This is a genomic window from Mucilaginibacter sp. PAMC 26640 (genome assembly GCA_001596135.1).
GTDB lineage: Bacteria > Bacteroidota > Bacteroidia > Sphingobacteriales > Sphingobacteriaceae > Mucilaginibacter.
The window spans coordinates 4383031-4498373 of the sequence record CP014773.1; the positions used below are offsets into that span (position 1 = coordinate 4383031).

The 115343-nt window shown below is 43.0% G+C and carries 99 protein-coding genes, 2 tRNA genes, 1 other RNA gene, 2 pseudogenes and 2 other annotated features (2 of these 106 only partly in view); of the genes and pseudogenes, 50 read left to right on the forward strand and 54 right to left on the reverse strand.

What is annotated here, in order from left to right; translation table 11 throughout:
* Nucleotides 1–237: pseudogene (locus A0256_18965) on the forward strand (hypothetical protein) (it extends 225 nt beyond the left edge of the window).
* A gap of 175 nt (nt 238–412) precedes the next feature.
* On the opposite strand, the gene A0256_18970 reads toward A0256_18965, so the two are convergent.
* From A0256_18970 to A0256_18990, 5 genes are all read right to left on the reverse strand, one after another.
* Complete coding sequence (locus tag A0256_18970) at nt 413–1177, reverse strand: short-chain dehydrogenase (protein AMR33353.1); 765 nt, start codon at nt 1175–1177, stop codon at nt 413–415.
* Nucleotides 1178–1334: 157 nt separating this feature from the next.
* A complete protein-coding gene (locus tag A0256_18975) occupies nt 1335–4766 on the reverse strand; it encodes a copper transporter (GenBank protein AMR33354.1) in 3432 nt (1143 codons plus the stop codon).
* A 23-nt stretch (nt 4767–4789) separates the two neighbouring features.
* Nucleotides 4790–5893, reverse strand: coding sequence for an efflux transporter periplasmic adaptor subunit (locus A0256_18980; GenBank protein AMR33355.1), 1104 nt, complete (start codon nt 5891–5893; stop codon nt 4790–4792).
* Nucleotides 5894–5925: 32 nt separating this feature from the next.
* Nucleotides 5926–7269, reverse strand: coding sequence for a transporter (locus A0256_18985; protein AMR33356.1), 1344 nt, complete (start codon nt 7267–7269; stop codon nt 5926–5928).
* An 89-nt stretch (nt 7270–7358) separates the two neighbouring features.
* Nucleotides 7359–7973: a hypothetical protein gene (locus A0256_18990; protein AMR33357.1), complete on the reverse strand. Its 615-nt coding sequence runs from the start codon at nt 7971–7973 to the stop codon at nt 7359–7361.
* A 238-nt stretch (nt 7974–8211) separates the two neighbouring features.
* On the opposite strand from A0256_18990, the gene A0256_18995 reads away from it, so the two are divergent.
* The 6 genes from A0256_18995 to A0256_19020 all read left to right on the forward strand — a co-directional run bounded on the left by A0256_18995 (nt 8212) and on the right by A0256_19020 (nt 12987).
* A complete protein-coding gene (locus A0256_18995) occupies nt 8212–9360 on the forward strand; it encodes an aminotransferase (GenBank protein ID AMR34619.1) in 1149 nt (382 codons plus the stop codon).
* A 54-nt stretch (nt 9361–9414) separates the two neighbouring features.
* The gene (locus tag A0256_19000; protein AMR33358.1) at nt 9415–10200 is read left to right on the forward strand and encodes an amidohydrolase; all 786 of its coding nucleotides are present in this window, start codon (nt 9415–9417) and stop codon (nt 10198–10200) included.
* A 240-nt stretch (nt 10201–10440) separates the two neighbouring features.
* Nucleotides 10441–10540, forward strand: a binding site (SAM riboswitch class I).
* Between the two features lie 58 nt (nt 10541–10598).
* Entirely contained in the window at nt 10599–11726 is a 1128-nt protein-coding gene (locus A0256_19005; protein AMR33359.1) for a cysteine desulfurase, read from the forward strand.
* 6 nt (nt 11727–11732) lie between these two features.
* A tRNA-Cys gene (locus A0256_19010) sits at nt 11733–11804 on the forward strand.
* Between the two features lie 281 nt (nt 11805–12085).
* Nucleotides 12086–12520, forward strand: coding sequence for a MarR family transcriptional regulator (locus tag A0256_19015; protein ID AMR33360.1), 435 nt, complete (start codon nt 12086–12088; stop codon nt 12518–12520).
* Between the two features lie 17 nt (nt 12521–12537).
* On the forward strand, nt 12538–12987 hold the full coding sequence (locus A0256_19020; GenBank protein ID AMR33361.1) for an organic hydroperoxide resistance protein: 450 nt from the start codon (nt 12538–12540) through the stop codon (nt 12985–12987).
* A 309-nt stretch (nt 12988–13296) separates the two neighbouring features.
* On the opposite strand, the gene A0256_19025 is transcribed toward A0256_19020, so the two are convergent.
* From A0256_19025 to A0256_19035, 3 genes are all read right to left on the reverse strand, one after another.
* Nucleotides 13297–13683: a hypothetical protein gene (locus tag A0256_19025; GenBank protein AMR33362.1), complete on the reverse strand. Its 387-nt coding sequence runs from the start codon at nt 13681–13683 to the stop codon at nt 13297–13299.
* A gap of 157 nt (nt 13684–13840) precedes the next feature.
* The gene (locus A0256_19030) at nt 13841–15163 is read right to left on the reverse strand and encodes a 2-methylisocitrate lyase (protein AMR33363.1); all 1323 of its coding nucleotides are present in this window, start codon (nt 15161–15163) and stop codon (nt 13841–13843) included.
* Nucleotides 15164–15210: 47 nt separating this feature from the next.
* Nucleotides 15211–16536 carry a paraquat-inducible protein A gene (locus A0256_19035; protein ID AMR33364.1) on the reverse strand — a complete coding sequence of 442 codons (1326 nt, stop codon included), beginning with the start codon at nt 16534–16536 and terminating at the stop codon, nt 15211–15213.
* Nucleotides 16537–16779: 243 nt separating this feature from the next.
* Between A0256_19035 and A0256_19040 the strand changes: the two genes are divergently transcribed.
* From A0256_19040 to A0256_19050, 3 genes are all read left to right on the forward strand, one after another.
* On the forward strand, nt 16780–19845 hold the full coding sequence (locus tag A0256_19040; protein ID AMR33365.1) for a hypothetical protein: 3066 nt from the start codon (nt 16780–16782) through the stop codon (nt 19843–19845).
* A gap of 86 nt (nt 19846–19931) precedes the next feature.
* Nucleotides 19932–20273 carry a hypothetical protein gene (locus tag A0256_19045; protein ID AMR33366.1) on the forward strand — a complete coding sequence of 114 codons (342 nt, stop codon included), beginning with the start codon at nt 19932–19934 and terminating at the stop codon, nt 20271–20273.
* Between the two features lie 179 nt (nt 20274–20452).
* Entirely contained in the window at nt 20453–20920 is a 468-nt protein-coding gene (locus A0256_19050) for a hypothetical protein (GenBank protein ID AMR33367.1), read from the forward strand.
* A 68-nt stretch (nt 20921–20988) separates the two neighbouring features.
* On the opposite strand, the gene A0256_19055 is transcribed toward A0256_19050, so the two are convergent.
* Genes A0256_19055 through A0256_19070 form a run of 4 tightly spaced genes read right to left on the reverse strand, consistent with a single transcriptional unit; the run spans nt 20989 to nt 23849 of the window.
* Nucleotides 20989–21234 carry a hypothetical protein gene (locus tag A0256_19055; GenBank protein ID AMR33368.1) on the reverse strand — a complete coding sequence of 82 codons (246 nt, stop codon included), beginning with the start codon at nt 21232–21234 and terminating at the stop codon, nt 20989–20991.
* A 33-nt stretch (nt 21235–21267) separates the two neighbouring features.
* A complete protein-coding gene (locus A0256_19060; protein ID AMR33369.1) occupies nt 21268–22017 on the reverse strand; it encodes an ABC transporter ATP-binding protein in 750 nt (249 codons plus the stop codon).
* Entirely contained in the window at nt 22014–22880 is an 867-nt protein-coding gene (locus tag A0256_19065) for an ABC transporter permease (GenBank protein ID AMR33370.1), read from the reverse strand. The genes A0256_19060 and A0256_19065 overlap by 4 nt, the downstream gene beginning before the upstream one ends.
* Nucleotides 22881–23849, reverse strand: coding sequence for an ABC transporter substrate-binding protein (locus A0256_19070; protein ID AMR34620.1), 969 nt, complete (start codon nt 23847–23849; stop codon nt 22881–22883).
* Between the two features lie 334 nt (nt 23850–24183).
* Between A0256_19070 and A0256_19075 the strand changes: the two genes are divergently transcribed.
* The 3 genes from A0256_19075 to A0256_19085 all read left to right on the forward strand — a co-directional run bounded on the left by A0256_19075 (nt 24184) and on the right by A0256_19085 (nt 26588).
* Nucleotides 24184–25527, forward strand: a complete 1344-nt coding sequence (locus A0256_19075; GenBank protein ID AMR33371.1) for an adenylosuccinate lyase — start codon at nt 24184–24186, stop codon at nt 25525–25527.
* A gap of 3 nt (nt 25528–25530) precedes the next feature.
* Nucleotides 25531–25935 (forward strand): hypothetical protein, encoded by a 405-nt coding sequence (locus A0256_19080; protein AMR33372.1) that lies wholly within the window; start codon nt 25531–25533, stop codon nt 25933–25935.
* Nucleotides 25936–26036: 101 nt separating this feature from the next.
* The gene (locus A0256_19085; GenBank protein ID AMR33373.1) at nt 26037–26588 is read left to right on the forward strand and encodes a thioredoxin; all 552 of its coding nucleotides are present in this window, start codon (nt 26037–26039) and stop codon (nt 26586–26588) included.
* Nucleotides 26589–26716: 128 nt separating this feature from the next.
* On the opposite strand, the gene A0256_19090 is transcribed toward A0256_19085, so the two are convergent.
* The 3 genes from A0256_19090 to A0256_19100 are packed head-to-tail and all read right to left on the reverse strand — an operon-like array spanning nt 26717 to nt 28475.
* On the reverse strand, nt 26717–27052 hold the full coding sequence (locus A0256_19090) for a hypothetical protein (GenBank protein AMR33374.1): 336 nt from the start codon (nt 27050–27052) through the stop codon (nt 26717–26719).
* A complete protein-coding gene (locus A0256_19095) occupies nt 27053–27754 on the reverse strand; it encodes a hypothetical protein (GenBank protein ID AMR33375.1) in 702 nt (233 codons plus the stop codon).
* Nucleotides 27755–27773: 19 nt separating this feature from the next.
* Complete coding sequence (locus A0256_19100; protein ID AMR33376.1) at nt 27774–28475, reverse strand: hypothetical protein; 702 nt, start codon at nt 28473–28475, stop codon at nt 27774–27776.
* Between the two features lie 226 nt (nt 28476–28701).
* Between A0256_19100 and A0256_19105 the strand changes: the two genes are divergently transcribed.
* From A0256_19105 to A0256_19115, 3 genes are all read left to right on the forward strand, one after another.
* Entirely contained in the window at nt 28702–29325 is a 624-nt protein-coding gene (locus A0256_19105) for a 7-carboxy-7-deazaguanine synthase (protein ID AMR33377.1), read from the forward strand.
* Between the two features lie 32 nt (nt 29326–29357).
* Complete coding sequence (locus A0256_19110) at nt 29358–31262, forward strand: hypothetical protein (GenBank protein AMR33378.1); 1905 nt, start codon at nt 29358–29360, stop codon at nt 31260–31262.
* A gap of 70 nt (nt 31263–31332) precedes the next feature.
* Nucleotides 31333–31746 carry a hypothetical protein gene (locus A0256_19115; protein ID AMR33379.1) on the forward strand — a complete coding sequence of 138 codons (414 nt, stop codon included), beginning with the start codon at nt 31333–31335 and terminating at the stop codon, nt 31744–31746.
* Between the two features lie 148 nt (nt 31747–31894).
* Here the strand turns inward: A0256_19115 and A0256_19120 are convergent, their stop codons facing one another.
* Complete coding sequence (locus A0256_19120) at nt 31895–32074, reverse strand: preprotein translocase (GenBank protein ID AMR33380.1); 180 nt, start codon at nt 32072–32074, stop codon at nt 31895–31897.
* Between the two features lie 298 nt (nt 32075–32372).
* Here A0256_19120 and A0256_19125 point away from each other — a divergent pair, with 298 nt between their 5' ends.
* Nucleotides 32373–32978: a hypothetical protein gene (locus tag A0256_19125; GenBank protein AMR33381.1), complete on the forward strand. Its 606-nt coding sequence runs from the start codon at nt 32373–32375 to the stop codon at nt 32976–32978.
* Nucleotides 32979–33008: 30 nt separating this feature from the next.
* Here A0256_19125 and A0256_19130 read toward each other — a convergent pair whose 3' ends face one another.
* A complete protein-coding gene (locus tag A0256_19130; GenBank protein AMR34621.1) occupies nt 33009–33911 on the reverse strand; it encodes a gluconolactonase in 903 nt (300 codons plus the stop codon).
* Nucleotides 33912–34250: 339 nt separating this feature from the next.
* On the opposite strand from A0256_19130, the gene A0256_19135 reads away from it, so the two are divergent.
* Nucleotides 34251–34706 carry a hypothetical protein gene (locus A0256_19135; protein ID AMR33382.1) on the forward strand — a complete coding sequence of 152 codons (456 nt, stop codon included), beginning with the start codon at nt 34251–34253 and terminating at the stop codon, nt 34704–34706.
* On the opposite strand, the gene A0256_19140 is transcribed toward A0256_19135, so the two are convergent.
* The 3 genes from A0256_19140 to A0256_19150 form a co-directional block, all read right to left on the reverse strand.
* A complete protein-coding gene (locus tag A0256_19140) occupies nt 34707–35471 on the reverse strand; it encodes a hypothetical protein (GenBank protein ID AMR33383.1) in 765 nt (254 codons plus the stop codon).
* Nucleotides 35472–35828: 357 nt separating this feature from the next.
* Entirely contained in the window at nt 35829–36359 is a 531-nt protein-coding gene (locus A0256_19145; GenBank protein AMR33384.1) for a hypothetical protein, read from the reverse strand.
* A 107-nt stretch (nt 36360–36466) separates the two neighbouring features.
* On the reverse strand, nt 36467–39040 hold the full coding sequence (locus A0256_19150; protein ID AMR33385.1) for a phosphoenolpyruvate carboxylase: 2574 nt from the start codon (nt 39038–39040) through the stop codon (nt 36467–36469).
* Nucleotides 39041–39241: 201 nt separating this feature from the next.
* Between A0256_19150 and A0256_19155 the strand changes: the two genes are divergently transcribed.
* Entirely contained in the window at nt 39242–41404 is a 2163-nt protein-coding gene (locus A0256_19155; GenBank protein ID AMR33386.1) for a hypothetical protein, read from the forward strand.
* Between the two features lie 146 nt (nt 41405–41550).
* Here the strand turns inward: A0256_19155 and A0256_19160 are convergent, their stop codons facing one another.
* From A0256_19160 to A0256_19170, 3 genes are all read right to left on the reverse strand, one after another.
* Complete coding sequence (locus tag A0256_19160) at nt 41551–42891, reverse strand: phosphate starvation-inducible protein PhoH (GenBank protein ID AMR33387.1); 1341 nt, start codon at nt 42889–42891, stop codon at nt 41551–41553.
* Between the two features lie 99 nt (nt 42892–42990).
* On the reverse strand, nt 42991–43494 hold the full coding sequence (locus A0256_19165) for a hypothetical protein (GenBank protein ID AMR33388.1): 504 nt from the start codon (nt 43492–43494) through the stop codon (nt 42991–42993).
* 178 nt (nt 43495–43672) lie between these two features.
* On the reverse strand, nt 43673–44017 hold the full coding sequence (locus tag A0256_19170; protein AMR33389.1) for a HopJ type III effector protein: 345 nt from the start codon (nt 44015–44017) through the stop codon (nt 43673–43675).
* Between the two features lie 123 nt (nt 44018–44140).
* Between A0256_19170 and A0256_19175 the strand changes: the two genes are divergently transcribed.
* Entirely contained in the window at nt 44141–45517 is a 1377-nt protein-coding gene (locus A0256_19175) for an aspartate kinase (GenBank protein ID AMR33390.1), read from the forward strand.
* Nucleotides 45518–45597: 80 nt separating this feature from the next.
* On the opposite strand, the gene A0256_19180 is transcribed toward A0256_19175, so the two are convergent.
* The 3 genes from A0256_19180 to A0256_19190 form a co-directional block, all read right to left on the reverse strand.
* Nucleotides 45598–46113, reverse strand: coding sequence for a hypothetical protein (locus A0256_19180; GenBank protein AMR33391.1), 516 nt, complete (start codon nt 46111–46113; stop codon nt 45598–45600).
* A gap of 12 nt (nt 46114–46125) precedes the next feature.
* Nucleotides 46126–47130, reverse strand: coding sequence for an NAD(P)-dependent oxidoreductase (locus A0256_19185; protein AMR33392.1), 1005 nt, complete (start codon nt 47128–47130; stop codon nt 46126–46128).
* A gap of 341 nt (nt 47131–47471) precedes the next feature.
* Nucleotides 47472–47909, reverse strand: coding sequence for a heat-shock protein (locus tag A0256_19190; GenBank protein ID AMR33393.1), 438 nt, complete (start codon nt 47907–47909; stop codon nt 47472–47474).
* A gap of 134 nt (nt 47910–48043) precedes the next feature.
* On the opposite strand from A0256_19190, the gene A0256_19195 reads away from it, so the two are divergent.
* Nucleotides 48044–48490, forward strand: coding sequence for a thioesterase (locus A0256_19195; GenBank protein AMR33394.1), 447 nt, complete (start codon nt 48044–48046; stop codon nt 48488–48490).
* A 75-nt stretch (nt 48491–48565) separates the two neighbouring features.
* Here the strand turns inward: A0256_19195 and A0256_19200 are convergent, their stop codons facing one another.
* From A0256_19200 to A0256_19220, 5 genes are all read right to left on the reverse strand, one after another.
* Entirely contained in the window at nt 48566–50335 is a 1770-nt protein-coding gene (locus A0256_19200) for an arginine--tRNA ligase (GenBank protein ID AMR33395.1), read from the reverse strand.
* Nucleotides 50336–50466: 131 nt separating this feature from the next.
* Nucleotides 50467–51210 (reverse strand): radical SAM protein, encoded by a 744-nt coding sequence (locus A0256_19205; GenBank protein ID AMR33396.1) that lies wholly within the window; start codon nt 51208–51210, stop codon nt 50467–50469.
* On the reverse strand, nt 51182–51835 hold the full coding sequence (locus tag A0256_19210) for a phosphoglycerate mutase (GenBank protein ID AMR34622.1): 654 nt from the start codon (nt 51833–51835) through the stop codon (nt 51182–51184). The genes A0256_19205 and A0256_19210 overlap by 29 nt, the downstream gene beginning before the upstream one ends.
* Before the next feature lie 85 nt (nt 51836–51920).
* Nucleotides 51921–53114, reverse strand: a complete 1194-nt coding sequence (locus tag A0256_19215; GenBank protein AMR33397.1) for an aminofutalosine synthase MqnE — start codon at nt 53112–53114, stop codon at nt 51921–51923.
* 179 nt (nt 53115–53293) lie between these two features.
* Nucleotides 53294–53818 carry a hypothetical protein gene (locus A0256_19220; GenBank protein ID AMR33398.1) on the reverse strand — a complete coding sequence of 175 codons (525 nt, stop codon included), beginning with the start codon at nt 53816–53818 and terminating at the stop codon, nt 53294–53296.
* Nucleotides 53819–53919: 101 nt separating this feature from the next.
* Here A0256_19220 and A0256_19225 point away from each other — a divergent pair, with 101 nt between their 5' ends.
* The 4 genes from A0256_19225 to A0256_19240 all read left to right on the forward strand — a co-directional run bounded on the left by A0256_19225 (nt 53920) and on the right by A0256_19240 (nt 59246).
* On the forward strand, nt 53920–55035 hold the full coding sequence (locus A0256_19225; protein ID AMR34623.1) for a cystathionine gamma-synthase: 1116 nt from the start codon (nt 53920–53922) through the stop codon (nt 55033–55035).
* A 183-nt stretch (nt 55036–55218) separates the two neighbouring features.
* Nucleotides 55219–55330: a binding site (SAM riboswitch class I), on the forward strand.
* A gap of 229 nt (nt 55331–55559) precedes the next feature.
* Complete coding sequence (locus A0256_19230; GenBank protein AMR33399.1) at nt 55560–56873, forward strand: O-acetylhomoserine aminocarboxypropyltransferase; 1314 nt, start codon at nt 55560–55562, stop codon at nt 56871–56873.
* A gap of 82 nt (nt 56874–56955) precedes the next feature.
* Nucleotides 56956–58011 carry a homoserine O-acetyltransferase gene (locus tag A0256_19235; protein ID AMR33400.1) on the forward strand — a complete coding sequence of 352 codons (1056 nt, stop codon included), beginning with the start codon at nt 56956–56958 and terminating at the stop codon, nt 58009–58011.
* Complete coding sequence (locus A0256_19240) at nt 58011–59246, forward strand: homoserine dehydrogenase (protein ID AMR33401.1); 1236 nt, start codon at nt 58011–58013, stop codon at nt 59244–59246. Before A0256_19235 ends, A0256_19240 begins: the two co-directional genes overlap by 1 nt.
* A 74-nt stretch (nt 59247–59320) precedes the next feature.
* Here the strand turns inward: A0256_19240 and A0256_19245 are convergent, their stop codons facing one another.
* From A0256_19245 to A0256_19255, 3 genes are read right to left on the reverse strand one after another with little or no spacing between them, the layout of a single operon-like run.
* Complete coding sequence (locus A0256_19245) at nt 59321–60961, reverse strand: diapophytoene dehydrogenase (protein ID AMR33402.1); 1641 nt, start codon at nt 60959–60961, stop codon at nt 59321–59323.
* Nucleotides 60962–61005: 44 nt separating this feature from the next.
* Entirely contained in the window at nt 61006–62253 is a 1248-nt protein-coding gene (locus A0256_19250) for a damage-inducible protein CinA (GenBank protein ID AMR33403.1), read from the reverse strand.
* 1 nt (nt 62254) lies between these two features.
* A complete protein-coding gene (locus tag A0256_19255) occupies nt 62255–64969 on the reverse strand; it encodes a hypothetical protein (GenBank protein AMR33404.1) in 2715 nt (904 codons plus the stop codon).
* Nucleotides 64970–65021: 52 nt separating this feature from the next.
* Between A0256_19255 and A0256_19260 the strand changes: the two genes are divergently transcribed.
* Nucleotides 65022–65942: a hypothetical protein gene (locus A0256_19260; protein ID AMR33405.1), complete on the forward strand. Its 921-nt coding sequence runs from the start codon at nt 65022–65024 to the stop codon at nt 65940–65942.
* A gap of 13 nt (nt 65943–65955) precedes the next feature.
* Nucleotides 65956–66900 carry an ABC transporter permease gene (locus tag A0256_19265; protein AMR33406.1) on the forward strand — a complete coding sequence of 315 codons (945 nt, stop codon included), beginning with the start codon at nt 65956–65958 and terminating at the stop codon, nt 66898–66900.
* A 106-nt stretch (nt 66901–67006) separates the two neighbouring features.
* Here the strand turns inward: A0256_19265 and A0256_19270 are convergent, their stop codons facing one another.
* From A0256_19270 to A0256_19285, 4 genes are all read right to left on the reverse strand, one after another.
* On the reverse strand, nt 67007–67924 hold the full coding sequence (locus tag A0256_19270) for a ribonuclease Z (GenBank protein ID AMR33407.1): 918 nt from the start codon (nt 67922–67924) through the stop codon (nt 67007–67009).
* Between the two features lie 18 nt (nt 67925–67942).
* A complete protein-coding gene (locus A0256_19275) occupies nt 67943–68320 on the reverse strand; it encodes an anti-anti-sigma factor (protein ID AMR33408.1) in 378 nt (125 codons plus the stop codon).
* Nucleotides 68321–68373: 53 nt separating this feature from the next.
* Nucleotides 68374–69318, reverse strand: a complete 945-nt coding sequence (locus tag A0256_19280; protein AMR33409.1) for a phosphoribosylaminoimidazolesuccinocarboxamide synthase — start codon at nt 69316–69318, stop codon at nt 68374–68376.
* A gap of 83 nt (nt 69319–69401) precedes the next feature.
* The gene (locus A0256_19285; GenBank protein AMR33410.1) at nt 69402–70367 is read right to left on the reverse strand and encodes a phosphate starvation-inducible protein PhoH; all 966 of its coding nucleotides are present in this window, start codon (nt 70365–70367) and stop codon (nt 69402–69404) included.
* Between the two features lie 101 nt (nt 70368–70468).
* Here A0256_19285 and A0256_19290 point away from each other — a divergent pair, with 101 nt between their 5' ends.
* Nucleotides 70469–71248 (forward strand): hypothetical protein, encoded by a 780-nt coding sequence (locus A0256_19290; protein ID AMR33411.1) that lies wholly within the window; start codon nt 70469–70471, stop codon nt 71246–71248.
* Between the two features lie 116 nt (nt 71249–71364).
* Here the strand turns inward: A0256_19290 and A0256_19295 are convergent, their stop codons facing one another.
* Nucleotides 71365–71544 (reverse strand): hypothetical protein, encoded by a 180-nt coding sequence (locus A0256_19295; protein AMR33412.1) that lies wholly within the window; start codon nt 71542–71544, stop codon nt 71365–71367.
* A 45-nt stretch (nt 71545–71589) separates the two neighbouring features.
* Here A0256_19295 and A0256_19300 point away from each other — a divergent pair, with 45 nt between their 5' ends.
* The 4 genes from A0256_19300 to A0256_19315 all read left to right on the forward strand — a co-directional run bounded on the left by A0256_19300 (nt 71590) and on the right by A0256_19315 (nt 75458).
* Entirely contained in the window at nt 71590–73422 is a 1833-nt protein-coding gene (locus A0256_19300) for a multidrug ABC transporter ATP-binding protein (GenBank protein ID AMR33413.1), read from the forward strand.
* Between the two features lie 160 nt (nt 73423–73582).
* A complete protein-coding gene (locus tag A0256_19305) occupies nt 73583–74983 on the forward strand; it encodes an MBL fold hydrolase (GenBank protein ID AMR33414.1) in 1401 nt (466 codons plus the stop codon).
* Between the two features lie 44 nt (nt 74984–75027).
* The gene (locus A0256_19310) at nt 75028–75264 is read left to right on the forward strand and encodes a hypothetical protein (protein ID AMR33415.1); all 237 of its coding nucleotides are present in this window, start codon (nt 75028–75030) and stop codon (nt 75262–75264) included.
* Entirely contained in the window at nt 75246–75458 is a 213-nt protein-coding gene (locus tag A0256_19315; protein AMR33416.1) for a hypothetical protein, read from the forward strand. Before A0256_19310 ends, A0256_19315 begins: the two co-directional genes overlap by 19 nt.
* A 282-nt stretch (nt 75459–75740) precedes the next feature.
* Here A0256_19315 and A0256_19320 read toward each other — a convergent pair whose 3' ends face one another.
* The 10 genes and pseudogenes from A0256_19320 to A0256_19365 form a co-directional block, all read right to left on the reverse strand.
* Nucleotides 75741–76469: a Fe-S oxidoreductase gene (locus A0256_19320; GenBank protein AMR33417.1), complete on the reverse strand. Its 729-nt coding sequence runs from the start codon at nt 76467–76469 to the stop codon at nt 75741–75743.
* A 10-nt stretch (nt 76470–76479) separates the two neighbouring features.
* Nucleotides 76480–77799, reverse strand: coding sequence for an MFS transporter permease (locus A0256_19325; GenBank protein AMR33418.1), 1320 nt, complete (start codon nt 77797–77799; stop codon nt 76480–76482).
* A 611-nt stretch (nt 77800–78410) separates the two neighbouring features.
* A complete protein-coding gene (locus A0256_19330; GenBank protein AMR33419.1) occupies nt 78411–79766 on the reverse strand; it encodes a hypothetical protein in 1356 nt (451 codons plus the stop codon).
* The gene (locus A0256_19335; protein ID AMR33420.1) at nt 79759–80553 is read right to left on the reverse strand and encodes a hypothetical protein; all 795 of its coding nucleotides are present in this window, start codon (nt 80551–80553) and stop codon (nt 79759–79761) included. The genes A0256_19330 and A0256_19335 overlap by 8 nt, the downstream gene beginning before the upstream one ends.
* Before the next feature lie 64 nt (nt 80554–80617).
* Nucleotides 80618–84688 carry a cell cycle protein gene (locus A0256_19340; GenBank protein AMR33421.1) on the reverse strand — a complete coding sequence of 1357 codons (4071 nt, stop codon included), beginning with the start codon at nt 84686–84688 and terminating at the stop codon, nt 80618–80620.
* A complete protein-coding gene (locus A0256_19345; GenBank protein ID AMR33422.1) occupies nt 84675–86153 on the reverse strand; it encodes a hypothetical protein in 1479 nt (492 codons plus the stop codon). The genes A0256_19340 and A0256_19345 overlap by 14 nt, the downstream gene beginning before the upstream one ends.
* Nucleotides 86154–86248: 95 nt before the next feature.
* Nucleotides 86249–87208 (reverse strand): hypothetical protein, encoded by a 960-nt coding sequence (locus A0256_19350; GenBank protein ID AMR33423.1) that lies wholly within the window; start codon nt 87206–87208, stop codon nt 86249–86251.
* Nucleotides 87209–87787: 579 nt separating this feature from the next.
* A pseudogene (locus tag A0256_19355) lies at nt 87788–88675 on the reverse strand (serine/threonine protein kinase).
* Between the two features lie 127 nt (nt 88676–88802).
* Nucleotides 88803–89984, reverse strand: coding sequence for a hypothetical protein (locus A0256_19360; protein AMR33424.1), 1182 nt, complete (start codon nt 89982–89984; stop codon nt 88803–88805).
* Between the two features lie 74 nt (nt 89985–90058).
* Complete coding sequence (locus tag A0256_19365; protein ID AMR33425.1) at nt 90059–91222, reverse strand: phosphohydrolase; 1164 nt, start codon at nt 91220–91222, stop codon at nt 90059–90061.
* 136 nt (nt 91223–91358) lie between these two features.
* Between A0256_19365 and A0256_19370 the strand changes: the two genes are divergently transcribed.
* From A0256_19370 to A0256_19385, 4 genes are all read left to right on the forward strand, one after another.
* The gene (locus tag A0256_19370) at nt 91359–93401 is read left to right on the forward strand and encodes a hypothetical protein (GenBank protein AMR33426.1); all 2043 of its coding nucleotides are present in this window, start codon (nt 91359–91361) and stop codon (nt 93399–93401) included.
* The gene (locus A0256_19375) at nt 93379–93741 is read left to right on the forward strand and encodes a hypothetical protein (GenBank protein ID AMR33427.1); all 363 of its coding nucleotides are present in this window, start codon (nt 93379–93381) and stop codon (nt 93739–93741) included. The genes A0256_19370 and A0256_19375 overlap by 23 nt, the downstream gene beginning before the upstream one ends.
* A gap of 169 nt (nt 93742–93910) precedes the next feature.
* A tRNA-Ser gene (locus tag A0256_19380) sits at nt 93911–93997 on the forward strand.
* Between the two features lie 171 nt (nt 93998–94168).
* Complete coding sequence (locus A0256_19385) at nt 94169–95125, forward strand: hypothetical protein (protein ID AMR33428.1); 957 nt, start codon at nt 94169–94171, stop codon at nt 95123–95125.
* Here the strand turns inward: A0256_19385 and A0256_19390 are convergent, their stop codons facing one another.
* The gene (locus tag A0256_19390; GenBank protein AMR33429.1) at nt 95126–95635 is read right to left on the reverse strand and encodes a hypothetical protein; all 510 of its coding nucleotides are present in this window, start codon (nt 95633–95635) and stop codon (nt 95126–95128) included.
* Nucleotides 95636–95985: 350 nt separating this feature from the next.
* On the opposite strand from A0256_19390, the gene A0256_19395 reads away from it, so the two are divergent.
* The 7 genes from A0256_19395 (at nt 95986) to A0256_19425 (ending at nt 102353) form a co-directional block, all read left to right on the forward strand.
* Nucleotides 95986–96645: an acetyltransferase gene (locus A0256_19395; protein ID AMR33430.1), complete on the forward strand. Its 660-nt coding sequence runs from the start codon at nt 95986–95988 to the stop codon at nt 96643–96645.
* A gap of 90 nt (nt 96646–96735) precedes the next feature.
* Entirely contained in the window at nt 96736–97938 is a 1203-nt protein-coding gene (locus tag A0256_19400; protein AMR33431.1) for an argininosuccinate synthase, read from the forward strand.
* A 115-nt stretch (nt 97939–98053) separates the two neighbouring features.
* Nucleotides 98054–98371, forward strand: coding sequence for a cupin (locus tag A0256_19405; GenBank protein AMR34624.1), 318 nt, complete (start codon nt 98054–98056; stop codon nt 98369–98371).
* A gap of 158 nt (nt 98372–98529) precedes the next feature.
* Nucleotides 98530–99477 carry an N-acetyl-gamma-glutamyl-phosphate reductase gene (locus tag A0256_19410; protein ID AMR34625.1) on the forward strand — a complete coding sequence of 316 codons (948 nt, stop codon included), beginning with the start codon at nt 98530–98532 and terminating at the stop codon, nt 99475–99477.
* Nucleotides 99478–99555: 78 nt separating this feature from the next.
* Nucleotides 99556–100686: an acetylornithine aminotransferase gene (locus A0256_19415; GenBank protein AMR33432.1), complete on the forward strand. Its 1131-nt coding sequence runs from the start codon at nt 99556–99558 to the stop codon at nt 100684–100686.
* A gap of 67 nt (nt 100687–100753) precedes the next feature.
* A complete protein-coding gene (locus A0256_19420; GenBank protein AMR33433.1) occupies nt 100754–101707 on the forward strand; it encodes an acetylornithine carbamoyltransferase in 954 nt (317 codons plus the stop codon).
* Between the two features lie 40 nt (nt 101708–101747).
* Nucleotides 101748–102353, forward strand: a complete 606-nt coding sequence (locus tag A0256_19425; protein AMR33434.1) for a transcriptional regulator — start codon at nt 101748–101750, stop codon at nt 102351–102353.
* Nucleotides 102354–102404: 51 nt separating this feature from the next.
* On the opposite strand, the gene A0256_19430 is transcribed toward A0256_19425, so the two are convergent.
* Together A0256_19430 and A0256_19435 are read right to left on the reverse strand one after the other, a co-directional pair.
* Nucleotides 102405–103643, reverse strand: a complete 1239-nt coding sequence (locus tag A0256_19430) for a sodium:proton antiporter (GenBank protein ID AMR33435.1) — start codon at nt 103641–103643, stop codon at nt 102405–102407.
* Nucleotides 103644–103687: 44 nt separating this feature from the next.
* Nucleotides 103688–104986, reverse strand: a complete 1299-nt coding sequence (locus A0256_19435; GenBank protein AMR33436.1) for an NADH dehydrogenase — start codon at nt 104984–104986, stop codon at nt 103688–103690.
* 191 nt (nt 104987–105177) lie between these two features.
* Between A0256_19435 and A0256_19440 the strand changes: the two genes are divergently transcribed.
* From A0256_19440 to A0256_19450, 3 genes are all read left to right on the forward strand, one after another.
* A complete protein-coding gene (locus A0256_19440; protein AMR33437.1) occupies nt 105178–106254 on the forward strand; it encodes a hypothetical protein in 1077 nt (358 codons plus the stop codon).
* A 117-nt stretch (nt 106255–106371) separates the two neighbouring features.
* Entirely contained in the window at nt 106372–107520 is a 1149-nt protein-coding gene (locus tag A0256_19445) for an aminopeptidase (protein AMR33438.1), read from the forward strand.
* Nucleotides 107521–107727: 207 nt separating this feature from the next.
* Nucleotides 107728–108933: a hypothetical protein gene (locus tag A0256_19450; protein AMR33439.1), complete on the forward strand. Its 1206-nt coding sequence runs from the start codon at nt 107728–107730 to the stop codon at nt 108931–108933.
* A 546-nt stretch (nt 108934–109479) separates the two neighbouring features.
* Here the strand turns inward: A0256_19450 and A0256_19455 are convergent.
* Nucleotides 109480–109767 (reverse strand): hypothetical protein, encoded by a 288-nt coding sequence (locus tag A0256_19455; protein ID AMR33440.1) that lies wholly within the window; start codon nt 109765–109767, stop codon nt 109480–109482.
* A 152-nt stretch (nt 109768–109919) separates the two neighbouring features.
* Between A0256_19455 and A0256_19460 the strand changes: the two genes are divergently transcribed.
* Entirely contained in the window at nt 109920–110519 is a 600-nt protein-coding gene (locus A0256_19460; protein AMR33441.1) for a hypothetical protein, read from the forward strand.
* 292 nt (nt 110520–110811) lie between these two features.
* Here the strand turns inward: A0256_19460 and A0256_19465 are convergent, their stop codons facing one another.
* Nucleotides 110812–111828: a fructose-bisphosphate aldolase gene (locus A0256_19465; GenBank protein AMR33442.1), complete on the reverse strand. Its 1017-nt coding sequence runs from the start codon at nt 111826–111828 to the stop codon at nt 110812–110814.
* A 995-nt stretch (nt 111829–112823) separates the two neighbouring features.
* Between A0256_19465 and A0256_19470 the strand changes: the two genes are divergently transcribed.
* The 3 genes from A0256_19470 to ssrA form a co-directional block, all read left to right on the forward strand.
* Nucleotides 112824–114020, forward strand: a complete 1197-nt coding sequence (locus A0256_19470) for an aspartate aminotransferase (GenBank protein AMR33443.1) — start codon at nt 112824–112826, stop codon at nt 114018–114020.
* Nucleotides 114021–114108: 88 nt separating this feature from the next.
* Nucleotides 114109–115140, forward strand: a complete 1032-nt coding sequence (locus tag A0256_19475) for a hypothetical protein (GenBank protein ID AMR33444.1) — start codon at nt 114109–114111, stop codon at nt 115138–115140.
* A gap of 149 nt (nt 115141–115289) precedes the next feature.
* Nucleotides 115290–115343: a transfer-messenger RNA gene (gene ssrA / locus A0256_19480) on the forward strand (it continues 317 nt past the right edge of the window).

Consider the following 115343-nt stretch of genomic DNA (forward strand, 5'->3'; position numbering starts at 1 on the left):
TGGTCATATGGTACCGCGTGGGGAGTAGCCCGTGGATTAATAGGGCTGACCGGTTTAAAGGGCCTGCCAGCAACACTGGTACATTTTGGCGCCGTATGGGGCACGGCGTTAATTATGCTGCCAAAGCATGATGTTTCCAAACCTATAACGGAACAAAAGCCACAGGAAATTGCCGTGGATGCATTTCACCATGCAGTGTATGCTGTAGCCTCCGGCTTGGTATATGATGCTTTGGATGCCGGCAGCAAGCGCGAAAGGCAATTAACAAAAGCTATTAAAGGGTTAAAAGACTTTATTGGAAAATACAGATCTTAATCAAATAATCCAGTTAAAAAAAACTAAGCCCATTACCAGTTCTAAATCGGTAGTGGGCTTATTTTTTCGAATTATATTAACACTTGGTTGTGCCGCTTTAAATTGACATGCCGCCTGACACCTCTATGCGCTGTGCATTAACCCATCGCGCATCATCCGTACATAAAAAGGCTACCACCCCGCCGATATCATCAGCAAAGCCAACGCGGCCAAGCGCCGTGATGCCGCTGATCATCTTTTGTACCTGTTCGTTCTCGCGCACATGTGCGCCGTTAAAATCGGTAGCTATAGCGCCCGGGGCAAGTACATTTGCACGAATTCCCCTCCTTCCTAACTCCTTAGCCAGATAGCGGGTAAATACTTCTATTGCACCCTTCATCGATGCATAGGCAGAGGAACCTGGCAAACTGAAACGGGCTAATCCGCTGGAAATATTTACAATACCCCCGCCATCATTCATAAGCGGCAGCATTTTTTGTGTAAGGAAATATACGCCTTTAAAATGAACATTTAACAGACTATCAAAAGCCTCTTCTGTGACTTCCCCAAAAGGTGCACTGTGCCCATGGCCTGCATTATTCACCAGGAAATCGAGGTGATCGGTGCCAAACTCGCTATTTAATACTGCCTTCAACGAATCTATAAAGGAGTTGAAGCTTTTGATCTCACCGGTATTTAACTGGAGCGAGGCGGCATTTCTGCCGTTTTGCTTTATTTGGTCTACTACTGCCTGTGCTTCATCTGCTTTAGTATTGTAAGTGATGATAACATCTAATCCTTTTTCGGCCAGTTTAAAGGCCATGTCTTTGCCCAGTCCGCGGCTGCCGCCGGTTACCAGTGCTATCTTGTTGTTGCTTTCCATTTTATTTGATAATTACAGGTACAAATATGATGTACTTATTGTTAGCGATGTTTGGATAAATCAATCGCATAGTTGCGAAATTCAAACAATCTTTATCTATACCTAAAAAAAAAGGCCGCACGTTTAGCGTGCGGCCATCACCATATTGATCAGAATGTTAAGCAGTCGCTTCTGCCTCAATCAGCTTTTGGCGGTCTTTTGCTTTCTTTTCGTCCTGGTTACCAAAGAAGTAGTTCTTCATATTTACACGTATAATATACATACATGGTACCAATATTAGCGTAATCACGGTTGCAAAACCTAACCCGAAGATCATTGTCCATGCCAATGGTCCCCAGAATGCTACGTTATCACCACCAAAGTGGATATGCGGTTCAAAATGGGTAAACAAGCCTACAAAGTCAATATTGAAACCAACCGCCAGCGGGATCAACCCTAAAATAGCGGCGGTGGCAGTCAACAATACCGGAGTCATACGGGTATGTCCCGCCTCCACTACCGCATCATGCAGGCTGGTCCCCTGCTCTATCAGCATGTCAGTAAACTCCACGAGCAGGATTCCGTTTCGAACAACCACACCGGCCAGGGCGATGATACCAACACCAGTCATTACGATAGCCATCGTCATCCCGAAGATACTTACCCCCAGCAATACGCCGATGATACTAAAGAAGATCTCGCTAATGATAATGAACGTTTTCCCGATTGAATTGAACTGGATCATCAGGATAATAAAGATCAAGCAGAAAGATGTAGCCAGCGCTGTTGCAAGGAAAGTAACAGCGTCCTTCTGATCTTCCTGACCACCACCCTGGCGTATAATGATATCGTCGGAGTGTTTAAAATTATTAATCGCTTTTAAAATATTGGCATTTACGTCATTCGCGTTATACGGCTTCACTACGTTAGACCCAAGTGTTAAAACCCGGCGTTGCTGCTTACGTTTAATATTGCTGTAAGTATTGGTGTATCGCACATCCGTAAAGGCAGAAATAGGCACCTGGCGAATAGCGCCCCCGGTGGCCAGATCACGGTAGGTTATTTTTAAGTTCCGCAGTTCATCAATGTTACCGCGCTGGCTTTCCAAAGCGCGCACTTTTATCTGGTAATCATCCTCTTTGGTATTTCTAAAATCCCCTGCTTTGGCTCCAAAAATCGCAGTCCCTAAAGCCTGGGTAATTTGGCCGGAGCTGATACCTTCGCGGTTTGCCCGTTCGCGGTTGATATCAAATACAATTTCAGGTTTATCACTCTGCACATCTGCAACGAGATTATCTATCCCTGCAATATTTTGCTTAGCAAGGTAAGCTTTTAAACGGTTGCTGGTTTTTACCAGTGAATCGATATTATCGCCAATAATTTCAATGGCAATATCTTTCTGTACTGGTGGACCACTATTTTCCTGGGTTACAGAAATTTTTGCCCCGGGCACGCCCTGCACGGCACCACGGATGCGTTTCAGGATGGCCTTGGTGTCTTTTCCATTACGCTTGCCGAATTCTATAAAGGCAACCGTAATTTTACTCTTATTCTGATAATCCAGCTGATCTTCGTCGGTAGGGTCGGTAACGCCTTTGGTTACGTTTGATATTACAGATGATACGATGTCTTTATCGGGCTCTACGATTTCAGCGACGCGTTTTTCTATCTTTTTTGTTATCTCATTTGTTGTACCCTGGTCAGTACCTATGGGCAGCGACACATACACATAGGCAAAGTTAGGGTCGCCGGAAGGGAAAAACTCAGGCGTTTTACCCAGGAAATGGTTGACCACTAAAGCCAAAACAAACAACACCATAGTACCCGCCAATATGGTTAAAGGGCGCTTAACGGCGCGCTCCAGCCATTTGGCATACCAGGCCTGGAATTTAGGCCATGCGTTGTTTTGAAAACGATCTATTACCCTAAGGAATATAAAGTGGTTCAGCAGGTATAGCACCATAATAACTGCGAACAAATTTCCAATACCTACATTTATAAAGTAGCCTATAGCAGTGGCAATCGCCAAGTAAATTAACGCACGCTTGGTCGCTTTGTCAAACTTAGGATTGTCGTGTTCACCCGGGTGATGCGGCTTCATAAAATCTACCGCGAAAACCGGGTTCATAATATAAGCTACTACCAGCGACGCCAACAGTGTAATGATCAGCGTAATAGGCAGGAAAAACATAAAGTGGCCGATCAAGCTATTCCAGAAAGCAAGTGGTACAAACGGTGCCAGGGTGGTCATGGTACCGGAGAATACAGGCAGGAATACCTCACCGGCAGCCATTTTAGCGGCTTCTTTAATAGGCACCTTTCCATTCGCAAAAATACGGTGGGTATTCTCAATCACAACAATAGCATCATCCACCACAATACCAAGGGCAAGCAGGAAGGAGAACAGCACGATCATATTAAGCGTGAAGCCTATTGCCGGCATAATAAGAAAGGCGATAAAGCAGGATAAAGGAACCGATAAAGCCACAAATATGGCGTTAGTGGTACCCATGAAGAACATTAAGATTACGGTTACCAGTAAAAAGCCAATTACGATGGTATTGATCAGATCATTTAGGGTGGTGCGTGTTTTATCAGACTGATCGCCTGTTACGGTTATGGCCAAACCCTTTGGGAACACCGATTTCTGCTTTAGCTTGATTAAATCGTTAATTTTATCTGAGGCCTCAATAAGGTTTTCGCCGGCCCTTTTACTTACATTAAGTGTAATAACATTTTTAAAGTTAGCGGCGTCTGGTGTCTTTAAACGCGCATAGGTTTCCTGCTCCAGAAACGAATCTTTAATTTCTGCAATATCCCGCAAATACACCGCCTGCCCTTTAGGGTTCCGAATGGCAATTGCAGCTACTTCATCAGCACTTTTAAAATCCTGTTTAATATCAATACTTCTGCGGATACCATCGGTTTTGATAGTACCGGCAGATGACAATATATTTTCGTTACCTATGGCATTGGTAATATCACTGAAAGTAATTTGTGTAGCAGCCATCTTATTCAGGTCAACATTGATCTGGATCTCTGGAGTCAGCGCCCCAATTTCGTCCACCTTTGATATTTCCTTGTAGCTTTCTATCTCGTCTTTCAACAGGTCGGCATACTCTTTTAATCGCTTCAGGTCGTAATTGCCAGAAATATTAATGTATAAGATGGGCAAATCTGCCACATTGATATCCGAAATGATCGACTCTTTTAGATTCACATCACCTTGCGGAAGATCCTGCTTGGCTTTATCAACTGCATCTTTAACATCCACCTTCGCATCTTTTATATCCACATTCGCCTGAAATTCGGCGGTAATAATGGATACGTTTTGTACCGAATTTGAGGTAACTTTTTTTAATCCCTTTAAGGATTTTAGTTGCTTTTCAATCTGCCGGGTTACCAGGTTCTCTATATTCTGAGGTGATTGACCTGCAAAGGTGGTGGTTACAAACACTTTCGATTGTGCTATATCCGGAAAGTTTTCCTTCGGAAGGCTATTGTAGCTATACAAGCCCAAAACGGTGATCAAAAATATGAGCACATATATGGCCGTTTTATTATCGATTGCCCAACTGGACGGGCCGAATTCTTTTTTAACGTCTTTCATAATTAAAAAATCAATATGTTTAATTAATTAGCGGATTTTACCACTTTTATTTTATCGCCGTCCTCAATATCCGAAGCGCCGTCGGTTACCAGCTGATCACCAACTTTGAGGCCGGACAATACTTCCGACTGGCCGCCATAGGTTGCACCTACTTTAATTATTTTGCGTTTGGCAACACCATTTTCGTTTACAAACACAAAATCGCCATCTTCAGATTTCTGAACCGATTTTACTGGTATAACAATTGCATTCGGTTTGGTGTAGTTCGCTATCTTGATAATAGCGGTCATGTTTGGGCGAAGCGTTTTACGGGTTGGCAATTTTATTTCTACCGCAAAACTACGTGATGTTGGATCAATAGCTTTTGCAGCAAATGTTACCTTAGTATTTAATGAATCCTGTGCATCCGGCACAACTATCAGCACATCGTTACCTGTATTTACACTTCCTGCATATGATTCAGGCACATCGGCCTTTACCTTTAATACATCAGCATTTACAATACGGATACCGTTTGCACCCGGCTGAGCTACCTGGCCAAGCTTAAGATCCATCTGATCAATAGTTCCGCTTATTGGGGATACAATGCGATAAAGGTTGGCCTGCTGGCGCAAACCAGATAATGCTTTGCGGCTAGCCTGCAAATTAGTTTGTGCCTGCAAAAACTGAACTTCGGTACCAATTTTTTGATCCCAAAGGTTTTTCTGGCGCTCAAACAACGTTTGATTAAGACTTACCTGTGCTTCGCTTTGGGCAATATTTTGTTGCAATACGCTATTATCTAATTGCGCCAAAACCTGGCCTTTACCCACATGCTGGCCAACTTTTACATTAATGGCCGTAATAGTACCCGGGCTTTGCGGATAGGCAGTAACATTGTCCTGGGCATCTATTTTACCCTGGATCTGTACATAGTTTTTAAATTGTTGCGTTTTAACATCAACAGCTGCCACATCGGTAGTTTTAGCTGAATCGGTAGTACCTACTTCAGCCTGCAGTTTAGTGATCTTGCCATTGATATCCTGCTGCTGTTTTTGCAGATCGGCCAATTCAGCCTTTTTATCTTTTGGTTTTTCAGAACATGCTGCGAATAACAGGATGGCCGGTATGTATAATAGTTTTTTCATTGTTATATGGAATGTTTGTGTGTTTAGATTTTTTATTGAATTTTTCCGTAGGCCCTGTCAAGATCAACCTTGCTGAGTAAGGCGTCATATAAACCCTGTATATACTTATTATCGGCATCTTCAAGAGCTGTTTGGGCCTGAGTAACCTCTATACTGCTCCCTACTCCCTGCTGATATTTTATTTTTGAAACACGCAATACTTCTCGTGCCAGTTCCTGGCTACGCTTTTGGTTATTAAGTGTTTGTAAACCATTGAAATAATTGGTTTTGGCCATACTCCCCATCAAGTTTAAACCATTTTTAGCTTGCTCCAAACTATTTTGTGCCTTCAATACGGTAATTTGAGATTGCTTTACTCTGTTAGTCCGCTGAAAACCGCTAAAGATCGGCACGTTTAAAGTTAGCCCGATATAACTGGATGGAAAACTGGTACTGTAAAGATTACCGAATGAATTATTTTGGTAGGAAGAAGCATAAGAGGCATTTGCTCTTAAAGTAGGTAAAAACTGACCTTTAATTCTTTTTAAATCAAATTTGTTGAGCTGTAGGTTAGATTCAAGTATACCGTATTCTATTCTGTTTTTATACAGGGTAGTATCAGTTACTGCCTCAACGGCTGCATCCTCCAGTTTAACATCTGCCAGTTTATCCTTCAAGATTAAATTATAATCAATAGGCATCCCAATCTGGAATTTTAAGACCTGATAATTTAAAGCCAGTAACCTTAAAGTATTTTCACGCGTGGTAATCAGGTTGTTGTATTGAACGCTTATCCTGTCTACATCTATTTTTTCTACAAATCCCTGTTTATTTTGAGCGGTAGTTTGGTCTACTTGTTGTTTTAACTGGGCGATGTTGGCATCCAGTAACTTCACCTGCTCCAGGTTGACCAACAATTGATAATAAGCTTTGGTAACAGTAACATTCATCTGGATCTTTGAACTGTTGTATGCCCGGTTGTAAAGTTCTTTGTAGGTTTTGCGCCCCTGCAAACCAACTATGTAACTTGGATCAAAAATTAACTGACTTGCGTTAACGCCCAGGTTGGATTGATATTTCACACCAAATTTTACAGGAATAAAGGTACCCGGAGCGCCAAAAATTTCACCGGGAAGTAAAGTGGTTGGGATCTTGAGGTAATCGGTGATCGATGCCGTTCCATCAATCTGCGGGAAGCCCTGACCGATGATTTCTTTCACTCTGAAATCGGCAGCTTTAACATCCAAACCTGCATTAACAACCGAATCGCGATGCTGGTATGCGTAGTCAACGGCTTCGGCAACGCTAAAATTATACGTTTGATTAGCTGGCGGTGCTTGCGAAAAGCCTTTTAAGCTCCCGGCGAAACCAATTAGAAATAGTAATAGTCGTTTCATTTGTTTTGTATTATATATGATGGGTTATAGTTATTATTAATACCTCAAAGAGAGGGTAATTTTTGACAGCCGTATGTCAGCAGCCTGTGTTATAATGCAATTTTTTCTGTTTTGTACTGATCAAGCAGCTGATGGCCTTTCAAGGTACAGATACCATAATTAAAATGCTCCAGCATTTGCAATTGCACCCTCCAAGTATTAAAGTGGCTTACGGGAAATATTGCCGTATTAAACCCCATTTCAACCTCATTTACCCGCAATCTTGCCATTATTGCAACATCAATATCCGGACGCATAAAGCCTTGGTCAATTCCTTTTTGCAGTAATATTTCCAGCTTGTTTACCAAAAACTCGTGCTTGAATCTCATGAAATCCTGCCAGGCTTTGGGATGATACTTTTGCAGATCATGAAACACAATCGGGTTGATCCTGCTAAAAATATCTTCCGAACATTTCATCATGTTCAGCATCTCCTCAATCACATTGGCAGCATGCTCAATTATTTCTTCAATCTGCCGTTCATCCTCGGCTAACCTATCTTTTACCAATGCGACTACTAGTTCGTTCTTGTCGCTGAAAAATTGATAAATTGTTTTTTTTGACATACCCAGGTGCCGGGCTATATCATCCATTGTAACACTTTTAATCCCTGCCTGTAGAAAAAGCTCCAGGCTCCCATTGATAATTCTCGTTTCCTGACTCATTGACTTTACTAGTCAAAACTATGGAAACATTTTTAGATTTCAAAGTTTCCTCGGTTATTTACTTTCGACTGACATTCGAAATAAATCATCGGAAGTTTTAATCGTTTACAAAATAACCCCTTCTCACCAGCTTCTGACTTACAGCTAGTTAAATTTATATATTGATACGAAAATATGGACGCCCCCACTTAAAAATTTAACATACCTTATTTACCACAAACTTTTGATTATTTTAGCCCTGATGATACCAGTTATTTCCAAACTACCACAAACCGGTACTACCATATTTACCACGATGTCTGCGCTTGCTAATGATGTTGGCGCTATTAATCTTTCGCAAGGATTTCCTGATTACGATACCGCTCCCGAATTGGTGGAACTGGTTCACAAGGCCATGATTGAGGGGCACAACCAATATGCACCAATGGCCGGCCTACCGGCTCTTCGTGAACAGGTAGCTATTAAAACCGAAAGGTTGTACGGTGCTGTATACAACCCTGATACGGAGATCACCATTACTGCTGGTGGCACTCAGGCAGTGTTCACTGCCATTAGCGCAGTTATTCATCCAAATGATGAAGTCATCATCTTTGAACCTGCTTATGACTGCTACGCTCCTGCCATCAAACTAATGGGTGGAGTAGTAAAGTCGCTGGAGTTGGAACCGCCGGATTACCGCATTGCCTGGGACATGGTGAAGAGACTCATTAATGGTAAAACCAAAATGATTATCCTCAACTCCCCGCATAATCCAACGGGTACAATTTTGCGGAAAGAAGATATTGACGAGTTGAGCTACTTGGTAAAGAACCAGGATATATTAATACTGAGCGATGAAGTTTATGAACATTTGATATACGACGGCGAAACCCATCATAGTATGGCCCGCTACCCTGAATTGCAGCAACGCAGTTTCATCGTTGCATCGTTTGGGAAAACCTTCCACGCCACCGGGTGGAAAATGGGTTACTGCCTTGCACCCGCTTACCTGATGACGGAGTTCCGAAAAATTCACCAGTTTGTGGTGTTCAGCGTCAACTCACCTGTACAATATGCAATTGCAGAATTCCTGAAGGATGAAAACACTTATTTGAGTTTACCGGGGTTTTTTCAGCAGAAACGTGACTATTTTAGAGAAGGGTTGAAAAATACCCGGTTTAAGCTATTGCCTTGCGCCGGATCATATTTTCAATCAGTTACTTATGATACGATCACCGACGAAAAGGACAGTGACTTTGCGATAAGGCTAACCAAAGAATTTGGCGTGGCTGCAATCCCCGTTTCCGCCTTTTACCGGAAAGGTACAGACAACCACGTATTACGATTTTGTTTCGCCAAAAGGCAAGAAACCATTGATAAAGCCGTTGATAGATTACTCAAAGTATAAAATTTGGGTAAGCCATTGCGTAAAGTTTAAAAGCCGTTACTTAACAATCTGCTTATGGATAATCTTAAAGTTACTGTATATCAGGGATATTTATTTTGGGAAAACATAGATAAAAACCTGCAGAATATCTCGCTAAGGTTATCTGGTATCCGCGAAAAAACTAACCTCATTATATTGCCGGAAATGTTTAATACCGGCTTTACCATGAATGCTGAAGCCCTGGCCGAGCCCATGAGTGGTAAAACCATGGTATGGATGCATGCTACGGCACAAAAGTATGAATGCGTTGTGACCGGAACCCTTATTATTAAAGAAGGTGATCAATATTATAACCGCCTAATTTGGATGCGACCGGATGGCAGCTACGAAAAATACGATAAACACCATCTTTTTGCTTTAGGCAAGGAACACCATACCTACACTGCCGGTACAGAAAAATTAATTGTTGAACTCAACGGCTGGAAAATCCGCCCGGTGATCTGTTACGATTTGCGCTTCCCTGTTTGGCTTCGTAATGTTGATGAAGATTATGATGTTTTAATGGTAGTAGCTAACTGGCCGGAAAAACGTGCCCTTCACTGGCGCACACTTATCCCCGCCCGCGCCGTTGAAAATCAAAGTTATGTTATAGCCGTTAACCGGGTTGGCCACGATGGCAATGAGGTTTATCACTCCGGCGACTCCACATGTATAGATCCTAACGGCAATGTAGTTTACTACAAACGGGATGAAGAAGACGTTTATACTTTCTCCATCATTTACGACGAAGTGACGAAAATTCGCCGAGCCCTTCCCTTCCTTAAGGATGCAGACCAATTCACGATAGACGGTTTAGATTAATATATCTCAACCAAGCCTGTCTTAATTCTATTTACCAATAAAAGGTATAGCTGATACAATCGGAGACTGCACTACCCTACTTTAAAATGCATCGTCCATATCACCAGACTAGTTTATGGCATACTTTGCAATGCATTGTGGCTTTGTAAGGTAAATCGTAAAATATAATTTCTGAAATATTTCTACTAAAACTATAGACTTTATAGTTTTTATTTTATATTTGTTGCATAACGTTCTTTAAACTTATCCAGAAAGACCGAGGGAATGGCCCAGTGACGTCTTAGCAACCTATACTATTATAAGGTGCTAACTCCAACTCCCAAATGGGAGAAGATAAGAATATAAGTTGCCCTGCAACTTTCTGGCATAGGTAGATAAGACATTTAAATTTTTTAACGATGAATATTTATCTCGACAATGCCGCCACTACCCCGCTAGACCCACAAGTTTTAGAAGCGATGAATCCATATCTTTTAACCTATTTCGGTAACCCGTCATCCAAACACGGGCCTGGAAGAGCAGCTAAAATTGCGTTGGAGGGTTGCCGAAAGAAAATCGCCGACTTACTAAATGCCCGGCCTGAAGAGATCATATTTACATCCGGCGGAACCGAAGCTACAAATATAGCCATAGCTTCTGCCGTAACCTGCGATCGTATCAACCACGTGATCACTACAGCCTTTGAACATCCCGCTGTTTTGCAAACGCTGAAATCGTTAAGTAATCAATACCATACCAGGGTGAGTGTCATCAAATACGATGAGAAAGGCAATCTTGACCTGAAGCATCTCGAATACCTTTTGATTAATAATACAAACAGCCTGGTGAGCGTAATGCAAGCCAATAATGAGATCGGCAACCTTAATGATATTGAGGCAATTGGGAATCTATGCGAAAAATACAGAGCTTTGTTTCATACCGATACCGTGCAAACCATTGGGCACTACCGCCACAATCTTAACAGTCTTAAAGCGCATTATCTTACAGCTTCCGCACACAAATTTCACGGTCCAAAGGGTGTAGGTTTTTTATATTGTCGCACCGGGCAACGTTTAAACCGCCTAATTCATGGTGGAGGACAAGAAGGTGGTTTACGGGCCGGTACAGAAAACATCCCAGGAATAGTTGGAATGACCCGAGCATTGGAGATTGCCTGCAACGAGTTAGCGCATGACAGTATTTATATCGGCAATTTAAAAAGTCACCTTATCCATTCCCTGATTTCGTCAATTCCGGATTTATCCTTTAATGGTAATTGCGCGGATGCTAACAGCCTTTACACCGTGCTCAGCGTTTGCTTTCCGTCGGCAGGCGCGGACTTGATGACTTACCTTGATGCAGAAGGTATTTCGGTATCTGGAGGCAGTGCTTGTTCAGGGGGGGCGCCCTCTCATGTGCTGAAAGCGCTGGGTACAGATCTGTCAAGAACCACCATCCGGTTTTCCTTCAGCAAGTTTAACACCATTGCAGAGCTGGATTTGGTAGTTGCGAAATTGGCTGCGGTATACCAACTAGTTGCAGCTTAAAAATCAGGTGGAGTGGCCGAGTGGTTAGGCAAGGGTCTGCAAAACCTTTTACGGCGGTTCGAATCCGCCCTCACACCTCTGAAACCTCTTTGTAGTAAAGTAAATGAACAAATGGTTGCATTTCGTCATTATTATAATGGCTAACTTTTCTATAATTCACTGTTTAAAAAACGCTCCTTTAAACGCTCTCTCTTGTAAGTAGTACCAGAAAAAATATTGTTCTATTCATTCTAAAGCAGAATTATTCAGCCTAGCATACGCTACCTATTAGCTTCGCAAATGCAATTCCGCTGTCAAATAAATTAAATTGTACACAATATAATTTTACACAATGTATATTTGCTCAGTAATTAGTGCCAATGGATTATTTAAAATTAGAAAGTCAAGCTTGTTTCCCCGTTTATGCCCTCTCGAGGGTTTTTACAGCGCATTATAAGCCTCTTTTAGATAATATAGGGCTTACGTATCCACAATACCTGGTTATGATGGTAATATGGCAGGAGCGGCAGATGTCTGTAAAGGAAATTGGCGAAAAGCTGTTGCTCGATTCAGGGACATTAACACCTTTACTCAAGAAATTGGAAACTAAAAAGTTGGTCAGCAGGATCAGAAGTGACCGGGACGAGCGGGTGGTGAACATTAGCCTCACCAAAAGCGGTGAAGCACTTAAAGCAAAAGCGGTAATGATACCTGAACTGTTTAAATGTAGTCTTGATCTGAGCCTATCAGAAATTACTTCACTGAGAGATACAGTCAATCTCATTTTAGAAAAAACAAAACAAAATAACAAATAACACAAATAACAAATAACATGTCGGTTAAACCAATTTACACAGCAATAGCTACCGCAACGGGCGGAAGAAACGGACAAGTAGTATCGTCTGACGAAGTATTAAAATTCGAAACAAGAATGCCTAAGGAACTGGGTGGTAGTGGTGGCGCATACACTAATCCTGAACAATTATTTGCCGCAGGCTACGCAGCCTGTTTTGACAGTGCTCTTAATCTTGTAATAAAAAATGAGAAGGTAAAAACAGGTGTAACTGCGGTGCGTGCTGAGGTGGGTATCGGATCAGACAACGCGGGCGGATTTGCTTTGGTAATAAGCTTAACCGTGAACGTGCCGGAAGTTGATCAGGACACCGCCCAAGCTTTAGTTAATAAAGCTCACCAGATTTGCCCATATTCAAATGCTACCCGGGGCAACGTTGAAGTATCACTTGCTACGTCCATTTTATTAGCAGAAGAATTTGCTGCTTAAAACTAAGCAGTGCTGGAATTTAACCCGTATGTGCAAGGAGGTTGAGTTTTATAAATAGCAATTGTTTCTTTATGATACGATTTTCTTAAAGATTGAATTTTTAATCGTATTTGAAGAATACGTTCGCAGTGTTTAAAACTAACACCGGAGAAGCTTGATGCAATCCAGAAACACCTAAAAAAGAAAGGGCGGTTACCAATGCCTCAACAGACAAGGTAACCGCCCTTCAATATTTTGATGAAATAGAATTAAGCTATTATTAATTGAACAGCCACCCAAATGATGACTTCATTGGGATGTAATCAATTATTAGGCAGACATCAAACTTTTTGACTTGGCGCCAGCATGGTGATCTATTTTCTGTACAAAGTGCTGTAAATCGAAAGGTTTAGCGATAAAATCATCAGCACCACATTCTGATGCAATTTGCTCAAGGTTAGCATTCGCAGAAACCAAAACCACCGGTATATGTTGCAAATCCGGATTTTCCTTGATATAACGACACATCGATTGCCCGTCTTCTCCACCCAAATTAAGGTCGAGCATGACCAGCGCAATGTCTTTTGAGGCTAACTGGCGCCTTGCCAAGCCGGTATTGCTCAAGCTGATCACTTTGTAACCTTGCATCTCCAGTAAAATGCACATCATTTCACCTATTATCGGCTCATCCTCAATCACAAGTACCTTGTTTCCCATAATTTTAAATATGCAATTTGTGGGCCAAATTCTAAACAGACGAGAACTTGACTTACCTAACCGTCGACTATCACATACATTAATAACCCTCTATCGAAGTATCTAGAATAACAGGAGCTAAAGCATAGGAAATAGGGGCGCACCCTAGCTTCGTTTGCTATTTTGCCCCATGTGGTGTTATCCTTTTCAATATATATGACAAGATTAGTGCAAAAACTACGTAACCCAGAAATATGATATACCCTGGTTGCAAGGAGGTATTATTTGCAGTTGTGGTAGTCAGGAAACTGTTGTGAATGTTTAGGTTTGATAACTGACTTTTCAAAATGCCGTTCAGACCAATGTAAGTCATTAGTATGCCTACCACCATTACATCGGCCATATCCCATTTGCCCGATTCAAATGCCAAGTATCGCACTACCCTATTTTCGGCAATTTTTTTATTGCTCATGATATGGATACCTCTGGCAAGTAAGCGGACAACCGGTAAAATAATTATGAAAAGCATAATAAGTACGCCAATTACCACAGCATCCGGCTTGGGCTGTTTTATCAAAACCTGTACGATGCCCAAAATACTTTTACTCTGAAAAAATAATACCTGGTTTACAAATTCTACCTTCTCCCCCAGTAACACAAAATTGAGCGATGAAATTCGCGCATCAACTTCAATTATCGAGGCGGTTATCCCTACAGTTAAAAGCACCCCTGCAAATAACAAAGACATTACGAACAATACGGTATGCAAGTGAACTTGTTTCCTCATTAGCAACCACAGGCCAAGTGCAAATGCAACGCAACCCAGCATAGCATACGCGTAATTGTAAGTTACCTTCCGAATTTCTGTTAATTGATTGGTAATGGTATTATTGAAAGAAATGGGGTCTCCTACATGATACTTTTTGTATAAGTATTTAGTCACTTCATAGTTAGCGACACTGGTACTGTCGTAGGTTTGTCTTTCGAGTTGTTCCAGCTTTCCGGAAGCAATACCTTTAAGCCTTCTCTGGCTTGCCGGGCTATTAACTTTATCGATGATAGTTTTAGCGAAAGAGGGTACCTGTGCCTGGATATCTTCCGGATTAACAATGGCGTTGAAAGCGATTTTCTTCAGCTTGCCGCCAAAAGATTTTTGCGGTTTATTGATCTCAGCAACTGTCTTGCTCACCATTGCGTGTAACTGTTGTTCTACCTGCCTTCTAAGGGCTTTTTTTTGAGCGGCCGTCATGCTATAATCGTGTACCTGGTGATTCACTACCGCGGCTATACGGTCGCGCCATTGGTCTACCGAAAAAAGTCCGAAGGTAACATTATTAGACATGCTATAGTCTTCTTTAATCTGTTCCTGCTCGTTGGATAGCGAATACAACTTATAGCCAAAATAGGCCTCACCGGAAAGCAAAGCGCTTAAACCGATGATGAGTATAATATTTGCGAAGCCAAATTTTTTAGGCTCCGGAATTTGTGGTTGAGTTGTCAATGTAATAACTGATTAGATAATGAATTAAACGATAAGGGTAATAAAATCTAATGCGAATCGTGCGGGGTGATAAATTTAAGTATGGTTGACAGTATAAGACCGTACAACACAAAGCTGATAAAGATGATATAACCGGGCTGCAATGCCGTATTATTTGTTGTGATGATTGTCAGGTTATCACTTTTTATATTGAGGTTGGCCAGTTGGCTTTCCAGCAAACCATTGAGGCCGATATAAACCATTAAGATGGCAATCACAATGACATCTGCGATGCTCCATTTGCCCGATTGAAATGCAAAATATTTGATTATCCTGTTCTCGGCTAGCTTGCGTTTGCTCAACAAATGAATGCCGGTGGAGCTTAACTTCATAATGGGAAACAGGATACTAAAGGCGAGGATGAGAATACCTACCAGTATTGAATCTACTGCGGGTTGTTTTACCAGCACTTCCACCACATCCAGGATACTTTTACTTTGGAAAAATAATACCTGGTTTTTAAAAACTACAGGCTCGCCCAATAGCACAAAATCCAAGGATTGCACGCGGGCATCAACTTCTATCATAGATGCCGTTAAACCAACAGCAAGCAAAATAAAAGCAAACAACAGCGACATGATAAAAAGCGCCGCATGCAGTTCAACCCTTTTCCGCATAAGCCACCATAGCAGTAAAACCACTACAACGCAGCCCAGCATAGCAAACGAATAAGCATAAGTTGTTGTGCGGATGCTCTCCAATGAATTGGTTAGCTTGTTATTAAATTCATCCGGCGACGCAACGTTATATTTTTGGTACGCTTTTGCTATCATAGCATGGTTGGCCTTTGCTGCACTGTCCAGGTAATCGCTATGTTGTACCTGGGTAAATTTGGTCATAGCCAGGTTACTTAACTGTTTTTTGTTGGCCGGATTGTCAATCTTGGCAATAATGGTTCTGGCAAAGCCGGGAACCTGGGCTTTTATTTTATCAGTATTTACGAAGGTTTTAACGGCGAACCTTTTTAATTTTCCGCCAAGTGTTTTTGGCTTTTTATCCAACAGCGCTTCGGCTTTATTAATCAATGCCAGGATGATCTGCTGCACTTCCACCTGCAGGTCCTTCTTTTGTTTGGCCGTCATACTAAAATGCCGCACCTGGTGATTGATGATTCCGGCTACTTTATCCTGCCATTGATCAACAGAAAACAGGCCAAGCGTAATGTTGTTGATGTTCGCGTAATCTTCCTTAATTTCTTCTTGCTGCGCAGAAAGATTGTGTAGCCTGTAGCCAAAATAGCCTTCACCGCACAGCAGCACGGCCAGGCCGAGAATAAGTAATAATTTGGAGACGTTAAATCCCTTAACGGGCTCGTTGTAATGTTCTTCGGTCAAATGGATTTGGATATAAATAGGTGGAACCGAAATATAAACTAAAATCAGCAGTGATTGTTTCTAACAGAAACAACAGTTTATACTATTAAGGAATACCGGCAAGCAGGCCTATGAAAATATTCTTAGCACACGTTATAGTTCCAACCATCTATTTTCCACTATCCTTTATAACTTTCAATTCCTTCTCACCCTAAATAAATCTTCCTATTTTGCGTTACTGAAATAGTTTAACCAGAAAGATAGATGAGATTTGTTTTACGCGGACTTTTGTTCCTGTTTGCCTTTAATTATACACTTGGTGCGTTTGCCCAGGATGTAGAGAAATCCAAAGATCAGCAAAAGAAAGAGAAGCCGCTTAAAAAAAGGGAACTCACCCAGTTTGTTGATCCCTTTATAGGCACAGGCGGCCATGGCCACACCTACCCAGGTGCCGTTGCCCCATTCGGGATGATGCAGTTGAGTCCCGATACACGCCTGGATGGCTGGGACGGATCTTCCGGATATCATTACAGCGACACTACCGCTTATGGTTTTTCGCATACGCATCTAAGCGGCACCGGAATTCCCGATTATTGTGATGTGCTCTTTATGCCCACAACCGGTGAACCCCGCCTAAAAAACACAGAATACCGGTCAGGCTTTAGTAAAAAATCAGAGGCCGCATCCCCGGGCTATTACCGTACCAGGCTAAACAAATACAATATTGATGTAGAACTAACTGCCACTACCCGCGTAGGCGTTCATAAGTATGATTTCCCTGCTACCGATAAAGCAAATATCATCATAGATCTTCAACACCGGGATGAAGTGCTGGATTCCTGGATTGAAGTGGTTAATAATCATGAGATCCGGGGCTACCGCCGTTCTAGATCCTGGGCTACGGATCAGTCGGTTTATTTTTACGCCAAATTTTCAAAGCCGTTCAAAGCCCATGGCATTGCGCTAAACGATCAATTGCAAGTCGGGCAAAACATGTTGCAGGGTAAAAACATAAAAATGTATATTCAGTTTGCAAACCCCGGCGAGGTGATCTCGAAAGTAGGCATCTCATCGGTGAGTGTCGATGGAGCTTTGAAGAATTTGGATACTGAGGTGCCCGATTTCGACTTTAAAAAAATACAGAAAGCCGCGAAAGCTGCCTGGAATGAGCAATTGAACAAGATCCAGGTGGAGGGTGGCGCGCCGCCGGCACAAAGACAGGCGCAGGAGTTAAATGTGTACGGCTACCCAACCAACAATAAAAAAGGAACGGAGTTGATAGACTATGCAAAAAAGAAACAAGTAATTTTTTATACGGCTCTGTACCACTGTATGCTGGCACCCAATGTATACAATGACGTAGATGGGCAATATCGTGGGCTGGATCAAAAAATCCATACTGCCACAGGCTTTAATTACTATTCGGTATTTTCTCTTTGGGATACGTTCCGGGCCGAGAACCCATTACTGGCACTGATAGACCGGAAACGCACTTCAGATTTCATCAAATCTTTCTTAGCAATGTATGAGCAGGGCGGTTTGCTGCCCGTTTGGCCCCTGGCCTCCAGCGAAACTTTCTGTATGGTGGGCAATCATTCCATCCCTGTTATTGTAGATGCCTATGCGAAAGGAATTCGCGATTTTAATGTGGAAGAAGCATTTACGGCTATGAAAGCCGCCGTTAGCCGCAACCAGTTTGGGCTGGATAATTACCGTACCACCGGTGCTGTAAATGCCGATGTGGAACACGAATCGGTATCAAAAACATTGGATTATGCATATGACGACTGGTGCATCGCCCAAATGGCCAAAATGTTGAATAAGCCGCTGGACTATGTCGAATACATCAAACGCGCCCAGTACTGGAAAAACGTTTTCAATAATCAAAACACTTTTATGCAGGCACGCGAAAACGGTGGCTGGTATACGCCTTTTGATCCAACCGAGATCAATAACAATTACACGGAAGGGAACGGTTGGCAGTATACCTTCCTGGTACCTCAGGATGTGGAAGGATTGATGAAAAGCATGGGTGGTAAATTAGATTTTGAAACCAAACTGGATGAACTATTTAGTACAACTGCCAAATTAAGTGGCCGCGAACAAGCCGATGTTACCGGTTTGGTGGGCCAATACGCGCATGGCAACGAACCGAGTCATCATATTGCTTATTTGTACAACTTCACCAATTCCCCAAGCAAAACGCAATATTATGTAAATAAGATCCTGCGGGAGCAATACAATGACAAGCCCGACGGGCTCTCCGGCAACGAGGATTGCGGGCAGATGTCGGCTTGGTACGTGATGAGCTCTTTGGGGATTTATAACATCGCGCCAGGTCAGCAGCAGTTTCAAATCGGCAGCCCGCAGTTCGAATCTATCATCATCAGCCTGGAAAATGGCAAACGCTTCACCATCAGCAATACCGGCGCTACGGTGAGCCGCGAAAACAATTATCTGCAGGGCCTTAATCTTAATAAAAGCGTTTACAATAAATTGTATCTCGATTATGAAACTATCCAAAAGGGCGGCGAATTTGAAGTATTCACCGGCCGGATTGCCAATAAGCTTTTCATGCAGGATCTGGAGAAACCTACTTCTGCCATCACCGATGAGGTGATCGTACCTAATCCTTATATTATTGCCGGCTCTAAAACATTCAAAAAACCAATCACTATAGAAATTAAATGTGCCGATAGCCTCGCAAAGATCCATTACACACTGGATGGTTCTACTCCTACTGTATCATCAGCTGTTTACGATAAGCCTATTCAAATCCTGGTGAATACAACTGTAAAAGCAATGGCTGTTAATAACGGCAAAACCAGCTTTGTCGATGAGGCAACTTTCAACAAAATCCGCAGTGATCTTAAACTGTCCCTCGCTAATAAGTATCTCCCAAATTATTCTGCACAGGGCGATGAAACGCTTATTAACGGTATCCGTGGCACGGCCAACTGGCGGCTGGGAAACTGGCAGGGTTACCAGGGTAATGATTTGGAAGCTGTTATTGATCTCGGACAGGTAAAGCCAATTAAACAAGTAAGCCTGGGGACTTTACAAGATACACGCTCGTGGATTGTATTCCCAAAATCGGTGCAGTACTGGACATCTGATGATGGTAAAAACTACAAATTAGCTGCAACTGCCAATACCAAAATAGACATTAAAGAGCTGGAGCCACAAACCCAGGACTTTATATCGACTTTAAATACACGTGCCCGTTATATTAAGCTGGTGGCTAAACAATATGGCCCGTTGCCCGATTGGCACGAAAGTAAGGGCAGCCCAAGCTATATCTTTGCAGACGAGCTTACTATAAGTGAATGATTTTGTATTGTGCCCAGGAGCCAAAGGCATAAATTCTTTATCAACAACCTTATATTAATATCAAATAACGACAAATATCCAGTTATATGGCCACTAACGAGCAATTATTAGACCGGGTCCGGGAAGCTTTAAAGTATCTTCCTTCAGTTGAAGAGAAGCGCATGTTTGGTGGTATTTGTTTTATGGTTGATGAAAAGCTTTGCATCTGCGTAAACATGCATGAAATACTCTGCCGGATTGATCCCCAAGAATTTGAGTCTGCTCTTGCAACAGACGGTGTGCGCGCAATGAAACAAGGTGAACGCACCGCTAAAGGTTATATTTTCATTCACGAGGATGTTCTCAACCATCAAAAAGATTTTGAGTATTGGGTTGAGAAGGCGCTGGCTTACAACAAAATAGCGAAAGCAAGTATAAAGCGAAAATAACCAGCCTGTTAAATGGAAATATAGCAACGAAGGCAATTTAGCTAACTACCAATGTGGAAAGCCTCATTCTCTGAATTTAAATATCGATTTGCAGTAATATTATAAACCGCTACATTTGGTAGCTCCACGCCCCATTATTAGGCGGGCATTATAGACACATTATTATCTTTTAAAAATCAATGGCGCAGATACCTAAAAAAAAACTTACCGTAAAGCAAAGAATGACCATCGTTTATATTGCCATGGGAGCGATCGTTGTGATAACAATTATTGGAAAGCTATTTAAAGGGAAGGAATCATTTACACTTGAAGAAGTGCTTGCTACCAAAATCACAACCATTGAAGTAAAAGATAGAGGCTTAGTCGGCAACCATCAATATACAATTCGCGATGCCGATAGTATTGCTGTACTTTTAGAAATTGTAAAAATGTCTAAACCTGTTGAATTTTCGTCATTGAACATCAAGATAGGAGCTCAAACATGCCTCATCATTTTAAAGGATGCATCAGGCAAAGAATTCAGCACAGTTCTGACCGATGAATCGAAAGATAAAGGGATCCTTCGTTCGGGGGAATACTTTTACCGAAATGACGATCTTCTGAATGTAGTTGAAACTAAGCTTAAGGCAACGCCTGCTAGTCATTAACCCAAGAGATTAAATACTCATTAGAAGTTAATTAAATTTCAGGAGGCGGATATATTCAAACTCAGGATTTAGGCTGCCATTCTGTTCACCTTCACATTTTCGATTAAATAGTTGTTCATCAACTCATTTTCTGAAATGATAACACTAAAGTCGTCGAACCTAAGGCCATCTTCAAAAGCATATAGCGTGTAACCACGTTTGTTACCATCGTAAGCGCCGAGTTCGTAAACTTCGTCGTATTTTTTGTTTTTGATTTTTGCACCGCTAACCAGCTGGTAAGAGTCGGATATAGTTTGAAATGTCAAGTTCTTCATAGTATGAATAACTGTACAATTTCTTTGCCAATTTTACCCGAACCATTCAAACAGGTCGGCTTGCTTTAATTTGGACTTTTCTACGGCAGCAAGATCTCTCAATATTTTCCCTTCTCCCATCTGTATAACTCGGTTACCGTAATTACCGGCATCCCTTAAATTATGCGTAACCAATACGGCGGTTAGCCTATATTCTTTAATGAGATCGTCCGCCGTACGCATTACCCGCTCGGCAGATTTGGGGTCGAGAGCCGCTGTAGGTTCATCCAACAACAAGATCTTACAATCATCCATCACACTCATTAAAAGTGTAAGCGCCTGTCGCTGGCCGCCGGATAGCGTACCTATCGGCTGTTCGGTTTTATCTTCGAGCCCCATCCCCAATGTGGCTATTTTTTCGCGCACCTGTTTTTTAAATGCTTCGGTTTTGCCTATACTGAGGCCCTTGTTTTGCGTGCGTAATGCAGCCAAGCGAAAGTTATCGATAATACTGAGATCAGCAGCTGTCCCGAGCATTGGATTTTGGAAAATCCGGGCTATCCATTTGCTGCGCTGGTAATCTTGCAGTTTGGTAACGTCGTTTTGTTCGATGGTGATGGTACCGGTGCTTGGAAAGGCCGTCCCAGCAACCAGATTAAGCAAAGTAGTTTTGCCGGAGCCGTTAGATCCAACAATCACGACAAATTCGCCTGCATTGATCGTAAGATCAATATTGCTAAGTGCACTTACCTGATTGGCTTTTCCACTATTAAAAGTTTTGCTAATGTTATTTAAAGTGATCATTCGGTGCGTTGAGTTAAGCGCGGTAAGCCCACAATAAGAAATACAAAAAGAGCAGTAACAATTTTAAGCATGTTGGGATTTACACCGATACTGAGTGTTATGGCCAGCACAAACTGAAAGATGATTGCCCCTGCCAGCACCAGCAAAAGGCTTAGCCATACCGATGTTATTTGCAGCCAGTTGATAATAGTCTCGGCTATAATAACAGAACCCAGGCCGATAATAACGCTGCCTATGCCCATATTGATATCCGCGAAACCCTGTTGTTGCGAAATGAGGTAGCCGCTAAGGGCAGTTAGCGCATTGGCTATAGCAAGTCCTGTTATTTTCATCCTGTCGGTGTTTACCCCGAGCGCACGGATCATCGGCTCACTATTACCTGTAGCCCGCATAGCCATGCCAAAATCGGTTTTCAATACATAGCCGATTAGCAGCGTAAGCAAAGCCACAAAAACCAGCAAAACTATTAGTGAATTGTGATTGGGATCGGTAATGAATATAACGGCCGAATACAGCGTATTAACGTTAAGCAAAGGAAGATTTGATCGACCCAGTATGGTTAAGTTAACGGAGTAGAGCGCCGTCATTACTAAAATACCGGCGAGCAAAGCGTTAATTTTGAGCTTGGTATGAATAATTCCCGTTAGCGCACCGGCCAGCGCCCCCGCTACGATCACAGCTAACAGAACCACATAACCGGGTTGATGTTGGGTAAGCATTATACCTGTCACTGCGCCGCCAAGAGTATAGCTGCCATCGGTGGTAATATCCGGGATATTAAAGATCTTCATAGAGATGTAAATGCCAAAGGCAATCCCCGCATAGCATAATCCCTGTATGAGGGCGGTTAGGTAAAAATCCATTTATTTAAGTGCAATAAAGTCAGCCGGAACAGTAATGTTGTATTTTTTGGCCGCGGTAGGGTTGTAAACACGCTTGCGCACTTTCACCATTTCCAGTTTCAATCCTTCTGTTTGATGCGTTTTTAGAAACTGCGCTGCCTGCACACCGCTTTGGTACCCCCATTGATAAATATCTGCACCAAAGGCAGCCACTGCACCACGTTGCACCAAACCGGCCTCACTGGTAAATATGGGGGTATTCTTTTCATTACAGCTTTTCAGGATAGTTTCAAAAGCCGAAAATACCGTATTATCAGGGTTGGCAAAAAAGGCATCGATATTTTTTGCCAGCAGCGCCTGCGTAACCAGCTGTGCATCGGCAGATGAGTTTAATGGCAGGGCAATAACCTTTACATTCAGTTTGGCAGCTAAGCTTTGGATCCTGCTCAACGCGTCGGCAGATTGCGGTTCCGATTGGTTATAGATCATCCCGATAGAAAGCCGGGCACCTTTAGGCTTCAGCAATTTAGGAATCAAAGCAAAAGATGTGTCTATATAGCTTAAATCCTCCATGGTGCCAAACAGGTTTGCGGGGCCCTTGCCACTAGCATCAGCCACCTTCATCCGCTCTGGCGTTGGCGATACCATCTGAAAAATAGGGATGGTTTTGGTTTTCTGGATAGCAGCCACGGTTGAAAGCGTGGTGGAGGTAGCCAGCAGATCAACCTTATCTGATACAAACTGATTAACTATCGTAGTTAATGTGGGGATATTTTGCTGAGCGTTGGCGAATCTAATCTCTATATTTTTCTTTTCAGTGCTAAATCCCTTGTCTTTAAGCGCAGCAACAAAACCATTTTTTGCCTGGGAAAGTGTCGCGTCCTCTAACGCTTCCACAAATCCCACAACAGGTACACCTGTTTTTTTTGGTGCGCATGAAAACGCCATTAACGCTATTGATAAGGTTAAAAAGGGCTTGATAAGTTTCATGTTACTAAAGTAGCTAATCGGTTCCAAAGCAAAAAATGTTATAGTTTTCAGATGCGAGTTTTTACAAAGCATCTATATTTATAGCAAGAAACATTATGATTTTAAATCAAAAACAGGGTTTACATAATTTAAAACATTCAGTGTTAACCTTTTTTAGATCACTGAAAATCAGAAATCTAAAAAAATATAAAAATCGACTTAGCATTTTTCCTGGAAAGCCTTTGATTGACATTTTCCACCCCGATAAATGATATAGCTGAGATTGCCCGGTAAACCGAAGCGGTGAAAGAAGGCCGCATCGCTGCAAAATGTTATCTTTGCAAAAAACTCATTCATGGAATTAAATTCTCTCACCGCTATATCACCTATCGATGGTCGTTACCGTAATGCTACAGCAGAATTGGCCCCTTATTTTTCGGAGTTTGCTTTGATTAAATACCGGGTGTTTGTAGAAATAGAATATTTCATTGCCCTGTACCAGCTACCTGTGCCACAGCTGCAATATTACGATGGTAGTAAATCGGAGTTATTGCGCGACATCTACCGGAATTTTTCAGAAGCTGATGCCGGCGAAATAAAGGAGATCGAAAAAACAACCAACCATGATGTAAAGGCAGTAGAATACTTCATCAAAAACAAATTTGACGGGTTAGGTCTGCAGGGCTATAAAGAGTTTATCCATTTCGGGCTAACCTCCCAGGATATCAACAATACCGCTATCCCCTATTCGTTTAAGCAGGCAATACATGACATTTATATCCCACAGTTGCACAGCCTGATTGATGTGTTGCGGCATTACGCATCTGAATGGGCTCACATCCCAATGCTGGCCCACACCCACGGGCAGCCCGCGTCGCCAACACGTTTGGGTAAAGAAATAGAAGTGTTTGTAGAGCGTTTGATTAACCAATTACATTTACTCCGCGCTGTACCCTACTCGGCCAAATTTGGCGGAGCCACGGGTAATTTTAACGCACATAAAGTAGCCTACCCGGATACCGATTGGAAAGCCTTCGGCAATCATTTTGTGAACGAAGTTTTAGGCCTGCACCGCTCGCAATTTACTACCCAAATAGAACATTATGATAATTTTGCCGCGCAATGCGATGCCTTGAAACGTATCAATAATATCCTGATAGATCTGGACCGGGATGTTTGGACCTACATTTCCATGAACTATTTTAAGCAAAAAATAAAGGCAGGCGAGGTCGGCTCATCGGCAATGCCTCATAAAGTAAACCCGATAGATTTTGAGAACAGCGAGGGCAACCTGGGTATTGCGAACGCCATGTTTGAACACCTGGCGGCCAAACTACCTGTTTCGCGTTTACAGCGCGATCTTACCGATTCTACGGTACTCCGTAATATTGGCGTACCCGTGGCGCACACGTTAATTGCGTTTAAATCTACCATTAAAGGATTAAATAAATTATTACTGAATGAACCGGCTATCAATGCGCACCTGGAAGCAAACTGGGCTGTGGTTGCTGAGGCCATTCAAACTATATTACGCCGCGAAGCTTATCCAAACCCATATGAAGCGCTGAAGGAACTCACCCGTACGAATACCCAGGTGAATGCCCAAACCATAGCCCAATTTGTGGATACTTTGCAGGTAAGCGATAGCGTAAAAGAAGAGCTTAAGAGTATTACACCACAAACTTATACTGGGATATAAATTATGAAGCGGTTGCACTCGCATATAACATACCCGATTGTCTTTTTTAACTTGGCGGTTGATGCTTTTGCGACCTATTTGCTTTTTGACAATTACGATACTTCGCTTGGTCTATTATATTTGGTAGTGTTAATGAATTTTATTTTTTTGTTAGGTGCATATGTAAGTTTCATAACCTACAAACGAGTTTATTTAAATGACTCTAAGCTTTATATATATGACCTATATTCAAAAACACCGTATATTTTGCCTTTGACGGATTTACGAGGGGTTAAAAAAGAAATGCGGGTATTCGATATGCTGTTTGGTGTTTATAAACTCGATCTTGCAGTTGAAGGTAGTTATAATGATTACACTTTCACCTTCATAAAAAACAAACTGATTGGGAATCTGAGCAATTACATTTGACAAAATCGCTTAACGTCTGTCAGTATCAAGTAAAACTAAATCAGGCTTGCAAGAACAACCGAAAACCTGTTTACATTTGTTTACTACTAAATAGAACATCCATGAATATCAACGTATATACCGAAACCACGCCGAACCCGGCAACAATGAAGTTTATAGTAAACAAGTTGTTGATAAACGGAAGCGTGGATTATGCCACTAAGGAAAGTGCCGAAAAATCTCCTTTTGCTAAGGAATTATATAAATTTTCATTTGTAAATGGCGTTTTTTTCGCCAGCAACTTCGTTACGGTTACCAAAACCGAAGGCACCGAATGGAACGACATAGAAGCGATACTGAAAGAGTTTGTAAAAGGTGCGGTTGAATCTGAATTGAAAGTACAGGAAGTAGAGCAAACCGAAGAAGTTGAATTTGAAGGTACTGAAACCGAAATCAAAATTCAGCAGATCCTAAACGATTACGTTCGCCCGGCAGTTGAGCAGGATGGCGGCGCTATCAGCTACCGTTCTTTTGATGCAGGTGTGGTTACTGTTGAGCTTCGCGGTTCATGCAGCGGTTGCCCATCATCAACGGTAACATTAAAGTCAGGTATCGAGAATCTATTAAAACGTATGGTTCCCGAAGTGACCGAAGTGGTATCTGAAGCGCTATAATCAGGTTTTCAAGAATTGATTAGGTGCTTAAACCGATCAACATATTTATTGAGCCGATTTGAAGATGATTCATATCGGCTTTTTATTGCTTTATAAAGTTGTATTGGATTTTACCATAGCCATTAGCGTTAGCCTCTGCCCATGATCTTATCCCAAAAGGAACTAATTCCGATATAGATCTTGTCCCCTTTTATTTTTACGGGATAACTCTCTACAAAGTCGTTTTGTCCGGTGCTGCCTTTGCCGGTTTTCAGGTCGTACGAAAAACGGTGGTAAGGGCAAACCAACCTTCCATCAGCACACCAACCCCTGCTTAAATCTTCGCCTGCATGCGGGCATTTTGCGTTCACTGCAAACAAATCTCCCGCATAATTCACAAGACAAATATTTTGGCCGCCTACCTTTATTTTTTTGATAAAAGGTTGTTCACTAATTTCTTCTTCAGGAAGTTTATACCACTTCATTTATTCATAAAATTCTATTTTGCCTTCCTTTTCTTCCCCAAAATAACCAATGTCGTAAATTATTCTCGAAAGCATAATTTTTATATCCCAGGCGCTTTTAAAGTTTGCCATATTATAATTATATCTCATTACTCCAGCCGTATCTTCCCGTTTAAAACCCAAGTTTTCAAAAAGATGGATTTGCTTTTCTTTCGGATCATCAGAATCGCAATATGAGATAATGAAACTTAAATCTATTGTTATACTAAGCGTTTTGGTTTCATCCAAGGTAAATACTATTTGAATGGGAATTCCCCTATGCGACAAAGTCAGGATAAATTTTTTGTATTTACAAGCGTACAAGTCGAAAAGAGCATTGTCTATTTCTTGTCCGTCAGTCAGGAGTGTTCGCTTTGCTGTTAATCCTGTAATTTTACTTAATTCCTTTTCAAATTGTTTCTTCCAAAATCTTGAAATATACTCATCTGATTTATCTTCAATATTCAGTTGCTTGCTGAATCGTTGAAGTCTTTCCTCAGCTTCAAAATAAGGGTCTTTAAAATAGCGTAAACGGTAAAGCTGCGCTTCAACTTTGTTTAACGCGTTGCCACTTAGATGCACACTTTCGTAATCATGTTCTAGTAGACCATCATTTACCGCCGACTCAAGGGATTTTTTTTCCTCTTCTAGGATTGATATAAGTAGGTCGAGATCTGATTTCAAAATGATAAAATCTATCGTCCTAAAAATCTATCTTCAAATTCATCAGGGTGGGATTTTTCATTACCTCATCCATACTGGTAACCAGCGTTACCCGGCGGCGATCTGCAGAAAGCACGGCCCTGGAATTATTGATTTTTTTAACCGGATTGGCAAAGTTGAGTACCACCTTGTACGGCATATCGATCAGCATTGCTTTGGCCATAGCAAACTTAGACCCTGCCTTTTTTAAAAACATCGCGAATTTATCTTTGTCGATGATTCGGTAAAATTTGTGCGGGGTAATCTCATAATTATAATAACTCTGCCCGGCTATTAGCGGCTGCGCATCAAAGCCCGGCATTTTGCTGTTGGTTGCCTGGCTCAGCTGACTGTTCATTGAAATATTACTGAGATGCTGCAAGTAATATTGCAGATCAGCCGCATTTTTCGCTTCATGCTTAATGCTCACCTTCATCACATTATGCTTTAGATCCATTTTAACGGCCAGATCACTGCCCTGGGCCATCTTTATTTCCTCAGCATTCATTTTATTGGCGATACTATCCGGAAGCGCATTGTAAAAACTTAGCGTTGTATCTTTTACCAGCCCAAATTGGGGCGTTTCGCGCACCGAGTCTGTCATGAGGTTCATTAAAACAGATACGGCTTTACCCATGTCAAAGCCGTAAACCACATTACAGGCGCCACCCGCTTTAAAATCATAATGTTCCTCAATATCCACGCATGATGTACAGCAAAGCAAACAAATGAAAATTATTGGCGTGTAGAATTTTTTCATGTGGTTTGTTTGATACGGTTAATACCCTATAAAACTAAGTGCAAATTGTGACAAATAAAAATAACAAGCTGATTTCAGGGAAATTATCATTTCAAATCACCCCAATATCACCTTTTCCCTTAGCCCTTTAACCTTTGAGCTTAATAACTTACCTTTGCAGCCTTTAATTATGGCACATCAGGTCCCCGAAAATGGCACATTGCTTCCTTTAATGGAAGAGTTTTATACGATACAGGGCGAAGGGTATAATACCGGCAAAGCTGCTTATTTTATCCGCCTTGGCGGCTGCGATGTGGGCTGCCATTGGTGCGATGTTAAAGAAAGCTGGGATGCGGAACTACACCCGCTTACCGCTGCCGATACCATTGTGAACAACGCTTCAAAACACCCGGCAAAAGCGGTGGTGATAACCGGTGGTGAGCCATTGATCTATAATTTAGATTATTTAACAAGTCAGCTACATGCCTCAGGTATAAAAACCTTTATCGAAACCTCCGGTGCCTATCCTCTTTCCGGTCATTGGGACTGGATCTGCCTATCGCCTAAGAAGTTTAAAGCGCCAATGCAAATGGTTGCCGATAAAGCCAATGAGCTTAAAGTAATTGTTTTCAACAAATCAGATTTCGCCTTTGCAGAACACAATGCCAAATTGGTTGGCCCAAGCTGCAAGCTATACCTGCAACCGGAGTGGAGTAAGCATGCAGAAATGACTCCACTCATTGTTGAGTACGTTATGAATAATCCGCATTGGGAAATTTCACTGCAAACGCACAAGTATCTAAATATCCCTTAAATGTGTAACTTAGCGTATCAACATTGTTATCAATGCGCTACACTTACTCGTTTGTTTTTTTCTTCCTGTTTATTTCCGTTTGTTCGTTTGCCCAATCCCGGCAATACTCCACAAATGACAGGGAAGCTATTAAAAACTATGCGCTAGCCAATACCAGCCTTGATGAACATTTGTATGATGATGCTATTAGCGAATTGCAAAAAGCTATTGAAGCTGATAATAAGTTTGTGGAGGCCCATGCTGTTCTCGCAGATGTTCTTCGCTTAAAAAGGCGTAACAAGGAAGCTATTGCCGAATTTCTAAAAGTAATTGCGCTCGATCCTGAATATACCAGAGCTGTTTACCTCAAAATAGGAGATGCGGAGATCGGCGAAGCACAGTATGAGCCTGCCCGTCAACATCTCGAAAAATACATCACCTACCCCAATCTTACCCCACAGAACGAGGCTTTTGCGCGTAAACTGCTGCGCGATTGCGAATATGCCATTGAGGCGCTGAAGCATCCGGTGCCGTTTAAACCGGTTAATATGGGTGCTGAGATCAATACCGTTGCTGATGAGTACCTGCCCGTTGCCACAGCCGATGAAAGTACCCTGATATTTACCCGCAAAATAAACAACAATGAAGATTTTTACAAAAGCGATAAACTGAACGGCAAATGGAAAAATTCTGTGTACCTAAGTGATGTGATCAACACGCCTGCTTATAACGAGGGTGCGCAGTCTATTTCGCAGGATGGCAAATACCTGTTTTTCACAGGCTGCAACCGGCCGGATGGCCTTGGCCGCTGCGATATTTATATTACGCAGAAGAAAGGCAACGATTGGGGTAAGCCCTTTAGTCTTAGTGCACCGCTAAATACATCGGGATGGGAAGCCCAGCCGTCAATAAGTGCAGACGGGCGTACTATCTATTTTGTGAGTAACCGCAAAGGAGGCTATGGTGGTTATGATATCTGGAAATCTACCCTTAGCGAGAAAGGCTGGGGCAACCCGGAAAATATGGGGCCAGGTATCAATACCGTTTATGATGAGCAATCGCCATTTATTCACCCCGATGATAGTACTTTTTATTTTTGCAGCAATGGCTGGCCGGGAATGGGTGGCAAAGACCTGTTCATAAGCAGACTTGGCGCCGATGGGAGATGGAAAAAACCAGAGAATTTGGGCTCTCCTATCAATTCCAGCGGTGACGAAAACGGCCTTACTTTAACAGCGAACGGCGCTTATGCTTTCTTTTCGTCGAACAATCTGCAGGGCTTTGGCGGCTATGATATTTATACTTTCGAACTGCCGCTTAACCTGCGGCCAAATGTAGTTGCCTATGTAAAAGGTAAAGTATCTGATGCAAAAACAAAAGCACCGCTGGATGCCGACGTAGAAATAGTTGACCTGGAAAAAAACATGGTGGTGTACCAGGATAATAGTTCTGAAGACTCGGGTGAGTTTCTGGCTACGCTTGCTTCTGGAAAAAACTACGGACTAACGATTTCCAAACAAGGTTATTTGTTTTACTCCGATAACTTCTCGCTTGTTGGGCATACGCCAAAAACGGCCTTCAACATTTCGGTAGATCTGTCGGCTATTGAAGTTGGCGGCAAGGTAATCCTCAAAAATATATTTTTCGATACTAATAAGTTTGATCTAAAAATGGAGTCGAAATCGGAATTGGCCAGGCTAATACAGTTTTTAGACATGAACCCTAAGGTTACTATAGAAATTTCCGGCTTTACGGATGATGTGGGTAACGATCAGACTAATCAAACATTATCAGAGAACCGCGCGAAGGCAGTATACAACTACTTGCTGGAAGCTAAGATTGCTGCCGCAAGGATGGTTTATAAAGGTTATGGAAAAAACGGACCGATAGCGCCAAATACCTCTGACGAGAACCGAGCTAAAAACCGCCGTACCGAGTTTAGAATCATCCTCAAATAGATCGCAATTTAAAAAGGTTAAGCTTCCGATGGCTTAAACGTTGCTTATTACATTTGCTTAATAAAACAATATGAAAGCTAACGCGCTCACGGTTACAATAAAAGTAGACGCTCCTATCGAAAAGGTTTGGGAGCTTTGGACTACACCTTACGATATCAAGAAATGGAATAATCTCTCGCCCGATTGGCATACCACTCATGTTGAAAATGACTTGCGTACCGGTGGCCGCTTTTTATACAAGATGGGTTTGAAAGACGGCAGTTTCAGCTTTAATTTTGAAGGGACTTATGAGGAGGTGATGTTAAATAAGCTGATTACTTATACGCTGAACGATCAACGCCATTCGCGGATTGAGTTTAGTTGCAGCAACCCGGTAGTGTTATCCGAAATTTTTGAACCAACTGATAATGAACCTGCTCAAGTTCAGGAGGGATTTTGCAAAGCAGTGCTGCAAAGTTTTAAGCAATATACGGAAGCGATGTAGTGTTTACACATTCCGAATACTCCAGTTACCGGTAAAGGAACTTAAGTAGTTATACTTCTAAACAAGCTCCTGGCATAGCCAAGCTAGTAGCTTGTTAAATGGTGATGATACAATAAAGGCGGTAATTTTAAATTACCGCCTTCTAATATTAATAAGTGTTGTTCGATTTTACCTTAACCGCAACCGGTTCTTCAGGATCGTCTCCATCTTTAGCATTTTTAAATTCCTTCATGCCTTTTCCAAGGCCTTTCATCATTTCCGGGATCTTTTTACCGCCAAATAATATCAAAATAGCGATGATGATCAGTATAATTTCAGGTGCTCCCATTGGTTGTCTTTTTGTTTGTACTTTAATTACGTTTAAATGTAGCGAAAAGTTTTTAATCCATAACTATTATTGCAGATTAAATTATATAACATTATACCTTGTTAGATTGTAATGACTGTTTTAAAAACGCTTTTGACCTAAGCACCCAAGAAGCACAAAATATACAACTTTTGGTTGTATAAGTGTTAAGTTAAAAGGTTTAAATATAGTTTATTCCCATAGCCTTTAGGAAGTGTTTGTACAGATGCCTAAGCGAGGCTTATAACCCTTATATTTGCTTAAATTTAGCTCTTTGGTTATGACGAATAGCAAGCAATTTATGGAAAGCGGAATGCTTGAAGCTTATTGCCTTGGCAGCTTAGATACTGCCGGGCAGGCTGAAGTTTTAGAAATGTGCCTTATTCACCCTGAATTGCGGATGGAATTGACTGAAATAGAAAATAATATTGAGAGGTTTTCCAATGCATTTTCCGTAGAACCGCCTTCTCATCTCAGAGAAAATATCCTTAATACCTTGTTTGCCACTGCTGTTAATCTGGATAGCCTGCCTGAAACATCTGCTGACTCCATATTGGAGGCTTGGTTAAACGGAATTGGCAATTTGATCCCAGCGGAAACTTCTGAGCCTTTATTTCAACATTTGCTAAGACATGACGGGCAAATTATGCAGGCTTTGGTAGTGTCTAAAATTAATATACCAGAAGAAACGCACGAAGAAGTTATAGAAAGCTTTTACATACTGCAAGGCCGCTGCCGCTGTATGATAGATGAACGCGCATACCTGTTGGGCCCAGGAGATTTTATTGAGATCCCCCTTAATACTAATCATGATGTAGTTTTGCTTACGCCATACGTTACAGCTATCCATCAGCAAAAAGCATTGCCCGGTAAAGTATTGGCTTAGGCAGATGCCCTGTTTCCTTTACTACTACTTTTACTCCACTCCTTTTACCTTCATTTGCATCACATAGATGGCTTTTGAAGCGGTAATAAAAAGTTTATCTTTATGTTTACCGCCAAAACAAATATTGGCAGTCCATGGCTCGGGCACCTCAATGCGCGCAATTTGCTCACCAGCAGGATTAAAAATGGTGATACCATTACCGGCAAGGTATAGATTACCGCGTTCATCAAGTGTTATACCATCAGCACCTTTATTTACGAATATCGTTCTGTTGCCCAGGGCACCGTTTGGCGTTATATTATATTTATAAATCTTGTTCCCGCCAATATCCGCAACAAATAAAAATTTGCCATCGGGTGTGCCAACAATGCCATTGGGTTGTTTAAGCCCGTCTTCCAGCATTACAGCTGTAGTTTTACCTTTTGGTAAGTAGTACACTTTTTGCCCATCCTGGTCGGATTTAGTGCGGGTCCACCAGGGACGCTGATAATAAGGGTCGGTGAAATAGATATCCCCGTTGGGATGTACCCAAAGGTCGTTAGGCCCATTAAGCAGTCTGCCATCATAATCAGTTAGCAGCACATTCTTCTTTTTCCCTTTTTTTACCTGCCATAACTGGTTATGCTCATCGGCGCACACAATAAGGTTCCCTTTTTTATCGAAATAAGTTCCGTTTGGCCGCCCTGCATTATCCATGTAAAGTGATAATTTGCCATTAATATCATACTCCCAGATCTTATTGTTAGGCTGATCGGTAAAAAATATATTCCCCTTTCTATCCACCGATGGGCCTTCGGTAAAAGTAAATTGATTGGATATCAATTGCAGTTTTGCAGACGGTGCATACAGGGTGGTATCTTGTGCCGTAGCGTAATTAAAAATAATTAGATAAATGAAGCAAAGGAAGGCAACGGGCAGTTTTATAATTTTCATCATATGGCATTAATTTTATGAAGCGATATCCGGTGGCGCAAACAAACTTCGCTATACAATCCACAATAGCTTTGCGCGATACAAACCGGCTACTTTTAACCATAACCTGATCAGGTTTCGGTGCTTTTTGAGCAATACACGCTAGCGGAATCAAAAGTAAAGATCAGATATTTAATTACCGGTAACGTTGTAAATACTGTCTAATTTAATCGTTTTTTATTTAACATAAATTAATATGAAGATTATTTTAAACCCGCGTATGGATTATTTAGATGTTTATCTGATTTTTGAAGCCGAAGCCCGAAGGGGCTGTCATTGCACCAACCCCTCTAGCTAAAAATGTACTCAAAAGATCAGGCATCACAACTAAAACAGGAATTTTGGACAGCTTTTGGCCAATATATGGGGCCGGTACTTTCTGCCGATGGCCTGCGCGTCAACTGGATCAATTACAAAACCGGCGTGAAGCATATTTTCTTTAAGATGCAGGCAGATAATAAACTGGGCACCATCAGCATTGAGATCGCGCATCCCGATCCTGAATTGCAACAACTGTTCTTCGAGCAGTTTGAAACCTACAAAACGATGTTAAACAATACCCTTGGCGAAGAATGGAACTGGGAACTGCTCACTACGGATGATTACGGTAAAACTATTAGCAGGATTTATAAACAATTAACCCCGGCCAGTATTTTCCAAAAGGATGACTGGCCAGGGTTAATCTCATTTTTTAAACCCCGGATCATCGCGCTGGATGAATTTTGGAGCAACGCTAAGTTCGCGTTCGAAGTTTAATTATTTTGTTTTGGTAACACGATAGCCGATACCAATGTTAAGGGATACAAAAAAAGCACTGTTTTTATTATCAGGCCCATTCTGCAGTTTATGGCTGTCTACTTTCCAATCGCCCTGGTAGGCATCTATGTAATAACCTGCCCTGATACCAATTGGAATACTACGTTGCAACAAAACATTATCCATTTGCTTTGATCTTAATTTGATGAGATAATCAAAACCCGCACCCAAATCAATCCCTACGTTCGGCTGATAAAATGTTTTGCTGGATGTGCTGTTGAGGATCTCGGTTGAAAAATCATTCGTGCCTTCAATCCGTTTTTTGTCCTGGATGTTCAAAACCGCAGCATTGAAATTTACCCCTGCGAACGGAAATAACCTGTAATTTGAACTACTTGATACATCATACCCGAAACGTAAAAAAGCATTATACTGATTATATTTAGTTTTTAAGCCGTTCACTTCAGATTTGGTAACTGGAGTAAAACCTATTCCGTCTTCCATGATCACTTTCTTAAAAACCCGATCCATAGTGGCATTAATCCAAATATTATTATTACCTAACGAGGGAATACCATTAGCGCTTAAAATTTGATTAAGTTGATTTAAGTTAGTTTTGCGATAGGTAACTCCTATCAAGGCTGCACCGGCGAAGTCTTTCTTCATCCATTTGCTGGATTTAATAGTATCTACTTGTTGCGCGCTTGCAGATAAGCCCGTCAACAAACTAGCTGCTGCTAAAAGGAACGTAAATGTATTTTTCATAGTAACTATATAACGACATTATACTAATTTAAGTTTCGGTTACCGTTAATATTTTCCTGTAGAGATTTATAACTTATTATCTGTAATCTTTTGCTGAATTGTTTACCACAAATCGTTCAGGATCGCAGAAATCACGTCACCTTATTGGCACTTGCTATTTGGCTTGCCTAAAGGACTGGGAAAATTGTACTGACTGTAGTTGGGAACATATCGCTATATTACGGCAAGGACAAGGTTCCTCACCGTTTAGGCAATCCAACTTTGGTATCAGGGATAAATAAGAAACTACCGAATCACATAAATATGGGCGCCGAACTGATGGAAACAGCCCAGCCTCCCCGGCAGTAACAGCTGAAATTATTTTAGTTTCGCACAAATGATATTGGCCTGTTTTAAGTGATCCTGTATGATAGGAAGCATTTTATTGGCGAAATCACTTACGTTTTTGTTATTACTTGTAGCCGCAGACTTGAGCAGCGTAATGGTTTGTTCGTGATCCTGCACCATTGCCTGTATATAATCCTTGTCGAAATCGGGGCCTAGTTTTTTTGATAATGCAGCCATTGCCTGGCCATGTATCGTGCTTAAGCTATCTAAAACTTTAACACCCTGCTCCTTTGCTATTTTCTTAAGGTCTTTGGCAGCCTTGGTATGTTCATCTACCATCCTTTTAGCATAGTTGATCACCTCAGGGTTACGTGAATTCCTCAACGCTAACTTAGATAATGACAGTTCCGCGTTACCATTTTCCAAGCATTTTTGCACAAAAACAACGGAGACACCGGTATCCGGCCCTACGTTGTAGTTTTTGGCTTTTCTGTTATCTGTGCAGGCATTGATCGAAATAAATATAGTTGATACAAGTATTATAGCGGCCAGTTGTTTCATTTATAAATTGTTAAGCTTGTAATTGGTAGTAACAAACATAACGTAATCCTGTTTATAAAAACAGGATTAAAATTTACACCAGTCTTATAAAATTATCGTGTAAGCATCTACGCCAGGTTTCGCCCGGCATTAACGATGCCATATACCGTACGAATTACCAGTTTATTATATATGCCGATCAACTCCTCGTCTTGCGTATTATTTAGGCACTGTAAAGCATAATGCTGAATAATCACCAGTGGCAAAACTATCTTTTCGCGAATGGCTATCGATCGGCGCTCAACCGGAGATTCTTCCATTAACATCGTAGTACCTGTCAATTCAAGTAAAAGTGATTTTGTCAGTTCAAACTCGTCTTTAAGGCCTTTCCAGAAAGCTCCGAACTTAGGATCCTGTTCCAGGTAGGCTGTTACCCTGAAATCCGATTTTGACATAGACATCATACAGTTATCCAGCATGGTTTTAAAGAAACCAGAATTCTGGTAAAGTTCTTTAACCTGCTCCCAGGTGCCACCGTCTTTCATTTTCTTCAGCGCGGTACCAACACCGTAAAAACCAGGAATACTTTGTTTTAACTGGCTCCACGAGGTAACAAAACTGATGGCACGCAAATCTTCCAGCTTAAGCTTGGCTGATGCATTGCGCTTGGTTGGGCGACTGCTAATATTGATCTGCGACAACAACTTTAACGGACTGTACGTTTCCAGGTATTCTACGAAAAGCGGATGCTCGCGCAGCGCAAGAAAAAGCTCATGGCTGGCACCGGCCATTTCGGCAATTAATGCCTTATGGTTCTCGTCCAGCAAATCTTTATGATTAGGATGCAAGGCGGATATAATTCCGGCATTGATCAACTGCTCGGTATTGAACCTCGCTGTTTCTATAGACCCATATTGAGAACTTACGGTTTGCCCTTGTATAGTCAGCTCAATGTGTTCGTTAGCAATTTCTTTGCCCATAGATGCATAGAATCGGTGGGTTTTACCGCCGCCTCGGGCCGGTGGCCCACCCCTGCCGTCAAAAAAAGCGAGATCAATATCATATTTGCGGGCCATTGCTGTAAGCTCTACCTTGGCTTTATAAATACTCCAATTGGCCATTAGGTAACCACCATCTTTCGTGCTATCGCTAAAACCAAGCATTATAGTTTGACGGTTACCCCTGCTTTTTAAATGCTTTTTATAAAACGGATGCTTGTATAACGTCTCCATAACATCCGCTGCATGTTTCAAATCATTAACGGTTTCAAACAGCGGCATAAAATCAACCGTCAGCTTATCCTTTTTCCAGCCGCTCCAAAGGAAAAGATCGATCAATTGTAATATATCAGAAGCCTGCTGGCAGTTACTGATAATAAATCGCTGGCAGCCCTTCACCCCGTTACTATGCTGAATTTGTTGCATCAGCCTGATCGTATCCAATGTATCGCGGGTCATGTCATCAGCGTCTGCCGGGCACATGAAATCGGCTTCGGTAAATGGCAAAGTTTTAAGCTTTGCAGCCTCGTCCATATCAGCATATCCCTTAGGTACACCTGTATAAATCTTTTTGGTCCCGTACTCAAAAACGCTTCGTAAAACGCGGCTATCCTGCCTGATATCCAAAGTGGCGAAATAAGAACCAAACAAGTTGACTTTTTGAATCATGCTTTCCACGATATCAACAAAAAGACTATCGTGACTGGTTACCAAGGTTTCGCGCATCGATTTAAGAATGGCCAGCATCTCCGGCTGAAGATCCTTAGGGCTTTCCTGCTCGTTAAAAGCATTATCGTAAAGCAGTTTTTCAAGCTTCATCAGGTTATCCGCAAAACCACGGAAAGTGATCCGGCGTTTCAATACCCTAAAGTCGCGGTAATAGCAGCGGAATATATGTTTACGCAACAGAGCCGATACCTCGCGGGTAGATTCTGTCGTTACGTTAGGGTTACCATCCCTGTCGCCGCCCGGCCAAAAGCCAAGTTCCAGCACCTGATGGGCCCCATCCATCTCAAATTCTTCTTCCAGTTTTGATTGAATGCCCGAAAGTGCATGGTAAAATATGTTCTCTAAAAACCAAACCAAGCTAACGGCCTCATCAACAGGCGTTGGTGAGGTTTTATTAAAGAAAGGCGTTTTACCTAGTTGTTGCAACAAGGCGTTAATTTCAGGAATGTCATTGCTTTTCAGCGCCTCTATCAAATCATTCATGATACCCAGGATAGTGCCTGGGTAAAACTGAGTAGGGTGCGCTGTAAGCACCAGCCTTAACGAAAAATCTTCCAGCTGTTTGCTGATCTGCTTACGGGCATCCTCGTTGGAGGTTGCCTGCTGTACCATGCTTTGTAACGGCCCGGTATCGTCTGTACGGCCAACGGTGCCAAATGAAGAATCTTCAATGGCATCAAATAAAACTACCTGGCGTTCAATATATTGAATAAACCTAAATAAACGATTGATTTGCTCCCGGTGCTCTATCCCCGGCACATAATTCTGAAAAAAAGACTCAATGATGTCCTTTGGTGAAGAATGACTAACTGCGCCCTTATCGCAATGCGAACTAAAGAAAGGCAAGAGGATACCAGTATCCTTTACCTGGTAAAAAGGCAGTGTTTGGAACAAACTGTTGTACAACTCAAAACGGGTTACAACTTCCTGATTAAAAGTTGCTTCTCTTTGGCTAAGCCTTTGATTCGTCGGCATAATAACTTGGGATTTTAGAAAAAATACTACCTCTTTTATAGAGTATCACGGCGTGAATTTAGCTATCTAAAACTAATTAACACTAATTTTTGAACAATTTATAACGTTTAAATTGATTTGATGCAATTATCGTTATTAGAACAAGCGGCGACTTTATTTGTTTAATTTTGCCAGCATCATTAGCGGTCGTTACGCACACCCATGAACATCCACAAAAGAGAAATAAAAAGCTTTTTTTACAGTCAGTATTTTTCCGACGGGCTACGCATTTCAGCGGGTATTTTATTGCCCTCTCTGGTGGCCATGCAATTTAATGATTTTAATCTCGGCCTTACCCTATCGTTAGGGGCATTATGTATCTGCGCCATAGACAGCCCCGGCCCGGTTGTGCATAAGCGCAACGCCATGGCTATCGGCAATGGATTACTGCTTGCAGTAGCACTCATAACCGGTTATGCACGGCTGAATGTATTTACCCTGGGTTTAGAGATCACCGCTTTTTCCTTCCTGTTTAGTATGCTCATTGTGTATGGTAACAGGGCCGCATCGGTTGGTACATCATCCTTATTAGTGATGATATTTATGATGGATAAGGCCGTGCCCCCGCCAGAGCTACCAATCTTCTGCTTAACTATTTTAGCCGGAGGCCTTTGGTATATGATCTTCAGCCTAATATTCTTCGGCATCAGGCCATACAGGGCAGCCCAGCAAACATTGGGCGAGAACGTTGCCGACGTTGCACGTTTTTTACGCATAAAGGCCGATTTTTATCTAACTGAAACGGATATCGATGCAAATTATAAACGGCTGGTACTGCAGCAAATTTCCGTAAGCAATCACCAGGACGCCGTACGGGAAATGCTTTTTAAGAGTCGGTTAATGGTTAAAGAATCTACTGCTGCCAGCAGGATCCTGGTACTTACCTTTAACGACCTGGTGGATATGTTTGAGCAGATCATGGCGACGCACTACGACTACCAGCAGATCCGAGATAAATTTGCCCATACCGGAGTTTTGAGGGAAATCTCCATTTTTCTGCATACCGTCGCTAACGATCTGGATAACATTGGGTACGCTATTTTATCGAACACCCGCCCCGAAAAACTGGATCACCTTGATTTTAAACTTGAACAGCTAAAGGCCAAAATTGACGAGGTTGGTGCCGACGATAAGGAGGCCAGCAATTTAGTATTGAAAAAGATACTGATCAATTTGAGGGATGTGAGCAAAAGCATTGCTAACATTTACAAATATTACCATTCCAAAGCTTCGGACATGTTGATGAACAACACAAGGGACGTGGAGTATTCTAAATTTGTAACGCACCAGGACTACGCTCCCCACATTTTCTGGGATAATTTTACGCTTAAATCTGCCACTTTTAAGCACGCGCTTCGTGTTTCACTGGTGTGCCTTGTGGGTTTTATCACAGCGAAATTCGTATCGCTCGGCGGCCACAGTTATTGGGTATTGCTTACTATCATTGTAATTCTTAAACCAGGCTTCAGTCTGTCAAAACAGCGTAACTATCAAAGACTGATCGGTACCATAGCAGGAGGTGTAATAGGTATATTCATTTTAACCTTTATCCCTGATAAAACTGCGCAGTTTATTATACTGGTTGTATTGATGATAGGCACCTACAGTTTCCTGAGACTAAACTATATAGTAAGTGTTATATTAATGACCCCCTATGTGCTTATACTTTTCAAATTTTTAGGCGTAGGATTACTGAATGTTGCCCAGGAACGAATAATAGATACGGCAATAGGCTCTTCGATCGCTTTGATTGCCAGTTATCTTATTTTCCCTACCTGGGAGTTTGAGCAGATAAGAGTAGACCTGAAGGCGGTCATCGTGGCAAATATCAACTACCTGAAAAAAGTATCAGAAAGCATTTCAGGCAAAACGGTGTTGCTAACTGATTATAAACTGGCTCGTAAGGATGTTTTTGTAAATTCTGCCAACCTTTCGGCAACATTTGAACGGATGACCTCCGAGCCTAAAAGTAAGCAGCGAAACATTAAGGATATTCATAAGTTTGTAGTGCTAAACCATATTCTGGCATCTTACACTGCCAATATTGCATCGGCGCTTATCAGGACAGGGCCGCAGCGGCCGCATGCGGATACTCTCAAACTGGTTAAGCGCAGTATTGCCGTGCTGCAGGAAACCAATAAAAAACTGGCAGATGAAATTGTTGCGCCGCCTGCCCCTATTCTCCAGCAAACCGAGGCGGTTAAAGTTGCCGAAGTGCCGACCGTCCCGCTTACCATTGATGATGTCCTGATGAAAGAGCAGCTAGGTTTTATTAATAAGCTGACGATTGACATCGGGAAGGTGACTGAGAATATATTAAGATAATTTCGCTACTACAACTGTTTTAGGTATTTCTCCCCTATACCGACTTAATACGTAATCTTTTCCAGTATCTGTAGATACTTTTCGCGGCTTTGGGGCCTAGTATTAAAATACCAACCCATACGAAATAAATTTTCTAATCATGAATATCACAATAACTCAGTAGCCAGATTAGCCAGTTCGCTTCTTTCCCCTTTTTGCAAGGTAACGTGCGCGTATAGCGGATGCCCCTTTGCCTTATCAATCAGGTAGGATAAACCATTGCTTTCCGCGTCCAGGTAGGGGGTATCTATCTGATAAATATCACCGGTAAAAACAAATTTGCTACTCTCCCCCGCTCTTGAAATAATTGTTTTCACTTCGTGCGGGGTAAGGTTCTGCGCCTCATCTACTATAAAAAAAATCTTGCTCAACGTACGCCCGCGAATAAATGCCAGTGGCGTTATGGAAATTTTATCGTTGGCTACCAGTTCATCTATCTTAGCCTGCATCTTTTCATCTTCGGCAAACTGGTCTTTGATGAATTTGAGGTTGTCCCAAATCGGCGCCATATAGGGGTCTATCTTAGATTTTACATCACCCGGTAAAAACCCGATATCCTTATTACTTAACGGCACTATGGGCCGCGTTACAAAAATTTGCCGGTAGTATTTGCGTTGCTCCAGCGCACTGGCTAATGCCAACAGCGTTTTGCCCGTGCCGGCATTGCCTTGTATGGTTACCAGTTTAATATCCGGATGGAGTAAAGCATGTATAGCAAATGCCTGTTCGGGGTTCCGGGGATGGATGTTGAGTACCGGCTGCTCCATCACCTTTTCCATCATGTCGGTTTGTTTGTTATAGAAAACCGAGGCGGTGGCGTTTTTACTGTTTAAAATGTAAAATTGATTACTTCTTGGCTGAAGATCAAAATCTCCCGCAGGAATAGCATCATTTTTGTTGAGTTTTCCCAGTAGCTTGTCGGTAACTTTATTAAGCACCGTTTTGCCGCTGTAAAGCTCCTCTATGTTTTTAACTTTCCCCGTTTCATAATCCTCCGCATACAAATTAAGCGACTTGGCCTTAAGCCGCAAACAAATATCTTTAGATACGAGAATTACCTTTTTATCCGGATTCTCAAACTGTACGCCCAGGGCTGCATTTAAAATGCGGTGGTCTATCTTGTCTGATCCAAAAACAACTTCGGCATCTGCACTGCTGTTTTTTACATCCATTATCACTTTAAAGCTGCCCTTGCTCTTACCGTTAAGCGGCATCCACTGATTAATGAGTCGATTACGCGAAAGGTCGTCCATCAGGCGGATAAAGCTGCGCGCTTCAAAATTACGCGTATCGTTACCGCTCTTCATGTTATCCAGTTCCTCAAGTACCTGTATCGGTATTGCTACATCGTGCTCCTGAAAGTTCTCAAACGCATTATGATCGTAAAGGATCACGGATGTATCCAGCACAAATATTTTCCTTTTTCTATCGGTATTATCCTTACTCATTTAAGCTAAATTAGGAAATTAAATTGGATGGTTTAGTGCCTTAACAGCTGGGCCCAGCGCTACTGTTTAAGCGAAACCTAAAATGGTGCCCCCCCTGCTTCAAAATGCGCAGCCGGCAACGGGATGGATGCCTTCTTTATCTTTAACTAAAGTATTTTTGCTGCCGCTGATCGCTACTATCCATAGGCTGTCGAAGTCACCGGTATCCCATTTGAGTTGCTTTGCATCAATACCTAAAGCCGAAATAATATCCGGGATATTTTTATGCTCCCAAACCACGATCACCGTCCCTGACTTTTTAAGTAGGTTGACAGCTAATTTCTTTGTTTGTGCAACATCATAGTTGGTATTAATAGGAATGTTGTATCTTATTGCAAGCGGTGAAATGGTTTGCGTCATACGGAGACTCTTCGTCACCTTCCCTACCGATGGCGATGGCACATAAAGATAATTGGGAACGCCGAACTTTGAAACAATAACGGCGGGAAGTTTTACCGCCCTGTTAAATCCGGCACAGGAAAGATTATCGCCCTGATCCGGTTTTTCAGCATGGCGAAGGATAATGATCTTTAATGGCTGCTGCGCAAACAGTGGAGATACCATAAATAAAACCACAACAGTAATCGAGAAAATACAATAGAGATAATTTTTACGCTTCATTTTGGCAGTCAATTTATATTTTATAACGCCTGATTCCTGATGAAGTTCAGTAAAATTGAAATATAGATATGGGCTGGTTATCTCAACAAAGTTTAAATATAATTAACGCCAACAATTACCTTCAGGATTTGGCAATCAACGACACTCCTTCAAATTCGATTCCCGCCCATCCATGGGACATAAACTGCCTGATATTTTGATGATCGGTCCCAACTGGATCAGCCAATACGGCCTGGTAATGCTCTGCAAAAAGCAACAAAGTGTCGTCTACTGTCAAATTATTTATTTTTGCAATTGCAAAAACCCTGGCACTACCCTGGTTTTGGGATGCTTCGTTGTACAAATTACCGTTTTTAAAAGCCGTCGGCTGATGCAGAAAATAAGTATCTATAAATTCCAGCACTTTTTTAAATGCTACTGTATTTGTCTTGAGACCTGTTAATAAAGTGTTTAACTCTTGATTCATCTTATAAAAGTAGTTGGATGAAAATAGTATAAAATCAGATAAAGAAAAGGTATGTTGAAAAACTCATTCCCTTATTGAGGAGAAAGTTTTAGTTTCGCGCTTGTATTAAATCCTGCTCAGACAATGCTTACAGTAGAAAAGATCGGCGGCACGTCTATGACCGCCTTAAAAGAGGTTATCGATAATATTATTTATTTTGACCGCCCGGCAGACAATCTCTATAACCGCGTATTTGTTGTCTCGGCTTTTTCAGGAGTTACTAATCTTTTGCTGGAGGATAAAAAAACCAAACTACCCGGTGTTTATCACCGTATCCTAAATAACGAAGACTTTCATCAGGCTTTGGCGGCATTGGTGGCCCGCTTGAAAGACATCAACCAAAGCTACGCCCACCTCGGCCTTGAGAAAGCCTTGGCAGACGAATTCATAGAAACGCATATTAATAAAGCACAAACCTACCTGGAAAATATGGTGGATATCCTGGCGTCCGGCTATGTAAGCCGTGAAGGGATCCTGCAGGCAGCGAGAGAAATTTTGGCGTCCATCGGCGAAACGCACTCCGCGTTTGTGCTGACTAATATTTTAAAACATCAGGGAGTAAATGCCGTATTAGTAGACCTTAGTGGTTTTGATGATCAGCGACCATTTACGATAGATCAACGCATAAAAGACGCGTTTTCCGGCATTGATTTGGAAAATTGCCTTTGTGTAGCCACAGGATACGCCAAAGGTACCGAAGGTATTATGCGGGAGTTTGACCGCGGGTACTCTGAAGTGACCTTTAGCAAAATAGCCGAAATTCTTAAGCCGGTGGAAGCCATCATTCATAAAGAATATCATCTGTCTACAGCAGACCCCGCCTTGGTAGGCATTGATAATTGCAAGCCTGTGGGTAACACCAATTATGATATTGCAGATCAGCTGGCAGATGTTGGTATGGAAGCTATTCATCCGAAAGCATCTAAACCACTGGAAATGAATGGCATAAATTTAAGAATCAAAAACACTTTTCAACCATCCCATCCGGGTACGCTCATCACCAGATCCTATGTATCAGCTCTAAAACGAGTGGAGGTTATAACCGGGATAGACCGCCTGATGCTGATAGACGTTTTCGACCCGTTGATGGTAGGTAATGTGGGCAGCGACTTGCAAATCATGCAGTTATTTTATAAGCACGGCGTAAGTTATACTTTTAAAGCAACCAGCGCTAACAGCATTTCAATTGTGATATGGGAGCAGGATTTTAAAGAAGAGCTGGTGATAGAACTTGGCCAGTCGTTTGAAAAGATCACTGTAGAAAAAGTAGCTATGGTTTGCTTATTAGGTTCTAATATGGATCAGCCGGGATTGCTGGCCAAAGCAGCCACCGCGCTGGCAAAAAACGATATCAATATCATCAGCGCCGGCTTTGCGCTCCGTAAAGTTAACATCCAGTTCCTTATTGCCAGGGAACAATTCAAAACGGCAATAGTAGCACTGAATGAGGCTGTAGGGTAAATACAACTACCTTGAATAACTAATCAAACAAAAAGTAGCTACCGTTTCCAGTAGCTACTTTGTTCATTAGTCACCCGCATTTACCGGGCAACTTGCTTTGTGATTTTTTGATCTATTCCCTTAATGGTTTCCAGGTGGGTTTTTAAAGTGGGCAACATTTGTTGTGCAAATGCTTTCACTGCAGGATCTTTGCCATTAGTGGCATAGGTTTGAAAAGTTTGCACGGTGTTATGGTGGCTAACTACCATGCCATGCACATATAGCCTATCGAAAGCCGACGTTGCGTTTTTAAGTGGCAGGTCCGGCATAATGCCGCCTGTTGCTGCTGCCGGGAGGGTGTATCCTCTGGATTTTGCAAGTGCCAGAAGTTTCGTTTCCGCCTGTTGGTGATCCATAACCATCATTTTACCAAATGATTTAACATCAGGATGGGTAGCTTTCTGTGTAGCCAGCTGGCTCGCGCTGATTTCCTGCAAATTACCAATACTTGCCACGATAAGAAAGTGTTTTGCAGTGGTATCAGGATCCGGTTGAGGGATTTGCGCTCTAACCGTAAAACCGGCAAAACCAAAGAGTATTAAAATTGCTTTTTTCATAATTATTCTTGTTTATGGCTGTCCAACACCGCCTGAAGCACCATACACCTGGCCGGTAGCAAAGCTGGCATCAGCTGCTGCTAATTGAACAAATATGGAAGCCAATTCCCCTGGCTGACCTGGCCTGCCGAACATTGTCCAGCTACCAAACATTTGTTGTTTCTCGGGCTGTGCACCGCCACTGATCTGTAAAGCCGTCCATACAGGTCCGGGAGCTACACCGTTCACTCTAATGCCCTTTGGACCCAATTGTTTAGCCAAAGATTTAACGTAATTCATAGTGGCTGCCTTAGTTTGCGCGTAAGCGTACAGATCCGGCGACGGATCGTAAGCTTGCTCAGACGTGGTACCAATAATGGCCGATCCTGCAGGCAGATGTGGCAATGCTTCGCGGATGATCCAAAATGGCGCATAAATATTGGTTTTCATCGTAGCATCAAACTCTTCTGTCGTAACATCGATTATAGAGTTTGTTGATTGCTGCCTGCCGGCGTTGTTAACAATAATATCTAAGCCACCGAGGCCGGCAATCGTTTTTTGTACTAATTGTTTACAAAAATCTTCACCGCGCAAATCACCGGGAATTGCGATAGCTTTACGCCCTTCTTTCCTGATCAGAGCGATCACTTCTTGTGCGTCTTGCTCTTCTGTAGGATAGTAATTGATGGCAACATCAGCACCTTCACGTGCATATGCTATAGCCGCTGCGCGACCTATGCCAGAATCTCCGCCAGTTATAAGGGCCTTGCGACCTGCTAAACGTCCCGAGCCTTTGTAGCTTGTTTCACCGCAATCAGGCACAGGATCCATTTTGCTTTGTAAACCCGGCCACGGCTGGGGTTGACTTCTAAATGGAGGTTTAGGATATTTACCTACAGGATCGTCAATTTTGACAGCACCGTTGCTGACAGTTGCGGCACTTGATGCAGCCAGTACAGGGGAAACGGCTGCAGCTGCGAACGTGGCGCCTAAACCGGCTACCACCTGGCGCCGGGTAATTTTATGATTATCATTCATAGTGTTGTAGTGTTTGGAAATACAACCTTTCAAGCGGTCAATAGTTTTCGGTTTTTACTTAATAGGATAATAAATTAATCCATTATATTTAAGTTTTTAACAATGCCAGCGTTAGCATATCCGCCCTCTACAAAAAACAGGCAATGATCGATTCACAAATTGTTATTTTTCAATCTTAACAGTGCTAAATTTAAATTCTATGAAAAGCTGCAGCTTGTTATTTTGTGATGGTTGCGATGATGTACGCTAACTAGCCCGATAAACGAACGTTTTTAATAAAAAAGCCGCCCATATTACAGGGCGGCCTTCTACTAAACCAAACTTATGAAAACACTATTAAATTACTTCACCGCTATTTCTCTTGATTGATATTTAGCTTCTTCTCTTTTAGCAACAATTAAGGTAAGTATCCCGTCTGTGTAGTCGGCCTCAATTTTTGCATAGTCGGCGCTATCAGGCAACGTGAACGAGCGCACAAAAGAATTGTAGCTGTATTCGCGTTTGCTATATTTTTTTGTTTCCTGGTTATTTTCTGCCTTTTTTTCGGCAGATACACTCAAAACATCCTTATCTAACGCGATCTTAAAATCTTCTTTTTTAAGTCCGGGGATGGCTAATTCTATATGGAATTCATTATCGTTCTCTGCGATATTTACCGCAGGCACGCGGGCAACTAATCTGTCGCCAATAAATGAATCGTTTAATATAGAGTCGAACACATCATTAAAGAACGGGTTAGCATTGCTTTTTAGTCCGTTGTTGAATTTTACTAATGTCATTTTTATATCCTCCTGAGTTTTTGTTTTATTAACTTCGTAGATGATTAATCAACTGTTATACCAATGGTTGAAATTCGATAAATGCACGACAGAATGTCTGCAAAAATAATAACCTACAGACAAAATGTATTTTTATGGCTGAAAAATTAACAGATTACAAATATAAAACCGACATAGCCATCCGTTTTTCGGATATTGATAGCGTAGGACATGTAAACAATGCCATATATCTCACCTATTTCGAAGTTGCCCGAATCAATTATTTTAGGGAAGTAGCTGATTGGCATAACAAGGGTATAGGTTTTATTGTAGGGAGATCAGAGATCAACTATCTGAAGCCTGTAACTATCGATGATCAAATTGTTTGCTACGTACGCGTCATTCGCATAGGTAACAGCAGCTTTGATATTATGCATGTGCTAGTCAAATTGACTGATAAGGGTGAAGAGATTTGCACCACCTGCAAAACAGTTTGTATCAGTTATGATTATGCCGCATCCAAATCAATTCCTATACCTAAAGAAGGCCGGCAAAAAATGATCGATTACGATGAGCCGAGGTTGATTTTGAACACTAATTAAGTGATGTGCATATTGCAGATGTGCAGATGTAAGATCATCTGCACATCTGTAATTCGCACACCCGCGCATGGTGTATTACATTCTCTCCGGAACTTCAATACCCAATAAAGTCATACCGGTCTTGATAATTTTTGCAGCTGATGCAGATAGTTGTAGTCTTAATTGCTTCAGATTTTCGGATTCTGCCTGCATAATCGGGCTCTCATGATAAAATTTATTGTACAGCTTAGCCAATTCGTAAACGTAGTTGGCAACTAGTGCCGGGCTGTGAGCTAGGGCCGCCTCCTGAATTACTTGCGGGAACTTTGATAACAGCACGATCAAGTCGCGCTCTGAGGCGCCTAAATCGGTAATATCTGCAGATCTTCTTACTTCATCATAACCTGCTTTACTCAGCACTGATTTGATCCTGGCATGTGTATACTGAATGAACGGCCCGGTATGCCCCTGGAAATCTACTGATTCACTAGGATCAAACAACAGGCGTTTTTTAGGATCAACTTTTAACAGGAAGTATTTTAACGCGCCCATACCTATTGTATGATAAAGCTTGCTCTTGTCCTCATCGCTAAAACTATCCACCTTACCCATGGCTTCAGTTGTTGCTGCAGCAGTTTTGAACATTTCCGCCATCAGGTCGTCGGCATCCACAACCGTACCCTCACGCGATTTCATTTTGCCGGATGGCAGATCCACCATGCCGTAGGATAAGTGATACAAACCCCTCGCCCATTCTTTTCCGAGTTTTTGAAGGATAAGGAATAGTACTTTAAAGTGGTAATCCTGTTCATTGCCAACAACGTAAATCGACTCATCCATTTTAAAGTCGTCGTATTTCAGCTGTGCGGTGCCAATATCCTGGGTAATGTAAACCGAAGTACCATCCGCCCGGAGCACCAATTTCTGGTCGAGGCCATCTTCTGTCAGGTCAATCCAAACTGAGCCGTCTTCCTTTTTAAAAAACACGCCTTTGGCAATGCCTTCCTCTATAATATCTTTGCCTAATAAATAGGTATTGCTTTCGTAATAATATTTGTCAAACTCAACGCCAAGGGTTTTGTAGGTTTCTGCAAAGCCAGCGTAAACCCAACCATTCATGGTTTTCCACAGGCTGATCGTTTCCTCGTCGCCCGCTTCCCATTTTTGAAGCATTTCCTGGGCCTTTTTTATCAGTGGTGCATTCTTTTTAGCTTCATCTTCCGTTTGGCCTTCTTCAACCAGTTCCTGTATCTGTTGCTTGTAAGCCTTATCAAACCAAACGTAATACTTGCCTGCGAGGTGATCCCCTTTTAAGCCGGAACTTTCAGGTGTTTTGCCATTTCCAAACTCCTGCCAGGCCAGCATACTTTTGCAGATGTGGATTCCCCGGTCGTTCACCAGGTTAGCCATTGTAACTTGGTAACCCGCCGCTTGCAGTATCCTTGACACTGAGAACCCCAAAAGATTATTACGGATGTGACCCAGATGTAAAGGTTTGTTGGTATTTGGCGATGAATATTCTACCATCACCTTTTTACCATTTGGCTTTGCTATAGCAAAATCATCTGCAAGGATCTCTTCACTCAATTTGGCCAGCCAAAAACTATCAGCAAATGAAATATTCAAGAATCCTTTAATCACGTTAAATGCACTGATCTCGGCTACCTCCTTTTGAAGGTATTCACCAATTTCGATACCGGTTTGCTCCGGACCTTTGCGCGACATTTTGGTATATGGAAAGGTTACCACGGTAACCTGGCCTTCAAATTCTTTACGGGTTTCCTGCAAGTTTATGTCCTTGACAGCGATATCTGTTTGGTACAGATCTTTAATGGCTTTAACAACAGCCTCAATAATAAAATCCATCGGACAAAATTAATAATTAGTTGATGGTAAATGCTGTATTCAGCTTTAAAATATGAGGCGGTGAAGAACCGATCATTATCGACCGCTTTAATTACCGAAAATCCAGGTCGACAGATAGTGATCTGGACGCTTTACAGCGCCTTGATATAATCTAAAAATAAGTATAACGCTTTTTTCTTATCCTCCGTCAGGTCAAAATCAAGGCGGTGCATCAGGTAATCCTCCAAATCAAAATCGGCGCGCTGTGGCAGTTCTTTCAACAGGTCTTTACGATGAGCCAGCCCAAATTGGAGCGCCTTATCAAACTCTTTTATAAACTCCCCGGGAATTGGCTTATTGGCTATCCATGCGGCAAATACAAATGGAAGGCCTGTAAACTTCTGCCACTCTTCAGAAAGATCATAAACAAACTCATAGTTGCCGGTTTTTCCAAAGGTACGGTCGCCTATTTGTACAAAGGCCATATCCTGATCCGTTGATACTCCGTAGTCTGCCGCATCTCTGATTAATTCAGGCTGAACCTGCCAGTAGTTTTTGAGCAGTACCCGGGCAAGGTTATTGGAAGAGCGGGACTGCGGATCCAACTGAATCTTTTTAGCATTCCTGATATCGCAATTACTAAATATAAATACAGAATTTACTGCACCCACTGCACCTATGCAATAAGCAGAAACGATTTCCCACTGTGGTAAACTTAGCGCGGCGGCCACCGGGATAAGGCCAATATCAGCTTTGTCATCTATTAATTTTTGGGCACAGTCGGATGGCATATCCAGGCTCAGCTCTATTTGATCCATAATAGCCGAGTGCTGCAATCCGTATAAAAAAGGTTTTGTGTTGGTATAACTAACCGCGGATATTCTGATCTTTTTCACTTATCTCTTCTGGTGTTTTGAGGTGGACGGCGTTGTTGAATTCAACGATCTGGTACCGGCTGCCATCATAAATTAATTTATACAGCACCAGATTTTGATGCGGAAAGGTGTCCATCTCAGTAAGCGGCACACCGGTAAGTATACATAGTAAAAGGCGCATAGCTCGGCCATGCATGCAAATGAGCACCGTTTTTTCCTCTGGGTGACTCATTATGATTTCCATTGCTTCCAGCTGGCGTATCTTCACTTCATTAGGGCTTTCACCCCCTTCAAATTTAACGTCAAGCTTGCCGGATACCCAGTCACGCATTACATGTAAAAACTCAGCCTTAAGCTCCGGAGATGATGCTTGCCCTTCATGTATTCCCCAGGCAAGTTCATCCAGCCCGGCCAGTTTTTCATAAGCAATTCCTGAATCAATAAATGGCTGAATACTTTGCTGTGTACGTTTTAATTCAGATATGTAAATTTTATCAAAAGGCACATTTTTATAGGCTGTATAAAACTGCTGCGCCTGGTGGCGGCCTTCATCATTCAGATCAGAATCTCGGCCGCGCCCCTGTACAATACCAAGTTTATTAAGATCTGTTTGGCCGTGGCGTACGATGTATAATGTCTTTTCTATCATTGTTTTGCAGACAGCTAAAAGCGCAAGGCTCAAAGCGATATAAGGGCCTCAGGCTGTTTGCCTTTGGCGTTAAGCATTACCGCTAATTTATAACAGGCAATTTATAGTACTTCGGTTTTTCTTCTTCTGGAAATTGATACACGCTGTAATCCGTAACTACATTGTAGAGCGTATCGCGTTCAACAGGGTGACGTCCCGCATGCTTGATCAGGTCAACCAATTGCTTTGTGCTCATGCCCGGGTGCTGTTCTTCCGCACCGGCCATAGAATAAATCTTGGTGGTATCATCCAGCGTACCATCGATATCATCCACACCAAAATTAAGTGATAATTGCGCCGTAGTGCGGCTAATCATTGCCCAATAAGCCTTAATGTGATCGAAGTTATCCAGGTAGATCCTGGCAATAGCATAGTTCCGGAGATCCTCTACCACGGTTGATTCCGGCACGTTGCTCATCTGGTTATCCTGGTTACGGAACTTAAGCGGAATAAATGTTTGAAAACCACCCGTACGATCCTGCAATTCACGCAGCCTTTCCATATGGTCAACCCGGTGCCAATATTTTTCGATATGGCCATAAAGCATTGTAGCGTTGGAACGCATGCCTATTTTATGCCACTCTTCATGAATAGCCAGCCATTGCTCCGCATTGCATTTGTCTTTTGCTATAAGGTCGCGCACTTCGGGATGGAAGATCTCGGCACCGCCGCCCGGCATAGATTGCAGCCCGGCATCCTTCATCAGCTGCATACCGGTGGCATAGTCGATCTTGGCCTTTTTAAAAATATAGTGGTACTCAACAGGCGTTAAAGCCTTAACATGCAGGTCCGGGCGATGTTGTTTAATCCTCGTAAACAGTTCCGAATAAAAGGCTACATCATACTGCGGCAAAACACCGCCCACAATGTGCACTTCGGTAACGGGTTGGTCATCATACTTTCTTACGATATCCAGCATCTCCTCCATCGTATACTCCCAGCCTTCAGCCTTTTGCTTGATCAAACGGGAATAGGAGCAGAATTTACAATCGTAAACACAAAGGTTGGTTGGCTCGATATGAAAGTTACGGTTAAAATAAGTTTTATCTCCGTGTTTTTGCTCGCGAATATAGTTGGCCAGTATACCTAAATAACCCAATTCAGCCTTTTCATAAAGCAAAACGCCGTCATCAAAAGTAATACGCTGGTTATGGAGCACCTTTTGGGCTATGGCTTTAAGCTCAGGTAAAAGCTGCGGATTATTTAATAGTACCCCGAAATTTTCTGATACTTCCATGTACAAAAATAGTTTAGGCAAAGGTAATAAAATACAACTGTTTTATACGTGAGGCGTGTTCACGCCTATGTTTAAACACCTAATATGACGATGGATTTACAGAGTGAGATATTTGCGAATGGCTAATATATAAGGTTGTATTGCGATGATGATCTATCAATTTTGCGGGAGCTGCATTACTATTTAATTTCTTTCACAAATACCTTTATATCCTTAATTCTGATCCCGTTAAAGCAATCATCCTGGCAGCCTTTTTCTACCGATCCGGCAGATGTAATAAGGCCCAGGTCATCAACCGTGAAGTAAACATCGTTCTTATTTGCGTCAACGTTCAGCCAAACATTTTTCGCCTGCTGATAAATATCGTCCAGTGTAAAAAAGTAACTTGCGTTGCCGTGGGTATTCAGCGTATTTCCGCTTTCTTCCCAAGATGCAATAACCACTAAACTATCTGTTCCTGGCTTAAAATTGCGGGCTACGAAATCGCGGCTTGTTATCCGGCCGTTTTGTACGGTTATTTTGGATTCGGAATAGTAACCAAATACCGAGCCGCCATAGGTAACGTAACTGTAGGAATTATTAACTGATTTTCTAAAGAGCTGCCAGGCAGAATAGCTCTTATCGTAATCGGTAGTAACCGCTTCTTTTTTACATGCAGATAAGGTGGTGATCACTAAAAGAGCAAGGCAGGCTTTGTATTTCATGTTTTATGGCTTGGTTTTATGATAATACGAACGCCTTTTCCATTACGCTACAGCGAATGCCAAATATTTACATTTATTTTGAATGCGTAACTTACACCCCAATGAAAATAGAAACTATCGCTATCCACGCCGGAAATCATATTGACGAAACCTCAAAAGCGGTTGTGCAGCCTATTGTAACATCCACCACTTTTCAGCGTGCCGAAGATGGCGGGTATCCCGGTGGCCACATTTATAGCAGAGCGTCCAACCCCAATCGCGCTTTATTAGAAAACGTGATTGCCAAACTGGAGGGCGGTGCAGAAGCAGCGGCTTTTTCGTCGGGAAATGCGGCAGGCATGTCAGTTTTTCAATCGCTGGAACCGGGTACGCATATCATCGCGCCGGACGATATGTATCATGGCCTGAGAAACCAGCTTAAGCAGCTGTTTGCAGGTATTCTGGAATTTGATTTTGTTGATGTAAATGATAGCGAAGTGCTGAAAGCCCATATTAGGCCAAACACCGGATTGATCTGGCTGGAAACACCATCAAACCCTCTCTTAAAGGTCACCGATATCAAAATGGTTGTTGCAATTGCGAAATTTAAAAACATAAGAGTGGTTTGCGACAATACCTTCGCTACGCCCCTTTGCCAGCAACCTTTGGCCTTAGGCGTTGACATAGTAATGCATTCCACTACTAAATATTTTGGCGGCCACAGCGATTTGATGGGCGGAGCGCTGATAACCGGAATCACTAACGACTGGTGGACTAAGATCCGAACGGTGCAGACTATGGGTGGCGCCATTCCTTCGCCTACCGATTGCTATCATCTCACAAGAAGCATTAAAACTCTCCCATACCGCATGCGCGGACACGTGCGCAATGCACAATTACTGGCGGAATACCTAGAAAATCACGATAAAGTAGAACGCGTGCTGTATCCGGGCCTGCAGTCGCACCCGCAGTACGAAATTGCCAAAGCGCAAATGACCGGTTTTGGGGCGGTATTGTCTTTCCTGCTGAAAGATGGGGAAACCGAAGCCAAACGGGTAGTGAATGCGCTTGAGCTTTTTACCCAGGCAACCAGCCTTGGCGGCGTAGAAAGTTTAATAGAACACCGTGCATCTGTTGAAGGGCCGGATACAAAAACACCTTTTAATTTATTGCGGGTTTCTGTTGGGTTGGAGCATATAGACGATTTAATTGCGGATTTGGAGCAGGCGCTGGGATAAAAAAAGTTTTAAACCCCTAACGATACAATGCCCAGCGCAGTTTAGATAAGTTAATGAAACTACGACAGTAGTACCCATTTCCAATTAATTTGAAATATTATTTGGAAATTAAATTGCCATTCTACTATATTTGAAACATTATTTGGTAGCGATACTTTAATCAACTCCTCTCAAAAGGATTTTGGTTTATAAAGAAGCGGCGAGAGATCAGGCTCGAAAACCCGCTGGCAACCCTTCAATGGTGAAGAAGGTGCCAATTCCTGTCCCGGAAAAAGAATACCGGGGGATATAAATTTTTAATCATGAAAAGTACATCTTACGTAACGGAACAATCTATCCTGCATCCCCAATCGGGTATCTTTGCTATATACAACCATTTTACCGGCTGTATTTGCATGTGTTGCTGTTGATCCTGTAACACGTTCAATTTCTGTTTCCCCGAAAACAACGTGATTACCCATTTAGGATAATGATATCCTGACGTAAATATACATTTTCATTCAAAACCCTTTAAATCTACAAATATGTCAAGCTTAAAATTCGAAACTTTACAATTACATGCGGGCCAGGAAGTTGACCCAACTACAGGCGCGCGTGCAGTGCCTTTATACCAGACCACTTCTTACGTTTTCAACAACGCAGAGCACGGCGCAAACCTGTTCGCCCTAAAAGAGTTCGGCAATATTTATACCCGATTAATGAACCCGACGACCGATGTGTTTGAAAAACGCATAGCGGCATTAGAGGGTGGCGTAGCGGCTTTAGCTACTGCATCCGGACAGGCAGCGCAGTTCATAGCCTTAAACAACATTTTGCAGGTAGGCGATAATTTTGTAACCTCTCCATTTTTGTATGGCGGTACTTATAATCAATTTAAGGTAGCTTTTAAGCGCCTGGGGATTGATGTGCGTTTTGCAAAAGATGATACCGCAGAGAGCATCGAGCCGCTTATAGATGAAAAAACAAAAGCCATCTATGTAGAAACCATTGGCAATCCTGGTTTTAATATTCCTGATTTTGAAAAATTGGCGGAATTGGCCAATAAACACGATCTGCCGCTGATAGTGGATAACACATTTGCTGCGGGTGGTTACCTTTTTCGCCCGTTGCAACACGGTGCCCATGTAGTGGTAGAATCAACTACTAAATGGATCAATGGCCATGGAACAAGTATTGGTGGTGCTATTGTAGATGGCGGTACCTACAACTGGGGGAATGGCAAATACCCACAGTTTACGGAGCCGTCAGAAGGATACCACGGTTTAGTTTTTGCTGATGTATTTGGCGTTAACGGTCCCTTCGGAAACATTCAGTTCATTATTCGCGCCCGGGTGGAGGGCTTGCGGGATTTCGGTCCATCACAGTCGCCATTCAATTCCTGGCTAAACATCCAGGGACTCGAAACTCTTTCATTGCGTGTACAGCGCCATGTGGATAATGCGCTGGAACTGGCCAAATGGCTGGAACAACATCCGCAGGTGGACAAAGTAAACTACCCGGGGCTGGAGTCATCTCCGCAGCACGCACTTGCGAAAAAATATTTGAAAAATGGTTTCGGTGCGGTGTTGTCTTTCGAATTAAAGGGCGGCAAGGAAAACGCTTCAGCAGTTATCGACAATTTAAAGCTGGTTAGCCATTTAGCAAATGTTGGCGATGCAAAAACACTCATCATCCAGCCATCTGCAACCACCCATCAACAATTGAGCGATACGGAACAGATAGCCGCAGGCGTAACTCCTGCCCTGCTGCGCGTTGCAGTTGGCATTGAACACATTGATGATATAAAAGCTGATTTTGAACAGGCTTTTGCCAAAATAGCGGAATTAGAAGTAGCATAGAAATAGTTTTTTAGTTTTTAAGAGATGTTATCAGGGAGCAGTTGTATTAGTCAACTACTCCCTAAATAACAAAAAGTACAGCATGAGTTTACAAAGTTTTACCTACACGGGCATATTTAAACTGGAATCTGGAGCTAAACTGCAGGGATTGCAAGTTGGATTCAATACCTACGGTACCCTCAATAAAAAGAAAGATAACGTGGTTTGGGTATGCCATGCTTTGACGGCCAATTCGGATGTATTCGATTGGTGGAAAGGGCTTTTTGGTGCCAATGATTATTTTAATCCAGATGAGCATTTCGTAGTTTGCGCAAATGTCTTAGGGTCAGCCTATGGCACTACCAATCCTTTAGATATTAATCCAGTTTCAGGTGTGCCTTATTACCTGGCTTTTCCTGCATTTACCATCAGAGATATTGTTCATGCACATAAATTGCTAGCAGATCATTTAGACATTGGCGAAGTGGGCATATTAATGGGTGGCTCTTTGGGCGGCCAACAGGCTTTAGAATGGAGTATAATTGAGCCTCAGCGAATTAAAAACCTCATACTCATTGCATCTAACGCAAAACATTCACCATGGGGCATTGCCTTTAACGAATCACAGCGTTTGGCAATAAATGCCGATCAGACCTTTTCAACTGGCTCACCAGATGGTGGCAGTAATGGGTTAAAGGCTGCGCGCAGCATTGCATTATTATCCTACCGGGGATATAAAACATATGATATCTCCCAGCAGGAAGACGACAATACAATCACTGACAATTTTAAGGCATCCAGTTATCAGAATTATCAGGGACAAAAATTGGTAAACCGGTTTAATGCCTACAGCTATTGGTACTTGACTAAGGCCATGGACTCGCACAATGTAGGCCGCGGCAGAAATGGAGTAGATAAAGCGCTGAGTCTGGTTAAAGCGCGAACGCTGGTTATCGGCATTAAATCGGACGTTTTATTCCCGGTAGAGGAGCAGCAATACTTATTTAGACATATCCCTAAATCAGCCTTTGCCGAGCTGGATTCATTTTACGGGCACGATGGCTTTTTAATTGACACACAAGATTTAACAAATATCATCACATCGTTTTTCAAGACAGATGTAAAGGGAAAAATTATAGAATTGCAAAGAACAGCTTAATGAGTAAGAAACTAAATATTGGCCTATTCGGATTTGGAGTTGTAGGCCAGGGATTATACGATATCATCCGGACTAAAAATCTTAACCTTGAAATAGTAAAGATTGCTATAAAAAATCCCGGAAAACTCCGCACCCTGCCGCAGGAACTTTTTACAACCGATAAGGAAGAACTCTTAAATAACCCGGAGATCAACACAATTGTTGAACTCATTAATGACACGGAGGCCGCCTACGAGATTGTATCGCGGGCGTTGGCATCGGGCAAAAATGTGGTATCGGCCAGCAAGAAAATGATTGCTACCTACCTCAACGAACTAATTGCACTGCAAGAAAAACACGGCACCTCATTGCTGTATGAAGGCGCAGTATGCGGCAGCATCCCCATCATCCGTAACCTGGAAGAATATTACGATAATGAGCTGCTGCACTCTATTAGTGGTATTTTTAATGGATCATCAAATTATATTCTCTCCAAAGGCTTTTTGGAAAGTTTAGATTATACAAGCGCCCTTAAACAAGCACAGGACCTGGGCTTTGCGGAAACCGACCCCATCTCGGATGTTGGCGGCTATGATTCCAAATTTAAACTGGTGATTGCGGCAGCGCACGCATACGGTTTAGTAATTGATCCAAAAGAGGTTTTCAATATGGGCATTCAAAATCTTGCGGCGAACGATATTCAGTATGCCAGGGAAAAGAATTTGAAGATAAAGCTGGTGCCGATTGCCAAAGAATTGGATACACGCAACATTGCCATGTTTGTATTGCCAAAATTTGTAAACGAAACCGAATTTTTGTACAACGTAGAGTACGAATATAATGGCGTAACCGTCCAAGCGGCTTTTGCAGATCAGCAGTTTTTCTTTGGCAAAGGTGCGGGCGGGCATCCTACAGGTTCGGCAGTGTTGTCAGATATCGCTGCGCTGCGATACGACTATGGTTATGAATACAAAAAAGCCAAAGCCGTGCGCGATCTTCATTTTACCAACAATATTGAGATCAATATCTATTTGCGGTATGAAGATGAAGCTTTAGTGGAATCCCTTGGATTTGAATATATAAAAGAGCGATTTTATTCGGGCAGTTATAAATTCGTCATCGGAAAGATCAATTTGCAAAAACTAATCGACCACCAGCAACGTATATTAGACAATAAGGCATTCGTAGCCTTTGCCGATCAGTTAACAGGGGTCAGTTTAGCTCCGGCAAAAATACAGGATGCTGAAGTTTTTTAGTAGATTCTTCAGCATCCAAAAACAACAAAGGCCCTTGAGGGCCTTTGTTGTTTGATGAAATCACATTTAATTAACTATACATTTCGGCTTATATCCCAATTTTCGAGGTATTGAGCTACTTTACTTACAAAAGTACCGCCCAATGCTCCATCCACTACCCTATGATCATATGAAAGTGACAGGAACATCATGTGCCTGATCGCTATGGCATCGCCCTTAGGCGTTTCGATTACCGCAGGCTTCTTTTTAATGGCACCTACTGCCAATATTGCTACCTGAGGCTGATTGATAATAGGTGTCCCCATTACATTCCCGAAAGATCCTACGTTAGTGATAGTGAACGTGCCATCCTTTACATCGTCTGGCAATAATTTACCCGTACGTGCACGGTTGGCCAGGTCGTTTACAGATTTGGCTATACCCAACAGGCTCAGTTCATCCGCGCGTTTAATTACCGGCACAATTAAATTACCGTTTGGCAAAGCAGTTGCCATACTGATATTTATATTCTTTTTTTTGATGATTTGCGTGCCACTTACCGAAACGTTAATCATCGGCAGCGCAATAATGGCTTTAACAACCGCCTCGATAAATATGGGCGTAAAGGTCAACTTTTGCCCTTCACGTTTTTCGAACGCACCTTTTACGCGTTCTCGCCATGCCACCAGTTCGGTCACGTCTGCTTCTACAAATGAGGTTACATGTGGCGAGGTGTGTTTGCTATAAACCATATGGTCGGCAATCAGCCTGCGCATCCGGTCCATTTCAATGATCTCATCTCCGCCCGAAACCGATGTTGCTGGTTTTGTAGCAGGCTTCGGTGAATCCTGTGCAGCTGCAATTTTGGGTACTTCCTGCGTGGAAGTCGCTTTTGCGGATTCCACACTTATAGGTTCAGTTGAGGAAGCCGATTTTAATTCATCCCCTGCAGGTGCTTCCGTTAGCGGACCTTTTTCAGGCGAAGTAATATTAACAGAAGCTTTGGATTGTGTTGGTGATGACTGTGGCTCCTTCGATAAGTTTACATCAGGGTAATTATGAACATTTCCATGTTGACCATTGGCTTGTGATGCCAAAGGAGGTTTAAAACCACCTCCTGATGTCCTGGTTTGAACGTACGCTAAAAGGTCGTCTTTAGTTAAGCGGCCCTCCGCTCCAGTGCCCGGGATATAGTCGAGTTCTTGATTGCCAATTCCTTCTTGGGTAGCGATGCTTTTAACTAAAGGCGAATAGAAACGGTTATCGTATTTTGTAGTTGTTAACTGAATTTCTTTCGCTGCCAATTGGCTCATTCCCGGAATGTCAGACATTGGGTTTTCTTGCGCAGGTGTTTGGATAGCTGCAGGCATCGGTGCTGGCTCTGGAGCTTTTACCGGCTCATCTGCTGCAACAGTTTCTGAGTAAGTTACCGGAGCCGGTGTGCTATCTGCTGTAGCAGCACCAGGGTTAATTGCTGATTGTTCAGCATTGCCAGGTTCCGTTTCGATTACGGCTATTACTGAACCTACCTGTACCACATCGTTTTCTTCGTAAAGTTGTTCTATTAACTTACCAGAAACCGGGGAAGGTACTTCAGAATCAACCTTATCGGTTGCGATCTCCATCACTGCCTCATCAACTTCGATATAATCGCCTGGATTCTTCATCCATTTAATTACCGTTGCTTCCGCAACACTTTCTCCCATCTTCGGCAGTAACAATTGGTATTTGGCCATACACAAGTATTCGTTGATTTGGCCAAAATTAAGGAATTTCAGTCTTATTTTTCAGTTTCCCGCAGTAAAGTAATCAACATAAAAAATGCAGCTACAGCACTCCTTTCAATGTTTTGTATTCGTTTATTGCCAAATGTGAATTTCTTAGTTACCGTTTTACCCGCATTTGCCGCCGCAATCCATACCGTACCAACAGGCTTGTCTTCAGTGCCTCCACCCGGGCCTGCAACACCTGTTACCGCTACGGCGTAATCCGATTTAAAATTTAGCAAAGCACCCTCCACCATTTCTTTTACCGTCTCTTCACTTACAGCACCGTTCTGCCATAACGTTTCATTTCTTACCCCTAAAACACTCTCTTTTAATTCATAGGAGTAGGATACTGCACCACCAAAAAACACTTCTGACGATCCCGCGTGCTGGGTAATGAGGTGCGAGATATATCCTCCTGTGCAGCTTTCAGCAGCTGATAAAGTCAGGCCCCGTTTTGCCATAAAATTGAGTACTGCTTTTTCCAGCGGGATGTCTTCTTCGGCAATAACATTTTGGCCTACCCGCGCTACTATCTTAGCAGCATACTCCGCAACCTGTGCGCTCAGCAAAGCTTCATTATTGCCATAAGCGCTCAAACGTAAACGTACCTGGCCAAGCTTAGGCAAGTAGGCTAGTTTGATATTGGCCGGCAATGCATCTTCAATATCAGCAATTCTTTCGGCCAGGAAAGATTCTCCTTCCCCTGCTGTGAGTATTGTTTTATGAATGATAACAGGGAGGTCAAATACCGATTTCAGTTTCGGTATCACCTGCTCCTCTACCATGTATTTCATCTCGAATGGCACCCCTGGCATCGATACATAGATCTTGCCGCTCTCATTAAACCACATGCCGGGGGCGGTGCCGTTTTTATTAAGTATTACCTCGCAATTTGCAGGCACTTCGGCCTGCTTGCGGTTTACTTCCAGCAGCGGTCGATTATATCTTTTGAAAATACTGGCAACGTTTTCAAGAGCGGCTTCATTTAAAACCATCCCCACGTTAAAATAATCGGCGAGCGTTTTTTTGGTGATATCATCTTTTGTTGGGCCAAGGCCGCCGGTGATTAAAATAATATCGGCACGGGTTGCTGCTTCCGCCAAAGCTTTAAGAATATGATCCCGGTCGTCAGACACCGACGAAATTTGCTTGATCCGGATGCCGGCAGCATTCAGCTTTTCAGCCATCCAGGCAGAGTTGGTGTCAACAATTTGTCCTATTAGTATCTCGTCGCCAATGGTTATAATTTCTGCAAGCATTTTAGTTAAATGATTGGTTGTTGGTGTAGTCGCTCCGTTTGCTTAGTTTCAGATCCTGCAAAATAGATGCCTTAACTTTTAAGGTCACGTTATATGATTTATAGAAACCAAACGGCAGCCATTGGATAGACAGATCCCAGCAATGCAGATCCCGATAGATAGCGAATGAGGTGGCACTGCTCAATTGCCGGGCTCTTAAATCGTAATTGGTGTTATACTGAATCTTCCATTTGGCTGTAAGGCTCACGTCACCGCTCAACATCACCGTATTACTTGAGGTGGTATTGGTAACGTTGTTTTGATAGCTGAAACTATAATTAATAGATAAATTCCAGGGGACATTAAAATCGATGTAAGCGCCCGGATCACTATTGATCAGAGCAAGGCGCTGCGCCTGATCCGGACTCATGGCCGCCAGGGTACCAGCAGCATTAGCTTGCTGCTTTGGCCTGAAAGTAGACGGATTAAGACTCGCGCTCATGGAGAGACTAAAATTACTCAGCATTGGAAACTTGCCATCCCTGATGCTCAGCCTGTTTATCCGGCGTACGTAATTCTGTACACTATTGCCGGAAATGGAATCACGCACCTGTGTCACGTATGGATCAAACAAGCCGTTGAAATTTATATTTACTTTCTGATGAAGCACAGAGGTGTGGCCCGATACGCTGATGGTAGAAAGTTTTAATGAATCGGCAGCAAAGTTGTAAAAAGTTGAAAAAGTTAGACCTTGCAGGATAGGCACCTTGCGGGCCACGCCGGATGTATCCGTACTTTTTGGTTTCAGTTTCGCCTCAATGGTATTGTCTAAAGAGAATCCAATACCCGCCTGCTTGCCAATTGACGGACCACCGTAAACAGATTGCTCAAAAATAGAATAACGTTGTGCAGTGTATGGATACGGAACGGTAGCGGTACTTACCGCTGTGCGATAGTAGCCATAACTTGGGTCACCAAAATCCGGGCGGTAACTAAAGGATATGGATGGCGTTGACGTGGTGCGGATATCAGTAAGATTCCCCTTTTTAAAATGTAAGGTACTATAAACCTTGGTAGATACACCGGCATTTAGGCTATACTCGCCTGCCCTGGCAAAACCGCCAACCGTATCGGTGACTGGTGTAAGGCTGCCGTTGATGCTCCCCCTGTCGAAACTTTTACGGATGCTTTGAAAGTACCAGCGTTCCACATAGTTGGCGCCGGTATTAAACTGAAAGTATTTTAAAATATTTAAATTCAATGATACTGGTATGGTATGCTGAAATCCATTCTGCAGCTTTTTGGTAAGCGTGTTCTGCGTAAATAATTGCGACTCGGGAACAGCATTCAATTTATTGGTAGCCACCATACTATAACCCACATTTATTTTTTGATACCATTTTTGCTCGCCAAGCCTGTCTTTAGAATCAAACGGGCTGATGGTAGCCATGTTGAAACTCACGGTAGGTAATTCAAGCGTAACGGTCTTGGCGGTAAGATCCTGTGAGTGGCCCAAACTCACGTTAAGGTTAAATGGCGAACCCTGCCAGGTTTTGCCATAGTTTATACTCGAACGAAGGTTATTTTGTGTTAGTGCCTGTAAATTGTAATTATTCTGGCCCGGATTATTTTGGTAAAAACTTGATGTACCTGCGTTAACAGAAGCACTAAAGGTAGTACCTGGGTGCGCATTGGGATCTTGTGAATGCGACCAGGTAATGTTAAAATCCTTTCTGGCAGGATCGCCAACAAGGCCATAGTTATGAGAGCCGTAACTAAGGGTAATATTGCCGCCGTATTTGTAGCGCTTTAGATAACGGGAGTTAACACTTAATTCGTACGAACCCTTAGAATAGATGGTGCCCATGAAGGTGGCATCTAAATTGTCGTTAACGCCCACATAGTAGCCCAGGTTGCGCAGGTAAAAACCAAGCCGTTGATCTTCTCCAAAGGTTGGCAGGATCACGCCTGAGGTACGCGAATTCGGTTTTGGAAAAAAGCCGAACGGGATGGCGAAAGGTAAAGGCACACCCTCTATTTCCAGATAAGCCGGACCCGATATAATTCTCTTTTTCTGGCCGATGCCCTTTGTTATCACAATTCCGAAATGCGTATCAGGGAATGGCAAATCGCAGGTACTGAAAATCACATCCTTGTAGGCAACCTCATCGTTCTTTAAAACTTTTGATACACCACCAGAAATGTAATTACCATCCTGTTGAGTAGCCGGGTTCCAAATTTTACCTTTTTTGGTATCGTAATTAAACATCAGCGAATCTGACGCAACTGGCTTTTCGTCTTTTGATTTGGAAAGTGGCCTCCCCAGGTAACGTTTTGTACGCGGATCGATGGCACCGCTGGCAAATATGAGGTGTTTATTTTCGTCAATACGAATGTATTCAGCATCCAGTTCAAAGTCTTCGTAAGTAACATGTGCCCGTCCCCATAAATACGACATCTTGTTCTTTCTGTCGGTATGCGAGGAATCTTCCGCAGTAGCTTTAACGATTGATTTTAACCCCGACCCTTTTTTGGAAGTGTCATTTTTTGCCACGACAGTGTTACTTTTTACTCCTTTTGCGGGTTTTTTAAGCCGAAGCAGCTTACGGTCTCGTGTGGTATCAAGTTTAATAATAGTATCTTTAGCAGCAGTTTTGGCATGGTTAGCAACACCGCCAGCCATTGCATTTACCATTACTATAGTTGCAAGCAGAAAAAAGAGAGTAACTAATTTCAAAATAGATTATGAATAGTATTTTTGCAGGTACAGTTAACAGCGTTCAAACATAATGAAAAATAAAATATTGAACAGGTTGAAAAAATTGATTTCAGGCGTTGGGGCTTTATTAATATGCTTCTCATTATTCTCTTTCACAACAAAAACCCCGGCAAAAAAAGATACTATACTTAACAGCTTTAAATTTAAAACTGTCATCATCGATCCTGGTCATGGTGCCAAAGCCAGCGGTGCTGGTCCGGGCCATTATTCCCGTGGTGCCGATGGCTCCTTTTCTTCAGAAAGGAATGTAACGCTTGCTATTGCACTTAAATTGCGAAAAGCTATAGAAAAAGATGTAGCGGGTCTTAAGGCTGTATTAACACGCGAAACTGAAGAAGATGTAGCCTGGGAAAAGCGTGCAGAGATAGCTAATGAGAATAAAGGTAACTTGTTTATTTCCATCCACTGCAATTCGTTATCAAACAAACATATTACAGAAAGAGTAGGCACCCGAAAACGAAAACCGGTTTACCGTACGGTGAGTGTACCTGATAGATCCGGTAAAGGTATTTTGATGCTTATATATGGTTTACATCGCTCCCGCGAGGAAGAAAATGCTATTAAGGAAAACCAGGTAGAGGAAGATTCTGACCTTAACGGAGCCGCCCTTGACCCTAATGACCCTACTACTATTATATTGACTGCAGAGTATAAAAGGAAATTTAGGAAACAAAGTGTAAATATTGCAAACTTTATTAATGATGAAATTGTTCAAAACGACGGAAGGCGTAGCGAAGGCATTAGAGAGCAGGGCATTTATGTGCTTTGCCATGCTGCGATGCCATCTGTACTAGTTGAAACCGGTTATATTAATAACCCCGATGACGAAGCTTATTTAAATTCGGAAGACGGGCAAAATGAAATAGTCGACTCAATAGTACGGGCCATTAAAACATATAAAAATCAGATTGAACAACCGGCAACAAACTAAATCTTAATCTACCTTGAAAATATCAAACGAAACAAAAATTGGCGCACTTACTGCCATATCTATTACGATACTAATCCTTGCCTATAGCTTTCTAAAAGGAAACGACGTTTTTAGCAGCTCAAACAAGTTTTATGCAGTTTACCGGAGTGTAGAAGGCTTAACGGTTTCAAAACCTATACTGGTTAACGGATTCCAGATTGGAATGGTATCAAAAATGCAATTGCATGACGATGGCCGTACGACCGTTGAATTTAAAATTCAAAAGGACTACAAGATCCCCTCAAATACACTCGCTAAGTTAGAAAGCACCGACCTACTGGGCGGAAAGGCAATTGTTTTCGAATTGGGTAACAGCCCGATATTAGCCGAAGACCGGGATACCCTACGGGCTGACATACAGGGTAGCCTGGCGGAAAGTCTGCAGCCGATACAGCGCAAAGCTGAGGTATTGATCAATAAAGTTGACTCTGCAATGGGCGCTATAAACCGGATCCTGAACCCCGACTTTCAAAAAAACGTAGATAAGAGCTTTGCAAGCATTGCTAATTCACTGCAAACTTTGGAAGGAACAACCAAAAAGCTTGATGCACTGGTTGGTGCACAGAGCAGCCACATTAACCAGATCATGAGCAATGCGGAAGCTGTATCAGGTAACTTAAAAACGAGCACGTCGCACTTAGATGGTATCGCTACCAACTTTAAAAAGTTTAGCACAGACCTATCCAATTCCAATATTAAAGAAACGTTAGACAATGCTAATAAGGCCGTAGCGGAGTTACAGGCTACTATTGCCAAAGTGAATGGGAATCAGGGGTCGTTAGGTTTATTGATGAATGACACCAAAGTTTACGACAACTTAAATTCTGCTACAAAAAGCCTGGATAATTTGCTGATCGATGTAAAGGCACATCCTAGCCGTTATGTTAACTTCTCAGTATTTGGTAAAAAAGGAAATTAAGTGCAAAAACTCAATAGATAACTCAAGCCCGGTGCATTAAACATCGGGCTTTTTTTTGCAAAAAATATTGTGGAATCAATAATTAGTGGTAGTAATTCAACACTGATTAGTCTGATATGATAAACGTTCTGCCTTCTGTCGCCAGCTCCGTATTAGGAAAGATGCTTTGGGCTTCGGTCAGCAACTCATCCAGCATTTTATAACGGGCCGAGAAGTGGCCTATGATGAGTTTACCGGCATTTGTACGGGCTGCCACCTCACCTGCCTGCAAAGCTGTTGTATGATGCGTTTGATTTGCCCTGTCTAGCATATCGTTCAAAAAGGTTGCCTCATGATATAGCAATGTAGCAGCGTTTATCTGGGCAAGATACTTTTCCGTATAGAGCGTATCAGAACAATAGGCGTAGGACTTGGGCTCATCTGAATCGTTGGTCAAGGTTTCGTTGCTGAAAACCGTTCCGTCCGGAGCTTCATAATCGCGGCCCTTTTTCAACGCCGTGTAGTACTGCACAGGAATGGCCAATTCTTCGACTTTTTCCTTAATCAGTTTGCGAAGACGTTTCTTTTGTTTAAACAGAAAGCCTGTTGTTGGAATACGGTGATCAAGCGGGATTGTCTCGACTGTGATATCCTGATTGTCCAGAATCAATTCACTTCTGTCAGCAGAAGTAAAAACGTACTCTAAAGGATAATGGAGCGTAGTTTCTGATACGCGCAACTGCAAATCTACGATCTCTTTTAAAGCGGGCGGGCAAAACAACCTGAGTGCCTTCTTGCGCCCGTTCAGGTGCAGGGACGATAACAAGCCGACTAAGCCGAGGTAATGGTCGCCGTGGAGGTGACTGATAAAAATATAGTCTATCCGGCTGCCCTTAATATCGAAGCGCAGCATTTGTTGTTGGGTACCCTCTGCACAGTCAACAAGGTACAATTTCTCATTGATATTGAGTATCTGCGCTGTAGGGTTACGGTTAAATATGGGGGTTGCAGAGCTGCTGCCCAGTATCGTTACTTCGAATTTCATACCGGGTTAAGGAGCTAACTATCTGATTTCTCTTTTTAATTCTTTTTCGATCTCATCCATAAAAATAAGGTCGATAGCCTCTTCACAGGTTGGGACGATGGCTAGAACGTTGTCTAATTGTGATATGGTTACTAAACGTGCAACAGCCTCATTAAGACCGGTGAGAATAAACGAACCATTGGAATTTTTACAAAGACGGTGACCAACCAACAAACTACTCAAGCCTGACGAATCGGCAAACTTAACTTGCGAAAGATCTAAAACGATATTGCGCTGCCCTTCAGTATTGATCAGGATAAGCTCTGACTTTAACTGAGGGGTAACTAATGAATTTAATTTTGATTCGTTAAGCTTAATAAGGATGTACTTCTCGTGCTTATCAACTGTATATTTCATTTTATGCTATTGAGAGTATAAAGATATAATTTATTTATCTCTAATTAAAAAAATTACAAATCTGCCAGCGCAATATTGATATTTCGCTCTACCCGCTGTAGAACATCCTCATCTCCTGGTTTTACAAATGCCTCACCTGTAATTTGCTGATATAGTTCGATGTATCGCTCAGAGATCGATAAAATAATCTCCCGCGTCATTTCTGGTACCTTTTGGCCGTCTTTGCCCTGAAAACCATTTTCGATAAGCCACTTACGAACAAACTCTTTGGACAGCTGTTTTTGTGGCTCGTCATTGGCCTGGCGTTCGGCGTATCCGTCACTATAAAAATACCGCGAAGAATCCGGCGTGTGGATCTCGTCTATGAGATAGATCTGGTCGCCAACCTTACCAAATTCATATTTTGTGTCCACTAAGATTAGCCCCTGCCCTGCTGCAATTTCGGTTCCCCGTTCAAAAAGCTGGCGGGTAAAAGTTTCCAGTTGGTTGTAATCTTCTTCGGATACAATTCCTTTAGCCAAGATATCCTCCCGAGAAATATCTTCATCGTGCCCAACAGAGGCTTTGGTAGTAGGGGTGATAATTGGCTCTGGTAAAATATCATTTTCTTTCAATCCTTCGGGCAATGTTACGCCGCAAACCTGGCGTTTTCCCAATGCATATTCACGTGCTGCATGCCCGGCCAGGTAACCCCGGATCACCATTTCTACCTTGAATGGCTCGCAAATACGGCCAATGGTAACACTTGGGTCGGGAACGTTAAGGACCCAGTTTGGCACAATATCAGCAGTCGCTTTAAGGAACTTGGCTGCTATTTGGTTAAGCACTTGTCCTTTGAACGGAATTGGCTCCGGCAGCACCACATCAAATGCGGATATCCTGTCGGTAACCACCATAGCCAGGTACTGATTGTCAATGGTATAAACATCGCGTACTTTGCCTTTGTAAAAGGCTGTTTGCGATGGGAAATTAAAATTTGTTTCTTTTATAGCATTCATTGTTGTAGTAGTTAGTATCATGTATCAAGTAGGTAGTACCCGTATCTTAATCATGATACTCGATACTAATTACTTGCTACTGCTTACTGTATATCTCCGTAAGCCTCCAGTATGCGGCGAACCAATTTGTGCCGTACTACATCTTCACCGCTAAGATATACAATGTCGATACCTTTGATATCGGTTAGGATGCGCAGGGCGGTATATAAACCCGATTGCTGTTTCTTAGGAAGATCTATTTGCGTAACATCGCCGGTTACAATAAACTTAGCCGACGGCCCCATACGGGTTAAAAACATCTTTAATTGCATATCGGTAGCGTTTTGCGCCTCATCCAATATCACAAAGCAATTATCAAGGGTACGGCCCCGCATAAAGGCCAGCGGTGCAATCTCGATGGTGCGGTTCTCTAAATAAAGCTTCAACTTTTCTGCCGGGATCATATCATCCAGTGCATCGTATAGGGGGCGCAGGTACGGGTCTATCTTTTCCTTTAGATCGCCCGGTAAAAACCCCAGGTTCTCCCCTGCCTCTACAGCCGGGCGGGTTAAAATAATTCTTTTAATCTCTTTATTTTTTAAGGCTCTCACTGCTAATGCAACCGCGGTGTAGGTTTTACCGGTACCGGCAGGGCCAATCGCAAAAAGAATATCGCTTTTACCAATGCCATCAACCATTCGGTGCTGGTTAGTAGTGCGTGCACGAACCATTATGCCATTAGGCCCAAAAACCAATACCTCGCCACTGGCAAATTTATCTGCAGCAGCAGGTTCGCCAGTTGATGATGCAGGTTTTGGCTTGGTGCCAAGAATGCGCTCCACATCTATAGCCGTTAGGGTGTCGTATTTTTCCAGATGTTCTACCAGGCGATCAAACTTTTCCTGGAAAACGGCTAACTCATTCTCGTCACCCAAAACCTTTACTTCGCTGCCTCGTGCAACTATTTTAAGCTTAGGGTATTGCTTTCTAATGATCTCGAAATGGTCGTTATTAGGGCCCCACAAAACAGCGGGATTTACTTGTTCAATTGATAGTTTTAGCTCGTTCAATACTAATTGATTTTTTCAGTTGCAGATTTTTATGAATTAAAAATTGAATATTTGCACCTTTAAATGCTTACACAAGATTAGCAATAAATATTATAAAATTAATGGCAATTATAACTTTAACTACTGACCTTGGCGATAAAGACATTTATCAGGCCGCCCTTAAAGGTAGTATTTTAAAGTTACTGCCAACCGTAAATATAGTAGATATAACTAACAATGTTGCCCCTTTTAACGTGCAGCAAGCCGCTTTTATTTTAAAGAACAGCTTCTACTACTTCCCCGATGAAACGGTGCATCTGATAGGTATTGACACCGTTTACAACAACTATACACGCTACCTGGCCATCCGTTATAAAAATCATTTTTTTGTTGGTGCCGATAACGGGATCTTTTCGCTAATGTTTGCCGAAACGGAACCTGCCGAGATTGTAGAGATCAATATTATGCAGGACCTAAAATTCCTGCACTTTCCGCTAGCAGATATTTTTGTAAAGGCTGCCTGCCATTTGGCTAACGGCGGTGCTTTGGCGGAAATTGGAATCCCGGTGGATGGCGTAGAAAATAAAATGAACCTGCAGCCTACCGTTGATAAAAACCTCATCAAAGGCGTTGTAATTTATATCGATTCTTTCCAGAACGTGATCACCAATATCACTAAAGAATTTTTTAACCGCATACAGCAGGGACGCCGCTTTGTACTTTACTTTAAGCGCAATGAAACCATCAACCACCTCAGCTGGCATTACAACGAAGTGCCCGAAGGGGAAAAGTTATGCCTCTTCGGCATCAGCGACCACCTGGAGATCGCTATAAACAAAGGCAACGCCAGCGGGCTGCTAGGACTGAATTTGGGAGATAGTGTTATTATAGATTTTGGATAGGCTCAAATAAAAATAAGGACATGCTTTCAATCAGCTAACAGAAAACTTACGGAATAAGCTGAAAACGATCTTAGTTTTGCTGGCAACATTTTGATTAAGCAGACCAATAACATCCATCACAAATTTGATATATGCAAATGGTTGCCCAGGCATTTTGTACACACCTCACCTGACTCTTTCATTACAATCAACCTATGGTAAAGGATGAAATGCGATGCTTTGCCAACGCTAAATATGGAGGCGTTTTTACCCCTTCTCACTGCTGCGTCAATTTTATAAATAGTGCCTGAATACATCAATTAAACCATTAGTTTTGCAGGTTGATAAACGGATACTAACCCATGGCAAGAGGACGATTGAATAGTGGTGCAAAAGCTGAAGCTGAATTACCTAAGGCAAAGATAAATAAGCAAAGTCTTCATAACGTAGGTAAATTACTTAGTTACATTAAGCCATATCGCGCAAAATTTATTGGCGGCATGCTTTTTTTGGTTCTTTCCAGCCTTGTGGGCCTGGCCTTCCCAGGTTTTTTTGGCGCTTTGATAGACGCTTCCCAAGGCGTTCAGCGGCTTGGATTTGTACCTGCCGACCTGAAAAAAATTGGCGAAGTAGCTATAGTTGTCTTATTTTTACAGGGATTTGTTTCTTATTTCCGTATCACCTGGTTTGTTCAGGTAGCAGAAAAATCGCTGGCTAACATTCGACGAGATACTTATTTTAAATTGATTACGCTCCCCATGAATTTTTTCGCCAACAGGCGGGTGGGCGAACTAAATAGTCGCATATCGGCGGATCTATCCCAAATTCAGGAGGCATTGACCACTACGTTTGCAGAAATGATCCGGCAGGTGATCATTTTAATTGGCGGTATTATTCTGCTGATCATTATATCATGGAAACTCACCATCGCTTTACTGGTAATCCTCCCCTTTTTGATTGTTACGGCTATCATATTCGGCAAATTTATCAGGGGCATTTCCAGGGAGGCACAGGATCAGCTAGCCGAATCAAATACCATTGTGGAAGAGACGCTACAGGGGATTGCCAATGTTAAAGCATTTGTAAACGAAGCATTTGAAGCCGGCAGGTATGATAAAACCTTGCAGCGCGTGGTATCTATCGCTGTGAAAGGTGCAAAATATCGTGGCATGTTCGGGGCATTTATCGTGTTCTGCCTTTTCGGAACGGTTTTTTGCGAAATATGGTATGGATCTTACCTGGTATCTATCCATGATAAGGGATTAACCTTTGGCCAGTTAACCAACTTTATAGTATATGCTGCATTCATCAGCGCTGCCATGGGTAGCCTGCCTGATTTGTACGCTAATATGCAAAAGGCTGTGGGTGCAACCGAGCGGGTGCTGGAGATCCTGGATGAAACCGGAGAAAATGTATCCATCAATGCCAGTGAGAATGAAATTAAGCAGAATATCAACGGCAACTTATCTTTTGTTGATGTTGCATTTGCTTATCCTTCCCGGTCGGAGTTGACAGTGCTTAATAAGGTGTCCTTCGAAGCTAAAGCCGGCCAGCGGGTAGCTATTGTGGGCCCAAGCGGTTCAGGTAAATCTACTACAGCCGCACTTATCCTGCAATTTTACCATCCGCAGAGCGGAACGATCCTTTTTGACGGGAAACCAGCAGAGGAATATGCGCTGACAGATATCCGTAACCAGGTTGCGATAGTGCCGCAAGACGTGCTATTGTTTGGCGGGACTATTTTAGAAAACATTGCCTACGGAAAATTAAATGCTTCGAAAGAAGAAATCATCCAGGCTGCTAAACGCGCGAATGCCGATCAGTTTATTACTTCATTTCCAGAGGCTTATGAAACGGTTGTTGGGGAACGCGGTGTAAAATTATCCGGCGGGCAACGCCAGCGAATCGCCATTGCACGCGCATTGTTAAAAAATCCTGCTATCTTAATCCTGGATGAGGCAACCTCGTCATTAGATTCTGAATCGGAACGTTTGGTGCAGGAGGCTTTGGAAGAGTTAATGAAAGGGCGTACCTCTATCATTATCGCCCACCGCCTGTCCACTATCCGCGAAGCAGACAGGATCATTGTACTGGAAAAAGGTAACATCATCGAAAACGGAACTCACCAGGAACTGGTAGCCAACGAACAAGGCTTGTACAGATATTTAAGCCAGTTGCAGTATGAGGTTCATTAGCTTACTGCGTCGGTAGTTCATTGTTATACAAGCATTGAACACTGCAACCCTAAACATTGAACGACAGAATTAAAAAATGAGGTTTGTTAGGCGGGTTTATCAGCATAGCTATCAGTTATGCTGATAAAAAATTGAGCTAATAAACCAATGAACTAACAACATGAAACTAACTATACACGGGGCGGCCCGTCAGGTAACCGGCAGTATGCATTTACTGCAGGTTGGCCAGTATAATATATTAATTGATTGTGGCCTTGATTACGAAAAGGATCACAACTTACAGGTAAACGAAGATTTTGGTTTCGACCCCGAAAAGATTGATGTAGTGGTTTTAACACATGCACATATCGATCATTCGGGCAACTTGCCCACACTGGTACGGATGGGGTTTAGTGGTCAGATCCTGTGCACCCCTCCCACTGCCGATCTCACGGAGTTATTACTGATAGATTCGGTAAATATATTCCTGCAAAAAGCCAACAAAGGCCGTCATAGCCGCAAACGCCATAAACATAGCAACAGCAGTGGGCCCCAGCCGTTATACCTGCAAAAGCATGTAATGGACACCGTTGAACGATTTGTTACCATTGGTTACAACAAACCGTTCCGCATCAACGGAGATATTGAATTAACATTTATCCCGGCTGGGCATTTGTTAGGAGCAGCTGCCGCTGTATTCAATGTTATTGAGGATGATATTGAAAAATCTATTGCCTTTACCGGCGATATTGGTCGTAAAAATTACCCTGTATTGAACGACCCCGAACCATTGCCGCCGGTAGACTATATCGTAAGCGAATCTACCTATGGAGGGAGAATGCACACCAAAGGTAAATCTGTTGAGGAAACCCTGGTGGAAACGATAGATAAAGTGTGCATCAAGGAACAAGGAAGGCTCATCATACCGGCATTCAGTATTGGGCGCACACAATCGCTTGTTTTTGCTTTAAACAAGATCTTTAGCAGCGGCTTATTACCGCCTGTGGCCATCTTTGTAGATAGCCCGATGGCTACCCGTGCAACGGACATCTTCCGCAAACATCATCATTTGGTAAACCCGGAAGCGCAGGAGTTTTACAACAAACAGGGTGACGAATTTGATTTCGACAACCTGACTTACGTAGAGACGCTTAAAGACAGCCGCCAGGTATCCAACTATTATGAGCCTTGTATTATCATATCTTCGGCAGGAATGCTGGAAGGCGGCAGGATCCAGGACCATCTTTTTTATAACATCCAGAATTATTACTGTACTATCCTGTTTATTGGGTATTGCGCTAAAGGTACATTGGGCTACAGGCTCTTGCGCGGTGACCCAATTGTACACATCAAAGACCGCGATCTGTCTGTTTATGCTACCATTAAACAAACAGACGTACTAAGTGCACACGGAGATCATGAGGACTTAGTGAACAATATAAAGCACCAGGCGGCGGATAAGCTTAAAGGCGTATTTTTGGTACATGGCGAAGCAGGAAGTATGCAACTTTTGGCGGAAACGCTGGAACACGACGGTTATCAAGTAACGATACCTGAGAAGAGTGTGACTTACGAGTTGTAGATGGAGAAATTAAAAGTTAAATTTGTTAGGTAACTTTTTAAACGATGGTGAAAACGATACTCACACCTAAAGACCGGGATATATCAATCCATATTCCCGAAAGCTATGTTGGCAAACAAATAGAGATTGTACTATACGCACTTGATGAGGTAAAATCTACTCAATCACCTGCACAAGTCCATGTTGCCTTTAGAGGAGCATTGAAACTATCAGTTGAAGAGCATGCTGATCTACAACAGCATTTAAAAGATATTCGTAACGAATGGAACAACGATATTTAGCTGATACTAATTTGGTTATCGATTACCTTGAGAACAATCTACCCGAATACGCCAACAAATTGGTTGATAACATTAAGTTTCAGATTTCGATTATAAGCCGCATTGAATTATTAGCATGGCCTAAAGCGACTGAAGACCAATTAAGTATATTGAAGAGTTTTTATCGATACATCAAAGGTATTTGCTTTAGATGAGTTTGTTGTTTAAAAATCGATAGAAATCAGAAAAAAGTATAAATTAGAACTGCCCGATGCTATTATTGCAGCTACTGCCTTAGTTAATAACCTAACGCTATTAACACGCAACCTTGCCGATTTTAAAAAAGTAATAGAATTAAAATCGATCAACCTTAATGCAGGTTAATTTATTAATGACTTGTTGTTGAAACTAAATTGTCGCGCCAGCCTTCAATACAGTGCGGCAAGCAGGTTTCGAATTTTTTGAGATACACATTCTTTAGATCCCGAATTGAGATATTACACATTCCCCCACCCGTTTGCCAATACATCGGCAATATGGATAGTTTTTATCGGCAGGTTGTATTTATCGATGTAACCCTGAAGATGTAGCAGGCAGGAAGTGTCTGTGGATATAATGTAATCGGCTTTGGCATCAATGGCATGATAAACTTTTTGCTGCGCCATTGCAGATGAAATACCATCAAACTTTACCGCGAAGGTCCCGCCGAAACCGCAGCAGGCTTCTCCATCTTTTAAATCAACCAATTCCAAACCTAAAACCTTTGACAGGAGTTGCCGGGGTTCATCTTTAATTTTGCATTCCCGCAAACCTGCACAACTATCGTGATAAACGGCACGGCCGTCCAGTTCGGCACCAAAGTAATCTACCTGTAGTATGTTCACCAGGAAATCGCTCAGCTCGTAAATATTCCCCTGGATGCTCCGGCATTTATTGTGTGAGGTGGTATTGGTGAAAAGGTCGTTATAATAATTACGCACCATGCCGGTGCAGGATGCAGATGGGGAAACGATCACGCTATCTGCCGGAAAATCGTTTAAAAATTTACTACCCACCGCTTTTGCTTCATCCCAAAATCCAGCATTAAAGGCAGGCTGGCCGCAGCAAGTTTGTTCGGGGTTATAATTAACCGTACAACCGGCTTTCTCAAGCACCTTCACCGTATTAAAGGCAGTATCTGGATATAGTTGATCTATAAAACACGGGATAAACAACTCTACGGTCATCAGCACAAAATTATACAGCGCTAAATTCCGAATTTTTATTTAATTTCTTTTCTGTTGCCAGTAACAAAAGCAAAAAGACCAGCCCAACTATAAAAAATCCGCATAAGGCTATGGTAGAATTACGCATATTTCCTGTTATCTCCTCTATAAAGCCAAAGCTGAACAACCCGGCGACAATGGCCAACTTTTCAGTCACATCGTAAAAGCTAAAAAAGGAGGCTGTATCAGCGATATTCGGTGGCAGATATTTTGAATAGGTAGACCGCGACATGGATTGAATTCCCCCCATCACCAAACCAACAATCACTGCGATAACGTAGAACTCAATTTTTGTGGTTGTAAAATAAGCACCCATACATACCCCGATCCAAATGCAAACGGTTAAAATTAACACCTTTAGGTTTCCAATTTTATCAGAAAGGCGAGACATCAGCGTGGCACCTAATATTGCTACCACCTGAATGATCAAGATAATGATGATCAACTCGGGAGTATCCATTTTAAGTTCCTTTGCAGCGAACGCGGTTGCAACCAGCATGATCGTTTGAACACCCATGGAATAAAAGAAAAAAGCCGGTAGAAAACCTCTAAGCATGGGCATACCTTTGAGCTTTACCCAAACTTTGCCCAACTCGATAAAGCCTAACCGAATAACATCGTGCTGGTGAGATTTTGCATTTGGGCTGCCTTTTGGCAACACTTTAAACGGAATCATAGCAAAACCTATCCACCAGAGCCCGGTTAGCAGAAAAGACAACCGCGCCGCGCTACCTTTATCCAAATGAAACGTCTCAGGGAACAAAACAAATACAAAACAAATTAGCTGTAGCAATACGCTGCCAATGTAACCGTAGGTGAAGCCTTTTGCGCTTACCCTATCCTGCATATTTACCGATGCAATCTCCGGCAGATAGGAATTATAAAAAACAAAACCTCCGCTATATCCTATTGCAGCCACTGCAAAGCAGATAATACCGCGCTCGATATGCTGATCATCGAAAAAGAAAAGCCCACAACACGCTAACGACCCTAAAACGGTAAAAAATTGCATGAACACTTTTTTATTACCCCTATAATCAGCTATTGAACTCAGTATGGGCAGCAAAAAAACCATGATGAGGTAGGCAAAAGATAAGGCATAATCCTGCAGGACCGTATTGATAAAATTATGTCCCAAAAATTGCACCATGTTGCCATTGTCGTCATTAGTGGTTATTGCCACATAATATGCGGGGAAAATAGTAGTGGTGATCACCAGGTTATAGGCAGAATTAGCCCAATCGAACATGGCCCAGGCATTGATGACCTTTTCGTCGTTTTTAACTTGCATTGTGTTTTAAAAGTATGCAAAAAAATTAATTTCACACTATCAGAGTGAAATGTTATCATTTTCTTCAAACCGGTTAAAATTAAATGGGTTAGCTACAAAAAAATTTCAGACTTGGAAGCCGAAATCAGGTATTGCATAAGTTTGATCGTTTTTCAATAATTTGCTACCGAAATAGGTATCTGACAGCTATTATTACAATTTTGTATATTAGTAATATGTCAAAACAAAAAAGCGAGCTACCTCAGTCTGAAGCCATACAGGCAATAACGGAGACCGAACGTTTAAAAAAAGATGTTTATCGCTCTGATATGGAGAAATTTCGGCTTTTTACTGATATGCTCCGTCGTAATGCAGTATTGAAAAAAGCAATAATTCGCCACAAATAATGGACATGCTGGATGATGAATTATTAAAATTCTGGAGAAGCCTTAATAATAATGAGGTGGCATATATTTTGGTAGGCGGCTTTGCCACCAGATTTCATGGGTTTAACCGGGCTACTGATGATTTGGATCTGTAACTAGATGATACTAATCAAGAATTTGATTACAAATCGGTAATAATTCGCAAAATATTTCACTGTTAACGCAAAACCTACTTTAGTAACCGGTTTAAAAGATTCCTAAAAACTTCTTCCTTTTCTTTTTTACATGTGTTGCCGCCGCCTTTTTCCGTACAGTAGTTGAGGCTTTTGCAATCGAATCTGCTTTTAGTTTGGCCACCTGCAATTCGCGCTTGCGGTTTGCGGCATCCAGGTCATATCGTTTGACGAAGATAACCGATTGGTATGGATTTACTTTACCCGTTGAAATATAAGGATCAAAGCCATCGGCAACCGGTGTTTTATGAGTAAGTGCCGAATAGGCATACAGCCCGATAAATAATATCGATATGGTGATCAATGCCAAAAAGAGCCCCCTTGACATGTGTACAACTCCGGCATCCATCTTCAGCATCCCTACTTTTGCAGGGTCGCTTCGTTCAAATAGCTGGGTTTGCAATTTTTCGTTTTGCCCCTGCAATGTAGATGGGCCAAGAGGCGATACTTCTGTACCAGGAGCTGCAAGACTACCGTTAACAATAGCAGTATGTAACTCGCTGCCATCAGTAAAACGATGCTCTGGCTTTTTTTCCAAGCATTTTAAAATAAGTTTGAGTAACCATTCCGGCACCTGCAGTTCTACGGTACTTTTGTAGGTTTCCCAGCTTTCCGGCAGGTTTGCTTTGCGCAAAGCAATCGGATCTGGAATCTTCTCTTCCAGGTGTTTTATCATCACGGCATTCCTACCCGTATCACCGTTACCCGGCAATGGAAATGGTACCTGGCCGGCTAGTAACTCATACAAAATTACACCATAGCTATATACATCTGTTTGGGTAAGCATAACACCGTCATGCTGTTCAGGCGCCATAAACTCTATAGCTCCGGCATTCCGGATACTGCTCCTACGCTGCTCTTCCGTCATGATAGCCAGCCCAAAATCGAGCAAAATGTAATTGCCTGTATTAGTACTGTATTTTACATTATTACTTTTTAGGTCGCCATGTTTAACGCCAACTTTATGGCAGTGTGCCAGTGCACAGGCCAGCTGGTCGGCAACTTTTAATAACTCTTTAAGGGTAAAGATTTTTTCGTGAGGCGGTTGCAGCAATTCGCTCAGATCGGGCCCCTCGATGTATTCCATTTCTATAAAAGGAAATGAACCACTTTCGGTAATGCCAAAACTCAGCATTTTTACAACGTTGGGATTGGGGATCTCGTTTACCTTCTGGAGCTTGGCTACTTCATTTTGAAAATTGCGATAGTTTTTATCGTCACCGTTTTCCGCATACACGGGGGTGGGTATAAGCTTAACTGCCGAATAAATCAACCCTGTTCTCCTGCCCTTGTACACAGATCCCTGCCCCCCGGTTCGCAAGGCACCCAAATTTTCCAAACCATCTGCTATGGTAAAAACTTTACTCATTTGTAAGTGGTTGGTAGCTAAATTCTAAAACTGCAGATTCACCCAATATCACCTGATCACCTTCTTGTAAGCCATGCCCTATAGTTGGCGAGTGTAATTTAATCACATTTTCATTTTTAGCTTCGCGGATTTTCACCTTGTTACGCGGCGGCACACCACCATCATCTGCAAAAAGCATAAAGCGCTGGTTCTCCACATCCCACTCGATGTGCGCGTGTTGCCTGCTCACATATTTGTTTGCCGCGTTACCACTTTCTGAAGGAAAAGCGATTTGATTGGTGCGAAAGAAACCATCATCTGCCTGCGCCCGCTTGTCCCTGCCTATATTGATCTTGTATGCGCCCGATGTTAATTTGTACTCTGCCAGTTCTGTTTCACCATTAAGAACCCTCACGTACGCTGTTGCTATTTGCTTGATAAAATGCTTGCTGGTTTTAATAAAAAATGCAGCATCAAGGTTTTTAAGCTTAACGGCTTCTTCGGGTACCTGTTCGTCAAAAAAAACGTCAAGTATCCAGCGTTCGGGTAAACCTAAGTCGTAATCGTCGGCTATTTTTTGTACCTCATCTTTAAATTTACCAGGCTCCTCGGCGTACACAGCCGCCTCGTACATATGCCTGTCGGATGTATTGCAGGTAAGATATAGCGAAAGACCTTTGATATTGCTTCCTTCTCCCCCTTCCGCTTTTTGCAGCTCTTGTTTGATGAATTGCAATAAGGAGTTTCGTACGCCTTTCACATCGTCCGGGCGATCACTAGCATCACTGCCGAATAGATTAAATATCATGTTATTCCAGTATAATTTTATTTACGAATGTGCTATAAATACATTCGTGTCACTTTAATCCCGTTTAATTTATTTGATCAACTATACCCTTAATGTAGCCTTTTTTCAGCAGATATGGTATCACATGTTTCCCTGCCAGCTTTACCGCATCCGATGACCCCTTTGTAGATTCAATCCGAACACAAACTACGATGTTTCCTCCACCCCTTTGCTTCGGTGCGAAGAAAACATACCAGCCATCATTTATTTGCTGTTTTTTCCAGATGCGCTCCGGCGTACCCGTTTTACCCGCAACAGCGATGCCAAGTGTATAAGTTTTAGGCGCGCTCTGTTCTATCATGTAATGACGCATCAGCCGGGCGTATTGCGGATCATTGGCTATCCTAATACCCGGGTGTACCGTTGTAGCCGAATCGCTAAATTTCAATACAAACCTATTATTAGGCATGGTACCATTATTAGCGATACCTGATGCAAGCCTCGCAACAGAAGCAGGTGTAGCAATTAATTCACCCTGCCCCCATGACATTCCGGAAATACCTTTAGCTCTGGTACGGCGGATATTGTTAGGATCATACCTTGGCTTGGTATTAAACTCTGTTTTGCGCCATAGTGCGCGCCATTTTTCTTCCTGTGCAGCATTTTCTTTTTGCCTGCCGAAGTAATAACCGCCTACACCATGTAAAAACATACCAGTTTGCATATATAATGTAGCCATTTCTTCCTGCAAATGCTCCTGATTAGCTAACTTGATAAAGTATACGTTATTCGACTTTACAACCGCTTGCTCTAAGGAAATCAAACCGGTCTCATCCGGCTCCAAGCCTTTGGTACGAATCCGCTCGAAATCTGCCACCGGAAATTTCTTATTTGCTGCAGCCATCCCTATTTTATTAAATGATGCCAGCGAGGTAATCAGTTTAGCCGTAGAACCAGGCTGTGAGGCGTAAGTAAAGCCCAAGTCTGTCGTGGTCATCCATTGGCTGAGTTGATTTTGTTCTGCTGTACTCATAGTCAGGTTTTCCCAGTCGTGAACTGGCGGCAGCGGATACACAGAGGACGCCAGCACATCGCCGGTGTTAGATTCCATCACCACAACAGATACACGGTTATCCAAAAGCGATGTATCGGTCTCCATCGATTTTTGAATACTGGTTTGCAAACCGGCATCCATAGTTAACTGTACATCACGGTTGCGCTGTTTAAAAGAGTCTACCGCCATACTATTGATGCCAGCCAATAACAATGGAGAAAGTGCGCTATAGTCTTTTTTAACTACTGTCATTTCCTTTACCCCCCTCGCCAGGAAACGGTCTTCACGATACCGGTTAGCGGTAACGTTGTAATTAGTGGTCGGTAATTTAAAACCGCGCAATTCAGCAGCGTGTTCATATTCAGCAAAATAACCATTACTGCTTCCGTTAAACACCCCCGAGTTGCCATCGCCTGTCCAAAAAAACATCTGATCTTCAAACGGATAATACCTGTCGAGCCTTTTGTGCATGGCCGAATCGATATTATAATTACCAACACCGGCGCTTGTTAGTTTAGCGAACTGTTTTTTAACAAGTTCCGCTTTGCTGGTTGCCAGCAATACGCCATCCCTGTCATAAATAGAACCGGCTTGTAACCTATTCATCAATATGGCTATCCGCGGGTTATAGCTAAACATGCGTGCGCCGCTTTTATCGGCTACCAAAGCCGGTTGTACCACCCATTTTTTGTTATCGAACAGATAGCGCGATACATTTACCGTAAGCAAGGCTACCCCCATTACTGCGGCAATTAATGCAGGCACCAGGTTTTTATCTTGTTGTTTGGAGATATACGTCATCTGCACAGGCGTTCCGCGAACCAAAGATGCAGAGAGCAAAAACCCTGAAGCCAGCAGATTAGCCACCAGTGAAGAACCTCCGTAGCTTTGAAAAGGTAGCGACACTCCCGACAATGGCAGCGCCCCGGTAGAACCTCCGGCGATGAGCAGAAACTGCACAAATGTGGAAACCCCCACGCCTGCGCATAAATAGAAAAGAAATGGTGTACCCGTTCGCCGGCCAATGATAATAGAACGGTGTAAATAGAGCAAGAAGAGTAAAAAAATACAAGTAATTCCTGTCCACCCGAACTCCTCACCCATAGAAGGCAGGATCATATCCGTATGTGCCTCGGGAATGGTTTTAGCGAAACCCTCGCCTACACCCTGGCCGGATACGCCACCGCTGGACATCGCCCAAAGCCCGTTTGCTACCTGGTCACCACCATATACTTCGTTGTTCCAGGGATCTATCCAAATGGCTTTACGATCTACCAGTCGCTGCACCGGGCCCGGGAAGATCTTACCCAGATACGGGATCTGGTCGATAGTTAAGAATGCAGCCATAATCACCAGTACCATAATAGCTGATTCGCTGAGTTTCTTCCTTTGAAACAGCATAAGCAAGCCTACCACAACTGTGGTTGCCAGCGCAGAGAGCCAAACATTTTTCAGCACCCACGATGCCATTACATAAACAACTACGGCAATAGCCATGAACATAAAATCGCCCCGTGAAAACGAGAACAGCGCAATAAAGGTAAAACAGACTACCATCGCCGGACCAAGATCCCCCAGCAACAGAAACAGCATTAAGGTTACTAAAATGGCAATAAGCGCAAAGGCAAAGAAAGACCAGCGTTTTGTCCAGCTGGTGTATTCGCTGATCATTTTCTCGTTTGCTGCAAAAAATCCCGCCAGGAAAAGAATAATGAGGTATTTTACAATTTCGCTAGGTTGAAAACCGAAGAGATTAACCTTAACACCGCTTCCTTCCGGCCCTGTTCCAAAACCTATAGTCATTGCAAGCAGGCCGGCAGCAATCACTGCCCATGGCCAGCCATTACCCGCACGGTCATTATTTTTGAATAAGACAACCCGGTAAAACCAGGAATCAGCAGTAAAGCGGCGCATTTTAAAGAACAGCATCACCACCATAGCTATCAGTCCGATACCAAGATATACCAACGAATCTTTAGCGAGAAAACGGTCTCTGAGCGGATCCTGCAAACTGAGCAGGGTTATGAAAGATAGCCCGGTAAGAATCATTACAACCGGCAGAATCAATTGATCTGCCGTGGGGAAGCGCCATGACAGGATAAGATGTACGAATAAAAAAGCGCCGATAAAACTGCCGCCAATAATCCAAAACCATTCATTGAACTCGTTTGGTGTACGGATAATGAGCGATTTTTCTTTTTTTAATATATTAAAATCTCGGGTGGAGAAAAGTCGTACCGTATGCGGTGCCTGGTTAAAGTTAAAAACAGCATCTTCATCCAGTTTTTCGGTACCCTGCGATGTACCGAACTGATAGCCGGGTTGCAGCGGCAGTATCTTAAATGCCTTATTATCTGGCAAGTTTTTGAAGTGGTATTCACCAGATGCATCTGTCCGGGCGTAAGCAGTCAGTTCCTGTAACTTAGGTTTGCCTGCACTATCCGGATACAATGTTTTTTGGAAGCCTTCGCCACGCTGGATTAATGCTTTAACTTCGGCAATTTCTTCATCGTTATAAAGGCTGTCCTGCGGTAAAATCAAATCCAGCCGTATCAAGACTCCTGGCACAGGTACCGTTTTATTCAAGATTGAACCGCTAATGCTGAAGCTCCCCATAGCCAGGTCGGTGGCTTCCGGTAATTTTATGGGAGAAGTTTTTTCGCTAACGAACAACGCCGAGTCTGCCCCGGTGTAGCCTAATAATGACCTCGAAGCTTTTACCCTTGCTTTAAAAGATTCGCCACCTGCGGCAAAGGCATCATCTGCCACTATGTAATATTTTTTCTTATTTAGTTCACCTACATTGTCAATTTTTACACCGATACCGATATTATCACCAACCGTCTTCGTAATCAGATCGATGTCACGCTTATCGTCAAAATAATAGCCCTTGCTGAGCAGCCGGTGAATTTCGCCGGCTGGGTCTTTATCGTTAAGGTTTACCATTGTGCCTTCAGCCAGGCGTTTATCTACATCGGTGAAACGCAGTTGCAATACGGTGTACAAGCGGTAAAATAGTAACGAAAAAAGAATGGCCACAAGCAATAAAAACACCCGCTCTTTACCGCGGCCAGGGGCGGCTTGTGGCTTAACGTTTTCCATTGACAGACTTAGCGGGTTTGTTTTTTACAGAATCAGCGTATAGTACAGTCACCGGAAAACCTTCATTAATGGCCCTACCCGGGGGGAACAGAAAAGATTTTTGTAAGTCTGTTCCGCAAGTTACAAAAACTACGTTCCGCAGTTTTACGTCACTGTTAAAAGCACTAACACCTACCTTAAAACCTTGGATTTTAATATTTTCAAACCCGGTAGTTATAGCTTTAGATGAGATGAAAAACGCCGGGCCTTTGTAATTTGTATCGGCTTGTAAAATAAGATTCCCTTTAACTTTTATAAAGAGCCTGGGCTTGCTGATATCAATTGTATCGGAAATGATCACAGGTTGCTTGTATGCTGTATCCACAAGCGTCAGCGTGTCACCTTTTGCCATGTTAATCGCATTTTGCAGCTGAATTTCCTGGGCGTTTCTCGGCTCCTTGTCGGTGACTTTTGCTATTGCTGTAATAGTCGTTTGTCGGTTGGTTTCTTTTTGCCACTGGAGATAATAATAAATGGCTGCTCCTAAAAACGTTAGGCAAAGTATGGTGAGTATAACGGTCAATAAACTGCTGCTTTTTGCGGGCATTGCTTCTTTCTTTTTTTCAATTATTGGGGATGGGCTAACATTAATAGACCCGTTGTTAGTTTTTACACTGGCGGGCGGTTCCTGGCTTTCTTTTAACTCTACTGTTGGTGCTGTTAAATTGGTCTGCAGTGATGGCTTATCGTTTTGCACTAGCACCACCGTGATATTGTCATGCCCGCCGTTTTTGTTGGCAGCAGTGATTAAATTATTGGCTTTTTCCTGCAGGGAAATCTTTTGCGTAATAATATCAGTGATGTCACCTTTATTCACCATGTCGGTAAGGCCATCGCTGCAAAGCAGCAGCATATCGCCCGATAAGAACGGCGATTGTCCGGTTTCAATAAAACTTTCGTCAGCATCTATTTGGCTGGTAAAGCCCAGTGCCTTATTGATTTCGTTCCGTTTGGGGTGATCCATCGCTTCACGCTCCGTTAAACGGCCGGAATCTTCCAGGAAACCTACAAATGAATGGTCTTTAGAAATCTTAACAAGTGTAGTATCGCGCAGCAAATAAAGCCGCGTATCGCCCACGTGGGCATAGTAGAATAAGTTTTTGCCGCTGTCAATAACGGCCATTGTAGCTACACAGGCCATGCTATCCAGCTCTTTTACTTCTTGCTTTTTGGCAGAGATAGCGTTATTAGCCTTCTTAAACGCTTCCATCATAGCAGGTATGATATCACCTGTGTAGTCGCTCAGGTGGTTAAGCATTTGCTCGCGTGCTATGGCTGCAGCTACCTCGCCACCGTTGTAGCCGCCTACGCCATCAATCACGGTAGCCAATATCAGCTGGCTGCCCATCTTTTGCGCAATAAAGGTATCCTCATTATTACTGCGTACCTTACCTGTATCGGTTAATCCAAAAAAGTTTTCAGCCATTATTTTTACCGGAATTTTTTATGTCGACGAAATGAGTGGCCAGCAGGCATACTACTAATGTCAATAAACCTATGGATAAGATATGGGACATAAGCTTATGATTTAAAAAGATTTAAACCGATGATACCATTTAATAAAATGCGAGAGTTAACAGGCAGATCAACCCACTTCGGCGCGTTAATATCACTCGTAGGAACAGACATTTCATTAAGCGTAGTCATCTCGCCGAAGGATGCCAGGTAAAATTTACCGTCGGCTTTATTATAGCGTACCTGTAAATGCGGGGTATTTACCCACTCCGATGGCACCTTGAAAATATTTGATTCTTCCCTGGTTTCGTCACTGCCGGATACGATCACGTCATCATCCTTCATTAAATACTCTACCTTTTTACCGGCGAACTGCTTATCGGGTATAATCGTTTCAAAGCGGGCGATGCTTTTATCCGGTTGTTTTATCGATTCCTTTTCGCTGTATTCCAGATCTTCCTGGTAAGGGATCTCGAAATAGCCTTCGCTGTAATAAGTAAATCCCTTTAATATATCCTGATTGACATCAAAAGTTTGGGCGATACCGGTTTGGCGGGGGATAAAAGTTACCCTTAAATTTTCGTCTTTTTTGGCAGGTTCATTATTATCAGGCAAAAGTTTACCCATAAACCCTTTATCTCCGCGCTGGTAATCCGGGTGCGACACTAAACGGAAAACCCATTTGGAGCCAGATGGCTGTACTCTTTTGCCGGCCAACCGGTACTCGCTCAGGATTTCATAAAATTTCTTTACTGTTTCCTGAACGATAAGACCGAAGAGCCCCTGTTTGGTTTCCACAAACTCGCGGTAATCTTCAGCATTAAAACTGATTATGAACTCGTGATAAAAAACAACTCTGTCGGCAAAAGAGAGATCTTTAATAGAATCCCTGAATTTATCCACGATGTAACTGTAAACGCTATCCGGTGTAAGTGCGGGTATCTTGCCATTCACGCCGCTGCTTTCGGTTGTTAAAAACCAATCCTGTATACCTATTCGCTGCCAAAAATTGGGTTTCGATTCCATTGTGATTCTTAAGGTAATTATGTTTTTATAGAACTTGAAATTTTATTAGTTGTTTGAAACAAATACAATTTTCACTGTATCAATTTAATTCGCTGTGTCTGTCCTCACTGTGTCTCTTCTGGCATTTGCCATGCTGTCGGTGGTCGCTTTGATCAGGCTATCTCTTAATCTTTTTATCGAATCTTTACGTTGCTGCCTGAGGTACACATCATTTGCCGGCACATCATTGTTTTGTGGGTTGCTCATTGCCGCTGTATCCATTTTGGTTGGTACAGAATCCTGCACTACAGTTGTACCATTTGGCAAACGGGCATCTTTCTTAATAAATACTGAAAAAATGGAGAAGCATACAAACAGCATTAGTAAACCAACCAGCGCATTAAAAGCGAGCTTGGATACCACCATTTTAGATTCGTCATCACTTTGCAGCGGCGCTATCCTATCATCAGGCTCGGCCGTCTCCAATGCCAGCACTTGGGCCTGTAATTTTTTGTTTTCGCTTTTTAAAGCATCCAACTCTGGTTTCGATACGGCTGCAATCTTGGGCAAGGCATTTTCTGCCGATAGACTTCCTGCAGAAATAGCATCGTGTACCGCTGTACCATCTGCATACCGGTCTTCCGGTTTCTTTTGCAGGCATCTGGCAATAACGTTTAGCAACCAGCCGGGCACTTGCATTTCCTGGCGCATTTTAGCTTCAGGCCATTCTTCAGGCAGGTTCAACTTACGAAGTTTGATCGGATCGGGCACTTCAGATTCCATATGCCCCAGCATCACCGCGTTTCGGCCGGTATCTCCCTCGCCAATTAAGGGGAATGGCACTTGGCCGGTAAGCAATTCAAACAGGATCACGCCATAGCTATAAACATCAGTTTGCAGCAGCATTTTACCTTCGTGTTGCTCCGGTGCCATAAATTCGGCGGCACCAGCATGGCGGATACTGCTGCGTCGCTGCTCCTCACTCATAATGGCGAGTCCAAAATCTAACAGTACATAATTACCGGTGTGAATGTTGTATTTTACATTATTGCTTTTGATATCGCCATGCTTGACTCCCACCTTATGGCAATGCGACAAAGCGCAGGCCAATTGGTCGGCTACTTTAAGCAATTCTTTTAGGGTGAAGATCTTTTCATGCGGCGGGGCTAGTAATTCATTCAGATCCGGCCCATCAATGTATTCCATTTCGATGAATGGAAACGAACCGCTTTCGGTAACCCCGGAACTTAAAATTTTTACAATATTGGGATTAGGGATCTCATTTACCTTCTGCAGCTTGGCAACTTCGTTTTGGAAATTGCGGTAATTTTTATCATCGCCGCTTTCGGTATGAATTGGTGTCGGGATCAGTTTAACCGCAGAATAAATAATTCCCGTTCGCTTACCTTTGTATACAGAACCCTGGCCACCTGTGCGCAATGCGCCAAGGTTTTCCAAACCCTCTGCTATTGTAAATACTTTACTCATCTATGTTTATCAAAAAAATATCAGGGTGATATGCCTACCCCAGAAACGAATATCCGACCATGAAATTACAATAAAGCCTTCGCTTTGTTATAAGGATTTTAAAATAAGCAAAGAGCATAGCTCAACATTACCGCTTTAAGGGCGACTGGCTTTTCCCAAAAATACTTCTGAAGATGCTTAAGCTGTGGCTGTAAATTTTTAATGCAAAAGGGTGGTGCTTATAAAGCAAAACGGCAAAAACAGTAAGAGCCAGTAGTATACCAAATGATAGCAATAAACCCCAGAATACAAATTTGGAGATTTGAATTTTTGAGGCTTCGGAATGATCATTTGTTAGTTCGGCCGACTTTACTGATACATTCCTGGTAACTGGCAAATCTACCGATAGGGTATTGCCGAATTGGGTTTGATGCAGGGCCAATGACTTGTATAAAGCATCACCATTAGGATATCTATCGCCCGGATTTTTTTGCAGGCATTTGTAAATCAGCTTAACCAGCCATTCAGGCACACTCGTTTCCCTATCTATTTGCTCTGCTGACCATCCCGCCGGCATATTGCCTTTTCGTTTTTCAAGCAGATCGGGTATCGGCGCGTTCATGTGCTGCAACATTATAGTGTTGCGGCCATTTTGACCTTCGTTATCTAAAGGAAATGGCACCTCACCCGCCAGTAATTCATATAAAATGATACCGAAACTATAAACGTCTGTTTGCAGCAGCATTTTGCCATCGTATTGTTCAGGAGCCATAAATTCAACCGCTCCGGCAGTGCGCATACTGCTCCGGCGCTGTTCTTCGGTCATTATAGCCAAACCAAAATCTAGCAGCACATAGTTTCCACTGTGTATATTGTATTTTATATTATTGCTTTTGATATCGCCATGTTTCACGCCCAATTTGTGGCAATGCGCCAAGGCATAGGCCAACTGGTCGGCTACTTTAAGCAATTCCTTTATGGTAAATATCTTATCGTTTGGTGTGTGCAGTAATTCTCCAAGATCTGGCCCGTCTATGTACTCCATCTCGATAAATGGAAAAGAGCCGCTTTCGGTTAATCCCCAACCCAGGATCTTTACTATATTAGGATTAGGAAACTCGTTTACCTTTTGCAGCTTGGCTACCTCGCTTTGGAAGTTGCGATAATTTTTATCATCAGCTATATTTTCCGCATAAATTGGAGTAGGGATGAGTTTAATAGCCGAATAAATAAAGCCGGTACGCCTGCCCTTGTAAACAGAGCCTTGCCCGCCGGTGCGTAAAGCACCCATATTTTCCAGGCCCTCTGCTATCGTAAATACTTTACTCATTGTTGGGCCAAGATAACCAACCTGGATCAGTATCAGGGTAAAACTTTACACAGAAATATCTCTATGATTGTCGGTTATTTTTTCTTCAGTGTTATCACCGTAATTTCTGGCCAGATCCCCACCCTGCCCTTCAATCCCAGGAAACCAAAACCGCGGTTTACGTACAGATACCTCCCTGCCTTTTCGTAAAGGCCGGCCCATTGTTCGTAAACATATTTTATTGGGCTCCATTTAAAGCCAAACAGCTCGATACCAAACTGGGCACCATGGGTATGGCCCGATAATGTAAGATGGATGTGTTGTTTATGGCTCAGCGTAACGGCATCCCAGTGGGATGGATCATGAGACATCAGTATTTTAAAGGAACCGGCAGGAACATTCGCTGAAGCTTTATCCAGATCGCCGTATTTGTGAAAACCACCTTTTCCCCAATTCTCTACCCCGATAAGTGCTATGCTTTGGCCGTCTTTATTAACACGTACGGCTTCATTCAAGAGTAAGCTAAACCCAATCTGCCCATGTACAGCTTTAAGCCGGTTTAGGTTAGCGGACTTGGCCTCCTTACTCTCCCATTTCATGTAATCACCATAATCATGATTACCCAGTATCGAATACTTCCCATATGGCGCGGTCAATTCAGAGAATGCCGGGATCCACAGATCCATTTCCGATGCGGCATTATTCACCAGGTCGCCGGTGAATAAGATCAGGTCGCTTTTCTGGGCGTTAACCATAGCTATTCCTTTATTTACTCCTTTTGCACTCGTGAAACTTCCTGAGTGAATATCCGATAATTGTGTCAGGGTAAAACCGTCGAAAGCCTCCGGAAGATCATTAAAGTACAAGGTTTCTTTGTGTAAACGGTAATCATGCCGGCCAAAGGTCAGCCCGTATAGCAACCCAAAAAAAGGCACTGCAGCAATGGCAACAGCCAGTTCGCTCACCCAAACACTTCTCGGCATAAAACCGCTGAACAAGCGGGTGATATCTTCCAGCAGCAGTACCGGTACCCCGGCTATTTTAGGCACAATGGACAAAAGCACCAGCGTCATTAATACCGGAACAAAACGGGTTTGGCGCGTTAAAATTATCAATACGAAGCCGCAGATGATCAGCAAATCTATCAACCAATAGGCCTGTAATATCAGTGGATTAGCGGTAAGCGTTGAAACGGCATGGTAAAAATAAGGATCTGCCACCAGGATGATGAGCAATAAAAGAGGGATTCGTTTTTTCATTTCTACAACTATAGACGAATGAAATCGAAAAACATTTTAAGAATTTTTATTTTCACAGTGATACCTTTACCTTCGCTAACTATTTTAGCACTCATTTACCAATGCGGTTTTGACACCGCAGGGCAATCTATCCACTATGGTTCCGGATCCTTTACACGAGCTTATTCTCCAATTTATTCAGCAAACTAACCGGCCCATTTTTTTAACCGGGAAAGCGGGCACCGGCAAAACCACTTTTTTGCGTTATGTAAAATCCAACATCACCAAAAACCTGGCTATAGTTGCCCCAACTGCGGTAGCTGCAATAAACGCGGGAGGTGTTACCATACACTCATTTTTCCAGATCCCATTCGGTCCACAGGTGCCAAACAATGGCCGGCTGGATTTAAAACAGCTGAGCCAGGAGAAAGCAAATATCCTGCGTTGTCTAGATCTGCTTATCATTGATGAGATCAGTATGGTGAGGGCTGATACACTTGATTATATTGATGCCGTACTTCGTCAGGCTAAAGGTTCGGTACGGCCGTTCGGCGGCGTGCAGCTGCTCATGATCGGCGATTTGTTCCAGCTACCACCTGTGTATGAAAAAGACTGGCATATCCTTAAGAGCTTTTACGCAGGCCCCTATTTTTTCCAGAGCCTGGCATTTCGGCAATTCCCGGTGCTTACGTTTGAACTGACTAAAGTGTACCGCCAAAAAGACCCGCTATTTGTGGATATACTTAACCAGATCCGCAACGGGGAAGCAAGTAACGACGCCCTGCTGGCGCTAAACGCCCGTTATGACGCTAACTTAAACGCTAACTGGTTAAAGGATTACGTAACCCTATCTACCCATAATAAACTGGTAAGCGAGATCAACCAATCAAGATTGAGCGAATTGGACGGTGAAGCCATTACTTTTAAAGCTACAGTTAGTGGCGATTTCCCAAAAGAAGGTTTCCCGGCAGAAGAAGAACTGGTACTTAAGGTTGGTGCACAGGTAATGTTTATCAAGAACGACAGTTCTGGCAAAAAACAGTATTATAACGGCCGTACAGCAAGAGTAACCGCTATATCGCAAAATAGTATTCGCCTAACCTTTTTAGATGACGACAGCGAGTTTGAGGCCGTTGCAGAACAGTGGACAAATGTAGGCTACGCACTGTCAGCATCGGAGCAGAAAGTAAACGAATCTGAAAACGGATCGTTTACGCAATACCCACTGCGGCTTGCGTGGGCAATTACTATACACAAAAGCCAGGGTCTCACGTTCGATAAAGCGATTATTGATGTAGATGCAGCTTTTGCTTTTGGCCAGGCCTATGTGGCATTGAGCCGTTGCCGTACCATGGGCGGGATGATTCTTAAGGCCCCGGTTCGCCCGGAAAACATCCGCACAGATCCGTCTATCATCCGTTTTATGGAAAACGCGGTAACCAGCGCACCAGACAGGCAGCTGCTGGAAAATACGATTAAAGAACTGGAACTGGAAACCCTAAAAGATATATTTGACTTTTCGATACTGCATGCCGCATGGCTGCAATTAAGCCAAATGTGGCCGCCCGGCGATGCGCTGTTACACACGACAAACTTTCTTCAAAAGGATATTTCAGCCGTTGGTGATCGATTCAACCGTAGAGAACTCGTAGCGATTCCCGTAGCTGCAGATCGTTTAAAGCAGGCCGCCGCTTATTTCGTTCCTAAACTAAATGCATTTGCCGCGGATCTTAATAGTAATTACCAAAACAATAAAGATGCTGACCTGCCCGCAGAGTTTTATGAGGCACTCAACTTTGTCCTGGTTAATTTAAAAACCAAAACTGCGGCCTTTATGCGTCTGCCCATAGCAACCAAGATAGATGAGGTACTATCGTCCATGCAGGAAGCAGGCATCGGCTACAAACCGGTTTACAAGAACTGGAATGCTAAAGCCTTACCAAAAGAGAAAGAGATCATTAATCCGGAAGTTTACCAAAAACTGGTGCAATGTCGGCTTGCCGAAAGTGCAGCGCGAAAAGTACTGGAATACAACCTCCTATCAGATAACACATTACGGGATATTGCTGCCAAGCTGCCGCGTGGCTTAAAAGAGCTTTCGCAAGTTAAAGGCGTTGGTGATGTAAAAGCAACAGATTTTGGAGACACCATTTTGAAACTGATTCGCAGCCATTTAGGTGAAAGTAACCTTTTTGGTTGATAATAAAGCGGATTTCCCCCTTGCACAAAAACCTTCAAATCTTTATTTTCGACCCGTTATGTATACCGATAATATTTCCGCCCCTGTACAGGCCAACCTTGTTTCCATTGTTTCTAAATATATTTTGCTGGAAGAAAGCCGTAAGAACCTGAAAGGGCGTTGCCCTTTTCACAAAGACAATTCCACCTCGCTTATGGTTAGCGACAAAAAGAACTTTTTTAAGTGCTTTGGATGCGGCAAAGAAGGCGGACCTGTAGAATTCATGATGCTGATCGAAAACAAATCGCGCGAAGATGCCATCACAATGATTACCAAAAGCGGCGGTTCATTCGGCAGTTAGCAGCCCAGCTAGTGTGGCAACATAATTACGCAGGAGAATTTACTACTGATTTCAATTTTATCAGCCACAAAATCAACGCCGTAATTAATAACTCAAATTTTTTTTTGACACGAGTGGCGATTTGCTATATTTGCAATCCCGAAAAAAGGGAGTTTATTTTTCAATATCTGGTGAGGTGCCTGAGAGGCCGAAAGGATCAGTTTGCTAAACTGACGTACGGGCAACTGTACCGAGGGTTCGAATCCCTCCCTCACCGCACAAAATTAAAAACGCGTGTTTAAGCACGCGTTTTTTTAGTTTAAAGGCGAATTGACCTCGTACCAGCCCGGACAATGGGCTGAACTATGTCCTGCCCCCTATTTGACATTCGAAATTCATTATTCGATATTCCTTCTATACTTAGCCCACTCTTATTTATCTTCGCACTATGTTGGATATCCTCATCATTGGCGGCGGCCCTATTGGCTTAGCCTGCGGACTAGCGGCGCAAAAGGCGGGCCTTAGCTTTGTTATTGTAGAAAAAGGCTGCCTGGTTAACTCTCTCTACAATTACCCAAGCACCATGACCTTCTTTTCAACCAGTGAAAAGCTGGAGATTGGCGGAGTGCCTTTCATCAGCATCAACAAGCAACCCAACCGTAACGAAGCCCTGGAGTATTACCGCCGCGTTGCCGTTAGCAACGAGTTGCCGATACGCCTGTTTGAGGAAATTAAGGATGTAAAGAAAGAGGGTAATGGTTATGTAATTACCAGCAAAAAAGAAACCTATCATGCTAAAAAGGTGATATTAAGTACCGGCTTTTACGACATTTCGGTAAACCTGGATATTCCGGGCGAAAACCTTCCTAAAGTAAAACATTATTATAAAGACCCGCACTATTATGCCATGCAAAACGTGTTAGTGGTTGGCAGCAGCAATTCTGCAATAGATGTAGCTTTAGAAACCTACCGAAAGGGGGCAAACGTTTCGCTGGTGATTCGCGGCAGTGAAGTGAGCAGCCGGGTGAAATATTGGGTGCGGCCTGATATAGTAAACCGAATAAAGGAAGGAAGTATAAAAGCTTATTTTAATTCGAGCCTGAAAGAGGTACGTGAAACTGAGGTGGATATTGAAACGCCGGATGGAACGGTAACCATCCCGAATGATTTTGTAATGGCAATGACCGGTTACAAGCCCAATTTTGATTTTTTGGCCAAACTTGGGATCCACCTTACCGAAGATAAATTCATCCCAGCGTATAACCCCGAAACAATGGAAACCAATATGCCCGGCATGTATTTGGCTGGCGTGGTTGTAGGCGGTTTAGATACACACCTGTGGTTTATAGAAAACTCCCGCATCCATGCGGATATGATCCTTGCGGATATAGTGAACAAGCTATAATTATTTGCTGAAATTATATTGGCTGATGAACTCCCAGGGGCCTCCCTGGTATTCCCACAGTTGAAAGCCAGTAGCGGTTACCTCAAATTGTTCAAAATCAGCAGCCAGTTCGATAGCCAATGCTTTTGCAGCAAAATGATCAACTTTGTTTTGTACCGTAATATGCGGCCACAGTTTTTGGGTATCCTGCGGGATGAGCCAACGCTGCCATTGCTGCTGAAGTTGTTTATGTAACCAAGATAATTGCGGGCTAACTATTTTATATGCTACGCCCCTGCCAATACAAGCTACATCAGTTACTTCCATATTAAATGTGGTAGTTTCTCGGGCCATTAGTTCTAACTCAGCTGAAATACTTTTTTCCGCTGCCGGGAGGTTATGGAAAAGCATTAAATGGGCATCCAGGTAATTAATATCTGCGGGGAAATATTTTTGCCTTAAATAGTTGAAAAACAACTGGCTTTTGGCATCTATCGCCAGCGTTACCAGTAATGGGTTATTAGTTTGCATACAAGGGTATCTAACCTTATTGTTATAATAAAAGTTTTTTCTTGCATAAGTAAATTATTATGCAATAATTTGCACAAAATTTAAAAAGACAAATAAATTCATATCTAATGAATAAAGAAAACTTAAACAAGCTGATTGCCAGGGCTGTATTTGCTCCGGTTACTGCTGCTTTAGTTTCATTTGTTTTATTCCTTTCTCCCAGCCGACGACGGGTATTCATCCCGCGGGTTTGAATTAGCTTTTAGTTCGTCCCCGCAAAACAAGAAGCCTGCTAAACTTCTTCAAATCAAGTCCCTCTAATTATTTATGGCTTTAAAAGCCAGTAATTTAACGGTAATTTTTCTATTATAATGACCATACAAGATTTTGACATACAGGTAGCCACTGCACAACATGCAGACTTTGCCCCTATGATCTGCGATGAAATGGCAGAATCGGCCAAAGCCCGCGGTACAGGCATTGCGCAACGCTCGCCGGAGTATGTAGCCAATAAAATGCTGGAAGGCAAAGCGGTGATCGCTTTGCATAAAGACGGCACCTGGGCGGGTTTCTGCTACATTGAAACCTGGAGCCACGGCGACTTTGTTGCTAATTCCGGCCTTATCGTTAACCCATTATACCGCAAGGTAGGTTTAGCCAAAGCAATCAAACACGAGATTTTCCAATTATCGCGCAGAAAATATCCCGAGGCAAAACTGTTTGGCTTAACCACCGGCCTTGCGGTAATGAAAATCAACTCGGAGATAGGCTATGAACCGGTAACATATTCTGAACTTACCCAGGACGAGGAATTCTGGAAAGGCTGCAGAAGCTGCGTAAACTTTGATATCCTGACCGCCAAGGGACGTAAAAACTGTATGTGCACCGCCATGTTATTCGATCCGGCCGAAGTGCAGAAACAGTACGAAGAGAAAATGAAAAAGATAACGCATAAGGCAACCCTTTTAGAACGCATCGAAGCGGCAATTAAAAAACGCCTTGATCACGTCATGTCATTCGAGTTTAATTAAGAATTTAAATGAGATGCGAACATAGGCGTCTTTAGGAAAATATAATAACCGTAGAGGCGTGATACATCGCGTCTTTCCAACACACATAAAATGGATAAAAAGAAAGTAGTACTTGCATACAGCGGTGGATTAGACACCTCATTTTGCTGCATTTATTTAACCCGCGACTTGGGTTACGAAGTTCACTCGGTTATTGTAAACACGGGCGGTTTTAGCCAGGAAGAACTTAAAGGCGTTGAAGAACGCGCTTACCAAATGGGTGTAACCAGCCACCACGTGGTTGATGAAACTGAAAACTTTTACAATACCTGTGTACGCTATCTTATTTATGGTAACGTATTGAAGAACAACACTTACCCATTATCGGTTAGTGCCGAGCGTGTGAGCCAGGCAACCGCCATAGCCAACTACGCCAAAGAAATTGGTGCCGAATACGTTGCACATGGCAGTACCGGTGCCGGTAACGACCAGGTGCGTTTCGATATGATCTTCAACATTCTTGTACCGCATGTACAGATCATCACCCCTATCCGCGATTTGAAGCTGAGCCGAGAGGCAGAGATCGAATACCTGAAGAAGCACGGCGTTGAGATGAACTTCGAGAAAGCCAAGTATTCTATTAACAAAGGTATTTGGGGAACATCTGTAGGTGGTAAGGAAACGTTGACATCCAACCTTGGTTTACCTGAAGAAGCCTGGCCTACACAAGTTACGGAAACAGGAACCCGCGACTTAACCCTTACTTTTAGAGAAGGCGAATTAGTGGCTATTGACGATGAGCGATTTGAACATCCGGCCAATGCGATCCAGGCATTGCAGGCTATTGCACAGCCATACGGTGTTGGCAGGGACATTCACGTAGGTGACACCATCATCGGCATTAAAGGCCGCGTTGGGTTTGAAGCAGCCGCACCAATGGTGATCATCAAAGCACACCATACCCTAGAAAAACACGTACTTACCAAATGGCAGTTATCTTGGAAAGATCAATTATCCATGTTCTACGGTAACTGGCTGCACGAAGGGCAGTTTCACGATCCTATCATGCGGAATATAGAGGCATTCCTCACGGATACGCAGAAAAAAGTAAGCGGTAAAGTGTTTGTACAGTTAAACCCATACCGTTTCCAGGTAGTGGGGATCGAGTCTGAACACGATTTGATGTCGAACAAATTTGGCAGCTACGGTGAGATGAACAACGCCTGGAGCGGTGACGATGTGAAGGGATTCAGCAAGATATTTGGTAACCAGGTGATGATCTACCATAAAGTAAACGGCACCGAAGCCCCCTAACTCCCTAAAGGGGGAACTAAATTCAACTACGATGAACGACGAAAGCAATAAAGAAACTTTTACTTCCCCTTTAGGGGGTTGGGGGGCACCGCGGGTTTTTTCGCGGAGCGAATGCCTGAGCCACTACCGCTGGGGCGACGATTGCTATGGCTGGAATTATGTAGACACAGATGCTTTATCCATCAAACAGGAACTGATGCCACCGGATACTGCAGAGGCTTCACATTTCCATGAACACGCGTCACAATTCTTTTTCATATTAAAGGGCCGGGCAACTTTTAGCATCGACGGCGAAACCTGTGTTTTAAAACCAGAACAGGGCATAGCAATAAAGCCCGGTCAGAAACATTTTATTGCCAATAAAGAAAGCACAGATCTGGAGTTTATATTATACTCAACACCATCAACCAAAAATGATCGGGTTAATGTATAGCCCCCAAACACCCTAAAGCGGGAACAAAATTAAATATGATGAGCGATAATTACATTAACCATAATCAAAGTAATCCTACTCCCCCTTCAGAGGGCCGGGGGGCTTCGCCTGCCATACGTGCAGGCATTGTTGGCGGCGCAGGCTATACCGGCGGTGAAATGCTGCGAATCCTCGTCAATCATCCTGATGTTAATATCATATTTGTACACAGCACCAGCAGCGCCGGTAAACATGTGTACGAAGTACATACTGACCTATTTGGTGATACTGATCTGCAATTTGCATCGGAACTTGCGTACAATATCGACGTACTATTTCTTTGTGTGGGGCATGGAGACGCGAAGAAATTTTTAGAAGAAAATGCAATTCCCGATAATATTAAAGTGATAGATCTGAGCCAGGATTTTAGATTAAATCAAAGTGCCCGGCTAAAAAATAAAAACTTTATTTATGGTTTACCTGAACTAAACCGGGAAGCTATCAAAACAGCTTATAACATTGCTAACCCGGGTTGCTTTGCTACCTGCTTGCAATTGGGCCTGTTGCCGCTGGCTGCAAAAGGTTTGCTAAAACACGAAGTCCATATCACGGCCACAACAGGATCTACAGGAGCCGGACAAAGCTTATCACCTACCTCACACTTCACCTGGAGGAATGATAACCTGTCTGTTTACAAGGTTTTTAACCATCAGCATTTAAATGAAATCAACCAGTCGCTTAACCAGGCGGCAGTTTCATTTACTCCCCCTTCAGGGGGCTGGGGGGCCATTAACTTTGTACCTTACCGCGGTGATTTTACAAGAGGTATCATTGCCTCTATCTATACCGAGAGCGATCTTTCTGAAGCGGAAGCGCTTGCATTGTATAAGGAATATTATGCTGCGCATCCATTTACGCATGTTACTAATCGGGACATCGACTTAAAGCAAATTGTAAACACCAATAAGTGTTTTATACAGGTTAAGAAATTTGATAGTAAAATCTTTATTATCAGTATTATGGATAATTTACTTAAAGGCGCCAGCGGCCAGGCAGTTCAAAACATGAACCTTATGTTTGGTTTGGATGAGCGCGCAGGATTGAGGCTAAAAGCAATAGCGTTTTAGCCCCCTAACCCCCTAAAGGGGGAACAGAATTAACAAAATTATTAAACTTTTAAAGCCCCTTTAGGGGTCTGGGGCAAAATGAACTTATTCGACGTATATCCAATCAATCCTATCAACATCGTAAAAGGCGAAGGCAGCCTTGTTTATGATGATAAAGGTACCGAGTATTTAGACCTATACGGTGGCCACGCCGTTATTTCTATAGGGCACACCCATCCGCATTATGTAAAACGCTTGGAAGACCAATTGCACCAGATCGGGTTTTATTCCAACTCTATTGAAATTCCATTACAAACCGAACTAGCCGACAAATTGGGCAAAGTCTCTGGCAAAGAAGATTACCAGCTGTTCCTTTGTAACTCGGGTGCCGAGGCTAACGAAAATGCGTTAAAACTGGCGTCATTTTACAACGGTAAAAAGAAAGTGATCGCATTTAGGAGAGCCTTTCATGGTCGTACTTCTCTGGCAGTAGCCGTTACCGATAACCCGAAAATTGTTGCCCCGGTAAACGAAACGGATAATGTAATCTTCCTTCCCTGGAATGATGAGGCTGCTTTGGAAGCCGCTTTCGAAGCAAACGAGATCTCCTCAGTGATCATCGAGGGAATCCAGGGGGTTGGCGGTATCCAGGTAGCTCCAATCCCTTTCCTCCAACAGATCCGGTCATTATGCGATGTACACAATGCTGTTTTTATTGCGGACAGCGTACAGTGCGGATACGGGCGGACAGGAAAGTTCTTCTCGCACGATTTTGCCGGCATCGATGCGGATATCTATTCTATGGCTAAAGGTATGGGTAACGGCTTTCCAGTGGGTGGCATCATCATTTCGCCTAAAATTAAGCCCTGGTATGGCGAACTGGGGACCACCTTTGGGGGTAACCATTTAGCCTGCGCCGCAGCCCTCGCAGTTTTAGAAACTATTGAGCAGGACAACCTGATGGAAAATGCTGACGAAGTAGGCGGATACCTGATCAACGAATTGAAAAAATTTGATAAAGTTACTGAAGTTAGGGGGCGTGGTTTGATGATCGGTATCGAGCTGCCAGAAGACTTAGCCAACGTTAAAAAAGACTTGTTATTCAAGCACCAGATCTTTACCGGAGAGGCTAAACCTAACGTAGTAAGGTTATTACCTGCTCTTAACTTAACTAAAACTTATGCAGACAGATTTCTGCAGGCATTTGACACGATACTGAAAAACACTTAATATAAACTGCTTCTTCAAGTCCCTCTGTCAAAGGGCACGGACTTAGGGGGAGGCTTTAAATAAGGCTATGAAACTTTTTACTTCTGTTAATGATGTTAAGGATGTGCCGGCGCTGGTTGCCGAAGCATTGCAGCTTAAGCAAAACCCTTTTGCACACAAGCACCTGGGCGAAAATAAAACGCTGTGCCTCGTTTTTCTTAACCCGAGCTTACGTACCCGGATCAGTACGCAAAAAGCTGGTGCGAACCTGGGCATGATCGTGATCGTTTTAAATATCGATAAAGAAGGCTGGGCGCTGGAATTGCAGGATGGTGTGATCATGAACGGCACCACCGTAGAACACATCCGCGAAGCCGCCGGCGTTATGGGCGAATATGCCGACATCATCGGTGTGCGCTCTTTTCCCGGGTTGAAGAACCGCGATGAAGATTACAGCGAAACTATCTTTAACAAGTTTGTGGAGTTTTGTAAAGTGCCTGTGGTAAGCCTGGAATCGGCTACGCGACATCCTTTACAAAGCCTTGCCGACCTGGTAACCATTGACGAATTAAAAGCAAATGCCCGCCCTAAAGTAGTATTAACCTGGGCGCCGCATATCAAACCTCTCCCGCAGGCTGTGCCTAATTCATTTGCCGAATGGATGTGCCAGGCCGATGTTGACTTTACGATCGCTCACCCTGCCGGATACGAGCTCTCTGAAGAGTTTACGAATGGCGCAACGATCACGCACGATCAGGAAGACGCATTGAAAGATGCCGACTTTATCTACGTAAAGAACTGGTCGGCTTATGAGCCTTATGGTAAAGTGCTGCCGGGCAATGAGGACTGGATGATAACGCTGGAGAAACTAACAGATGCGCCAAATGCTAAAGTGATGCATTGCTTACCGGTAAGGCGCGACCTGGAATTATCATCGGAGATCCTGGACAGCAGCCGCTCTGTTGTGCTGCATGAGGCAGGTAACCGTGTTTGGGCTGCACAAGCCGTGTTAAAGCAAATGCTGGAAGCTTTGGAGTCTTGAACCTAATTCTTCGTTTATTAACTATAGCTAACTATTAAAATTGTACACGCCACCTTTCAATATATTCGGTAACGATCAAGAAGTTATCCACTTCATGCAAAAGTATAGCTTTGCTACTATTGTTACCAATTTGAATGGTGTACCAGAGGCAACCCACCTGCCATTTATCGTAGAGCAACGCGGTAAACAGTTGTTTTTGATCTCGCACTTTGCCAAGGCTAATCCGCAGGTTAGTGCAGTTTTCCGCGATACATCCCTGGTGATCTTCAGCGAACCACACGCATACATCTCTCCATTTAATTACGAAAAAGAGCTTAACGTACCTACATGGAATTATCTGGCTGTACACGCCTATGGTAAAGCAACTTTGATTGATAATAAAATAGAAGTAGGGAAACTGCTAGAGAAAACGATTAGCTTTTACGAAGCAGACTACTTGAAGCAATGGGCAAAACTTCCTGAAGACTATAAGCTTAAGATGATAAACGGAATTGTAGCTTTCGAAATTTTGGTGGATGACCTCCAAAGCAAAAAGAAGCTCAGCCAAAACCGAAGCGAAACCGAGCGGCAGAATATTATCGAATCATTTAGCGGCTCCTCAGATCAAAATGAACAGGAAATTAGGGATTATATGAAAAGACTTTAATTGATACAGCTCCTTAGCATTGCTTCTCATCCCCGGCAACATAAGTATCTCTTAACTTTTATAAAACGCATTAATTACTTTATTCAGCGTTAATCCCTGTACGATAATCGAAAATATCACAATAAAATAACTACCTGATAAAATAAAATGCCGGTAAGGCGAGGCCGGCAGTGCAAGGGCCAATGCAATGGTTATCCCACCTCTTATACCAGCCCAGGTAAGGATATTTACGTTACTATAACTCACATTTAATGAACGCCTTAGAAAGGTAAGCGGAAGTGTTATGCTTAACCATCTCGCTATCAATATCACGGCAATGCCTATAACACCTGTTATCCAATAGTTTTTAATATACGGTAAATTAACCATTTGTAAACCAATCATAACGATCAGCATCGTATTCAGCATCTCGTCAATCAGGCTCCAGAAATTTTCGAGCGCCTCGTGGGAATGTTCCTTCGTATCCATATTGATGGAACGCCCCCCTGCGAGCAAGCCTGCTGTTACCACCGATAAAGGAATAGAAAGTTCCAGCATTTCTGCAACCACGGAGTTGATCATGACCAGCGCCAGGGAAACCAAAACAATAGTTTGGAAATCTTTGATTGATAACATCAACCTGTAGGCCAGAAATCCGGTAACGGCGCCCAAAGCAATGCCGCCAAATACTTCCTGTACAAAAAGAATAGCCGCTTTGGTAAAATCAATATTCGCAGCCCCGCTTCGGGTGATCTCCAGCAGCGTAATAAACAATACCAGCCCTATTCCATCATTAAAAAGCGATTCGCCGGAGATAATGGTAGACAGGTTTGAGGGCAGCTTAGATCCGCGGATGATAGCGCCCACGGCCACGGGGTCAGTGGGCGATACAAGAGCGCCAAATAGTAAACAGTAAACGTATGGTATTTTAATATCTATGAAACCGGTTATATAATAAAGCAGTGTGCCAAATATAGCTGTTGACAAAATTACCCCTAGTGTGCTAAGTATCAAAATGGGCCGCATTTCTTTTTTAAGCTTGCGCACATTGAGGTTGAACGCACTCGCAAAAAGCAAAAAACCCAACATGATGTTTAAAACCAGCGTAGAAAAATTAATGTTTTTGGCCAGTACCGTGAGATATCCTGCAATGGTCGGGTTCAGGGAATCTATTACTACGGTAACGATTGAACCGACCACCGCAAGCGCCATTATGCCGATAGTGCCCGGTAGTTTTAAGAAACGCGCATTGATATAAGAGTACAAAGCACTCACAATGACCAATAACGCTATAATAAGAAACATGTGCATAAGCGCGTTAGCTGCTATAACTATGCCATAATCAATAGGTGTTACTATTTAGCTACAGGATCTATGGTCATGGTCTTGGTATCAAAGTTGTGGATCACCAGCCGGTTGTCGCTATTGCGGGTAAGATAACCAACCGCCCAGTTGAAAAATACAATGGTTTTGTTGCTGAAACCAGCCAGGGAAAGCAAATGCACAAACATCCATAAGATCCAGGCGAAGAACCCCTGGAAACGCAGGTGCATTAGATCGGCAACCGCTTTATTACGGCCTATAGTGGCCATGGTACCCAGGTCTTTGTATTTAAACGGCTCTGTTGGCTTATTTTGAATTATCGATATTAGATTCTTTGCCAGCTGTTTACCTTGCTGCAGTGCAACCTGCGCTACACCAGGAAATCCCATCGGGTTGGCTTCGGTTGTCACCGATGACACATCGCCGATGGCAAATACATTTTGATAACCCTTTACCCGGTTAATCTCATCGGTTTGTATGCGGCCGCCCTTGGCAATCGCTTCCGGAGGTAAACCATCCGGCGTTTCGCCACGCACACCCGCAGCCCAAAAAACGTTGCGGGTGTTAATCACCTTCCCATCGTCAATTTTTAGCAACCCGCCGTTATAACTTTCCACATGCACACTGTTATAAATGGTAACGCCCATCTCCGTCAAAAATTCCTTTGCTTTTGAAGAAGCCTGCGGCGACATGGCAGCCAAGACCTCGGCCTTACCTTCTACCAGGTACACCTTCATATCTTTATCACAAAGCCCTGGGTAATCTTTGCAAAGAATATATTTTCTTAATTCGGCAATAGCACCGGAGAGTTCAACACCTGTAGGCCCGCCACCTACCACCACAAAAGTAAGCAGTGCATCCCGCTCAGTTTCATCATCAGTGACCAGCGCTTTTTCCAGGTTTTGAATAATCATGCTGCGTACGTTCAGTGCCTCGGCAATGTTCTTCATCGGCAAAGTATAGTGCTCGAGTTCTTTATTACCGAAAAAATTGGTATTAGCACCGGTAGCTACCACCAAATAATCATAATGTATATCGCCTATGTTGGCGGTTACTACTTTAGCCTCGGTATCGATCTTTTTTACTTCTGCTAAGTGAAACGTAAAGTTCTTTTGCCGGCTAAAAATGCGCCGGATAGGAAAACCAATCGAATCGGCCTCAATAGCTCCTGTGGCAACCTGATAAAGCAATGGTTGAAAAGTGTGGTAGTTATGTTTATCTAGCAGTAAAACATCAACAGGCGCATTCTTTAAATTCTTAGCAAGCTGTACGCCCGCAAAACCTCCGCCAATGATCAATACACGGGGTTTCGCTTTGTTTTCTTTATCCATAGTTGCATGTTACGGCTCGCAAATTAATGATTATACTGCCTAATTATATCACCATAAACAGCATAATTAAATTATGTGTTTTACAAACTCAATTAATTTAAAGGTTTTTATTGAATGGAGAGCTTAAAGTTCATTTATACACACTAAAACATTTAAGAATGTTTGTTGTCCTTATAATTTGAAAACAAGCTATGGATACACCTAACACCAAACCGAGCCGAGAAAAAACAGAGTTGACTTACATACAAAAAGTATGGTATACTGTAGGGATTGTTGCCCTGTTGGTAGTAACTATACTCATTGCACGTGTTGGATTCAATGTTCTATTAATGATCCTCGCAGCAACGCTCATCTCTACTTATTTTCACGGGTTGGGCAATATCATCCAGCGAAAAACTAATTGGGGACGCAAGCCAGCTATGGCCCTTTCTGTGGGCGGATCATTTGCTATATTAGCCGTACTACTTTGGTTTATGAGCACCAAAATTCAACAACAGGTGGCACAGCTTAGCCAGTCGCTGCCAGGTACCATTGCCTCTGCACGAGGAAAATTAGCCGAGACACCTGTAGGTCAGCAGATATTGACATACCTGGATGATAACTCCGGAAAATTGTTCCTTACCGCACAGCATTTCTTTAGTACAAGCTTTGGGGTGCTGGGTAACATTTATATCATTATGTTTCTTGGAATCTTTTTTACGGTAAGTCCCGGGATTTACAAAGAGGGTTTTATGATCATCATTCCTCCCGAAAAAAAGGAGCTATGGCAATGTATTATGGACCGGATCAACTTTTCGCTTAAAGGGTGGTTGAAGGGCACCCTCTTGTCCATTGTATTGATAACCATCATGCTCACTATCGGGTTAAGTGTTGTAGGGTTACCCGCAGTTTTGGTGCTTGCGTTATTTGCAGGTATGCTGAAGATCATCCCGAATTTTGGCTCACTTGTGGCAATGATTCCCGGAGTATTACTTGCTTTAACTATTAGTACCAATACCGCTATCGTCGTGGCACTTATTTATATTGTTTCACAAACTATCGTGAGCAATATAGTAACGCCCGTTATTCAGAACAAGATCATCAACCTTCCCCCTGCCCTAACTATTATTAGTCAGGTTTTAATGGGTACACTATCCGGTGCCCTGGGCATTATTTTGTCTGTGCCATTACTGGCAATTGTTGTGATTCTGGCTGATGAACTTTATGTAAAGAAAATTAACAAGAATGATCCAAAAATTGACGCGAAACATGTTCCGCTGGCAGATTAAAGATATTCTCGACAAATTTTTCAACTTAACCTAACACTACAAATCTGTTTATTGCCGCTGTTTTGTATCGGTTACATGTCTGTTCTGTTTTGTAGCTTAGTACGCTAAACTTCGCAAATGAAACTTAAACTTTCGCTTGTCTTGCTGTTGCTTGCTCAAATCTCCAGCGCGCAAGATCTTAAATTCGCCCGTAAAATGGTGGATACGCTTACCTCTTCTCACTTTTGGGGTCGTGGCTACACTAACAACGGTATGGGCAAAGCGGCCGATTTTTTAATTACCCAATTAAAATCCTATGGAGTTAAGCCGATGAGCGGTAAAAGTTACCTGCAGAAATTTAACTATGCTGTAAATACTTTTCCGGGCAAAATGGATGTTGCTGTTAATGGAGTAACGCTGATGCCGGGCCGCGACTTTTTGGTTACACCGGACAGCAAAGGAATAACAGCCGAAGGCAAATTAACCCAAACGGATAGTAGCCATTTTGTAGATCAGGCAAACCGGATCGTCGTTTTACTAGAAAATAAACTCACCTGGTCGGCTGAGCAAACAGTACTGGACTACACCGTAATACAATTGGATAAAAACCTGCAGAAACAAATTCCATCAAGCATAAAAGTTGATATAGAGAGCAGATTTGCATCCGATTTTAAAACGGGCAATATTTGCGGACTGGTAAAAGGCACATTGCATCCCGATTCTGTAATCATATTTACCGCCCATTACGATCATTTAGGCGGCATGGGTAACAAGACCTTTTTTCCGGGTGCAAATGACAATGCCAGTGGGGTAACACAGGTACTAAGCCTGGCTAAATATTATGGGACACATCCTCAGCCTTATACCATGGCTTTCATCTTTTTTGCCGGAGAAGAAGCAGGGTTGTTAGGATCAAAATACTTTACCGAAAACCCGCTGATCGACCTTAAAAGTATTCGCTTTTTAGTAAATCTAGATTTAGAAGGAACCGGCGTAGATGGAATTACCGTAGTTAACGCAGCGGTATTCCCCAAGGAATTCGCCATGCTGAAACAGGTGAACGAGAAATACAAATATCTGGTAAATATCAATTCGCGCGGAAAGGCCGCCAACAGCGATCATTACCTGTTCACAGAAAAAGGAGTGCCATCGTTTTTTTGGTATACTTTGGGTGGTATAAAAGCTTACCATGACATTTACGACATCAGTGCCACCTTGCCCATGAATGAATATGAGGACATGTTTAATCTCATATTAAAGTTTAATGAAAGATTGATGGGTAGGTAGCGTTTCATAGGTAACCAGATGCTGAAAGCTGCCTTGACGAACAAATTCTTTCCAAATCTTTTGTACCACTATGGAAACAAAAAGACACCGGTTGAAGAATGCAAAGCCTATTTTACATTTTCATTAAAATATCTCTGTAATTAACTTAATCAATTAAAACTATTTAAGTCAGTTTAGATTATAAGGTTAAAATTTTACGCCCCCAAAATGAGTAAACTTTACGAACGGTTAACTTCTTCTAACGCCGGACTATTACCTGAAACGCTGTTGCTCAAATACGAAGCAATGGCAGAAAATGCCTTTAGATTTTATCGCGGCACCTGCGGACTTTTTTATCAGGATCTGGCGCAATTTAAAACCATGCCGTCTTCTCCTCCTGCCTGGATCTGCGGAGATCTGCACCTTGAAAATTTTGGAAGTTACCGGGGTAATAATAAACTGGTCTATTTTGATTTGAACGACTTTGATGAGGCCCTGCTTGCACCCGCCGCGTACGAAATAGTAAGACTTGCCACCAGTATTTTTATAGCTTTTGAAAGTCTTAAAATAGAGCCGGACCGAGCTGCTAACATGGCCCGTCTTTTGATCAAAAGCTATGCAGCAACGCTTGCAAAAGGTAAAGCCTACAGTATTGAGCCCCGTACTGCCAAAGGCATAGTTTGGAATTTTTTAGAAACTGCGCAAAACAGCAAACCAAGCGATCTACTGGATAAACGTACCGAAAGGCGAAAGCACAAGCTGGTGCTATCCTTAAAGAATGAGCGGCATTTTGAAATAGATAAGAAACTCAAGGCAGAGTTGACGGCCCATATAGGTAACTGGATTGAAAATAATAGCGACAGCCCCTACAATTACAAAGTTAAAAGTGCCGTTTTCCGCCTGGCAGGTACGGGCAGCATCGGGGTAAAACGTTACCTCTTCTTACTTAAAAGCACCAACACACGAAACAAATATTTACTGATAGATATGAAGCAATCGAAATCTTCCACGGTGTTGCCTGCCATAAAATTGGCACAGCCCGCATGGAGCAACGAAGCGGAACGCATCATCAGCGTACAGGGACGAATGCAATACATTACACCTATGTTGCTCAGCACTACTGATTTCAGGGGGGACAGTTACGTTATTCAGGAATTGCAGCCCGTAAAAGATTCTATCAATTTCAAAATGATCCGCGATGATTACCGTGATTTATACCGGGTGATAGATGATATGGGAATGCTCACCGCGTCATCTCAGCTCCGTAGCGGGGGAATACAGGGTTCGGCGAATATAGATGAACTAATGTCCTTCGGACTAGCGGATGATTGGCAGCAGCCACTGTTGGATTACTGTTTTAAATATTCAAAAAAAGTTCACCAATACTATGAGCAATATTTGAAAGAATATCGCTCCAGAAAATATCATAAATAATAAATACTGCTTCATCCTATCTCACTGCGTGTTTTATTAATTACTCTGGCTTAATTAATATTTAGAAATTATCAAGAAAATGAATTTTCCCTGTTGTTAATTTTCGATTTTTTCACCTTAAAACACTTGCAAATAAAGCGTGTGATTTAATATCTTAGATGATCTATTACTGGTGGCGTCTGTCACTAGTGTGATAAGGTTTAGGTTAAAGGCCCCAAACAGCGAGTGTAAGGGGCCTTTTGTTCCGCCAATATTATTATATATACTATTTGATAAGCACGTAAAGACTATCTGGTTATAAATGCTATAACCGAATGTTTTAAATATTTTAGTATTTCCCTGCGCCACTGCACATTCGTGTCGATCCCATCGGCATTATTTTCGACACAGCCGCGCATGGTGCATGGATGGAAACGTACCAGGTTACATGGCAACACCAAACGTATTCAAGTCCTTAATTACCTACTAATATATATCGTTTTTAAACACAAAACCGGGCGCCATAGTATTGCTGACACCCGGTTTTGTTTCTTAGGTTGAAAGTATTTAGCCTTGCGGGTGTGACAGCACCTCATCTTTCAAAAGCGCTCCCCTGTCGGTTTTAGGTGATTTCGGTGTCGTCTTTCTAAAATCGTAACCCGCTTGTTCTTCTTCCTCTTTAGCACCGCCCAGGAATTTTGCAACAAGATTTCCAAATCCATCAGAAATTTTCTTGCGGATACCTTCCCCCTTATCACTTAATAAAATATAGGTTACAGCTCCTGCAGCTACCGCACCAATTGCTATCCCCGCAATAAGCAACGTATTATCTTGTTTCACAAATGGATTTTTCATAGTTGTAGTGTTTGTAATGACAACACCGCGCTTTCATTTTAGTTCTTTATTTTTGAAAAACACCAGGTTAAGAGTTTATTGACCCGGACCAACTCTGCACTGTTAACGCTAGATAATAATTATCTTTACCGACAACTCCAAATCATATCATAGTGAAATATCTTCTTACATTCTTATTATTTGCCACCAGTTCAGCAACTTTTGCACAAAGCTACCAGTTGCAAATAGCAGCTTACCGCGAACACTACAAAAGCGACTTTCTGGACGATAAAAATTCCCCGATAAAAAAGGATGACCTGCCGTATTTGCGCTTTTATGATGCCGATAGCAGCTATAGCGTAAAAGCTTCCGCCGAATTATTACCTAATGCTTCAACTTTCATCATGCCGGTATTTACAGGTACTGGCTCAGAATATATTCCCTACGCTAGGCTGAATTTTCTGATCAAAGGGCAGCCCATGCAACTAACCGTTTACCGCAGTACCCGCCTCGCTACGATTCCCGCTTACAAAGACTACCTGTTTCTGCCGTTTACAGATGATACCAATGGAATAGAAACCTATGGCGGCGGCCGTTACATCGATTTAAGGGAAGGCGATTTTAAAGATAACGCTGTTACAATAGACTTTAATAAAGCCTATAACCCGTATTGTGCTTTCGGGGCAGGTTATGCCTGTCCGAAACCGCCGGATGAAAACCATCTCACCACCGCTATCCAGGCAGGAGAAAAGCGGTATGCAAGATCCCATTAATCATATATACTTATTCACTCAGCCTGCTTTGCTAATTCTCAAACAAAAAAATACCGTGAAAAATATTTATTAATATTTTTCATAAAAAATAATATCTTCTTAAATTATCCCTAGATTTAAGAAAAATTGAAAACTGCATAATAAGTAGCGTTCGCTAATATTTAACCGTAATTAAATGGATAAACAAGTAAAATTATTCCTGATCGTATTTGGTTGCTTATTCGCCGTATATGTAGTTTTTTTACTCGTTAGCGAAAGATGGGCCTAGTCGGGGCCCAGCCATAATTTACCGCTAATCTTCCATTTCTTTGCGGTATTCACCCCGCCTTGCCGCATTGTTCAGACTCGCCCGCTCCACCAGCAGTTGCTGCGCATGGGGCACATTTTCATCCAATCCTTTCCAGTATTCCATAGCGGGTTGTTGCACCGCCCTGGCAAACGAGAACGTTAATGCCCATGGTAACTCCGGGTAGCTCACATGCATGGCGTTCAGATGCGCGCTGGCGTCCGTTGCTGATTGCCCTCCCGACAGGAAAGCAACACCGGGTACAGCTGCCGGTACACAACGTAATAAACAAGTTATCGTCTCTTCTGCTACCCTGGCGGCATCTGCCTGTTCCTTTGCATCCAGGCCCGGCAATATCATATTCGGTTTCAGGATCATGCCCTCCAGGTATACCCGCTGACTGATCAACACTTCGAACACGATCTGCAACACCCGGGTAGTCGCTGCCAAGCACTGTTCAATGGTATGGTCGCCCTCCATCAACACTTCTGGTTCTACAATGGGCACTATACCTGCTTCCTGGCAAAGTGTGGCATAACGGGCCAGTGCATGGGCATTGGCGTAAATGTTTCCATCGGTCGGGGTGCTTTTGTCTATGGTAAGCACGGCACGCCATTTGGCAAATTTAAGGCCCAGTGCTGCATAGCCCGTAATCCGCTCGCGCAAACCATCCAGGCCCTCGGTGATCTTTTCGCCGGGGAAGGCGGCCATATCTTTGGCGCCTTCATCCAGCTTGATACCGGGGATAATGCCGGCTTGCTCTAGCACCTCAATAAAGGGCACCCCATCTTTTGTAGACTGCCTTGTGGTTTCTTCAAATAGAATGGCACCGCTGATACAATCCCCCAGGCCGGGGGCAGTCACAATCATTTCCCGGTACTTGCGACGGTACTCCTCCGTTTGTGGTATCCCGATCTCCTCAAAACGCTTGTTGGCTGTTGGCGTGCTTTCATCCATTGCCAGCAGGCCCTTGTCGCCGGCCATCAGGCGCTGTGCTGTTTCCCGTAGTGTTCGCTTGTCCATTTGATTATTTATTTGCTGACGTGTAAAGCCCGGCGCTTTTGTCCCAACCGGCTAATATTACAACGATCGAATCGCTGCAATGTGTTGCTATAAAACTACATAGTTTGCCCGCCATAATCAACCCTTCAAGGGTGGTCGGACCGCTTTTTGGCACCGCTGTTCCACATTTGAAATATGGAATAGATAAAACTGCTTCTATCTGATTTACAGCTGATTACACACTTTTGATGGAACAGATTGGAACATCCCTGTTCTTTAATTAAAACCGGCAATTTATTATGATTCAATTACTTAAGCGAATATCGATAGGTGTAAAAAACACTACATGGAACAGCCTTTTGGAACAACCGGATTGGTTGCGTTTTACTTAAAAAGATTGGCAATTCAGCGTTTGCGTTTACTTTCATTTTTATGAGGGCTGGTTATCGCTGGTTTTCTGTCCTGTGGGGTGCCGAAATAAATTCGGCATGACGGCGGGGGGCATGACGGCGGGGGGGCATGACGGCGGGGGGGGCGGCGGCGGGGGGAGCGATTTTATAGCGGATACCTGTCCTGTGGGGTGCCGGGATAAATTCGGCATGACGGCGGGGGGCATGACGGCGGGGGGCGGCGGCGGCGGGGCAATTTTATAGCGGATACCTGTCCTGTGGGGTGCCGAAATAAATTCGGCAGGACGGCGGGGGGCATGACGGCGGGGGGGCGGCGGCGGGGGGAGCGATTTTATAGCGGATACCTGTCCTGTGGGGTGCCGAAATAAATTCGGCATGACGGCGGGGGGCATGACGGCGGGGGGCGGCGGCGGGGCAATTTTATAGCGGATACGTGTCCTGTGGGGTGGCGGGATAAATTTGGCATGACGGCGGGGGGCATGACGGCGAGCGGCGGCGGAGCAATTTTATAGTGGATACCTGTTCTGTGGGGTGCCGGGATAAATTCGGCATGACGGATGCTTATCGCTTTCGGATGTCCTTTTGTTTTTTTTACTAATTTTGCACATGCCAAAAATTTCGCAAAAAGGGCAGCGGATGCCTGCCTCTCCTATACGTAAGTTAACCCCCTTTGCAGATCAGGCCAAGCTCGATGGTAAAAAAGTATACCATTTAAACATTGGTCAGCCAGATATTGAAACGCCCGAAGGTATGCTGGATGCCATCAAAAACATCGACTTTAAGGTTTGGGCCTATACCCCCAGCGAGGGTACTTTGAGCTATCGTAAAAAGCTGGTTGAATACTACAACAAGCTGGGCTATAACATCACGCCAGAAAACATCATCGTTACCACCGGCGGCTCGGAAGCGATTACCATTGCCATGATGAGCTGCCTGGATGAAGGCGACGAGGTGATCATCCCCGAGCCTTTTTACGCCAATTACAATGGCTTTGCCAACCAAACGGATGTAGTGGTTAAACCAATATTATCCTACATCGATAACGGCTTCGCGCTCCCTCCTATCAGCGAATTTGAAAAGCTCATCACTGATAAAACTAAAGCGATCATCATTTGCAACCCCAATAACCCTACCGGCTACCTTTACTCGCAGGCAGAATTGGATGCGCTGAAAGAACTGGCCCTGAAATACGACCTCTACCTGTTCAGCGATGAAGCCTACCGCGAGTTTTGTTATGACGGCCGTACCTTTATTTCTCCAATGCACCTCAGCGGACTGGACGAAAACGTGATTGTAATGGATACCGTAAGCAAGCGTTACAGCGCCTGCGGTGCACGTTTGGGCTGCCTCATCACCAAAAACAAGGAAGTGATTGCCGCAGGTCTCAAATTTGCCCAGGCACGCCTGTCGCCGGGTATGGTGGAACAAATTGCCGGCGAAGCCGCAGTTGACACACCCGACGAGTATTTTGAAGCCGTTAATAAAGAATATACCAAACGCCGCGATACGCTTGTGACCGCCCTTAACAAAATCGACGGCGTTTACTGCCCTAACCCCGGTGGTGCCTTTTACGTGGTGGCCAAGTTCCCCATTGATAATTCCGACAGGTTTTGCCAGTGGATGCTGGAAGAATTCAGTTATGATAACCAAACCGTAATGATGGCCCCTGCAACCGGCTTCTACAGCACACCGGGCGCCGGCACCAATGAGGTAAGGATGGCCTATGTACTGAATAATGACGACCTCAACAAAGCCATGGTTTGCCTGGCCGAGGGCCTGAAGGCTTACCCGGGTAAAGTTTAATGCAGTTGCGGGAGCAGCAACAGTTGCAGCAGCGGTAGCTATGACGGTAACCAGCGTTGCACCAATCTCCTAATGAACAAATAAACCAATGAACCAAAACATCAGCTGGATAAGCAATTTACGTTTACTGGCCATGTTTGCGGTAGTTGTATTGCACACGGCATCTCCCTTGCTGTTCAGTTACCAAACGGAAACGCCTGGCAATTGGCTGGCGGGAGATGCCTATAATGCCCTTACCCGCTTTGCTGTACCGGTTTTTATCATGATCACCGGGGCGCTGCTGCTGAAACGGGAGTATGAACTGGGCGATTTCTTAAAAAAGCGCATCGGACGGTTAATCCTCCCCTTTTTGTTCTGGAGTTTGGTTTATATAGGCTACCAATGGTATATCGAAATCATCGTTTTCCCTGCCGATGCCTGGGGCTGCATCAAGCTGGTGCTGCACCAGCTCAAAACAGGCAGTTCTTACCACCTGTGGTATGTGTACCTGCTCATTGGTTTGTATTTGTTTATCCCCATCCTGGGCCGCTTTGTGCGTAACGCGTCCGAAAAAGAAACCCTTTACTTTCTGGCCATCTGGCTGGTCTGTATCCTGGTCAGTCCGCCCTACTTTAGCAGGTTCAATACAGCGATCGAACTCCGGTACTTCAGCGGCTATATTGGTTACCTGGTGCTGGGTTATTACCTGGCCAATAAACAATTTAACTTCAGGCATGTGGCCGTTGTTGCCGCGCTCCTCTTCCTCATTTTAGCTGCGATCATCGCGGTGGGGACCTATTATTTTGAGGTAACGAAAGAGGAGCTCAGCACTTACTTTTACGAACCCGTGGGGCCATTTGTGGTGGTATTGGCTGCCAGTGCCTTCCTCATCGCTAAAAACACCGTTATACAACTGAACCGGCAGCTCACCGGCTTTTGCGACAGCGCCAGTAAATACACCCTTGGCATTTACTTTAGCCATGCGCTGATCCTGAATATTTTAGAACTGAACGATATCACCTACAAAATATTTAACCCCCTTTTCAGTGTTCCGCTGGTGGCCCTGCTTTGCTTCGGCCTGTCCTGGTTGCTTGTTTATGCCATGAACAAGATCCCCATCCTGCGGCTGTTCGCCGGCTGATCTGCAAGCCTGCGCCGGCAGCATTTTCCGGCTTGTGCATCAGCGCTTTCGGGGCTTTGCAAGAAATATTCTCGTGTAAGCAAACTAAAAAGCTTATCTTTGTGTTATCTGCAAACTGGAAACAGTAATACTGCAAACTCTACAAAAATGGGGTCGACCGGAATTGACAGGATGGAGATAAATAAGTAAGCATGCAGCGCGTT

Bases quoted from the DNA above. Each gene is read 5' to 3' on its own strand.
- A0256_19275 (AMR33408.1), bottom strand. From the start codon at position 68,320: ATGAAATATACAGTTGATAAGCACGAGAAGTACATCCTTATTAAGCTT.
- A0256_19080 (AMR33372.1), top strand. From the start codon at position 25,531: ATGAAGCGGTTGCACTCGCATATAACATACCCGATTGTCTTTTTTAAC.
- A0256_19465 (AMR33442.1), bottom strand. From the start codon at position 111,828: ATGGACAAGCGAACACTACGGGAAACAGCACAGCGCCTGATGGCCGGC.
- A0256_19295 (AMR33412.1), bottom strand. From the start codon at position 71,544: ATGTATTCAGGCACTATTTATAAAATTGACGCAGCAGTGAGAAGGGGT.
- A0256_19245 (AMR33402.1), bottom strand. From the start codon at position 60,961: ATGGCCAAATACCAATTGTTACTGCCGAAGATGGGAGAAAGTGTTGCG.
- A0256_19385 (AMR33428.1), top strand. From the start codon at position 94,169: ATGTTGGATATCCTCATCATTGGCGGCGGCCCTATTGGCTTAGCCTGC.
- A0256_19105 (AMR33377.1), top strand. From the start codon at position 28,702: ATGGCACATCAGGTCCCCGAAAATGGCACATTGCTTCCTTTAATGGAA.
- A0256_19350 (AMR33423.1), bottom strand. From the start codon at position 87,208: ATGGAATCGAAACCCAATTTTTGGCAGCGAATAGGTATACAGGATTGG.
- A0256_18970 (AMR33353.1), bottom strand. From the start codon at position 1,177: ATGGAAAGCAACAACAAGATAGCACTGGTAACCGGCGGCAGCCGCGGA.
- A0256_19110 (AMR33378.1), top strand. From the start codon at position 29,358: ATGCGCTACACTTACTCGTTTGTTTTTTTCTTCCTGTTTATTTCCGTT.
- A0256_19170 (AMR33389.1), bottom strand. From the start codon at position 44,017: ATGAATCAAGAGTTAAACACTTTATTAACAGGTCTCAAGACAAATACA.
- A0256_19225 (AMR34623.1), top strand. From the start codon at position 53,920: ATGAAAATAGAAACTATCGCTATCCACGCCGGAAATCATATTGACGAA.
- A0256_19125 (AMR33381.1), top strand. From the start codon at position 32,373: ATGACGAATAGCAAGCAATTTATGGAAAGCGGAATGCTTGAAGCTTAT.
- A0256_19235 (AMR33400.1), top strand. From the start codon at position 56,956: ATGAGTTTACAAAGTTTTACCTACACGGGCATATTTAAACTGGAATCT.
- A0256_19115 (AMR33379.1), top strand. From the start codon at position 31,333: ATGAAAGCTAACGCGCTCACGGTTACAATAAAAGTAGACGCTCCTATC.
- A0256_19420 (AMR33433.1), top strand. From the start codon at position 100,754: ATGAAACTTTTTACTTCTGTTAATGATGTTAAGGATGTGCCGGCGCTG.
- A0256_19305 (AMR33414.1), top strand. From the start codon at position 73,583: ATGAAACTAACTATACACGGGGCGGCCCGTCAGGTAACCGGCAGTATG.
- A0256_19065 (AMR33370.1), bottom strand. From the start codon at position 22,880: ATGGATTTTTACCTAACCGCCCTCATACAGGGATTATGCTATGCGGGG.
- A0256_19440 (AMR33437.1), top strand. From the start codon at position 105,178: ATGGATACACCTAACACCAAACCGAGCCGAGAAAAAACAGAGTTGACT.
- A0256_19240 (AMR33401.1), top strand. From the start codon at position 58,011: ATGAGTAAGAAACTAAATATTGGCCTATTCGGATTTGGAGTTGTAGGC.
- A0256_19150 (AMR33385.1), bottom strand. From the start codon at position 39,040: ATGCCGACGAATCAAAGGCTTAGCCAAAGAGAAGCAACTTTTAATCAG.
- A0256_19075 (AMR33371.1), top strand. From the start codon at position 24,184: ATGGAATTAAATTCTCTCACCGCTATATCACCTATCGATGGTCGTTAC.
- A0256_19175 (AMR33390.1), top strand. From the start codon at position 44,141: ATGCTTACAGTAGAAAAGATCGGCGGCACGTCTATGACCGCCTTAAAA.
- A0256_19120 (AMR33380.1), bottom strand. From the start codon at position 32,074: ATGGGAGCACCTGAAATTATACTGATCATCATCGCTATTTTGATATTA.
- A0256_19135 (AMR33382.1), top strand. From the start codon at position 34,251: ATGTACTCAAAAGATCAGGCATCACAACTAAAACAGGAATTTTGGACA.
- A0256_19320 (AMR33417.1), bottom strand. From the start codon at position 76,469: ATGACCGTAGAGTTGTTTATCCCGTGTTTTATAGATCAACTATATCCA.
- A0256_19290 (AMR33411.1), top strand. From the start codon at position 70,469: ATGGCAATTATAACTTTAACTACTGACCTTGGCGATAAAGACATTTAT.
- A0256_19165 (AMR33388.1), bottom strand. From the start codon at position 43,494: ATGGTATCTCCACTGTTTGCGCAGCAGCCATTAAAGATCATTATCCTT.
- A0256_19300 (AMR33413.1), top strand. From the start codon at position 71,590: ATGGCAAGAGGACGATTGAATAGTGGTGCAAAAGCTGAAGCTGAATTA.
- A0256_19070 (AMR34620.1), bottom strand. From the start codon at position 23,849: ATGAAACTTATCAAGCCCTTTTTAACCTTATCAATAGCGTTAATGGCG.
- A0256_19340 (AMR33421.1), bottom strand. From the start codon at position 84,688: ATGGAAAACGTTAAGCCACAAGCCGCCCCTGGCCGCGGTAAAGAGCGG.
- A0256_19145 (AMR33384.1), bottom strand. From the start codon at position 36,359: ATGAAACAACTGGCCGCTATAATACTTGTATCAACTATATTTATTTCG.
- A0256_19040 (AMR33365.1), top strand. From the start codon at position 16,780: ATGAGATTTGTTTTACGCGGACTTTTGTTCCTGTTTGCCTTTAATTAT.
- A0256_19270 (AMR33407.1), bottom strand. From the start codon at position 67,924: ATGAAATTCGAAGTAACGATACTGGGCAGCAGCTCTGCAACCCCCATA.
- A0256_19455 (AMR33440.1), bottom strand. From the start codon at position 109,767: ATGAAAAATCCATTTGTGAAACAAGATAATACGTTGCTTATTGCGGGG.
- A0256_19345 (AMR33422.1), bottom strand. From the start codon at position 86,153: ATGGCTGAAAACTTTTTTGGATTAACCGATACAGGTAAGGTACGCAGT.
- A0256_19085 (AMR33373.1), top strand. From the start codon at position 26,037: ATGAATATCAACGTATATACCGAAACCACGCCGAACCCGGCAACAATG.
- A0256_19450 (AMR33439.1), top strand. From the start codon at position 107,728: ATGAGTAAACTTTACGAACGGTTAACTTCTTCTAACGCCGGACTATTA.
- A0256_19395 (AMR33430.1), top strand. From the start codon at position 95,986: ATGACCATACAAGATTTTGACATACAGGTAGCCACTGCACAACATGCA.
- A0256_19475 (AMR33444.1), top strand. From the start codon at position 114,109: ATGAACCAAAACATCAGCTGGATAAGCAATTTACGTTTACTGGCCATG.
- A0256_19215 (AMR33397.1), bottom strand. From the start codon at position 53,114: ATGGAAGTATCAGAAAATTTCGGGGTACTATTAAATAATCCGCAGCTT.
- A0256_19060 (AMR33369.1), bottom strand. From the start codon at position 22,017: ATGATCACTTTAAATAACATTAGCAAAACTTTTAATAGTGGAAAAGCC.
- A0256_19415 (AMR33432.1), top strand. From the start codon at position 99,556: ATGAACTTATTCGACGTATATCCAATCAATCCTATCAACATCGTAAAA.
- A0256_19470 (AMR33443.1), top strand. From the start codon at position 112,824: ATGCCAAAAATTTCGCAAAAAGGGCAGCGGATGCCTGCCTCTCCTATA.
- A0256_19180 (AMR33391.1), bottom strand. From the start codon at position 46,113: ATGAAAAAAGCAATTTTAATACTCTTTGGTTTTGCCGGTTTTACGGTT.
- A0256_19005 (AMR33359.1), top strand. From the start codon at position 10,599: ATGAATATTTATCTCGACAATGCCGCCACTACCCCGCTAGACCCACAA.
- A0256_18990 (AMR33357.1), bottom strand. From the start codon at position 7,973: ATGAGTCAGGAAACGAGAATTATCAATGGGAGCCTGGAGCTTTTTCTA.
- A0256_19370 (AMR33426.1), top strand. From the start codon at position 91,359: ATGGTTCCGGATCCTTTACACGAGCTTATTCTCCAATTTATTCAGCAA.
- A0256_18980 (AMR33355.1), bottom strand. From the start codon at position 5,893: ATGAAAAAACTATTATACATACCGGCCATCCTGTTATTCGCAGCATGT.
- A0256_19000 (AMR33358.1), top strand. From the start codon at position 9,415: ATGGATAATCTTAAAGTTACTGTATATCAGGGATATTTATTTTGGGAA.
- A0256_19390 (AMR33429.1), bottom strand. From the start codon at position 95,635: ATGCAAACTAATAACCCATTACTGGTAACGCTGGCGATAGATGCCAAA.
- A0256_19430 (AMR33435.1), bottom strand. From the start codon at position 103,643: ATGCACATGTTTCTTATTATAGCGTTATTGGTCATTGTGAGTGCTTTG.
- A0256_19200 (AMR33395.1), bottom strand. From the start codon at position 50,335: ATGGATTTTATTATTGAGGCTGTTGTTAAAGCCATTAAAGATCTGTAC.
- A0256_19280 (AMR33409.1), bottom strand. From the start codon at position 69,318: ATGAATGCTATAAAAGAAACAAATTTTAATTTCCCATCGCAAACAGCC.
- A0256_19025 (AMR33362.1), bottom strand. From the start codon at position 13,683: ATGGGAAACAAGGTACTTGTGATTGAGGATGAGCCGATAATAGGTGAA.
- A0256_19055 (AMR33368.1), bottom strand. From the start codon at position 21,234: ATGAAGAACTTGACATTTCAAACTATATCCGACTCTTACCAGCTGGTT.
- A0256_19400 (AMR33431.1), top strand. From the start codon at position 96,736: ATGGATAAAAAGAAAGTAGTACTTGCATACAGCGGTGGATTAGACACC.
- A0256_19195 (AMR33394.1), top strand. From the start codon at position 48,044: ATGGCTGAAAAATTAACAGATTACAAATATAAAACCGACATAGCCATC.
- A0256_19160 (AMR33387.1), bottom strand. From the start codon at position 42,891: ATGAGTAAGGATAATACCGATAGAAAAAGGAAAATATTTGTGCTGGAT.
- A0256_19315 (AMR33416.1), top strand. From the start codon at position 75,246: ATGGAACAACGATATTTAGCTGATACTAATTTGGTTATCGATTACCTT.
- A0256_19190 (AMR33393.1), bottom strand. From the start codon at position 47,909: ATGACATTAGTAAAATTCAACAACGGACTAAAAAGCAATGCTAACCCG.
- A0256_19130 (AMR34621.1), bottom strand. From the start codon at position 33,911: ATGAAAATTATAAAACTGCCCGTTGCCTTCCTTTGCTTCATTTATCTA.
- A0256_19015 (AMR33360.1), top strand. From the start codon at position 12,086: ATGGATTATTTAAAATTAGAAAGTCAAGCTTGTTTCCCCGTTTATGCC.
- A0256_19365 (AMR33425.1), bottom strand. From the start codon at position 91,222: ATGAAAAAACGAATCCCTCTTTTATTGCTCATCATCCTGGTGGCAGAT.
- A0256_19445 (AMR33438.1), top strand. From the start codon at position 106,372: ATGAAACTTAAACTTTCGCTTGTCTTGCTGTTGCTTGCTCAAATCTCC.
- A0256_19045 (AMR33366.1), top strand. From the start codon at position 19,932: ATGGCCACTAACGAGCAATTATTAGACCGGGTCCGGGAAGCTTTAAAG.
- A0256_19185 (AMR33392.1), bottom strand. From the start codon at position 47,130: ATGAATGATAATCATAAAATTACCCGGCGCCAGGTGGTAGCCGGTTTA.
- A0256_19310 (AMR33415.1), top strand. From the start codon at position 75,028: ATGGTGAAAACGATACTCACACCTAAAGACCGGGATATATCAATCCAT.
- A0256_19435 (AMR33436.1), bottom strand. From the start codon at position 104,986: ATGGATAAAGAAAACAAAGCGAAACCCCGTGTATTGATCATTGGCGGA.
- A0256_19360 (AMR33424.1), bottom strand. From the start codon at position 89,984: ATGAGTAAAGTATTTACGATAGCAGAGGGCCTGGAAAATATGGGTGCT.
- A0256_19155 (AMR33386.1), top strand. From the start codon at position 39,242: ATGAACATCCACAAAAGAGAAATAAAAAGCTTTTTTTACAGTCAGTAT.
- A0256_19220 (AMR33398.1), bottom strand. From the start codon at position 53,818: ATGAAATACAAAGCCTGCCTTGCTCTTTTAGTGATCACCACCTTATCT.
- A0256_19335 (AMR33420.1), bottom strand. From the start codon at position 80,553: ATGATATTTAATCTATTCGGCAGTGATGCTAGTGATCGCCCGGACGAT.
- A0256_19325 (AMR33418.1), bottom strand. From the start codon at position 77,799: ATGCAAGTTAAAAACGACGAAAAGGTCATCAATGCCTGGGCCATGTTC.
- A0256_18985 (AMR33356.1), bottom strand. From the start codon at position 7,269: ATGAAACGACTATTACTATTTCTAATTGGTTTCGCCGGGAGCTTAAAA.
- A0256_19020 (AMR33361.1), top strand. From the start codon at position 12,538: ATGTCGGTTAAACCAATTTACACAGCAATAGCTACCGCAACGGGCGGA.
- A0256_19140 (AMR33383.1), bottom strand. From the start codon at position 35,471: ATGAAAAATACATTTACGTTCCTTTTAGCAGCAGCTAGTTTGTTGACG.
- A0256_19330 (AMR33419.1), bottom strand. From the start codon at position 79,766: ATGAGTAAAGTTTTTACCATAGCAGATGGTTTGGAAAATTTGGGTGCC.
- A0256_19230 (AMR33399.1), top strand. From the start codon at position 55,560: ATGTCAAGCTTAAAATTCGAAACTTTACAATTACATGCGGGCCAGGAA.
- A0256_18975 (AMR33354.1), bottom strand. From the start codon at position 4,766: ATGAAAGACGTTAAAAAAGAATTCGGCCCGTCCAGTTGGGCAATCGAT.
- A0256_19260 (AMR33405.1), top strand. From the start codon at position 65,022: ATGAAAAATAAAATATTGAACAGGTTGAAAAAATTGATTTCAGGCGTT.
- A0256_19250 (AMR33403.1), bottom strand. From the start codon at position 62,253: ATGCTTGCAGAAATTATAACCATTGGCGACGAGATACTAATAGGACAA.
- A0256_19050 (AMR33367.1), top strand. From the start codon at position 20,453: ATGGCGCAGATACCTAAAAAAAAACTTACCGTAAAGCAAAGAATGACC.
- A0256_19410 (AMR34625.1), top strand. From the start codon at position 98,530: ATGCTGCGAATCCTCGTCAATCATCCTGATGTTAATATCATATTTGTA.
- A0256_19090 (AMR33374.1), bottom strand. From the start codon at position 27,052: ATGAAGTGGTATAAACTTCCTGAAGAAGAAATTAGTGAACAACCTTTT.